This window comes from Coraliomargarita parva, assembly GCF_027257905.1.
Classification (GTDB): domain Bacteria; phylum Verrucomicrobiota; class Verrucomicrobiia; order Opitutales; family Coraliomargaritaceae; genus Coraliomargarita_A; species Coraliomargarita_A parva.
Genome location: NZ_JAPZEI010000004.1, coordinates 287,416 through 400,653, shown reverse-complemented (window position 1 = coordinate 400,653; position 113,238 = coordinate 287,416). Strand labels below are relative to the sequence as shown.

General features: G+C 57.0%; 105 protein-coding genes, 2 tRNA genes and 1 pseudogene (2 of these 108 cut by a window edge). 65 read left to right on the top strand and 43 right to left on the bottom strand.

Features of this window, described 5'->3' with window-relative positions; genetic code table 11:
- The 6 genes from O2597_RS08125 to O2597_RS08100 form a co-directional block, all read right to left on the bottom strand.
- Positions 1-435, bottom strand: partial view of a type II secretion system minor pseudopilin gene (locus O2597_RS08125; RefSeq protein ID WP_269523861.1) — the 5' portion only. The gene continues 693 nt to the left of window position 1, outside the view; only the first 435 of its 1,128 coding nucleotides appear in the window; its start codon is at positions 433-435; the stop codon falls past the left edge of the window.
- 2 nt (positions 436-437) lie between these two features.
- A complete protein-coding gene (locus tag O2597_RS08120; protein ID WP_269523860.1) occupies positions 438-1,277 on the bottom strand; it encodes a PulJ/GspJ family protein in 840 nt (279 codons plus the stop codon).
- Between the two features lie 5 nt (positions 1,278-1,282).
- On the bottom strand, positions 1,283-1,759 hold the full coding sequence (locus O2597_RS08115; RefSeq protein ID WP_269523859.1) for a PulJ/GspJ family protein: 477 nt from the start codon (positions 1,757-1,759) through the stop codon (positions 1,283-1,285).
- On the bottom strand, positions 1,756-2,286 hold the full coding sequence (locus O2597_RS08110; RefSeq protein WP_269523858.1) for a prepilin-type N-terminal cleavage/methylation domain-containing protein: 531 nt from the start codon (positions 2,284-2,286) through the stop codon (positions 1,756-1,758). Before O2597_RS08110 ends, O2597_RS08115 begins: the two co-directional genes overlap by 4 nt.
- A complete protein-coding gene (gene gspG, locus O2597_RS08105) occupies positions 2,264-2,710 on the bottom strand; it encodes a type II secretion system major pseudopilin GspG (protein ID WP_269523857.1) in 447 nt (148 codons plus the stop codon). Before gspG ends, O2597_RS08110 begins: the two co-directional genes overlap by 23 nt.
- Positions 2,711-2,918: 208 nt before the next feature.
- The gene (locus tag O2597_RS08100) at positions 2,919-3,368 is read right to left on the bottom strand and encodes a response regulator (protein WP_269523856.1); all 450 of its coding nucleotides are present in this window, start codon (positions 3,366-3,368) and stop codon (positions 2,919-2,921) included.
- Positions 3,369-3,554: 186 nt separating this feature from the next.
- Here O2597_RS08100 and O2597_RS08095 point away from each other — a divergent pair, with 186 nt between their 5' ends.
- From O2597_RS08095 to O2597_RS08085, 3 genes are read left to right on the top strand one after another with little or no spacing between them, the layout of a single operon-like run.
- A complete protein-coding gene (locus tag O2597_RS08095) occupies positions 3,555-4,523 on the top strand; it encodes an AAA family ATPase (RefSeq protein ID WP_269523855.1) in 969 nt (322 codons plus the stop codon).
- Between the two features lie 11 nt (positions 4,524-4,534).
- Positions 4,535-5,686, top strand: coding sequence for a DUF58 domain-containing protein (locus tag O2597_RS08090; RefSeq protein ID WP_269523854.1), 1,152 nt, complete (start codon positions 4,535-4,537; stop codon positions 5,684-5,686).
- Complete coding sequence (locus tag O2597_RS08085) at positions 5,658-7,883, top strand: transglutaminase TgpA family protein (RefSeq protein WP_269523853.1); 2,226 nt, start codon at positions 5,658-5,660, stop codon at positions 7,881-7,883. The genes O2597_RS08090 and O2597_RS08085 overlap by 29 nt, the downstream gene beginning before the upstream one ends.
- Here O2597_RS08085 and tsaE read toward each other — a convergent pair.
- Together tsaE and thiL are read right to left on the bottom strand one after the other, a co-directional pair.
- Positions 7,880-8,350, bottom strand: coding sequence for a tRNA (adenosine(37)-N6)-threonylcarbamoyltransferase complex ATPase subunit type 1 TsaE (tsaE, locus tag O2597_RS08080; RefSeq protein WP_269523852.1), 471 nt, complete (start codon positions 8,348-8,350; stop codon positions 7,880-7,882). The two genes, O2597_RS08085 and tsaE, sit on opposite strands and share 4 nt — an antisense overlap.
- The gene (gene thiL / locus O2597_RS08075) at positions 8,351-9,337 is read right to left on the bottom strand and encodes a thiamine-phosphate kinase (protein ID WP_269523851.1); all 987 of its coding nucleotides are present in this window, start codon (positions 9,335-9,337) and stop codon (positions 8,351-8,353) included.
- Between the two features lie 102 nt (positions 9,338-9,439).
- Between thiL and O2597_RS08070 the strand changes: the two genes are divergently transcribed.
- The 4 genes from O2597_RS08070 to O2597_RS08055 are packed head-to-tail and all read left to right on the top strand — an operon-like array spanning position 9,440 to position 13,642.
- Positions 9,440-10,003: a type IV pilus modification PilV family protein gene (locus O2597_RS08070; RefSeq protein WP_269523850.1), complete on the top strand. Its 564-nt coding sequence runs from the start codon at positions 9,440-9,442 to the stop codon at positions 10,001-10,003.
- Entirely contained in the window at positions 9,987-10,646 is a 660-nt protein-coding gene (locus tag O2597_RS08065; RefSeq protein ID WP_425603752.1) for a PilW family protein, read from the top strand. Before O2597_RS08070 ends, O2597_RS08065 begins: the two co-directional genes overlap by 17 nt.
- Before the next feature lie 37 nt (positions 10,647-10,683).
- Positions 10,684-12,990: a hypothetical protein gene (locus tag O2597_RS08060; RefSeq protein ID WP_269523848.1), complete on the top strand. Its 2,307-nt coding sequence runs from the start codon at positions 10,684-10,686 to the stop codon at positions 12,988-12,990.
- Between the two features lie 19 nt (positions 12,991-13,009).
- On the top strand, positions 13,010-13,642 hold the full coding sequence (locus O2597_RS08055; protein WP_269523847.1) for a hypothetical protein: 633 nt from the start codon (positions 13,010-13,012) through the stop codon (positions 13,640-13,642).
- On the opposite strand, the gene O2597_RS08050 is transcribed toward O2597_RS08055, so the two are convergent.
- Positions 13,639-14,430 carry an exodeoxyribonuclease III gene (locus O2597_RS08050; protein ID WP_269523846.1) on the bottom strand — a complete coding sequence of 264 codons (792 nt, stop codon included), beginning with the start codon at positions 14,428-14,430 and terminating at the stop codon, positions 13,639-13,641. The two genes, O2597_RS08055 and O2597_RS08050, sit on opposite strands and share 4 nt — an antisense overlap.
- A gap of 176 nt (positions 14,431-14,606) precedes the next feature.
- Here O2597_RS08050 and O2597_RS08045 point away from each other — a divergent pair, with 176 nt between their 5' ends.
- Genes O2597_RS08045 through O2597_RS08035 form a run of 3 tightly spaced genes read left to right on the top strand, consistent with a single transcriptional unit; the run spans position 14,607 to position 17,160 of the window.
- Positions 14,607-15,044, top strand: a complete 438-nt coding sequence (locus O2597_RS08045) for a type IV pilus modification PilV family protein (RefSeq protein ID WP_269523845.1) — start codon at positions 14,607-14,609, stop codon at positions 15,042-15,044.
- The gene (locus tag O2597_RS08040; RefSeq protein WP_269523844.1) at positions 15,028-15,597 is read left to right on the top strand and encodes a pilus assembly FimT family protein; all 570 of its coding nucleotides are present in this window, start codon (positions 15,028-15,030) and stop codon (positions 15,595-15,597) included. Before O2597_RS08045 ends, O2597_RS08040 begins: the two co-directional genes overlap by 17 nt.
- A gap of 30 nt (positions 15,598-15,627) precedes the next feature.
- A complete protein-coding gene (locus O2597_RS08035; RefSeq protein WP_269523843.1) occupies positions 15,628-17,160 on the top strand; it encodes a DUF7305 domain-containing protein in 1,533 nt (510 codons plus the stop codon).
- Between the two features lie 125 nt (positions 17,161-17,285).
- Here the strand turns inward: O2597_RS08035 and mnmA are convergent, their stop codons facing one another.
- On the bottom strand, positions 17,286-18,356 hold the full coding sequence (gene mnmA, locus O2597_RS08030) for a tRNA 2-thiouridine(34) synthase MnmA (RefSeq protein WP_269523842.1): 1,071 nt from the start codon (positions 18,354-18,356) through the stop codon (positions 17,286-17,288).
- Between the two features lie 138 nt (positions 18,357-18,494).
- Between mnmA and O2597_RS08025 the strand changes: the two genes are divergently transcribed.
- Positions 18,495-20,933 (top strand): alpha-amylase family glycosyl hydrolase, encoded by a 2,439-nt coding sequence (locus O2597_RS08025; protein ID WP_269523841.1) that lies wholly within the window; start codon positions 18,495-18,497, stop codon positions 20,931-20,933.
- Positions 20,934-20,944: 11 nt separating this feature from the next.
- Here O2597_RS08025 and O2597_RS08020 read toward each other — a convergent pair whose 3' ends face one another.
- Complete coding sequence (locus O2597_RS08020) at positions 20,945-21,631, bottom strand: response regulator transcription factor (protein WP_269523840.1); 687 nt, start codon at positions 21,629-21,631, stop codon at positions 20,945-20,947.
- A 147-nt stretch (positions 21,632-21,778) separates the two neighbouring features.
- Entirely contained in the window at positions 21,779-22,888 is a 1,110-nt protein-coding gene (locus tag O2597_RS08015) for an acyl-CoA desaturase (RefSeq protein ID WP_269523839.1), read from the bottom strand.
- Positions 22,889-23,248: 360 nt separating this feature from the next.
- Between O2597_RS08015 and gap the strand changes: the two genes are divergently transcribed.
- The 3 genes from gap (at position 23,249) to tpiA (ending at position 26,422) form a co-directional block, all read left to right on the top strand.
- The gene (gap, locus tag O2597_RS08010; RefSeq protein ID WP_269523838.1) at positions 23,249-24,274 is read left to right on the top strand and encodes a type I glyceraldehyde-3-phosphate dehydrogenase; all 1,026 of its coding nucleotides are present in this window, start codon (positions 23,249-23,251) and stop codon (positions 24,272-24,274) included.
- 131 nt (positions 24,275-24,405) lie between these two features.
- The gene (locus O2597_RS08005) at positions 24,406-25,599 is read left to right on the top strand and encodes a phosphoglycerate kinase (RefSeq protein WP_269523837.1); all 1,194 of its coding nucleotides are present in this window, start codon (positions 24,406-24,408) and stop codon (positions 25,597-25,599) included.
- A gap of 43 nt (positions 25,600-25,642) precedes the next feature.
- A complete protein-coding gene (gene tpiA / locus O2597_RS08000) occupies positions 25,643-26,422 on the top strand; it encodes a triose-phosphate isomerase (RefSeq protein WP_269523836.1) in 780 nt (259 codons plus the stop codon).
- Positions 26,423-26,617: 195 nt separating this feature from the next.
- Here the strand turns inward: tpiA and O2597_RS07995 are convergent, their stop codons facing one another.
- From O2597_RS07995 to O2597_RS07985, 3 genes are all read right to left on the bottom strand, one after another.
- Positions 26,618-28,204 (bottom strand): glycerol-3-phosphate dehydrogenase/oxidase, encoded by a 1,587-nt coding sequence (locus tag O2597_RS07995; protein WP_269523835.1) that lies wholly within the window; start codon positions 28,202-28,204, stop codon positions 26,618-26,620.
- Positions 28,205-28,392: 188 nt separating this feature from the next.
- Positions 28,393-29,901: a glycerol kinase GlpK gene (gene glpK, locus O2597_RS07990; protein ID WP_269523834.1), complete on the bottom strand. Its 1,509-nt coding sequence runs from the start codon at positions 29,899-29,901 to the stop codon at positions 28,393-28,395.
- Positions 29,902-29,929: 28 nt separating this feature from the next.
- Positions 29,930-30,676 (bottom strand): MIP/aquaporin family protein, encoded by a 747-nt coding sequence (locus O2597_RS07985; RefSeq protein WP_269523833.1) that lies wholly within the window; start codon positions 30,674-30,676, stop codon positions 29,930-29,932.
- A 269-nt stretch (positions 30,677-30,945) separates the two neighbouring features.
- Between O2597_RS07985 and O2597_RS07980 the strand changes: the two genes are divergently transcribed.
- Genes O2597_RS07980 through O2597_RS07970 form a run of 3 tightly spaced genes read left to right on the top strand, consistent with a single transcriptional unit; the run spans position 30,946 to position 32,658 of the window.
- On the top strand, positions 30,946-31,734 hold the full coding sequence (locus O2597_RS07980; protein ID WP_269523832.1) for a DeoR/GlpR family DNA-binding transcription regulator: 789 nt from the start codon (positions 30,946-30,948) through the stop codon (positions 31,732-31,734).
- Between the two features lie 54 nt (positions 31,735-31,788).
- Positions 31,789-32,193: a diacylglycerol kinase gene (locus O2597_RS07975; protein WP_269523831.1), complete on the top strand. Its 405-nt coding sequence runs from the start codon at positions 31,789-31,791 to the stop codon at positions 32,191-32,193.
- A 12-nt stretch (positions 32,194-32,205) separates the two neighbouring features.
- Positions 32,206-32,658, top strand: coding sequence for a tRNA (cytidine(34)-2'-O)-methyltransferase (locus O2597_RS07970; protein WP_269523830.1), 453 nt, complete (start codon positions 32,206-32,208; stop codon positions 32,656-32,658).
- Positions 32,659-32,665: 7 nt separating this feature from the next.
- Here O2597_RS07970 and O2597_RS07965 read toward each other — a convergent pair whose 3' ends face one another.
- Both O2597_RS07965 and O2597_RS07960 read right to left on the bottom strand, forming a co-directional pair.
- On the bottom strand, positions 32,666-33,973 hold the full coding sequence (locus tag O2597_RS07965; protein WP_269523829.1) for a 3-deoxy-D-manno-octulosonic acid transferase: 1,308 nt from the start codon (positions 33,971-33,973) through the stop codon (positions 32,666-32,668).
- A 200-nt stretch (positions 33,974-34,173) separates the two neighbouring features.
- Positions 34,174-34,698, bottom strand: a complete 525-nt coding sequence (locus O2597_RS07960; protein ID WP_269523828.1) for an acyloxyacyl hydrolase — start codon at positions 34,696-34,698, stop codon at positions 34,174-34,176.
- Positions 34,699-34,859: 161 nt separating this feature from the next.
- On the opposite strand from O2597_RS07960, the gene O2597_RS07955 reads away from it, so the two are divergent.
- Positions 34,860-34,949 (top strand) — tRNA-Ser (locus O2597_RS07955).
- A gap of 341 nt (positions 34,950-35,290) precedes the next feature.
- Here the strand turns inward: O2597_RS07955 and O2597_RS07950 are convergent.
- The 4 genes from O2597_RS07950 to O2597_RS07935 all read right to left on the bottom strand — a co-directional run bounded on the left by O2597_RS07950 (position 35,291) and on the right by O2597_RS07935 (position 39,699).
- Positions 35,291-35,476, bottom strand: a complete 186-nt coding sequence (locus O2597_RS07950) for a hypothetical protein (protein ID WP_269523827.1) — start codon at positions 35,474-35,476, stop codon at positions 35,291-35,293.
- Positions 35,477-35,641: 165 nt separating this feature from the next.
- Positions 35,642-36,883, bottom strand: coding sequence for a S1 family peptidase (locus O2597_RS07945; RefSeq protein ID WP_269523826.1), 1,242 nt, complete (start codon positions 36,881-36,883; stop codon positions 35,642-35,644).
- An 824-nt stretch (positions 36,884-37,707) separates the two neighbouring features.
- Positions 37,708-38,718: a LacI family DNA-binding transcriptional regulator gene (locus tag O2597_RS07940; RefSeq protein WP_269523825.1), complete on the bottom strand. Its 1,011-nt coding sequence runs from the start codon at positions 38,716-38,718 to the stop codon at positions 37,708-37,710.
- A gap of 306 nt (positions 38,719-39,024) precedes the next feature.
- Positions 39,025-39,699, bottom strand: coding sequence for an exopolysaccharide biosynthesis protein (locus O2597_RS07935; protein WP_269523824.1), 675 nt, complete (start codon positions 39,697-39,699; stop codon positions 39,025-39,027).
- 84 nt (positions 39,700-39,783) lie between these two features.
- Here O2597_RS07935 and nadD point away from each other — a divergent pair, with 84 nt between their 5' ends.
- The 4 genes from nadD (at position 39,784) to O2597_RS07915 (ending at position 43,573) form a co-directional block, all read left to right on the top strand.
- The gene (nadD, locus tag O2597_RS07930) at positions 39,784-40,386 is read left to right on the top strand and encodes a nicotinate-nucleotide adenylyltransferase (RefSeq protein ID WP_269523823.1); all 603 of its coding nucleotides are present in this window, start codon (positions 39,784-39,786) and stop codon (positions 40,384-40,386) included.
- A gap of 6 nt (positions 40,387-40,392) precedes the next feature.
- Positions 40,393-40,758, top strand: a complete 366-nt coding sequence (gene rsfS / locus O2597_RS07925) for a ribosome silencing factor (protein WP_269523822.1) — start codon at positions 40,393-40,395, stop codon at positions 40,756-40,758.
- 123 nt (positions 40,759-40,881) lie between these two features.
- On the top strand, positions 40,882-41,700 hold the full coding sequence (locus O2597_RS07920) for a hypothetical protein (protein ID WP_269523821.1): 819 nt from the start codon (positions 40,882-40,884) through the stop codon (positions 41,698-41,700).
- Positions 41,666-43,573 (top strand): ATP-binding protein, encoded by a 1,908-nt coding sequence (locus O2597_RS07915; RefSeq protein WP_269523819.1) that lies wholly within the window; start codon positions 41,666-41,668, stop codon positions 43,571-43,573. Before O2597_RS07920 ends, O2597_RS07915 begins: the two co-directional genes overlap by 35 nt.
- Here the strand turns inward: O2597_RS07915 and O2597_RS07910 are convergent.
- Complete coding sequence (locus O2597_RS07910; protein WP_269523818.1) at positions 43,570-44,295, bottom strand: pseudouridine synthase; 726 nt, start codon at positions 44,293-44,295, stop codon at positions 43,570-43,572. The genes O2597_RS07915 and O2597_RS07910 overlap by 4 nt on opposite strands.
- A 106-nt stretch (positions 44,296-44,401) precedes the next feature.
- On the opposite strand from O2597_RS07910, the gene O2597_RS07905 reads away from it, so the two are divergent.
- The 9 genes from O2597_RS07905 to O2597_RS07865 all read left to right on the top strand — a co-directional run bounded on the left by O2597_RS07905 (position 44,402) and on the right by O2597_RS07865 (position 54,063).
- Positions 44,402-45,541: a sigma 54-interacting transcriptional regulator gene (locus O2597_RS07905; RefSeq protein WP_269523817.1), complete on the top strand. Its 1,140-nt coding sequence runs from the start codon at positions 44,402-44,404 to the stop codon at positions 45,539-45,541.
- A 178-nt stretch (positions 45,542-45,719) separates the two neighbouring features.
- Positions 45,720-46,760 (top strand): phenylalanine--tRNA ligase subunit alpha, encoded by a 1,041-nt coding sequence (gene pheS / locus O2597_RS07900; protein ID WP_269523815.1) that lies wholly within the window; start codon positions 45,720-45,722, stop codon positions 46,758-46,760.
- A 112-nt stretch (positions 46,761-46,872) separates the two neighbouring features.
- Entirely contained in the window at positions 46,873-49,332 is a 2,460-nt protein-coding gene (gene pheT, locus O2597_RS07895) for a phenylalanine--tRNA ligase subunit beta (RefSeq protein WP_269523814.1), read from the top strand.
- A gap of 20 nt (positions 49,333-49,352) precedes the next feature.
- Positions 49,353-49,646: an Asp-tRNA(Asn)/Glu-tRNA(Gln) amidotransferase subunit GatC gene (gene gatC, locus O2597_RS07890; protein WP_269523812.1), complete on the top strand. Its 294-nt coding sequence runs from the start codon at positions 49,353-49,355 to the stop codon at positions 49,644-49,646.
- Positions 49,647-49,748: 102 nt separating this feature from the next.
- Positions 49,749-51,215 (top strand): Asp-tRNA(Asn)/Glu-tRNA(Gln) amidotransferase subunit GatA, encoded by a 1,467-nt coding sequence (gatA, locus tag O2597_RS07885; RefSeq protein ID WP_269523811.1) that lies wholly within the window; start codon positions 49,749-49,751, stop codon positions 51,213-51,215.
- Positions 51,216-51,259: 44 nt separating this feature from the next.
- A complete protein-coding gene (locus O2597_RS07880; protein WP_269523810.1) occupies positions 51,260-51,448 on the top strand; it encodes a GxxExxY protein in 189 nt (62 codons plus the stop codon).
- Positions 51,449-51,511: 63 nt separating this feature from the next.
- On the top strand, positions 51,512-52,978 hold the full coding sequence (gene gatB, locus O2597_RS07875) for an Asp-tRNA(Asn)/Glu-tRNA(Gln) amidotransferase subunit GatB (protein WP_269523808.1): 1,467 nt from the start codon (positions 51,512-51,514) through the stop codon (positions 52,976-52,978).
- A gap of 444 nt (positions 52,979-53,422) precedes the next feature.
- Complete coding sequence (locus O2597_RS07870) at positions 53,423-53,734, top strand: type II toxin-antitoxin system RelE/ParE family toxin (protein ID WP_269523807.1); 312 nt, start codon at positions 53,423-53,425, stop codon at positions 53,732-53,734.
- A gap of 11 nt (positions 53,735-53,745) precedes the next feature.
- Positions 53,746-54,063: a helix-turn-helix domain-containing protein gene (locus tag O2597_RS07865; RefSeq protein ID WP_269523806.1), complete on the top strand. Its 318-nt coding sequence runs from the start codon at positions 53,746-53,748 to the stop codon at positions 54,061-54,063.
- Positions 54,064-54,372: 309 nt separating this feature from the next.
- Here O2597_RS07865 and O2597_RS07860 read toward each other — a convergent pair whose 3' ends face one another.
- Both O2597_RS07860 and O2597_RS07855 read right to left on the bottom strand, forming a co-directional pair.
- Entirely contained in the window at positions 54,373-54,936 is a 564-nt protein-coding gene (locus O2597_RS07860) for an OsmC family protein (protein ID WP_269523805.1), read from the bottom strand.
- A gap of 58 nt (positions 54,937-54,994) precedes the next feature.
- Positions 54,995-55,576, bottom strand: a complete 582-nt coding sequence (locus O2597_RS07855; RefSeq protein WP_269523803.1) for a TetR/AcrR family transcriptional regulator — start codon at positions 55,574-55,576, stop codon at positions 54,995-54,997.
- Between the two features lie 244 nt (positions 55,577-55,820).
- Here O2597_RS07855 and O2597_RS18735 point away from each other — a divergent pair.
- From O2597_RS18735 to O2597_RS07840, 4 genes and pseudogenes are all read left to right on the top strand, one after another.
- Positions 55,821-55,928 (top strand): annotated as a pseudogene (locus tag O2597_RS18735) (CDGSH iron-sulfur domain-containing protein); the annotation flags it as partial.
- Between the two features lie 30 nt (positions 55,929-55,958).
- Positions 55,959-56,066, top strand: coding sequence for a CDGSH iron-sulfur domain-containing protein (locus tag O2597_RS18730; RefSeq protein WP_269523802.1), 108 nt, complete (start codon positions 55,959-55,961; stop codon positions 56,064-56,066).
- A 765-nt stretch (positions 56,067-56,831) separates the two neighbouring features.
- Positions 56,832-57,086, top strand: coding sequence for a VF530 family protein (locus tag O2597_RS07845; protein ID WP_269523801.1), 255 nt, complete (start codon positions 56,832-56,834; stop codon positions 57,084-57,086).
- A 205-nt stretch (positions 57,087-57,291) separates the two neighbouring features.
- Positions 57,292-58,620 (top strand): DEAD/DEAH box helicase, encoded by a 1,329-nt coding sequence (locus tag O2597_RS07840; RefSeq protein ID WP_269523799.1) that lies wholly within the window; start codon positions 57,292-57,294, stop codon positions 58,618-58,620.
- Here the strand turns inward: O2597_RS07840 and O2597_RS07835 are convergent.
- Entirely contained in the window at positions 58,617-59,390 is a 774-nt protein-coding gene (locus tag O2597_RS07835) for a M90 family metallopeptidase (RefSeq protein ID WP_269523798.1), read from the bottom strand. The two genes, O2597_RS07840 and O2597_RS07835, sit on opposite strands and share 4 nt — an antisense overlap.
- A gap of 198 nt (positions 59,391-59,588) precedes the next feature.
- Here O2597_RS07835 and O2597_RS07830 point away from each other — a divergent pair, with 198 nt between their 5' ends.
- Positions 59,589-60,059, top strand: coding sequence for a group I truncated hemoglobin (locus O2597_RS07830; protein ID WP_269523797.1), 471 nt, complete (start codon positions 59,589-59,591; stop codon positions 60,057-60,059).
- 29 nt (positions 60,060-60,088) lie between these two features.
- Here O2597_RS07830 and O2597_RS07825 read toward each other — a convergent pair whose 3' ends face one another.
- Entirely contained in the window at positions 60,089-60,934 is an 846-nt protein-coding gene (locus O2597_RS07825; protein WP_269523796.1) for a CvfB family protein, read from the bottom strand.
- Between the two features lie 271 nt (positions 60,935-61,205).
- On the opposite strand from O2597_RS07825, the gene O2597_RS07820 reads away from it, so the two are divergent.
- The 3 genes from O2597_RS07820 to O2597_RS07810 all read left to right on the top strand — a co-directional run bounded on the left by O2597_RS07820 (position 61,206) and on the right by O2597_RS07810 (position 63,613).
- On the top strand, positions 61,206-61,550 hold the full coding sequence (locus tag O2597_RS07820; RefSeq protein ID WP_269523794.1) for a zinc ribbon domain-containing protein YjdM: 345 nt from the start codon (positions 61,206-61,208) through the stop codon (positions 61,548-61,550).
- Between the two features lie 204 nt (positions 61,551-61,754).
- Positions 61,755-62,753: a phosphotransferase gene (locus tag O2597_RS07815; protein WP_345783004.1), complete on the top strand. Its 999-nt coding sequence runs from the start codon at positions 61,755-61,757 to the stop codon at positions 62,751-62,753.
- Positions 62,744-63,613, top strand: coding sequence for a 3'(2'),5'-bisphosphate nucleotidase CysQ family protein (locus tag O2597_RS07810; protein WP_269523791.1), 870 nt, complete (start codon positions 62,744-62,746; stop codon positions 63,611-63,613). The genes O2597_RS07815 and O2597_RS07810 overlap by 10 nt, the downstream gene beginning before the upstream one ends.
- A 20-nt stretch (positions 63,614-63,633) precedes the next feature.
- On the opposite strand, the gene nhaD is transcribed toward O2597_RS07810, so the two are convergent.
- From nhaD to pyrH, 7 genes are all read right to left on the bottom strand, one after another.
- A complete protein-coding gene (nhaD, locus tag O2597_RS07805) occupies positions 63,634-65,007 on the bottom strand; it encodes a sodium:proton antiporter NhaD (protein WP_269523789.1) in 1,374 nt (457 codons plus the stop codon).
- Positions 65,008-65,230: 223 nt separating this feature from the next.
- Entirely contained in the window at positions 65,231-65,515 is a 285-nt protein-coding gene (locus tag O2597_RS07800; RefSeq protein ID WP_269523787.1) for a hypothetical protein, read from the bottom strand.
- Between the two features lie 54 nt (positions 65,516-65,569).
- The gene (locus tag O2597_RS07795; RefSeq protein WP_269523785.1) at positions 65,570-66,604 is read right to left on the bottom strand and encodes a nucleoside hydrolase; all 1,035 of its coding nucleotides are present in this window, start codon (positions 66,602-66,604) and stop codon (positions 65,570-65,572) included.
- Between the two features lie 53 nt (positions 66,605-66,657).
- A complete protein-coding gene (locus tag O2597_RS07790; RefSeq protein WP_269523784.1) occupies positions 66,658-67,542 on the bottom strand; it encodes a DMT family transporter in 885 nt (294 codons plus the stop codon).
- A gap of 242 nt (positions 67,543-67,784) precedes the next feature.
- Positions 67,785-68,867, bottom strand: a complete 1,083-nt coding sequence (proB, locus tag O2597_RS07785; protein WP_269523783.1) for a glutamate 5-kinase — start codon at positions 68,865-68,867, stop codon at positions 67,785-67,787.
- An 86-nt stretch (positions 68,868-68,953) separates the two neighbouring features.
- The gene (frr, locus tag O2597_RS07780) at positions 68,954-69,511 is read right to left on the bottom strand and encodes a ribosome recycling factor (RefSeq protein ID WP_269523781.1); all 558 of its coding nucleotides are present in this window, start codon (positions 69,509-69,511) and stop codon (positions 68,954-68,956) included.
- 51 nt (positions 69,512-69,562) lie between these two features.
- A complete protein-coding gene (gene pyrH / locus O2597_RS07775; RefSeq protein WP_269523780.1) occupies positions 69,563-70,303 on the bottom strand; it encodes a UMP kinase in 741 nt (246 codons plus the stop codon).
- Positions 70,304-70,420: 117 nt separating this feature from the next.
- On the opposite strand from pyrH, the gene O2597_RS07770 reads away from it, so the two are divergent.
- A tRNA-Gln gene (locus tag O2597_RS07770) sits at positions 70,421-70,494 on the top strand.
- A 1,070-nt stretch (positions 70,495-71,564) separates the two neighbouring features.
- On the opposite strand, the gene O2597_RS07765 is transcribed toward O2597_RS07770, so the two are convergent.
- A complete protein-coding gene (locus O2597_RS07765; RefSeq protein WP_269523778.1) occupies positions 71,565-72,593 on the bottom strand; it encodes a glutamine synthetase beta-grasp domain-containing protein in 1,029 nt (342 codons plus the stop codon).
- A 209-nt stretch (positions 72,594-72,802) separates the two neighbouring features.
- Here O2597_RS07765 and O2597_RS07760 point away from each other — a divergent pair, with 209 nt between their 5' ends.
- Positions 72,803-73,240 carry a protein kinase family protein gene (locus tag O2597_RS07760; protein ID WP_269523777.1) on the top strand — a complete coding sequence of 146 codons (438 nt, stop codon included), beginning with the start codon at positions 72,803-72,805 and terminating at the stop codon, positions 73,238-73,240.
- A gap of 5 nt (positions 73,241-73,245) precedes the next feature.
- Positions 73,246-74,082: a PP2C family protein-serine/threonine phosphatase gene (locus tag O2597_RS07755; RefSeq protein WP_269523775.1), complete on the top strand. Its 837-nt coding sequence runs from the start codon at positions 73,246-73,248 to the stop codon at positions 74,080-74,082.
- Positions 74,083-74,097: 15 nt separating this feature from the next.
- On the opposite strand, the gene O2597_RS07750 is transcribed toward O2597_RS07755, so the two are convergent.
- From O2597_RS07750 to O2597_RS07740, 3 genes are read right to left on the bottom strand one after another with little or no spacing between them, the layout of a single operon-like run.
- Positions 74,098-75,090, bottom strand: coding sequence for a vWA domain-containing protein (locus O2597_RS07750; protein WP_269523774.1), 993 nt, complete (start codon positions 75,088-75,090; stop codon positions 74,098-74,100).
- A complete protein-coding gene (locus tag O2597_RS07745) occupies positions 75,090-76,091 on the bottom strand; it encodes a VWA domain-containing protein (protein ID WP_269523773.1) in 1,002 nt (333 codons plus the stop codon). The genes O2597_RS07750 and O2597_RS07745 overlap by 1 nt, the downstream gene beginning before the upstream one ends.
- A 36-nt stretch (positions 76,092-76,127) precedes the next feature.
- Positions 76,128-77,030 carry a MotA/TolQ/ExbB proton channel family protein gene (locus O2597_RS07740; RefSeq protein ID WP_269523772.1) on the bottom strand — a complete coding sequence of 301 codons (903 nt, stop codon included), beginning with the start codon at positions 77,028-77,030 and terminating at the stop codon, positions 76,128-76,130.
- Between the two features lie 111 nt (positions 77,031-77,141).
- On the opposite strand from O2597_RS07740, the gene O2597_RS07735 reads away from it, so the two are divergent.
- From O2597_RS07735 to O2597_RS07715, 5 genes are all read left to right on the top strand, one after another.
- Positions 77,142-77,696 carry a glycine zipper 2TM domain-containing protein gene (locus O2597_RS07735; RefSeq protein ID WP_269523771.1) on the top strand — a complete coding sequence of 185 codons (555 nt, stop codon included), beginning with the start codon at positions 77,142-77,144 and terminating at the stop codon, positions 77,694-77,696.
- A gap of 201 nt (positions 77,697-77,897) precedes the next feature.
- Positions 77,898-78,752, top strand: a complete 855-nt coding sequence (locus tag O2597_RS07730) for a transglutaminase family protein (RefSeq protein WP_269523770.1) — start codon at positions 77,898-77,900, stop codon at positions 78,750-78,752.
- 15 nt (positions 78,753-78,767) lie between these two features.
- Positions 78,768-79,832 (top strand): dual-specificity RNA methyltransferase RlmN, encoded by a 1,065-nt coding sequence (rlmN, locus tag O2597_RS07725; protein WP_269523769.1) that lies wholly within the window; start codon positions 78,768-78,770, stop codon positions 79,830-79,832.
- 47 nt (positions 79,833-79,879) lie between these two features.
- On the top strand, positions 79,880-81,235 hold the full coding sequence (locus O2597_RS07720) for an MFS transporter (RefSeq protein ID WP_332108359.1): 1,356 nt from the start codon (positions 79,880-79,882) through the stop codon (positions 81,233-81,235).
- A gap of 224 nt (positions 81,236-81,459) precedes the next feature.
- A complete protein-coding gene (locus tag O2597_RS07715) occupies positions 81,460-81,879 on the top strand; it encodes an RNA recognition motif domain-containing protein (RefSeq protein ID WP_269523767.1) in 420 nt (139 codons plus the stop codon).
- A 75-nt stretch (positions 81,880-81,954) separates the two neighbouring features.
- Here the strand turns inward: O2597_RS07715 and O2597_RS07710 are convergent, their stop codons facing one another.
- The 5 genes from O2597_RS07710 to metF all read right to left on the bottom strand — a co-directional run bounded on the left by O2597_RS07710 (position 81,955) and on the right by metF (position 90,258).
- Positions 81,955-83,562: an MFS transporter gene (locus tag O2597_RS07710; protein WP_269523766.1), complete on the bottom strand. Its 1,608-nt coding sequence runs from the start codon at positions 83,560-83,562 to the stop codon at positions 81,955-81,957.
- 239 nt (positions 83,563-83,801) lie between these two features.
- Positions 83,802-84,656, bottom strand: coding sequence for an MYG1 family protein (locus tag O2597_RS07705; RefSeq protein WP_269523764.1), 855 nt, complete (start codon positions 84,654-84,656; stop codon positions 83,802-83,804).
- A 124-nt stretch (positions 84,657-84,780) separates the two neighbouring features.
- Positions 84,781-86,721: a hypothetical protein gene (locus tag O2597_RS07700; RefSeq protein WP_269523763.1), complete on the bottom strand. Its 1,941-nt coding sequence runs from the start codon at positions 86,719-86,721 to the stop codon at positions 84,781-84,783.
- Between the two features lie 214 nt (positions 86,722-86,935).
- Complete coding sequence (gene fusA, locus O2597_RS07695; RefSeq protein ID WP_269523761.1) at positions 86,936-89,068, bottom strand: elongation factor G; 2,133 nt, start codon at positions 89,066-89,068, stop codon at positions 86,936-86,938.
- 293 nt (positions 89,069-89,361) lie between these two features.
- Entirely contained in the window at positions 89,362-90,258 is an 897-nt protein-coding gene (gene metF / locus O2597_RS07690) for a methylenetetrahydrofolate reductase [NAD(P)H] (protein WP_269523760.1), read from the bottom strand.
- Between the two features lie 288 nt (positions 90,259-90,546).
- Between metF and O2597_RS07685 the strand changes: the two genes are divergently transcribed.
- From O2597_RS07685 to O2597_RS07605, 17 genes are all read left to right on the top strand, one after another.
- Positions 90,547-91,008: a division/cell wall cluster transcriptional repressor MraZ gene (locus tag O2597_RS07685; RefSeq protein ID WP_269523759.1), complete on the top strand. Its 462-nt coding sequence runs from the start codon at positions 90,547-90,549 to the stop codon at positions 91,006-91,008.
- Between the two features lie 228 nt (positions 91,009-91,236).
- On the top strand, positions 91,237-92,193 hold the full coding sequence (gene rsmH, locus O2597_RS07680) for a 16S rRNA (cytosine(1402)-N(4))-methyltransferase RsmH (RefSeq protein ID WP_269523758.1): 957 nt from the start codon (positions 91,237-91,239) through the stop codon (positions 92,191-92,193).
- Between the two features lie 17 nt (positions 92,194-92,210).
- Positions 92,211-92,588 carry a hypothetical protein gene (locus tag O2597_RS07675; protein ID WP_269523757.1) on the top strand — a complete coding sequence of 126 codons (378 nt, stop codon included), beginning with the start codon at positions 92,211-92,213 and terminating at the stop codon, positions 92,586-92,588.
- Positions 92,589-92,609: 21 nt separating this feature from the next.
- Positions 92,610-92,804, top strand: a complete 195-nt coding sequence (locus O2597_RS07670) for a hypothetical protein (RefSeq protein WP_269523756.1) — start codon at positions 92,610-92,612, stop codon at positions 92,802-92,804.
- A 10-nt stretch (positions 92,805-92,814) separates the two neighbouring features.
- The gene (locus tag O2597_RS07665; protein WP_269523755.1) at positions 92,815-94,623 is read left to right on the top strand and encodes a peptidoglycan D,D-transpeptidase FtsI family protein; all 1,809 of its coding nucleotides are present in this window, start codon (positions 92,815-92,817) and stop codon (positions 94,621-94,623) included.
- On the top strand, positions 94,595-96,190 hold the full coding sequence (locus tag O2597_RS07660; RefSeq protein WP_269523753.1) for a UDP-N-acetylmuramoyl-L-alanyl-D-glutamate--2,6-diaminopimelate ligase: 1,596 nt from the start codon (positions 94,595-94,597) through the stop codon (positions 96,188-96,190). The genes O2597_RS07665 and O2597_RS07660 overlap by 29 nt, the downstream gene beginning before the upstream one ends.
- A gap of 3 nt (positions 96,191-96,193) precedes the next feature.
- Positions 96,194-97,570: a UDP-N-acetylmuramoyl-tripeptide--D-alanyl-D-alanine ligase gene (locus tag O2597_RS07655; protein WP_269523751.1), complete on the top strand. Its 1,377-nt coding sequence runs from the start codon at positions 96,194-96,196 to the stop codon at positions 97,568-97,570.
- Positions 97,571-97,604: 34 nt separating this feature from the next.
- The gene (gene mraY / locus O2597_RS07650; RefSeq protein WP_269523749.1) at positions 97,605-98,705 is read left to right on the top strand and encodes a phospho-N-acetylmuramoyl-pentapeptide-transferase; all 1,101 of its coding nucleotides are present in this window, start codon (positions 97,605-97,607) and stop codon (positions 98,703-98,705) included.
- Between the two features lie 86 nt (positions 98,706-98,791).
- Positions 98,792-100,060, top strand: coding sequence for a UDP-N-acetylmuramoyl-L-alanine--D-glutamate ligase (murD, locus tag O2597_RS07645; RefSeq protein WP_269523748.1), 1,269 nt, complete (start codon positions 98,792-98,794; stop codon positions 100,058-100,060).
- 37 nt (positions 100,061-100,097) lie between these two features.
- Positions 100,098-101,267, top strand: coding sequence for a LysM peptidoglycan-binding domain-containing protein (locus O2597_RS07640; RefSeq protein WP_269523747.1), 1,170 nt, complete (start codon positions 100,098-100,100; stop codon positions 101,265-101,267).
- A gap of 63 nt (positions 101,268-101,330) precedes the next feature.
- Positions 101,331-102,455, top strand: coding sequence for an FtsW/RodA/SpoVE family cell cycle protein (locus O2597_RS07635; RefSeq protein ID WP_269523746.1), 1,125 nt, complete (start codon positions 101,331-101,333; stop codon positions 102,453-102,455).
- Complete coding sequence (locus O2597_RS07630; protein WP_269523745.1) at positions 102,452-103,579, top strand: UDP-N-acetylglucosamine--N-acetylmuramyl-(pentapeptide) pyrophosphoryl-undecaprenol N-acetylglucosamine transferase; 1,128 nt, start codon at positions 102,452-102,454, stop codon at positions 103,577-103,579. Before O2597_RS07635 ends, O2597_RS07630 begins: the two co-directional genes overlap by 4 nt.
- Positions 103,576-105,879, top strand: coding sequence for a UDP-N-acetylmuramate dehydrogenase (murB, locus tag O2597_RS07625; protein ID WP_269523743.1), 2,304 nt, complete (start codon positions 103,576-103,578; stop codon positions 105,877-105,879). The genes O2597_RS07630 and murB overlap by 4 nt, the downstream gene beginning before the upstream one ends.
- Positions 105,872-106,810: a D-alanine--D-alanine ligase family protein gene (locus tag O2597_RS07620; protein WP_269523741.1), complete on the top strand. Its 939-nt coding sequence runs from the start codon at positions 105,872-105,874 to the stop codon at positions 106,808-106,810. Before murB ends, O2597_RS07620 begins: the two co-directional genes overlap by 8 nt.
- Entirely contained in the window at positions 106,807-107,742 is a 936-nt protein-coding gene (locus O2597_RS07615; RefSeq protein WP_269523739.1) for a cell division protein FtsQ/DivIB, read from the top strand. Before O2597_RS07620 ends, O2597_RS07615 begins: the two co-directional genes overlap by 4 nt.
- A 49-nt stretch (positions 107,743-107,791) precedes the next feature.
- Positions 107,792-109,006 carry a cell division protein FtsA gene (ftsA, locus tag O2597_RS07610; protein WP_269523738.1) on the top strand — a complete coding sequence of 405 codons (1,215 nt, stop codon included), beginning with the start codon at positions 107,792-107,794 and terminating at the stop codon, positions 109,004-109,006.
- Positions 109,007-109,042: 36 nt separating this feature from the next.
- The gene (locus tag O2597_RS07605; protein WP_269523737.1) at positions 109,043-110,326 is read left to right on the top strand and encodes a cell division protein FtsZ; all 1,284 of its coding nucleotides are present in this window, start codon (positions 109,043-109,045) and stop codon (positions 110,324-110,326) included.
- On the opposite strand, the gene O2597_RS07600 is transcribed toward O2597_RS07605, so the two are convergent.
- Positions 110,323-111,474: a rhomboid family intramembrane serine protease gene (locus O2597_RS07600; RefSeq protein ID WP_269523736.1), complete on the bottom strand. Its 1,152-nt coding sequence runs from the start codon at positions 111,472-111,474 to the stop codon at positions 110,323-110,325. The two genes, O2597_RS07605 and O2597_RS07600, sit on opposite strands and share 4 nt — an antisense overlap.
- Positions 111,475-111,857: 383 nt before the next feature.
- On the opposite strand from O2597_RS07600, the gene O2597_RS07595 reads away from it, so the two are divergent.
- Positions 111,858-113,238: the 5' portion of a glutamine--tRNA ligase/YqeY domain fusion protein gene (locus O2597_RS07595; RefSeq protein WP_269523735.1), read on the top strand. 287 nt of this gene lie beyond the right edge of the window; the window shows 1,381 of its 1,668 coding nt (coding positions 1-1,381); the start codon lies at positions 111,858-111,860; its stop codon lies off the right edge, out of view.

The window sequence follows — 113,238 nt, the reverse complement described above, 5'->3', positions numbered from 1 at the left end:
GAATTCGAGTGTGTCCTCCAGCAAGCGGTTCAACAGGTCCTCACTCATGGTGTTGATGGGAAGTTTACCACCTTCGTCCTCGATCCGGATACTGATACTCCAACCATTGGGGACGGGAATCTTGGCATAGCCGAGCGGGTCCTTCCAACCTTGTTCGGGTGCGTAGAGTTTGCCTTCGTCGATTAGGGCGACCTCCTGGATCGTTGCGAGCGAGACTTCAAGCATGCTGTAGGCAAAGGCCCTGACGTCGGAGGGTTCATCGAACAGGGCCCGATATTCGATGTCTTCGACGGTTTCGTCGATCATCCGGGTGACTAGAAAGGTCAGCAGCAGGATGATGGCCAGCACGGCGACCAGAACGCTGCCACGACGCCGGTCTTCTCCGGGATTGGGGAAGCGCTGGGGACATACGTGTGGCTGCGGGTCGTTGGGCATGCTTAAAAGATCAAGGCGGAGCGTGAAACGACGGGTATCGCCAAAGTCCGGCTGGTTGTTTCACCCTTATATTCAAAAATCAGCTTTAGGTAGCGTGGCATGAGGTATTGGTCGGCTCCGTCGCCTTCCTTAGGCTCCTGTTCTTCTTCCCATTTCTCGAAGCTCTCATCCCAGTAGATGTAGCGGATTTCCTTAACCAGAGCGCTGAGCTCGGTGCGGCGAAGGTCCTGGATGTCTTCCGTTTCCTCCTGCAGGATCGAATACCAGATCAGGCTCAAGCCTTCATCGCGCTTGAAATAGAGATAGACATCAACACCCAGGGCGGGGAGTTCACTGTCGGCCACGAAGAGGGGGGGCGCCGAGCTGAGCTTGAAGTTGAGCAGTGGTTTCTCGTAGCCGGCAAATCCGGGTGGACGGGCCCAGCCGATCGGATCCTCGGAGATTGTGATCAGTCCGCCGGCCGAGCTGCTGTCGCTCGTGCTGGTGTCTGTCGAGTCGGTTTCCGTGCTAGTATCGGTTTCCAGGCTGACATTCGTGTCGGTTTCGGTGTTTGTGTCGCCCTCCGTATCGGTCTCTTCTTCGGTACTGCTCGAATCGTCCTCTGTGTCCAGGGTGATGGAGGTGCCGGCCGCGGCGAAACTGGCTCGCAGGAACTCGGTCACGCCGTCCACATGATCCTCGAAGAAGTAGCGCTGGTCCCGCTTGGCCCAGCCCTCGGTCATCCCGACAACAATCGCGACCGCCCCGGCCAGAAGGAGGCTGGTCACCGCGACCGCGAAAATGACCTCCAGTAAAGTGAAGGCCTCGCGTCGGTATGAGTGTCTGTTGCGGGTGTGAGGCATGGTGATCAGAAGCCAAAATCGCGGTGTTCGCGTAGTTCCTGTCGTTTGTCCTCGAGCAAGTCGGAGCGTTCATCGCTCTCGGACCAGGTTGGACGCAGGAGGTAGAGTTCCTCGGTATGGCTGGCGGCCTGGCCTTCCGGCGGCTCGGGAAACTCGATCGTGAAAGTGACCTTGAAGAGGTCGATCACCTCGGTCGGTTCGATGATGGCCCGCCAGGTGGCGGTGCCATAATTCAGGGTGGGACATTCCCCGCCGTCTTCGGCGTCATCCCGGCTCGGCTGAAGCAGCAGTTGGAGACGCACGGTCTGGATGTCGGCATCCAGTTGCTCTACTTCACGGGCCTTCTCCCGGGCAAGCAGGGCATTGACGAACGTTGAAGTCAGGATGGTGGCCGCCATCGCGAAGATGGCGACTGCAATGATGACTTCAATCAGGCTGAACGCGGCCTCTGAGGAGGGGCGTGCCGGGGCTGGCGTTCTCATTGGGCATCCGCCCTCCTCAAGCTCGAAAAGGGGTCATAGACGATACGTTCCGGAGTGCCGGAGTTCAGGTCGATTTCCACGACAAACGGCGAGGCACTGCGGTCCGGAGCGAAGCGGACGCGTTTGGCTTCCTGGCGGGTGTCGCCCGGCCGTTCAAAGGGTTGGAGCCCTTCCGTCGATGGGACTAGGTAAAATTTGATGGTCGCGGGTCCGTCCTCGCCGAATTCAGGGGGCAGCTCGTATGCGAGTGACTCGATGCCGGAGCCGTCGATGTGGAGACTGCCGCTGTCCTTGTCGAAGTGCAGTTCCGCGATGTTCCGCTCGCTGGCTGCCAGGAATCGGGCCTTGCGAATGGCTTCCCCCACGATCTCCTCCACGCTGCGCTTGTCACCCCGTTCGGCGAAGGCGGTGAAATTGATGATCGTGACGGTTGCGGCAACGGCCATCAGGGCGATGACCAGGATGATCTCGATCAGGCTGAAGCCGCTGCGGCGCACACGCCCCTTATTTCCAGTTGCCGATATCATCGGCGCTTTCGGTGCCGTCTTCACCCAGCGACCAGATATCATAGCCTTTGGCGCCACTGATATTCTTGCTGCCGGGGTAGCGGTATTGGTAAGGGTTTTGCCAGGGATCGAGCGGGACTTCCTCAATGTAAGGGCCATCCCAGCGTCCTTCCTTTCCGGCCGGGGCGCGAACCAGGGCTTGCAGGCCCTCTTCGCTGTTCGGATAGCTGCCCACGTCCAGTTTGTAGTTCGTCATGGCTAGCTTGATCGTGCTGTTGACAAATACGCTGGCGACCTTTGAGCCCTGTTTGCCAAAAGTGTCACCGACTTTGACGATGGTCAGGGTTGCCAGCACCGCGATCAATGCGATGACAATGAGGATTTCAATCAAGCTGAAGCCGCTGGTGCGGGGCTTGCGGCGAATAGGTGTAGTCGGGCGTTGCATATGCGAAAAATTCAAAAGCTGCGACAATGCGCACAGTGTGACAAAGTGCTATCGTAAAAGGAATGCAGAAAGTTACAATTTTGTGGCACCTAGTGTCAATTCACTGCGGCTTCCGGTGAAAGCGGTCGTCCGGCCATCGGTGAGAACAACCTGACCCGTCCCGAATGAGATGGCACGATGCGCGGTTGCTAGACAGGCTAAATCGGGCTTAAAAAGGCGGGCGCGAACGGCCAACGCCTTCCTCTTTGAGTCGGACGACCTCGTCGTAGATTTCCGGACTGAAAAACTGTTCGTCCTTGTCTACGGCGCGAATGGCCTTTTCGAGTTCCTCGAGGCCGGATATCTTATTGATGAATCCGTCGGCGTTGCCGCGTACCGCTATCTTTACGGTGGTGGCGGAGGTTTTTCCGGTAAAGACGAGGATCTTAATCTTGGGGAATTTACGCTTGAGCAGGTGAAGGATCTCAAGTCCGTTGACTTCCGGCAGCTGGATATCGACGATCACGAGGTCGGGCGCCAATTCCAGGCATTGCTCGACTCCTTCGCCCCCGTCGCCTGACATTCCTAGGACTTCAAGTTCGGGGAAGGTAGTCGCGAAAAACGTCGATAAGAGATTCCGCATGATCTCTTCGTCCTCGATAATGTAAACGGTCTTCATTCGCTCGTGGCACTAGGTCTTGGTAGGTACGTATAGTTATGTTTGGTGTGCCGGCACTGTCGAGGGTTTTTCCTCGGAAAGCGCGTTTTTACGGCGGGATGTGAAAGCGCGGTTAAAGCCTTCGGATGGAAATCAAAAAAGACGCTTCCTGTTGCCAAGCCATGATTTAGGAGCCATGCTTTCATTATGAAACCGAGTTCCGTCATTCCCGCTCCCCGAGCGTTTCAAACAGTGGAGCGTCTGCGAGTGAATATCGAAAAAACGATTCGGGGCAAAACCGAAGTGGTGGACAAGATTATCGTAGCCCTGCTGGCTGGAGGGCATGTGTTGATCGAGGACTTGCCGGGCTTGGGGAAAACGACGCTGGCCTATTGCCTGGCGCGCTCCATTGACTGCAGTTTCTCCCGTATCCAGTTCACCAGCGACATGCTGCCTTCAGATATCATCGGGGTTTCCATATATGACGAGAAGGAGCGTGAATTTGTTTTCAAGCGGGGGCCGATCTTCGCGAACATCGTGTTGGCGGACGAAATCAACCGGACGACTCCGAAGACACAATCGAGCCTGCTTGAGGTGATGGGGCGTGCCAAGATTTCGGTGGACGGCCAAACCTACACCGTCCCCCCGCCCTTCATGGTGATCGCGACCCAGAATCCGGTCGATTATGAGGGGACCTTCCCCCTGCCGGAGAGCCAGATGGACCGTTTTCTCATGCGCATGGAAATGGGGTATCCCGAACTCAAGTACGAGTTGGAGATTCTCCAGTCGGCGGACTTGCACTACGACCATTTGGACGCGGATCCCGTGGTGACGCGGCAAGAGGTGGTGGAGCTGCAGGGCTATGCGCGGGAGGTCTACCTGGAAGATACGGTGGCCGATTATATTGTGCGGCTGGCTCGGGCGACCCGGGAGGAAGCCAGTTTCCGTTCGGGCGTGAGTCCGCGGGGGACCTTGGCGCTGAAAGTGGCCGCCCAGGCACGGGCGCTGGCGCATGGGCGTGCCTTTATCTTGCCTGAGGACGTGGCCGACATGGTGTTGCCTGTATTCTCGCACCGTCTGTTGCCCCGCAAGACCCTGGCGGACCCGATGGAGGAACGCCGCTCGGTTGAGGGCATTCTGATTCGGTTGATGGAAACCGTGCCCCAGCCAAGTTAAGCCCGGAGGGGATGAGCCAGATGCACACAGAGCTGAGTCGCTGGCACGACTGGACGGACCCGGATTTTTTCAATCCGGATCCTGATGCGGAAAAGCGGGTGGTACCCTTGTTCCTGCGCCAGATGATGCCGACACGGGTACGGCGCACACGGTTGACGCTTGCGGGCTGGTTTCTGATCCTGGTGGCGCTCGGCATCGGAACGGCTGCTTACAACACTGCCAGCAATATTCTCTTTATGACTTTGTCGCTCCTGTTGAGCAGCCTGGTCCTGAGCGGTATCCTTTCACATATCAATTTCCGGAAGTTGACATGGAGTCTGCGTCCTCCCGAGCACCTGCGGGCCGGTGAAGTGGCCATGGCCGAACTTCAGGTAAAGAATGCGAAAGTGGTCTTTCCCAGTTTTTGCCTGCGTTTCGAGCTTTATGCCGGTTTGTGCTCCGAGCCGGACTGGCTGAGCCTTCCGCATGAGTTGTCGCCCGGACAATCGACGAAGCTGGACTGGACGTTCACCCCGCTTTCCCGGGGCCATTGTCAGGTGCGCGTGACAGGGGTGGAATCCGAATTCCCCTTTGGTTTCCTAAGCAAGACCCTGGCTGGCCGCTTGGAGGAACGCTTACTGGTGTGGCCGGCACGTTTGGAGTACAGTTTCGATCCGAAGGGGGCCGGTTGGCGGCAGCGTGCCGAAAGCTCCCGCAAGCGTGCGGGACATGGAAGTGATTTGCTGCATATCCGCGAATATGTCCGAGGTGATGCACCCCGCAGTATCCATTGGAAAGCGACGGCGCGGGCCGGAAAGCTGATGGTGCGGCAGTTCGCCCGCGAGGGGATCAACGGCTTCCATTTGTATCTGGATCCCAGCCCCGAGGCCTGGACACCCGAGGGGTTTGAGGCGCTTTGCTGCCTCGCTGGTTCTTTGGCTGAAGACCTGTTCCAGTCCGGGCGTTTGGAGTCGGTGCAGGTCGCCGGGCATGCGCAATTGGCGATCAAGAGCAACCGCCAGTTATACGAGTTTTTCGACCTTCTGGCGGAACTGGAACTGCATGAGTATCGTGGGGCAGTGCCTTCGGCGGCCACGGGGTCCTTGGTGCAGTTTCGACCATCAGGAAGCAAAGGGGTGGCAATCTATATAGAAGATGAGAGAGTCGGTCAGACTGACGATTGAAGAACTACTTGAATTCAAGTGGTTGTTGGGGGGCATGCTCTGCTTGCTGTCCCTCTGGTCCCTGCTGTCCCTGAATGACGGAAACGGCCTCTTTGTCGGGTTGGGGATGCTGGGTTGCCTGCTTCTCGTCCTCCGGCCCAGCTTGCTGCATCGCTTCGCTTTTGTGAGTTCCAAATGGATCGCGCCGGTGCTCTTCGTCATGATCGCGATGGATTTCTTCCTGCACCTGCCCGAGTTTCTTCCGCCTTTGGTGAGAATGGTGGTACTCCTCGTATTTTACCGGATGGTGGCACCTCGCAAGAAGCGTGAAGACCTGCAACTTGTTCTGCTCTGCCTGTTCTGTCTTGTGATCGCGGGGGTGCTTTCTGTCTCGATGCTCTTTGCCTTGCAGATCCTGCTCTTCACTCCGGTCGCGATGGCGATCCTCTTCATCATCTGTGTCTTGGATCGGGGCGAGCGGAAGGGGGAGGGGCAGCCAGTCTGGGCGAACTTTAACTGGCGACGCCTGCTTGGTCGTGTGTACCAAGTCCTTGAACTGAAAGTGCTGTTTCTTGGGACGGTGATGTTCTTCTTCGTAGTGGGGGTCTCTTCGGTTCTCTTCGTGCTGACTCCCCGGGTCAATCTCGACAAAGCGATTCCCTTCCTGCAAATCAGCGGGCAAGCCCGTTCCGGATTTAGTGAAGATGTCCGGCTCGGTGATGTGGGGGAGATTATCAATGACGACAGCGAGGCCTTGCGGGTGGATGTGCCTTCCCAAGACTCGATCGAGTCGATGCCGTACTGGCGGATGATCGTGCTGGACCAGTACAATCAGGGCTTTTTCCGGATGTCGATGGACCTAATGACAGATGATTTCCTGGAACCCGGTGAGTCCCGGGAAGTCTTCGGGCAGAGCCCGGTGCCCTTTGAGGCCCGCAATGAGGTGTGGACCTTCTACCTAGAGGGTGGGGTGAGCAAATATTTGCCGTTGCCGGGGCAATACCGGCTGCTGCGATTCCCTCAGGCACAGGAATATGCCCGTATCAAGGAGCTGAACTTGATTCATACTACCCAGGTGAAAAACAAGGTGTTGGCCTATCAGGTGCAGGGGATGGCCTGGTCCCGGCGGTTTCCGGTCAGCGATGCGGAAGCGAGAGCCCTTGGCGAGCCGGTCGAGCCGTACGAAGCTCCATTTGTCAGTTATCCCAGCAGTACCCGTGTCTTGTATCTGAGTCCGGAGGAGCGTGCGATTTTGGACCGTATCAACCAGGAGGCGCTTTCGACGGAAGGCGGCGATCCGGAAGGCGGCGAACTGGATGCCTCCGGCTATAGCCGTTTGGTCAACGAGTACCTCTGGAAGCATTACCGCTATGCACTGAAGCCGGAAGAGCCGAGAACGGATGGGGATCCCATTGTCGCCTGGCTCGATCAAAGTTCGCGGGGGCACTGTGAATATTTTGCAGGCTCCTTTGTCCTTTTGGCCCGGGCTGCGGGGTATCCGGCGCGGATGGTGGTTGGTTTTGCCGGGGGAAGCTGGAATTCGGTCGAGGAATACTTCGTGGTCCGTAACCGTAATGCCCATGCCTGGGCCGAGATCTATGATGCGGGCAGCCGGGAGTGGTTGCGGGTGGATCCCACCCCGGGGAATGGCCCGAGTAATCCGGATCTCGAGATGCCCGGATCGCTCGGCTACGATGTCGGATTGGCTGCGTGGATGGATAGCCTGCGAATGCAATGGTACCGGCGTATTGTGAATTTCGACCAGCAGGACCAGATCCAGATCGCGGATTCGGTCCTGAAGGTCTTCAAGCTTGCAATCGCCAATATGAAGGAATGGCTCCGGGACAGGTGGACGGGCCTATTGGCATGGTTGCAGTCGCCTTCCTGGGTGGATGGGATTCGCCTGAACTCCGTCTTGTTGCTGGTGCTGGTTTTCGGCTACCTGAGCTGGCGATTACGTCTGCTTGCCATGCGGGGCGTGCTTCGTTTGCGGCGGCGATCCGATCGGTTTGATCCCGTGAGGCGCCAAGCTGGGAAATACCTCGTACGTGTACGGCGCAAACTGGATCAAGGAGCGAGGCTTGATGTGGCGCATGGTCTGGAGCAAGTTTGCCATGAACTTGAAGGCCTTCGTTTCGGTCCTCCGGTTCCGGTTCGCGCCGCGCAAGAAATCTTCAAGCGGACACGGCAGGTTTTGCGGGGCAGACACTTGGCCTAATTGATCGAGTTGGTCCCGTCGTCGAGACGAATTCGGTGGCAGTTTGCCTTCAGGTCCAGTTCCAGGTAAAGATGCCAGGCTTGGTCGGGGATACTGTCAGTGATCCGTTCCGGCCATTCGACCGCGAGGCACCATGGGGATTGCAGGAAGTCTTCGATCATCAGGCTGTCGAGATCACTCCCATCGTGTAGGCGGTAGGCATCCAGATGAACGAGCTGACGGCTTCCCTGATACACGGTGTAGAGGTTGAAGGTCGGGCTGGTCACGGCCTCGCTGATGCCCCATCCGCGCGCGAGGCCTTTGATGAAGGTCGTCTTGCCGGCGCCGAGGTCGCCATGGAACGCAAGTACGTGATCCTCGGGGATGTGGGGTGCCAGCGCCCGTGCCGCCGCATCGGTTTCTGCGGCGGAACGGGTGGCGAGGCCAGCGCGTAAGCGTGTACGTATATCCTGTTGCTCGGATGTCATTTACCTGAGATGCTCAAATCCCCGACTCCATGGCAAGTCCTCATTGCTGGCCGCATCAACGAAGGGCCGTTCCGGCGAGCCGCAGACAAAAGAACCGATCCGGGTGATCTTTAGTTGGGGGAATGTCGCCTTCCAGTCTGCTTCGAAGGAGGTGGTGTCGGTTTTTCCATCCAGACAAAAGAGAAGCTCGTAATCTTCCCCGTCGCAGAAGGCGTGCTCCTCGGGGTCGAGACCGGTTGTCTGTGCCAGGGTCCGGGCATCATCGGAAAGTGGGAAGCGGGACGGGTGTAAGGCTGCCGCACAGTCTGGCGGAATGAGGGCGCGCAAGTCTTTGGCCAGACCGTCGGTGAGGTCCATCATAGCCGTGCTCTCGGGACGACCGGCAATCCAGCGGCCGGCTTCGAGTCGTGGCTCGAACTTGTAATGCTTGCCTAGGATGCTGCCTCCCAATTGCCCGGTCACGTAAATCGAGTCCCCGTTACGGGCGGTGTGGCGCAGGCGGGGTGTTTCGGTTCGGCCGGTCAGGCTCAGGACCGCGGAGAAATTACCCGGTCTCAGGCTGCTGATATCCCCGCCGACGAGCGGAACCGCGTACTGCTCGCAAACGCGGCGTATGCCCCGAAAGAATGATTCCAGCCATTCGAGGGAAATGTCGGGGCCGCAGAGCAGGGCGAGCACCGCCGGGCCAGGGATGCCGCCCATTGCCGCTATGTCGCTTAGGTTGCGTTTGATCAATTTGGCACCGGCGTCTTCTGGGCTTACTTGGTCGTCAAAATGTTGGCCGTAACTGACTGCATCCGTCGTCAGGATTTGCTGTCCCTGGCCGGTCTGGCGGATGACGGCGCAGTCGTCTCCCATGCCTTCAGGAGAAGGTGGACTGACGGGGCCCAACCAATCACTGATTCGGCGGATCAGCTCGACTTCGCCCAAGTGGGCCAGGGAATGCTCCGGAACATTGGTGGTGAGTGTGGAGGAGGTTGATTTCACGTTTTATTGAGAATTCCAGCGATCAGGAAATAGGGGGTTTATGACTATATCTACGGAACTAACCGTATTTATTACTTATTTATAATCTGTTATTGTGAAGGGATGTGTGTGTCTGTCCTTAAAAAACAAGGTCAACTTGGATTCACTTTGGTGGAAGTCATGGTGAGTATTGCTGTCTTTGCGCTCGTGGCAGGTGGCATCGCCACGACGACGATGATGACCAGTCGGATCGCCTACGAAAACATTTACGAGAACACAGCCTACATGGTGGTGCAAGCTTACGCGGAGCAGATCAAAAGTATCAGTTTTGCCCGGATCGAGGCGGCCTTGGAGAATCCGGGCCTGTACGACATCCCTACGGAAACGCTGCATCTGGGCGAAGATATAAGCGGGGAAGACCTAAAGAAAGCGGACCCCCTTATCTTCGGGGTTCCCTTGGAAAAGGAAATCGTGGTCGATCTTGACCGAGATGCCGGCGGCGGGGAGAACGCCCGGACCATGCGCTTGTGGATACTGCCTACGGGGCGTGATCTAGGAGTAGATACCAGCTGCTGGGACTCAATCGAGGTGACGTTGGACTTTGAATGGGAAGTCGTGGCCGGTGGTATGAAACATATTAACGAAGGGGCGATCCGCCTTGTGAAGACAAATGTATCGGAATATTAGAACACACCGCTCCTTGCAGAGGAAAACGGGTATGACGCTGGTTGAGGTCATGGTCGCCACTTCAGTGGCCGGCATGTTGACTGCCGGCGTCTTCGCTTTCTTCCTGACCAACTATAAGATCGGGTTTGTGAATCAGGAGCGCAACCGGATCAATGCGGACCTACGCAGTTTGACTGGACAGTTGATCCGAGACGGACGACAGGCCAACTATTTCACACTTTATCTCTCGACTGCCTTGGATGACCATGACGCACCTGGAGATCGGCTCAGTGACAGCCAATCGGGAGATTTGCTGGTCTTTGTCGATTCGGAGGCTGCGGATTCGACTTTGGCGAGTTCGGAAATCAGCCGCATCGTATGCTACTTTCGTGACTCGGGTGGTGATGACGAGTTGGTCCCGGTGCGCCGATATGAACGGACTTTTTCCCCTGCCACGAATGAGGATCTTGAAAGTCTGATTCCTGATGATGCGGTATTGAGTGGGGCCGAGGAAGTCATCGAATTTTCCAAAGGCTTGGCCGATGGGCACCTTTTTTATAACTTCTGGGGCCGTAGTGTGATGGTCAACGGTCAGATCTATCATGGGAATGCAGCCAAGCGTGTAACCGAAACCTATAATTTTACAATTTCACCCCGTGGCTAGAAATCAACCAATTCAAACTCCGGAATTTCATACTGGCATGAAGCTAGCACAACGTCGTGGTTCGACGCTGGTTCTGGTCGTCATTTTCACATCAGTTCTGAGTGTCGTCGCTGCAAGCCTTTTGAGCTACGGCATGTCCGAGCGGCGCATGAATAAATCGAACATCTTGTTCACTGAGGCGCGCAACGCTTCGGAGTCGATGGTGGAGTACGGTTTTTCCGAGTTGAAAATGCGCTGGTTGCGCCAGACTTCCTTCTCGATGAATGAGTTGAGGGCGAATCCGCTGATTATTCCCTACACCGCGGAAGCATTTCTGGGCACTGGCCGCGTTGATTGTGAGGCGCTCGAATTAGTGGGAGGCATGGTGCCTCCCGGCGCATGGGCTTATATCGACCCATCCGACCCGGCCAATACCAATGATCCCCAAAAGGGTAAGTTGGTTTTCAGCAGGGATGTGCAAGTGTATGCTAAATCATTAGTCACAGATCCCGTATTAGGGGAGAGGGTGGCCTACTGTAGCCAGACCCTGTCGGTACGTGATGCACCACTTTTTTCGCATGCGATTTTCTACAACATGGATCTCGAGTTTCACCCCGGGCCGCAGATGGAAATCCAGGGACCCGTGCATGCGAATGGGGACATCTACCTGCAGGCGTCGGACAGCTTGCTCTTCTATTCGACAATAATGTCAGCCGGAGACATCTTTTACGGGCCAAAAACGTCCACAGTCGGGTATCAAGGTGGAACGGTTTCAGTCCTGAATTCAGACGGCGACTGGGTCTCCTTCTACAGTGGGAGCGGGGGGAAGACCAACCCTTCGAGTTATTATGACAGCAATATGGGCGAAGATTGGCGGGCCTTTTCTACGGATCGCTGGGATGGGAATGTGGGCTCGGAAGCACATGGTGTCCCATCGCTGAATCCGATCGGAATCGATAGCTACATTCCGGATGATCCCGAGACCGCGGCCGATGAAAAATACAATCCCGGGTATGCTCTGATCGAGCCGGTCGTGGCTGAGGATCACGCCAACTACAAGGGAGATGCCGTGCGTGAACAACAATTTGCCTATAAGGCCGGCATGATTCTGAAGGTCACGAACCAGGGCTCGGGGTACGCTGTGAACGCTTACAAGTACAAGCGTAGCAGCTCGACGGACCCCACGAGTGCACCAATTCTAGTCGACGGAGAGCCGGAACTGGAGGAAATCGATCTGACTGCTGTGGAAAGCGGCATTGGCAGTCCTTTGGTACAGATCACGGAATATAGTGAAGACGATTACGGCAATCCGGTGGGCGGCTTTTACGATCGACGGCAGCAACAGGCTTTGGATGTCATTGAAGTCGATATTGCGGTCCTGTCCGAAGCCGTTGCATCGAGTAGCCAGGGAACGGATGTCTTCGGAGGAACCTATGACTTGGATGTTTCATCGGCGGTGGATTGGAACGGGATCGTATACGTGGAACTCCCTTACGATGACAGTACGACTTCGCGGGCGGACAAGGTCATGCCGGCAGTACAGAACATGGCGGTCCGACTGGTTAATGGAAGTGAAGTCCCGACTGCATCTTTTGCCGGAAGCAGCGGGTACGACACCGGGTTTACACTGGCAACGAACGGGCAACTTTATGTGCAGGGGCATTTCAACTCCGATGGAGATGCGTCAACCGGTAGTTCGACAGCCACCGATGACGGCTTGACCTATGGGAGCGATGAGCAACCGGTGGCATTGTTTGCAGATTCGATTACAATACTTTCATCGAATTTCGATGACAGTAAGAGTAAACAGTCGCCGAGTGCTCGGAAGGCGAGCTATAATGAAGTCTCTGCTGCGTTGGTGACCGGATTGCTTCCCAGTATCCCCGGTACGTCCGTTCAGAGTGGCGGTGCTCATAACTTGCCGCGTTTTCTGGAGGATTGGAGCGGGGTCGAGTTTCGCTATCGCGGTTCACTGGTAGCCCTTTATGAGAGCGAGGCGGGAACCAGCCCCATGACGAGCGGGTATGGGGCTTGGTATTCACCTCCTAAGCGGAACTGGGGCTACAGCGAGCTGTTCGGCGCCGGGATGTATCCGCCCGGGACGCCGAATACCAGGGATTTCAGGCGTCGTGATTTCAGGTTCTTGAATGAGGCCGAATACGCTGCCGAACTTGCCTCTCTAGATGGTTTTGACGGATCTAGCGAAGCACTGGGCCATGGGGAATCGACTTGTGGATCTGGAGAAGACGAAGATGGCAAGAATAACAATGGTCACGGTAATAACGAGGATGGTGTGGACAGCTCAAATCCCGGAAATAGCAAAACGGGTGAAGATTCCGATCCGGACGTGGATGATGAGATTTAGAATGGTCAGAATTAGAGCGATGGCTCGGTGGAGCCTGGGTCTTTGCACGCTTTGTCTCTTCCTTGGCGAGCTATCGGCTGGCCTTCCTCCGGGCCGACCTCTTGAGGCATGTCCGAAGTTCTCGGTTCAGGATGTTCGCGCGAATTCAGATGGTTTGGATAGTTACTGGCTCGAACTGAAGCTGGAGAGCTTGAAACTGCGCTGGTACCACAGCAGTGAGTGGAAAATCCAATCGGAGCATACGGAGCGTGTTTCGCTCCTGCTTGTCCACCGTAGTGATCCGAACTTACGGCTCACATTGTCATACTATCCATCCGGAAGCTGGTTGGTCGATTTCAGTGAGGCCTCGATTGCTGCATATCTTCAGAGCCTTCGGGACCGGCATGACGAATCAGAGGTTGTTGTTCAGAATGACGGTAGCTTCCGTCCGGCAATTGGCAGCCCGCCTTTTCTCACAGGCAACTACCGGCAATTCATTTATGTGGTGAAGCCCGTGAATCCGGCAGGCCGAAGCATCGGAGCGTGTGATGCGCTGACTTTCACGAAGGACGGCGGTTTGCTTGTATTCCACCAGAGTGGCCCGGCGGATCGTTTGCCCTATCTAGAGGCAGACCTAGGGGCAACTTTGGCCCAGTTTGTCGAAATGGACTAGAGCGCCTTGAGTTCCAGTCCCACCGGACAATGATCGGAACCCATGACCGAGTCCAGAATGGTCGCATCCTCAATTTTGTCGGCCAGACTTTGCGAGAGACAGAAGTAGTCGATTCTCCATCCCACGTTGCGGGCACGAGCTGCGGCCCGGTAGGACCACCAACTGTAGCGGTCTTTCAGGTCCGGGTAGAGGTGGCGGAAGCTGTCGACAAAGCCGGCTGCCATGATCTGATCGAATCCGGCCCGTTCCTCGTCGGTAAATCCTGCATTTTTGCGGTTGGTCTTTGGATTGGCCAGATCGATTTCCCTGTGGGCCACGTTCAGGTCGCCGCAGAAGATCACCGGTTTTTCGGACTCGAGCGACTTTACATGGTCGAGGAAGGCGACGTCCCACTCTAGTGTCCGGTAGTCCAAGCGTCGCGGACGGCCATTTTCATCGTGGTTCTGTGCATTGGGGGTGTAGACCGTGACGAGGTAGTAGGCTCCGAAGTCCGCCGTGATGACGCGGCCCTCGCCATCATGCTCCGCAGCTCCGATGCCGTATGAGACGGACCGTGGTTGGGTGCGGCTGATGAGCGCGGTGCCCGAGTATCCTTTTTTTTCGGCGCAGTTCCAGTAAACATGCGGGTAGCCGGCAAATGCAAAATCATCGCACAGGTCGGAGGAAATTTTGGTTTCCTGCAGGCAAATCAGGTCGGGTTGGCTTTCGCTGAGAAATGCATCAAAGCCTTTCTTCAGGACCGCGCGGAGGCCGTTCACATTCCAGGAGAGTAGTTTTCTAGGTGTCATTTGGATGAAATTAGGGCGTAAGGCCCAATTTGCCGGTAAAAAGCCTGTAGGCTTGTTGAATTCCGTGCTCCATCAAGTTCTAAAATTTTATTAAAGCTTCGATCCGGAGAGGCTCCGTTCTTGATCGCTGTCCTATAGGGTTGCCTTTTGCACTGAGACTGGAGATGGTTTGTGTCATGTTACCACGACTTCAAGCCAAGGCGAAGGATGGTTTTACGCTCCTGGAGCTGCTCATCGCGTTGTTCATATTTGCCCTCGTTATGATTAGCGGCTTTGGCTGTCTCCGGATGGGCATGAATCAAGTGGACAATGCCCGTCATGAAACCCGCGCGTCGCAGATCATGCAGAGTGAGATTGAGCGTCTGCGCTCCCTTGCATGGGCCAACCTGATTAGCATGCCTTCAACGGAAGAGACCGTCGACCTCTCCACTCATTTCTCGGAGCTGAGCAATACGGCCTATACCAACTACACACTCAAGCGATTGGTGTCCGGTAGCGGAAACAGCCGCAAGATTACCCTCACCATTTCCTGGACGGATATCGCTGGCCGAGACCACAGTAAAATTTATGTCACTCAATACGCGAAAGGAGGCATTTATGACTACATCCAGTAAGTTTACCTTACCTGCCTTCAAAACGGTGCGAAAGCGTGGATATACCCTTGTGGAAATCATGGTGGCCGTGAGTCTTCTGGCCCTGTTCATGGGGTCCATGATCCCGTCTTTTACTTTTTTTACCAAGAGTATCAGCGGGTTGGGGAACTATTCGATCATGAGTCAGGAGAGCCGTAGCGCGCTGGAGCGATATGCCCGGGACCTCCATACGGCCGAGAGTCTCACGACCGCGACCAGCAACCAGGTTACGATGGTGCTGCCAGACGAGTTCAACAATGACACGGTGACCTACCTTTATGATTCAGACAAGAAAACGGTCACCCGGACCCAGAGCAGCAGTTCCGGCGCGGATGTGTCGAAGGTCCTGTTTGAGGATGTGAGCTTTTTCAAGATGGTTTATTATAACCGCTTGGGCGTCGATATCTCGGACCATGCTTCGATCCTGACCGAAACCAAGAGTGTTCAGGTGAACGCGAAATTGCTCAAGAAGGTTATCGTGACCGAAACGACCGACTATATCATCTCGGCCCGTTTCCTCATGCGTAATATATAGACAGTCCCACATACCTAAGAAGGAGGTTCCATGCCCACGAAGACAGCCCACATACATGCCCGCCACAGTAATTCCGGGTCGGCCCTGATCACTGCAGTCATCTTTTCGTTCATCATCGGAATGCTTGCGGTCACCTTCCTTAAGTTGGCGACCCACGAGTATCGCGCGGCTGTTCGCTCGACCCTTTATTCCTCTTCTTTCAACCTGGCTGAGTCCGGGGTGGAATTAGGGGTGGAGGCCTTGGCTGACAATGAGCCCGATAGCTCGACTTGGTCAAAATCCGTCAGTAACTATTTGGTCGACCGTGGATTTGTCGGAGACGTCCGGCTGGTCATTTTTGACGCCTTGACTCTGGATCCTACAATCTACGCCGAAGGTACAATCAGCGGACACGACGCGGGGGCGGTGACGAAGCAAGTGAAAGCAAAGCTGAACGCCGGGTTTTATCCCTATGAAAAGGGTTTCTCCGCTCGGAACGGGATTGTCCTAACCGGCAACAATGTGATGCTGGACAGCTACAATTCGAATTACGGTGCCTATGGGGAGTCGACCAATCTGGATGCTCCGGACGGCTATGGTGTCGCCGGTTTGAACAAAAACGACATCGTCACGGTGGCCAGTGACACGGTGAACGCTGTGGATGAAGGTGGTGTTGACCAAGGGAACGCAGACGTTTATGGCTACGTGGCGGTGAGCCCGGATTCGGTTGTTTCGATCGGTCCGAATGGTATGGTGACGAGTTATGATTCCGAGACACATGACGAGTCACGTGTGAGCAGTGATTTCTATGCGGATTTTCCACCGATGTATGAGCCGGGCGGAAGTTATGACGATTCTTCTTACACCAGCATCAACTCGTCGGATTTGATTGTTGGCACGGTCGACAATGAAGAGACGGAAGCCGTGGAAACGACACAATATTCGATTTCCGAGATCAGCCTTTCAGGGGGCGGTGATACCTTGGTGATTAAGAACAATGTCACCATTATCATGACCGGCGACATTAGTGTTACCGGTCAGGGTGAGATTATTCTTGGCGGTTATTTCATGGATACAACCGTCAATGGGGAGACGGTTGAGGGGGGCGGAAGCTATGTGGGGCAGGATCCTGTCGAAGGGGCCAGTTATGTTTCGGGGCAACTGACGATCTATACTTCTGAGGATATCACAATCGGCGGTGGTGGCGTGACCAACTCCTCCGGTATCCCTTCGGATTTTGTCGTGTACGGAACCGCCGAGGAAACGGTCGCGAGTGACGGCACGATCAGTGCCTCACAGGATATTTCGATCACCGGCAACGGTGTTTTGGCTGCCACCGTCTATGCGCCGGCTGCGGATGTGGACATGAGTGGAGGGGGCAATAGTGGAAATGTGTTTGGCGCGGTGGTTGGCTTTACGGCCAAGATTTCGGGTAACAGTTCCTTTCACTTCGACGAAGCCTTGATGGGCACGGTCGTCACAAATGGGACCTATACGATCAAAACCTGGCTGGAAATGACCGGTACGACCGCATCCACCAAGCCTTTGGACCTCGATCCCTACTTCTCTGAAGCTGCTCTTTGATTTGGGGTCATTTGTGATTCTAATCGCGCATAAGGCGTTGTTGATTTATAGTAAAACTATAAATATCAACGTCTTATGGGGGGCTCTGGGTTGATGTTCCCAGTTGGGCGCTGTAGTTTGCCGGATCAGCGGTAGAAGCCGCCGCCCAGCAGTTTATCACCGTCGTAGAGTGCGAGGATCTGACCTGCTGCCAAGGCACGTTGTGGCTCCTCGAAGAGGATGCGGGCCCGTTTTTCGCCGGTCGGGATAAAGCGGGCCCTCTGCGACGGGTCCCGGTATCGTGGTTTGGCGAGGAGTTCGCGTTCCTCTGTGACGCCTTTGTTGACGTAGCTGAGACCGAAGACCTCGACTTCACTGGTATAGAGTCCCGGAGCCTCAGGGCTTTCAAAGGCGACGACCAGTTCGTTCCGGTCCATGTTGAATCCGACGACCACATAAAATTCATTGTCGGTGTTCGAGGGAACACCGATGCCCCTGCGCTGGCCCATTGTGTACCGATGCAGGCCCCGGTGTTGGCCCAGGATTTTGCCTTCCGGATTCACGATGTTGCCGGGTTTGTCCTCGATATAATATTCCAGAAAGCGGTTGATGTTCATGTCGCCGAGGAAGCAGATGCCTTGGCTGTCCTTTTTGGTCGCATTGGGAAGCTTAAACTTTTCGGCGAGTTCCCTGACTTTCGGCTTTTCCAGTTCGCCAACCGGGAATAGGGCCTGACGGATTTGTTCCTGTCGCACCAAGGCGAGGAAATAGGTCTGGTCCTTGTTTTTATCAAGGCCCTCGTAGAGGTCCTGGCTGCCGTCCGGGTTTTCCAGCTTGCGCACATAATGACCGGTTGCGATGCCGTCGAAGCCTTGTTTCAAGGCGTAGTTCCGGAAAATACCGAACTTCATCTCCCTGTTGCACATGATGTCCGGGTTCGGGGTGATGCCCTCTTTATAGCCTTCCACGAGGTAATGCACCACGTGCTCCCGGTACTCGTTCACCAAGTTGACAATTTCGTAGTCGATGCCCAGATGTGCGGCGACTGTCCGGGAATCCTCGATGTCCTGCTGGGCCGGGCAATCGGCCAGCGGCATCTCCTCGTTCATCCAAGTCCGGATATAGGCGCCGGATACGTCGTAACCCTGCTCTTTGAGCAGCACTGCGGCGACGGCGCTATCCACGCCACCCGATAAAGCGACCAGTATCTTCTTCACTGCGGCACAAAAGCGCTTCCCGGTGCTTGCGTCAATAGGGCACCGAAAACTCCTATCTTTCTGGAAGCTTGAGCATATTGCACCGATCGCATGGAAAGGGTATTGCTCTTGCTAGACATGCACCTATTGCTGAAACACATGCAGGCTGCTTCTCGGAAAATCGCCCACGCTTTTTGGGAATCGAAGGATTCCGGGATAATCATTCTTTCGAAGGACTGGCGCTCGACCACCAGTCTGCCGCCGCTGTTGTTGGGGCCGCGCGAGCTTCGATTCCGGCGCCTGGAGCGCCTGAGTCCGGAACGCAGTGGTCGCTATTGCCGCTATTTCCGGCGTAAGAACAGCTGGTATTTCACCATCCAGTCCCAGCGGTATCCGGAACTGCTGGACCGGAAGGTGAGGGTTTTTCTGGGGGGCGATTTCAATGGTTGGGGGGATGCGATTGGGCAGAGCCAGTGGGAGTTGCTTCCGGACACGGATGCTGCGGAAACGACTTATGAACTGCGGGTTCCACTGAAATTGTTGCCGCGCGCGAAGGTGTCGCAGTTCAAGTTCGTCACGGAAGACGGTGTCTGGTTGGATGCGCCTGAGAGTGCGCCGAACCGTGTGTACGCGCAAGACGGGGTCTGCAACTTTGTCTTCAATCCGGACCAGAGCGGGAAACATATCTTCCGTTTCGAGTCTCCGGCAGGATATGAGCCGGTGGGCAACGAGAAGATCATCTGGACGGATGGGTTGGTTGTCGAGGTGCACGAACTGCCGCATACGCAGTTCCTTACGATGGCTTCAAGCGGCTTGCCTATGGGCGCTGAGGTGCGTCGAGGGCGGACGACTTTCCGCTTGTTCGCACCGCGGGCCAAATCCGTCGCAGTTGGCTATGGGACGAAACCGGATGGGACGGACTTTAGCAAACACGCGCTCCAGTGCAGCGATGCGGTCTCCTGGGAGCTTGAGGTGGCGGAGGATCTCAGTGGCTCGTATTATTGGTTTTACGTGGATGGAGACAATTCCGAGGGTACCGCGCATTTCGACGGGAGTTTCCCCGTGCTGGATCCTTACGCAAAGGCCTGTCTCGGCCATCGTGGTCCGGGGATTGTCGTGTCGCCGGAGCGCCTGCAGAAATCACCGAGCCAATTTCAGGGCCCGGCTTGGCATGATATGGTCATCATGGAAGCCCATATCCGTGATTTGGCGTGTCACGCACCGATCGAATTGACGGCGCGCGAGCGCATGGGCTACGCCGGGGTCCGAAAATGGCTTAAGGCCGAGGCCTCTTATTTGAGGGAGATCGGCGTGAATACGATCGAGTTGCAGCCGATTCAGGAGTTCGATAACCGGGCGCCGGAGGATTATCATTGGGGCTACATGACGGTGAATTATTTTTCGCCGGAAAGCAGTTACGCCCAATCGCCGGAGTCCGCCTCGCAAGTGGAGGAGTTCAAAGCACTGGTCCGGGATTTTCACGATGAAGGCATGGCGCTCATTCTGGATGTCGTCTACAACCATGTCGGGGAGCCCAACCATCTGCTCTTCATCGACAAGTTCTATTATTTCCATACGGACGAAGCCAATGATTTGGTGAACTGGAGCGGCTGCGGGAATGACTTGCGCTGTGACACGCCGATGGCTCGTCGCCTGATCGTGGAAAGCCTCAAGCACTTGGTCGAGGTCTATGATGTGGACGGCTTCCGCTTTGATTTGGCCGAGTTGATCGGCATCGAGGTACTGCGGGAAATCGAAAAGGAACTGAAGGCGATCAAGCCCACACTTGTGCTGATTGCGGAACCCTGGAGCTTTCGGGGGCATATCCAGGACGAATTGCGCGAGACCGGTTTTGCTTCATGGAATGACGGATTCCGGGAATCGATGGCGAAGTATATTTGTGGTAATGGCAACCAGGAGGGAATCGCTTATTTTCTATCGGGGTCGCCCTCCACCAGCCGTTTTGTGGCCCAGTCGATCAATTATACGGAATCGCATGACGATTACTGCTGGCTCGACCGTATCACCGAGCGTCCCAAACATGACGGTTCCAATCCCACCGTGCTGGACCGGCGCAGGACCCATCTCATGGCAGCTGTACTCTTTGCGTCGTTGGGTGTGCCCATGATTTCGGCCGGACAGGACTTTCTTCGTTCCAAGCGCGGGATTCACAATACTTACCAACGAGGGGACCTCAACGCACTCGATTACAACCAGCGACTCATGTATGCGGGGACACACGCATACTTTAGCGCTTGGATCCGGTTCCGCCTGTCATCCGAAGGAGAGGCGCTGCGCTATAACGGGGGCCTTCGCGACGGTTACATGCAGTTCTACCATGTCGATGGCTCCAGTGCCGTGCTGGCTTCCTATAATCACGACCGGAGCCGGAATGTGCCTCGTTTGTTATTCGGAGTGAACCCGCATTTTGAATATGCGAGCATTGAATGCGAGATGGTCGGGGATCTGAAATTTGTGCAAATCGCCGATCATGAGCGGTTCGATCCGGCCGGACTTAAGGTGGCTTGTATTCCCCTCGGCGAAGGGCGGGTCCATCTGCCGCCCTTGAGTTGCGGACTTTGGATCGTGCAGGGCTAGCCGGAAGCGGTTTAGGCGGTCTCTGCAGAGGCCTCTTCTTCTTTCTTGCCCAAGTCCAGGATGCGCGCTTCCCCGAAATAGGGAGTCGTCCGGTACTGAGTCACACGGTTGAGTCGCTCTAGTTCGCGCGTGCTGGCACGAATCCAACGTTGTAGCTCCTTGAGCTCATCCAGGTCCGGAGTGTGCTCTCGGTCGGCTTTCTTGACGAGTAAATCAATACGTGTGGCGACGAGGGTGAGAGGTTGCGAGAGGTGGTGACAGGCGGCGCCCAGCGATTCATGCATGACGCGGTGTTGCTGATGTCTGATTTCGGTGCGATAGGAGTCGCGCATACGCAGAAGGACTCGGATGCGGGCGAGCAGGACCCGGATGTTGCCGAAAGTCGTCATGTAGTCGTTGGCTCCGGCTTCCAGGCTCTCGACGATGGCTTCGCTCTGGTTGAGGCCGGATAGCATGATGATCGGCAGCAGGTTGCGATTGTATCGGCGACGAATAATGCGCAAGAGGTCGAGCGAATTGACATCCGTGAGTTTGGTGTCGAGTAAGACCAGATCGAAGTCTTCATGCCTGGTTAAGAGTACATAGCCCTCGGATCCCGAGGTGCAGCATTTGACTTCATAGCCATGGTTGTGCAATGCGGTTTCGTACACCTTTAGCCGGGTGTCTTCGTCTTCAATGACTAGTATTTTGGGCCGCATGCTCGGATTCTACCTCTGGTTGTAGATAGAACCCTACAATGTATTGCCTGTGCCAAGGCAGGCAAATCGACTTAGCCAAAAAAGCTGACAGAATATAGCGTAGTCGAACGCTCGGCGGTATTCGCGAGTTTTCGTCGGGCAATTGCCCTAGTGTGCTAATTGATATTCCTTAGCCGCCATACGGGTGACTTCCAGCCACTCGTTCCAGATCTGCTTCAATGCACTGCGCATGGCGTGGATTTCCTTGACCAGCTTTTCGCGCTGGCCGGCGGTTGCCTTCTTCATTTCGCGGATTTTGAGCATGAGTGCGGTGGACTGCTCATCAAAGCGGGCGGCCAAGTCTTCGAGGCGGGCTTTCAGCTCGGAGGCCAGCTCGTCCATGTCATCCCCCAAATGGCTGAGGTGCTCGATGATCATTTTCTTGTCTTTAAGGACGAGTGATTTCTGCAGGGTAATCGTATTGATAACCCGGAGATTCTTGGCCATGCCGAACTTGGACGCTGTCCAGATCAGCCACTTTGTCGGGTCGAAATGGTACCAGCGGATCCCGTTGCGGTAGTCCGCTGCAAAGGCATGGTGGTAGTTGTGATAACCTTCACCGAAGGTCAGCAGCGCAAGTATCGCATTGTCCACGGCAGTCAGTTCGCGGGCATAAGTTTTCGAGCCGATCGTGTGGCAGAGCGAGTTGATGAACCAGGTGCTGTGGTGGATCATCGCCATGCGGATCAGAAAGCCCATGTAGAAGGAGGCGAACGGGCCGACCCAGAGACAGCCCAGAGCGAATACCGCCAGGTTCACGATGAGGACCAGATGCACATAATATTTATCCTGAAAGACAACACGCGGGTTTTTCAGCAGGTCGGCGACCAGGCTCGGGTCGTATTTGCGCTTGTAGTCGAACAGCCAGAGCAGGTGCGCGTACCAGAATCCCTTCTTGATCGAGTAGGGGTCTTTGTCCGTGTCCACATGATTGTGGTGAAGGCGGTGGTCATGCGACCACATGAGAGCCGACATTTCCCAGGAGAGAGCTGAGCCGAGCAGAATGCACCATTCGAATACGGGATTGGCGGCGTAGGCCTTGTGTGCGTACAGGCGGTGGTAGCCTGCGGTGATGGAGAGACCGCCGATCACGTAGGTGATCAGGAAGAGCAGGACGGCTGCCCAGGAAAACTGGGCGATAAAAAGCGGCAGCAGCCCGATGATCAGGCCATGATACACGACGACGAAGGCAAAGGTGTCCCAATTGCGGATTTTCATAGTAAAGAGTGGTAGTTTGCCCGGGGCATTTCGCGACGGGCTGGTAGTGATGATGTTTTTCTCGACCTCCTAGGGCGTTCCCGGTTCCTGAATCCCTAGAATTAGCGGAGGATGAGTCCCGTATAAGTCCTCTTAAAGGGGGCGGCTGTCAAGGTATTTAACCCCCCTGATGCCTTGCTGGGGCGGGATTAAAGTGCGTTAGCGCGTCTAATTTATAAAAAAATTAAAATTAGAATTGCTTTTGGGCCGTATTTTCTGGATGAGGAGGGTGTCGATTAACTCTTGCCATGCTGCTCCGGCAGACTACAAGAGCACGTCCTCATCCTTTCACCTAAAACTGAAAACTAAACAGGATAAATAATGGCTACTAAAATTGGTATTAACGGATTCGGCCGCATCGGTCGCCTGGTCTTTCGTTCTCTCGTAGAAAAGGGCCTCCTCGGCAGCGAAATCGAAGTTGTTGCGATCAACGACCTCGTTCCGGCAGAAAACCTCGCTTACCTCCTCAAGTATGACACCACACAAGGCCGCTTCAAGGGCACTGTAGAAACCAAGGGTGACGATATCCTGGTTGTGAATGGTCAAGAAATCAAGACGCTGGCCGTCCGTGAAGGTCCGGCTGCTCTTCCCTGGAAAGAACTGGGTGTTGACATCGTTATCGAGTCCACCGGCCTGTTCGTTCAAGACGAGAAGGCCAAGGGCCACCTCGACGCAGGTGCCAAGAAGGTCATCATCTCCGCTCCGGGCAAGGGTGACGGTGTGAAGACTGTTGTTCTTGGTGTCAATGACGACGAGTTGACTGCAGAGCAGGACATTATCTCCAACGCATCCTGCACCACTAACTGCTTGGCTCCGATCACCAAGGTTGTTCTCGACAACTTCGGCATCGCTGAAGGTCTGATGACCACCGTTCACTCTTACACTGCGACGCAACGCACCGTTGACGGTCCTTCCCCGAAGGACATGAAGGGTGGCCGCACTGCAGCGCTCAACATCATTCCTTCCACCACTGGTGCTGCTAAGGCTGTTGGTCTGGTGCTTCCTGCCGTTCAAGGCAAACTCACTGGTATGGCCTTCCGCGTGCCGACTCCGACTGTTTCGGTTGTCGACCTTACCGTGAAGACTGAAAAGAGCACTTCCTACGCAGAAATCTGTGAAAAGATGAAGGAAGCTTCCGAAGGTTCGCTCAAGGGTATCCTGGGTTACACCGAAGACGAAGTTTGCTCTTCCGACTTCATCCACGAAGAACTGAGCTCCATCTTCGACGCCGGATCCGGTATCGCACTGAGCGACACTTTCTTCAAGTTGGTGTCCTGGTATGACAACGAATGGGGTTACTCCAACCGCGTTGTTGAGCTCGTTCAAAAGGTTTCCAAGTTCCTCTAATCGGATCTCGGTAATCACTTGATTGAATTTCAGGCCGTCGCGGCAGGTTTTCCCTATCGGATACCCTGATCGCGGCGGCCTTTTTCGAATTCAAGACCGTACTTTCAAACTTTCATTCTCCATTCAAGAAAATGGCTACTAAATCCATCAAAGACGTAAACCTCGGCGGCAAGCGCGTGCTCGTCCGCTGTGACTTCAATGTGCCGCTTAAAGACGGCGCCGTTTCCGACGATTCCCGTATCGTCGCTGCACTGCCGACCATCCAGCATTTGGTCGAGCAGGGTGCCAAGGTGATCCTTTGCAGCCACCTGGGGCGTCCCAAGGGCGAAAAGAAGCCCGAGTTCAGCTTGGCTCCGGTTGCGGCCGACCTGGCTGCGAAGTTGGGCAAGCCGGTCACCTTCGTAAAGGACTGCATCGGCGAGGAAGTCGAGACGGCCGTCGCTGCTTTGGCGGATGGCGAGATCGCACTGCTCGAGAATGTCCGCTACTACAAGGGTGAGACGGACAATGACGCCGAATTTGCTGCGGCTCTGGCCAAGTGTGCCGATGCCTACGTGAATGACGCGTTTGGTACCGCCCACCGTGCCCACGCTTCGACTGCCGGTGTGACCGCCCACCTTTCCCCCTGTGTTTGCGGCTTCCTGATCGAGAAGGAACTGGCCTACCTGGGTGACAAGACAGCCAACCCGGACCGTCCCTTTACCGTGATTCTTGGCGGTGCTAAGGTTTCCGACAAGATCAAGGTGATCGACGCGCTGCTGGAAAAGGCCGACACCATCATCATTGGTGGTGCCATGGCTTACACCTTCGCTCTGGCACAAGGCCGTAAGGTCGGTAATTCCCTGAGTGAGCCCGATCACATCCCGACCGCCCAGTCCGCTTTGGACAAGGCCAAGGAAAAGGGTGTGAAGTTCCTGCTTCCGGTCGACAACCTGGCAGTCAAGGACCTTGATTTCGGTGCCGGTACCGTCGGTGAAACCAAGATTTTCGACGGGGAGATTGAAGACGGCTGGGAAGGTGTTGATATCGGTCCGAAGAGCATTGAGCTTTTCAAGGCTGAAGTCGCCGCAGCCAAGACCGTTCTCTGGAACGGCCCGATGGGGATCTTTGAAATCGACGCCTGCAACAAGGGCACCTTCGCTGTGGCCGAAACAATCGCCGAGTCGGATGGTATTTCCATCATCGGTGGTGGTGACTCCGTCAAGGCGATCAAGATGTCGGGTTACAGCGACAAGGTGACCTTTATGAGCACCGGTGGCGGCGCCTCCCTCGAGTTCCTCGAAGGCAAAGAGCTTCCTGGTGTGACTGCACTGGACCAGGCTTAATTTAAGCTGCAAACCTGAATTCTAAATTCGAACATTCTAAATAATGAGCAAAAAAGCACGTAAATACCTGATCGCAGGTAACTGGAAAATGAATCTCAACTCGGCCGAGGGTGCTGAGTTGGCCAAGGACGTAGTCGGCCTTGTCGGTGCCCAAACCGATGTCGCCGTCTGCGTATGCCCGACCTTCACGACACTCGAGTCGGTCTCCAAGGTGGTCAACGATTCCAATGTCGCTCTGGGTGCACAGAACATGCACTTCGAGGCTTCCGGTGCCTACACCGGTGAAATCTCGGCTGAAATGCTGCGCCACCTCTTCTGTTCCTACGTCATTCTTGGTCACAGCGAGCGTCGCCAATACTTCGGTGAAACCGACGCGATCGTAAACAAGAAGACTTTGGTGGCCCTAGAGGCGAACCTGAAGCCGATCGTCTGCATCGGAGAGACGCTCGAAGAGCGTGAGGCCGGTAAGGTCAACGAAGTTATCAAGACCCAGACCGAAGGCGCTTTGGCCGGCGTGACTGCCGACCAAGCTGAAAATCTTGTCATCGCCTACGAGCCCGTCTGGGCGATCGGTACCGGCAAGACTGCGACTCCGGAAATGGCCGAGGAAGTCCACGCGGAAATCCGCTGCCTGCTTGCAGGTATCCTCGGAGAAGAAGCGGCCGATAAGGTCCGCATCCTCTACGGTGGTTCCATGAAGCCGGGCAACGCTGCCGACCTGTTGGCTCAAAAGAACATTGACGGTGGCCTGATTGGTGGCGCGGCCCTCAAGGCCAGCGACTTCGCCGGTATCGTCGATGCCGCTGTCGAGCTTTCCAAGTAAGCGTATCCATCTTTGCATGACAAAGGCCGGGCTTTCGCCCGGCCTTTTTTGTTTTGGGGCGATTGCGTCGATGGCCGATTCCTGAGATTCCATCGTCAATTCGAACCCGAATGAAAGACCGGGGCAACCATGCCCCGGCCTTCCACTCTTACTTGATCGTGTTACCCTGATTTTTCCTTACGTATGAAGAAAAGTTTACTTCGTGGCGCCGGTACTGGCCGGATTGGTGAATACGTAGCCGGCTGCCAGTTCGGAGTAATCCTTGATCTGTGCCTTCTGCCATGCGGCATCGCGTCCGAGTTCCTTTGCCATGAGCTCGGCGACCACCGGTGCGGCCTCGATTGAAGCGGCTGCATTGAGCAGGAGTGCGCGGGTGCGCCGAGCCAGCACATCCTCGACGGTGCGTGCCATTTCTTCCCTCGTGTGCCAGACGACTTCCGCCTTCTGGTAGGGCAGCATGGGATGCACCTTTTCGGCAAGCTCAGGGGATTCCTTGAGCAGTGCCTGTATGTGAAGACCGTCGGAACCGTATGGGGACAGGTTCGCTTGAACCGCTTCCGCGCGGGTCCATCCGTGAATTTGCATGTCTTCGGTTTCGCAGCGCTTATGGTCCAGTCCGCCCAAAGTCTCTGCCTGGTCGATGACATCCTCGGCCATTTTCCGGTAGGTCGTCCACTTGCCGCCGGTGAGTGTGATCAGGCCGCTGCCGCTGACGATGATGCTGTGGTCGCGCGAGAGTGCGGCGGTATCCGAACCGTCCCCCGCCTTGACCAGGGGCCTTAGGCCGGCGAAGACGCTGAGTACGTCATCCGCGGTGGGATCCTTGGTCAGGTACTTGCAGGCATGGGTCAGAACGAAGTCGCGTTCCTCTTCCAGGGCCCTCGGTTCGAGACTGTGGCTGTCCAGCGGGGTGTCGGTCGTGCCCACCACCACATGGTCGTGCCAGGGGACGGCGAAGAGCACACGGCCATCCGCGGTCTTGGGAATCATGATCGCGGAATCGCCGGGCAGGAAGCTCTTCGGCAGCACGATATGGATCCCTTGGCTGACCGCGATGATCCCTTTGGCTTCCTTGTCGTCCATCTGGCGCAGGTCGTCGACGAAGACGCCGGTGGCGTTGATCACGGACTTGCCCTTTACCTCGAACTTTTCGTCGTTCTCAAGGTCGTGTATTTGGACGCCGGATACGACGCCGTTTTCCTTTACGAGTCCGACGCATCGGCAGTAGTTGAGCATGGCCGCGCCGAGTTCTTCGGCGGTTTGTGCCAGGTTCACTGCAAGGCGGGAATCGTCGAATTGGCCGTCATGGTAGATGACCCCTCCCACGAGCTTCTCCTGCTCGACGGTGGGGATCTTCTCGATGGTTTCCTTGCGGCTGAGGTGGCGTGACGGGGATAGGCCCAGCTTTCCTGCGAGTTGATCGTAGACCTTCATGCCGATTCCGTAGAAGGGGCCTTCCCACCACGAGTAGTTCGGGATGACGAAGGCTTGGGAGCGCACCAGGTGCGGTGCGTTCTGGGCCAGTCTGCCCCGTTCGCGGAGTGCCTCCAGTACGAGCGAGATATTGCCCTGTTGCAGGTAGCGGACCCCGCCGTGCACGAGTTTCGTGGAGCGGCTGGAGGTGCCTTTGGCAAAGTCGGACTGTTCGAAGAGTGCGACGCTGTGGCCTCGAGCTGCGGCGTCGACCGCGGCTCCGAGTCCGGAAGCGCCACCGCCGATGACGATGACGTCGAATGGTTTTTCAGCGCTCTTGGCGCGATCAAGTGAGATGGAACGTTTCATGATTTTCAGGGGGTGGTGGGTGTCATTTGCTTAGATTGAGACGGCTGGGTTGCACCAGTCTTCCGGGTACGGCATGTGTCCGGGGACCAGCAGGCAAGCGCTGGGGACAAGGCGGCTGGAGATGATGTGGCGTTGAATTGTTCTCATAAGACAGGTGATGATGATTTTTCGTGTATTCGGGCGGTGTCTTATTCGTCGACGACGTCTTCCCAATTCTTCGCGCGCTCCAGCGCCTTGTCCCAGCCCTTGCGCAAGTCTTCCATGGCGGCGGGATCTTTCTGTGGTACGAATTTGCGTTCCATCTCCCAGGACTGGGTGATGGCGTCCCTGCTTTCCCAGTAACCGACTGCAAGGCCGGCGAGATAGGCGGCGCCCAGTGCGGTTGTTTCGATGCATTTGGGGCGTTGCACTTCGGTTTGCAGGAGATCCGCCTGGAATTGGAGGAGTGGGTTGCTGCGGCAGGCGCCGCCGTCCACACGCAGCTCCTTCAGGCTCAAGCCGCTGTCTTTTTCCATTGAAGTAATGAGATCCGCGCTTTGGAAGGCGATCGACTCCAGGGCCGCCCGGCAGAAGTGTGCCCGGTTGGTGCCGCGGGTGATGCCGACGGCGGCACCCCGTGCATAGGGGTCCCAGTGCGGGGCGCCCAAGCCGGCGAAGGCGGGCACGAGGAAGAGGCCGCCCGCATCGTCGACCGTGTCGGCCAGTTGATCGAGCTCCTGTGCGGTACGCACCAGTTGAAGCTCGTCCCGGATCCACTGCACGACGGCACCTCCGATAAAGATCGATCCCTCCAGGGCGTATTCGGTTTTGTCTCCGATGCGCCAGGCAACCGTGGTCAGTAGGTTGTTCTTTGAGCGGACGGGCTTTTCGCCCATATTCATGAGCAGGAAGCAGCCCGTGCCGTAGGTGTTTTTCGCCATTCCGGGCGTAAAGCATGCCTGGCCAAAGAGGGCGGCATGCTGGTCACCGGCGATACCCGCGATTGGTGCTCCTCCGGGATAGAGATTGTCTTCCACATGGCCGTAGATCTCGGAGCTGGAACGTATTTCCGGAAGCATGCTGCGGGGGACGTCAAAGAGCTCGAGCAGATCGTCGTCCCATCCGTCCTGGTCGATGTTGTAAAAAAGTGTGCGGCTGGCGTTGGTGATGTCGGTGACATGCACCTTGTGGCCTGTGAGTTGCCAAACGAGCCATGAGTCGACCGTGCCGAAGAGCAGTTTGCCGGCTTCGGCCTTGGCCCGTGCGCCGGGAACGTTCTCAAGGATCCAGCGTACTTTTGTTCCTGCGAAATAGGGATCCAGGCGCAGTCCGGTCTTCTCGCTGACCATCTTTTCGTAACCGTCCTGCTTCAACTTGCGGCAGTAATCGGCCGTGCGGCGGTCTTGCCAGACGATCGCATTATAGACCGGTTTGCCGGTTTCCTTGTCCCAGACGATGGTGGTTTCGCGCTGGTTGGTGATGCCGACCGCTGCAATGGCATCGCGGGAGAGGTCCGCCCTTGAGATCGCTTCGGCGGCCGTCGAGCTTTGGCTCGACCAGATTTCCATCGGGTCGTGCTCGACCCAACCGGGCTTCGGATAGATTTGTTGAAATTCCTTTTGGGCGATGGAAACGATTTCGCCAGCGTGGTCGAAGACAATGGAGCGGGAACTGGTTGTGCCTTGGTCGATAGCGAGGATATATTTTTTCTGAGGCATGATGGGTGGGGTTTGTGTGTTTTGGTTATTAGAGTGCCAGAAGGACGAAGAGTTTGGCGCCGGCGACGCCGCCCAGTAGCGGGGCGACGACCGGGATCCAGGCATAGGCCCAGTCGGAACTGCCTTTACCGGCAATGGGCAGGATGGCGTGGGCGATGCGGGGTCCGAGGTCGCGGGCCGGGTTGATGGCGTATCCGGTCGGACCTCCCAGGGAAAGGCCGATGGCGAGGACCAGGATGCCGACCAGCATGGGCCCAAACCAAGTCCCGACTGCGGCAGTCCAGGAGGATTGATCCGAGATGGCTCCGTCGGCTACTTTGCCCAGGGCGAGGACGAGAAAGACCAAGGTCGCAGTGCCGATAAATTCGCTGATGAAGGCCGGGACGGTCTTACGGATCGCGGGGGCGGTGCAGTGGCAGGCCAGTTTGAGCTCCGGTGCATCGGTTTCTTTCCAGTGCGCCAGGTACGTCAAATAGACCAGAATGGAACCTATCATGGCACCGCACATTTGGGAGAAAAGATAGCCAGGGACTTGAGCCCAGTCAAATGCGCCGATGGATGCCAGCGCCACGGTGACCGCCGGGTTGATGTGGGCGCCGGATACGCGGCCGACTGCGTAGACCGCAAGAGCCACTCCCAGACCCCAGCCGAAGGTAATGACGATCCAGCCACCATGCTGGCCTTTGGATTTATTGAGGAGGACATTGGCAACGACGCCGTTGCCGAAAAGGATGAGTAGGGCAGTGCCAAGGCACTCGGCTGCATAGGGGTTCATTGTGTAATTCTTGGGGTTTTAGGTTCAGGGTGGGTGTGTGATATTTAAAGTAGTATCTGTTTTTCTGGTTATGCAAGTCATTAATAAATAATGAGATATGGGATATATATGGTTGTGTTCCGCAAGTCGGAGACGGATTCTTGTGCTAATTCTTGTGTATTGCTTTGGAATGTGAGCTTGACTGATGTGAAATCCCAAGGATATCCAACTTCAACGCTTGTGAATTCCAATTTTGTGTATTGATTCAGAGGTGGAATTTTTTTTGCACCATGCTGCCATCGAAGCGTCAGGAGTTGATTTTAAGGCGGATTGAGTCTGAGGGTTCGGTGCGTAGTTTGGACTTGGCGTCTGCCTTTGGCGTGACGAATGAGACGATACGCAAAGACCTTGAGGCGCTGGCTGGGGCAAAGCGTATCGTACGTATCCATGGGGGTGCGACCGGGGTGAGTGATTCGCGGCATGATCTGCCGCTGCCGGCGCGCCAGTCGGTGAGCCGGTTTGAAAAGTCCGTTGTTGCCCGCGAGGCTGTTCGTTTAATTGAGCCGAAGGACACGATTTTCATGGATGCGAGTTCGACGGTACTGACCATGACTGACTATCTGCCCGCGGTTCCGCTGACGATTCTGACGAATGCGCACCATGTGATCGTGGCCTTGGGAGGGCGTCCCGAATATGACCTGATCTGTACCGGTGGAAATTACGAGGAACGTTCCCGTTCCTATGTGGGCGCGATGGCAGAAGACGCCTTGAAGCGTTTCATGATCAAGTGGCTCTTTGTGGGGGTCGATGGATTGCATCACGAAATGGGTGCCTCGGAGGTCAACCCGGGGCAGGCGGTGCTGAAGGAGCGTTTGATTCCACGTGCGGAGAATGTTTGCGTGGTCTGCGACTCCAGTAAGCTCGAGAAGAAGAGCCCGTTTATCTTTGCGCCGGTCCGGAAGCTGGATTTCCTTGTCACCGATAGCCGGGCGGATCCGAAAGTGCTTCGACTTTTTGAAGGTGAGGGGATTCGCGTCCGGATTGCGGAGCTGCCTGAAGAGGGACGGGGGCTGGTTTAGCAGTCGACATCTGTCTGTGATTATGATGCATGGCATGCCGACACATCGTGCTCTATGAATTCCGAAGAGATTGATCCAAAGGCCTACAAGAACACCGGCGTGAAGCGTTTGTTCAAAGCGCTGTATTATTCGTTCGAAGGTATTGCTTCGAGCTTTAAGCATGAAGCGGCTTTCCGGCAGGAAGCGCTTCTGGCCTGTGTGCTCATTCCTCTGTCCTTTCTGCTCCGTGTTGAACTGACGCATCACCTGTTTCTGGTCGGGAGTGTCTTGCTGATACTCATCGTGGAACTGCTCAATTCGGGCATCGAAGCGGTGGTTGATGACATCTCGATGAAGAATCGGCCGTTGGCGAAGCGGGCCAAGGATATGGGCAGCGCGGCCGTCCTGATTGCCTTGCTGAACTGCTTTATCTGCTGGGTTTCCGTGATTGTGGTCAACTGGGACCGCCTAGTTTCCTAGTACAGCCGACGGATGTTGCACCTCGTTCTCTTTAATCCGGAGATCCCTCAGAACACGGGAAATATAGGCCGCTTGTGCGCGATCACGAAAAGCCGTTTGCACCTGATCCACCCGCTTGGGTTTACGATTACGGACAAGCATCTGAAGCGGAGCGGAATGGACTACTGGCATTCGCTGGATGTGCATCACCATGAAGATTGGGAGTCCTTCCGTGTGAGCCCCTTCGCGCCGCGAAGACTTTGGCTTTTTACCACCAAAGCCGATCATGTCTACTGGGATGTGAGTTACGCGGAGGATGACGGCCTTGTTTTTGGCAATGAAGGACATGGCGCGCCCGAGTGGCTGCATACGGAAATGGAGGGGCAGCGTTTGACGATCCCGCATGCGAATACGGATTTGCGTTCCCTGAACCTGTCGACGGCGGCGGGCATTGCGACCTACGAAGCGCTGCGTCAGCTTCGCTGAGCGCCGGTCAGTCTTCGCCCTTGAGGTCGACGATGATGCTTTCGGCGATACGTTGGCTGCTGCCCCGGTTTCGTTGGTGCCAGTCCAGACCCGCTTTCGACATGGCTTGCCGCTTCGGGGAGTCGTTGGCTAGCGCGACCAATGCCTGTACGAGGCTGTCTTCGTCCTCGACCTGAATGCCGACGCCATTGTGAACGAGTGCCCGGCTGATTGCTTTGAAGTTCGTCATTTTGGGTCCCATGATCAGGGGGAGGCCCATGCCGGCGGGTTCAATCGGTGTCTGGCCGCCGTCGTGGGGCGGCAGGCTTTTGCCGATGAAGGCGAGGTTTGCCGACTGGCTGAGTACGGTGAGCTCACCTGTGGTGTCGGCCAGATGAATCTGTACCGGGCGATTCGGATTTTTGCCCTTTGAGCGTTGGTGCCAGCTGTGGTCCTGTGCCTCCAAGGCATTCACGATCTCGGCGGCACGCTCGGCATGACGGGGGACGAGCAAGAGTCTGCAGTCGTAGCCTGCTTCGATTAGGCTGGCCTGGGCGCGCAGTAGCGGGCGTTCCTCGCCGGGCCAGATGGAGGAGCCGAGGAGTACGAAGCAGGGCATGCCGGACTCGTTGTAGAAGCCCAGTTCCCTGCGGAGCTGCGCGATGGCAGTCGCATCCAGACGGGGGTTGATCTCGACATCGCACTTGATGCTGCCCGGGCATGTGATCCGGGTCTCGTTGCCTCCCAGTTCGATGAGGCGTTGTTGGTCCAAGTTGCTGGTTGCGTAGATGTGCTCTAGTTGACCGAAGAGCCACTGGGCCAAAGGTCGCAGTTTGCGGTAGCGCTCGTAGCTTTTGTCCGACATCCGGGCATTGACCAGAAATGCCGGGACGTTGCGCTTGCGAGCTTGGTGCAGATGCTCCGGCCAAAGCTCGCTCTCGGTCAACACGATGGCGTCGGGCCGGATGCGTTTCCATGCATTGCCGGAGAAAGGCCAGAAATCGAGGGGGAAAATTCCGATGCTGAGCACCTGTCCGCTATACCGTTTGCGTGCTTCCGCGTAACCGGTGCTGGTTGTGGTGGTCAGGACGATTTCAACGTCCCCGTTGCGCTGCAGGTGTTGGAGTAGCGGGCCAACAGCGAGCACTTCGCCGACACTGACAGCTTGCAACCAAATACGCTTCTTTGGGGAAGAGGTCTTTGGGAGCGGATGGAAATAGCCGAAACGGTGTTTGAAGTCCTTACTGTAGCCGCCACGCCGCCACATCCTCAGTCCGTAGTAGGGAAGCGCGAGGATCAATCCGGGTAAGAAAAGCAGCCGATACAGCCAAATCATCTTAAGGGGTATGGTTCAGGCGATGCGCTATTCCAAGTCCAATTCTAGAGTCTTGAGCGAAATCGAAGCCGCTTTATTGATCTCCGGGGCGTCTGGAATACTTCCGGGGGGCGTTGCGCCCTGCCTGGATTGCTTGTGGGCGATGATTTGCGCCACTCGGTGGAACCGCCGGCCTTCTGGGACTTAGCTCGGGACTTGCACTAGAACTGGTAGGCCACTGCCAGCGTGTGCATGTCCAAGCCGGGATTCGGATCAGCCAGGTCGGCATTGGACGTATGCTGGTAGCGATAGCCGACAGTCCAGGTGTCGTTTATATTCCAGTCGACGCCGATACGGCTGATGAACTGGAAGTTGCTGCCAATGTCGACCTTGCCGTAGCTGTCCTCCGAGTAAAGTGCAGGGGATGAGCTGACCGCCAAAATGAGGGGGAAGTCGCCGTAGCTCAACTTGGCTTCCGGGCCGATAGAACCGTAGACCGCAGTCTGGCCTTCTCCATCCACAATACCGATGGCGGCCTCAAACTCGATGTCCAGGACCAGTTTCTCGGTCAGTTGCCAGTTCCAGGGGCTGTTGATTTCGCTAAACACTTCGGCCGACCAGAGCGAAATCTCGTCCTCGATGTCCGTCCCGACGCGGAATCCGGCGGTGTGGAAGGGGCACTGGCTGTCGGTCGCGGCGAAGGCGCCGGAGGTCATTAGAATGAGGGAGAGTAGTGTCGAACGCATTGTTAGTCTATGAGTTAAGGGAGTTGCTTGTCTGCAGTTTTCAGGCTGATTGCTCTTGAAAGGACGGTCAAGATTTCACTTCAACGGAACAATCCGTTTTCCTTCATCTTTTCAGTTGACCTTGTTACGGGGAAAACTTTGCTGGTCGCTTCCCTTTGCGAGGAGAGGTGACAGAGTGGCCGATTGTGCATCCCTGGAAAGGATGTGTGCTGGAAACGGTACCGAGGGTTCGAATCCCTCCCTCTCCGCCATGGGGCGGGGCTGCGCCAGTAAAGGGATTAAGCGGCTATTGTGTCTTCTTGGGCCCCTTTTACAATGTAGGTTACAATCGTGTCGCCTGTAAGCGCTAATGTTCGATCACCGGTCACTCGGCTGCATCGCGCCGCTTCAGTTTGCTCAACAAGAGATTGAAGAAGAACAACCAACACAATGCTGGGCCTCCTGTCGGGCATTGATATACTATACGGTATAGAACAACTCATTAACTCCTCTAGACTAACAGAAAGCTCTGGCTCACGTTGGGAACTCGACCAATATCAAGAATTCCTTTTAGGAGCTCATTTTCTAATTGATCGATAAAGTCCATATCCCGCTAAGCCGACAATACTTCCGGAATTACTATCGGTGTCATTCCTGCCGATACGGCTGTTACTCCTGCGGTGAGACCCATTCCGCCAAGGCTAGCAAAAAGTAATTTTACTTTGATCATTTCTTTTTGCAGACACTGCAGTTGCCTCCGTCCTTGGAGCAGTTTTTGCATGAAGAACAGTTCTTGCATGCAGAACAAGTTCCGGTCGGACTGCACTTAGCGGCATAGCTTGAAATGGGAGCTCCAACAAGTGCAAGGAACAGTAAGATGGCGATGTATTTCATAGTATATTTCTGTGCTCTGGTTGTTCTGGGGTATTGTTAGCGGTTGCCCTAATCCAGAGTTCGAATTAGGTTAACGTGTTTCAAAAGGGTCTTTCGAACTTTCTGATTCATAGTAGCGACCTACGTACTCGATCAATTGGTCGCAGAAGTTAATTGTATTGGTGTAGTCTTGGCCCATTAGGGCATATGCCTTTTTGCTATTCTTTACAGCCTCTTTCCTTTGTGTTGTCAGATGATTGTAGAGTGCAGACCTAGCCAATTTTTTTTGATACTCTACGTCTTGAACTGAAAGAGATGGGTTTGAGGTCTTCTCAAGATAGCGATTGATGATTCGTGATACAGTATCGCTCCGCTGATAATGCCAGTTGGTGCCCCATACCGCAGATAATACGCATAGAACCTCGGTTTGTATGCGAGTGATGTCTTGGTGTTGGCGCTCAAGCTCATCAAATGTAACCCTCTCCCAACTGTTGATATTATCGATGCGATAGCCAAATAGCCTTACATCACTTTTTACTTGAGACCCTTTTTGATTTTTGGAGTGCTGGTTGAACCAATCTAGCAAATCTCGTCTAGTTGAAAGAGTGTCTACCCCAATGACTTCCCAGTCGGTCGTCTTAATTACGGGGCTGCCACTGTTGCCTGCGAATGTTGGCGCATTATGTTCTACGAGCTTTGGTCCCACTGCGACGACTGATCCTTTTGTTTGAAGTATAGTTCCGTCGCCAAGACTATTTCCTGGTATCAGAACCTCAGTTCCAACAGATACATTCGAAAAGACATCTTGGGTAATGTTGAAATAGTTCAGGCGATTTTGATTACTTAACTTCAAGATCGCAATGTCGTAGCCTTTGGCAGCATACACGTCGTCTATTGAAAGCATATCGCCGTCCATCGTCATGAACTTCAGCTTAGTATTGTCTTTGATTACATGGATATTGGTTACGACGAATAGAACACCTTTCATCTTTGCGATAAATCCTGTTCCTCTTCCTCTAGAACCTTCAATCACAACGACGGCGCGCTTCTTCTCGACGGGAAGTAGATCTACATGCTCACTTTTCTTAGTTTGAGTTGATTGTTGGTCCGGGGTTGGGGCTAACGGGTCGTCTTCCTGAAATGGATTACCTGAAATGCCGGTTTGCGCCGCGAATGGGTCTGAAGTTGCCTGACCGTTTTGAGGTGCGAATGGATCGGTTTGTGCAGATGAGGTTCCCGAGGTGGAGGCTAATATTCCCAATGAAAAAAGTAAGAATTTGCTGCCCATCGTTGTATATCTAAATCTCGCTTCTTGACCGATTAAAAAGTGCATGATTAAAGATGGGACTACTTCTGAACAGGGGGAGGACTCGACCCGTTTGATGGATTGTTCGGCTTGAATCTAATCATTCTAGTACGAAAGCTATGAATCTTGTAGTTTGGTGTATCCTAAAGTATCATATATCTCTTTGACTGTGTGATGATTTACGTGGGGAAGTTAGGGATATGGATTAGAGCAGTATGCTAATAATGTTTCAACCACTAATGCGTTAGGCTTTTGGGCTCTACCCAAATCTATGAATTCAAGGACTCTAGAAGCTCGTTGAGAAAGCACTTCATTGCGAATTCACGATGCGATGGCTTGGTGATCTCCAGTCCCATGCTAAGGTTTTGTAGAAGCAGATTATTAATCCCATGTCTCTTTAAGTAGTGATTGCTGCGAATGCTTCCTTGGTTCGCATGTCATTGTCTAAGCAATTCTCAACCGCATCCCGTAGCACCTGCACGGCATGGCTTTTCTCCCGTAGCCATGCAATTTCTGTCCTCGTCCGCTCGAAAGGGTAGTCTGACCCTGTTTACTGGATCTTTGAATCCCTCCCTCTCCGCCATGGGGCGGAGCCCCACAGAATCTTCGGCGGAGCCGAAGCAAGTCGTATTAATTTGGGCTCGGCCTGCCGAATCGCGGCGGCTGGAGACGGCCGCCCTCCCTTAAGCTCGTGCCATTCAAGCCTTCAGCTGTACTTGTGCCTGAGGGGATGATTCAACGGTTGAATATGTAAGGCCTTGCGCTATCCGGCTCTGTGGATATCCGTTGCAGATCTTATCTGTTGTCTACTGATATATAGGGGAAACGCAGGCTTTCGGGTCTGCGTTTTTTTATTCCTGTGGGGGCTGTGTAATGGTGGTACCTTCAATCCAGATTCCATTGACGAGTATCGTTTTGGGGGAGGTGGGGACTCCGAATTCGCCGCGTTCGACTAGGCTGGTGACCTGTTCCACTGCCGAGGCGCCCATGCACTCATAATCAGGGTAGATTCCTGAGAGCTTGGAATCAGGTGCCTTTGTGTTGAGGACAAATAAGCCGGTTTCGTCCGGGACGGCGATGTTCATGTTTTTCAGCCAGATGGGGATGGCATGGTGCATGGTGACGATCAGGTCGGGACGGTGTTTGGCGTACCAGGTTTGGAAGCGTTGTTCGTCCAAGTTTTTCGTTACGAGCGGGGGCACGCGTTTATTTTTCGGGCTTTGCCATTCGTAAAGCAGGTAGCTGGAAAGATTCGCGTAGTCCATGCGAGCTTCATGTTCCTCTTGCATGGCGAAGCCTATTTTGCGGTAGCCGCGTGCTTCCAGATGGTAGAAAATTTGTCGTACGGAATGCACCAAGTCACGGGCGATGCGTGAGAGGTTCGGTTCTGAGAGGGTGTATCCGATGCAAACGCCCGCAAACTTTGTCCAGTCGAGTGGGAGTTGGGATTTTGGTTGGGTAAAGGGCGCAACGATCACGCCACGGATGCCGCGCGCTTTCAGTTTGTTGGCCAGGCCTGAAAGGTGGTTTTCGCTGCTTTGAAGGTCGAAGCGTTCGATGCCGTAGCCAATTTCCTTGGCTCGCTGGTGGATGCCGCGGTAGATCGCTGTTTCGTAGCCTTGGGTATGGGGTACCAGATAGGCGATGTTCTCCTTGTAGTGTTGCTTGCCACCGCTGCGGATTTCGCTCATGACGCGCGAAAGTGTGCGATTGGGCTGGTAGCCCATGGTACGGGCGGTTGAGAGCACGTGCTCGCGGGTTGCTTGGGCGATCTTGGGGCTGTTGCGCAGCGCCAGGGATACGGTCGAGGTGGATAGGTTGCCGCAAGCGGCCGCGATCTCTGCTAGGGTTGGCTGTTTCATTGCGCTCCGTTGGTGTGCGACGGATAGAAATGTAGGCGAACGCGTTGTGAAATCAACCGTTGAATGCGAACGGTCGTCTCGCGGTTCCCCTCTTCGCTCTATTCGGCGGGAGTCGCCAGTGCTTGGCAGATTTTCTCGACCGAGTCGGCCAGTCCGGACTGATCGGGATGTTCCGGTATTGACCGGTAATTATCCTTATAGAGGCTGGATGTCAGTGACAGCGAGCTGAGTGCTCGGTAGTCTTACCGGGCTGGATCGTAGCGATCCAGCTCTTGCATCAGGCTTGCGCTGCTCCGCTTTGACCGGCTAGCCTGCATTGTCCGGGCCCATGCCGAGTCGGGCCTTGATCCAGTCCTTGATTCCCTCTGCGGCTTGTGGTCCCTCGCGGATTACCAGATAGATGATGTAGCCATAAAGGGCGATGGCGCAGAGTCCGACCGCGAAGGCGGCAATGGCCAGCAGGCCATCTTCTTCAGACAAGCCCACCCCAATCATGAATATCACCATGGCCGGAAAGGTGTTTGTCAACGGAATCGGCAGGATCATGAGACAGGCCATGATTGCGATGACGACTGCCATGGCAGACTGACCCGCCTGAGACCTGATCCAGCGTTGGCGCGGCTTTATCAGGTGCTCGATCATGTGCAAAAACTTTGAAGCCGCACCGATCATCTTGGATGCCAGCTTGGGGTTGATCCGGACCCGTTTGGTGCGTTCCGGAAGCCAGACGGTTTGACGGCCGATGAGCATTTGGATGGCGATGAGGACGATCGCGATGCCGAAGGGGGTGCTGTAACCGGGCGCGGGCACGGGCAGGGCGCTCGGCAATGAAAGGATGAGCAGGAGCAAGCCAAATCCTTTTTCGCCAACGGCATCTGACAGTTCGCCGATCGAGGGGCCCCGTTCATCCTGTGATGCGAGGCTCGCTTCCAGACTTTCGGCCAGCGTTTGATGGGTTTCCCCCGATGTTTGGGTTTGCATAATGTGCTCTACGGAGTTCGAACAAGGCTATCGTCCAGCTTGACCTGGAGGTCAAAGCAAACCGTATTCCGTATGCAATCTAAGATGCCAGCCAAGCCTGCGAGCCGTGTCGCCCTTTACGGCGGGGCCTTTGACCCCGTGCACAACGCCCACCTTGAGGTGGCCCGGTGTGCCTGTCGTGCGCTTTTACTGGACCGGATCATTTTCATCCCGGCGTCACAATCGCCGTTGAAGTTGCAGGGGCCGCAGGCCCCGGATGCGGAACGCCTTGAAATGTTGCACTTGGCTACGGCCGGCGAGGCCAGATTTTCGGTGGACGACTATGAATTGCGTCGTGGCGGAATCAGTTACACGATCGACACGGTGAAGCATTTCAGGGGGCTGCTCGACGGGGCCGAGCTTTTTTGGGTCCTTGGGGCCGACCAGTTCGAGCAATTGGACCGTTGGCGGTCGGTTCAAGCGCTGTCGTCAATGGTCACCTATCTGGTCCTCGCCCGTCCCGGGTACAGTCCCGAGGCGCCACCGGTCGCCGGTCTTCGGTTCACGCGTGTGGACGCACCGTTGATGGAGGAGAGCTCGACCATGGTTCGGGAAAAGTGCCGCAATTCAGAGTCTATCAAAGGGCTTGTGCCGGAGGCGGTTCGTTCTTTTATTACTGAAAAAGCACTCTACGCCTCTGCTGAATAAGAAGACATGCCTGATTCCAAACCGAAACCGAAACTGACGACATTGGACGAAATTCGCTGCGCTGTGCAGGCGATTGAAGACAAGAAAGGGGAGCACGTACGTGTTCTGGATGTGCGTGGCAAGTCGACCATTACCGACTATCTGGTACTGGCCACCGGGACTTCGGATCCGCATTTGAAAGCACTGAAGGGCGAACTGGACCGAGTGCTGAAGGAGCAAGGCGTTCAACTGGTCGGCGAGGATCGCACTGTGACCAGTGGCTGGGTGGTTGTGGACGCTTTTGATTTCATGGTTCATCTACAGACTGCAGAGATGCGCGATTTTTACCGGCTGGACCAATTGTGGAAGGACGCTTCGGAAATTGAACTTTAAGTGCCCGTCGGCCTTGCTTTGCCTCGCTGGCCGTTTTCACCCTGTAAGTCTCGTGTGAGAATCTCGTTGTTTCTTTAAAATATATCTATACGCCTCGAAACCAGCAGCTTACTTGCGGCATACATGTCCCCGGACCGATCCAGCAACCCTCCGCAGCCCCCCCATTATCAGGACCTCCTGGCCTCTCTTGTGATGGGAATGGTTTCTTTTTCCTCGATCGGATTCGTTATCTACCGTCTCGGGGTCGGGACGGCTCAAGCGGTGGTGTTTGCGCTATTGAGCGGAGTGGCGGTTGCCGCCTTCATTCTTCGGGAACGCAGTTTGATGCATCGTATCACCGAGCTGGATCACCAGCGGGTCTCCGAAGTTGGAATGCTGGGGGAGCGGATCGATCACCTCTATCAGAACTCAACGGCCAGTCTGGTGCTCTTTGATGTGGGGACGCTCATCGTCGACCGTGCGAGTGCGGGTTTTCTGGACCTGATCCAGGCCGAGGGGAAGCAGCGTGCACGCGGCCGGAGCCTGGATGAACTGCTGGGAGTCGAAGCCACCCAGTTGGAACGGGTGGTGGACGGTCTGATTCGTGAGACGATGACGGTGCCGGCCTTGCTGCATTGTCAGCTGCCGGGGGGCGAGCTCGAACTGGCGATGAGTGGAAACTACTTGGCCCACCGCCATATGATGGAAGCTGCATTTTTCCCGGTTCGTAACCGCGGGGACTCCTCGCTTGCGTTCGAACGTGCCATGGGGGATCTCGAACGCTTCAGGTTTGGAATGGCGCGACGGGAGCACCGCATTCTCGAACTGAAAGGCGAGGTCAACGAGCTGCTGAAAGAAGCCGGTCAAGCAGTGCGCTACAAGGTGGATGATAAATCCGAGCATGCGGATCTGACGAATTTGGCCCCTGATGGGACGAAAAAGCCGGGAGGTCAAAATGTCTAGCCGGGCCCAGACCATTACCCGTGCGTTCATGCTCTACGCCGGTCTACCCATGATACTCGTGATTCTCCTGGTGGTGGGATGGATTTCCACGACCCGGATTATCTATTACATGGAGCAGCGTGAGGCGGTGATGAACCAGATCAACCAGCAGGTGCTCCGGATGGATGGCTTTCCCGCTGACCGGATACATGAGATCGAGGCGATTCGTCGCGAACGTCTGCTGCCCCACGAACGTCAGCTGTTTCAGGACCTATCGTTGGCTTTCGCGATTCTGGTGATTGGCTTGACGGTGCCGGTTCTGGTTTCCCGCCACGTGGCCTCGATGGTCGAGAGCAACCTGTCACTTTTAAACGACCGTCTGGCCAGTGGGGGGCGAGAAGGGTCCGCCTTGATGCCGCATACCTTCAATTTCAATGAATTCGATGAGCTGGTGCAAACCCTTCGAAGAACCTTGCGAGAGCGGGGCGAGACGGAGCAGCGCTGGAAGCGGGCGGAAAAGGAACTGGTTGCGGCCAATGCGGACCTGTTGGCGCGTGCGGAAGAGTTGAAAAACGGTCGCAAGGTGGCCCTGAGCATGATGGAGGATGCGGAGAATGCCCGAAATGAACTGGAGCGGGCCAATGCGCGCTTGAATGAGGCGATTGAGCAAGCGCGGGAATCCGCCCGGGAGGCGGATGTCGCCAACAAGGCCAAGAGTGATTTCCTTGCCACCATGAGTCATGAAATCCGGACTCCCTTGAACGGCGTGATTGGTTTCATTGAAATGCTCCGTGAAACCGAGTTGGACGAGGAGCAGGAGGATTACGTGGAGACGATCCGCACCAGTGGGCAGTCCCTGATGGAATTGATCAACGATATTCTTGATTTCTCCAAGATCGAATCCGGGCACATGAACATGGAGGTGCGCCAGTTCCACTTGGTCCGCATGTTGCGCCAGGTGGTGGCCTTGTTTTTTAACGATGCCGGATCCAAAGGTATCAGTCTGGAACTGGAGGTCGAGCCCTCCGTCCCGAGGGATGTCTTTGGTGATGAAACCCGGATACGTCAGATCATTATCAACCTTCTGGGAAATGCCCTGAAGTTCACGGACAAGGGAGAAATTCGTTTGGTTGTCAGCTGTATCCATATACCAAAGCCATCCGATCCCCAAGGGCGTTGTGAACTGGAGTTTGAGGTACGGGATACCGGTATCGGCATGGATGACGTCCAGATGCAGAACCTGTTCAGGCCTTTTTCCCAGGGGGATACCTCGACGACCCGCAAATACGGCGGGACTGGTCTGGGCCTGGCGATCAGCAAGCGTCTGGCCGAAGCGATGGGCGGGCGTATTTGGGCGACCAGCGCGCCGGGCGAGGGCTCCAGTTTCTTTACGCGGATCAAGGTCGGCTTGCCCACTCCCGAAGAAAGTCCGACAGAATCAGAGCCGGAGGCGGCCCCGGCTACTACGGCTCGCTCTTCCGGTCAGGCGGAAGCCAAGGCGGGAGACAATCTGCCGCTTCGTATCTCAGTCGCGGAGGATAACCTGGCGAACCAGCGGGTGCTGATGATCATGCTTAAGCGTCTAGGCTGGCAGGCTGACTTCTATGAAAACGGGGAACAGCTTGTTGAAGCCTTGAGTGAGTCCGAGGGAGACTTGGTCTTCATGGATCTGCAAATGCCGGTGATGGATGGTCTGGAAGCCACCCAGGCGATACGTGAGGGGCGGGCCGGTGAGTCCAACCGGTCAATTAAGATCGTGGCCCTGACCGCAAATGCACTCTCCGGCGATGCGGAACGCTGCATGAATGCGGGGATGGATGCCTATCTGGCCAAGCCGATCAAGATCGAACGCCTGAAATCCACCATTCTCAGCTTGTTTCCGGTTGATGTTTAAGCGGTTTTGTGGATACCCCAACCAAGTGCATCCAAGACCTGAGCGAATGCATCGGGAAGTGGTGCATGAATCTGCACGCTTTGCCCGCCTTTCGGATGGCTGAACGTCAGTTCGCCGGCGTGCAGGAGTAGGCGCGGGCATGCCAGACGGGCCCGCGCGAACCGGTTTTGGGTGCCGTCCCCATGGCGGGTGTCGCCCAGTATCGGATGGCGTATGTGTGCCATATGACGGCGCAACTGGTGCTTGCGTCCTGTTTGCGGCTTGAGCTCAAGCAGGGAGAAACGCGCACTTGAATATCGGCCGACTGGCTCCATGAGTTCACTCCGGGCCAGTCGCTCATACCGTGTGCAGGCATCCTGCACCTTATCGGGATTTTCTTCGGACCGGAGAGGCGAGTCAATTTGTCCGCTTCCTTCCGTCCAGCCACGGACAACAGCTAGATACGACTTCCGGACGGTTTGCCCCCTGAATTGTTCTTCCATGGCGCGTAAGGCATCCAGGTGCAGTGCAAACAAGAGGACCCCGCTCGTCGGGCGGTCCAAGCGGTGGCAGGGAAAGACTTTTTGACCCAGATGCCCGCTGAGCCATTGCAGGGCGAACTCGGAGGCGTCGGACGCCAGACCCGTTCGGTGGACGAGCAAGCCGGCGGGTTTGTTGATCGCGACATAGTCGGCATCCTGGTAAAGAATGGGAGGTGGCGAACTGGTATAAGTACCATTCATTCGTTGTATAAATCGTGTAAGTAGTTGTTTGTCTGTTGTATGCGTAGGCTTTTCGGTTGGACTACGCGCCGGCGGGGTAAATTCTAGGTTGTTTCCTCTATGTTCTGTGATAACTAACGTTTTTTATGAATACTCTATTTCCCATTTCTGGAACTCTGTGATGTCTGTTCCTGGTTTAAGTCTGCTGTTGGTGAATGATGATCGTGAGGATGCGGATGCCGTTCTCGCCTTGTGCGCATCGCTCGATCTTGAGATACAATCCGAGGTGCTGTCGGATGTCGAAAGCGCCTATAATCGCTACCTGCAAAGACGGCATGATCTAGTGGTGGTGGATGACGCTGTCCAGTCAGGATCAGGATTCGGGCTTCTGTTGCGGATCTGTGCGACTGATCCGACAGCAAAAGTGTTATTGCTGAGTGCGAGTGCGCATGAGCGAGCTGCAGTGTTGGCTGAATTACCGGGACGCATCGGCTTGCTCGCAACGCCGGTTCACCCCGAGCATCTGAAGACCGGTGTTATTTCACTTTTGAAGCAAGATGGCTGCGTTGAGGAAAGAACGGATGGCGTACTGCTTTCACATCGTATGGACTCGATACTAAGCTTGCAGGGGCAGAGTTCCGCGGTGCGAGGCTTATGTGAGCAAGTTAAAGAGTTTCTTCCGTTACATGAGCCGGTTTTAATTGAGGGCGCTGTGGCCATGGGGGGAGCTGAGGTGGCACGTTTTCTTCACGAGAGCGGCCCCAGTCGGGGGGGGGCGTACGTGACTATAGATTGTGATGAGCTGTGTGGCACTGGCTCGGATGGGAATTCTCGCCAGTTTGAGGGGGAGTGGGAGCGGTCGCTAGAGCTTTCAGCCGGCGGCACGCTGGTACTTCATTCGCTGGGCGCTCTGCCGGTTGCTCTTCAGCGCTTTCTGGCGTTTGAATTGAAGCGCATCTCGTCTGGGCGTCGGATCCTGTTCCTCATTAATGGGGGCTTTGATGAGTTCTTTGCTTCCGGAGCGATCGATGAATACCTGTACTTTGAGCTCGCCGCCCATCGCTTATCGATTCCGCCGCTCTCGGAGCGGCAGGAAGATTTTGAGCAAATGATCCGTTTCATTTTAGAAAATAAAACGGGCAGGGCAGGGGAAGAGGCCTGGAGGAGCGTGGCGTCAGACGAACCCGATGCCTGGATGCAGCAGATGGCGCGTGCGGAAAGTCTGGATGCCTTGGTGGCTGTGGTCGAGGCCGGAGCCGCTCGTTGAGCGAACTCGACATCTGCTCGCAGAGATGCGTGATGGCCCGTCATCAGTTTGATAAACCGGCGCTTTCGTTCGTAGTCTTCGACGTTTGATCCGGGGGTGGCGCGAAGTTTCGCGAAAACCGTCTCGACAAAATTGCCTAGACGGAAAGCCTTTCCGCTTCACTGTAATCTGCGGAATCATGCAAGAAGAGTTAAATGCCATCGTCGCGGGGGTGCGTGAAAAGGCGCCCCAAATCACAACGCGTGCCGAATTTGAGGCTTATAAGGCGACCATTTCAGGTCCCAAGGGGGCCCTGACTGAGGTCATGAAGGGCATGGGCAAGGTCCCGAAAGAGGACAAGCCGGCCATGGGCAAGTTGATTAATGAAGCCAAGACCGCTGTGACGGTTGAATTCGATGCGGTCCTGGAGCGCCTCGAAGCGAGCGAGCTGGCTGCCAAGCTGGGGCCCGCCATCGATCCGAGCCTGCCTTGCCCGGACTTGAGTCGCGGCACCCTGCACCCGATCGCCCAGGTGCGCGAGGAAGTTGTGGCCTTGTTCCGCCGCATCGGATTTTCGGTGGCTGAAGCGACCGAGGTGGAAACCGAGCATTACTGCTTCGACGCCTTGAACATTCCCGGCGACCACCCGGCCCGCGATATGCAGGACTCCTACTACCTGCCGGACGAACTGAAGGTCAGCAACGTCAGCAAAGAGGGCGACGAGAAATACCTTCTTCGGACCCACACTTCAACCGTGCAGATCCGCACCATGCTGAAAGAGAAGCCGCCGATCCGCATTGTGGCACCGGGCCGATGCTTCCGCCGGGATACGCCGGATGCCACCCACAGTGCCAACTTCCATCAGATCGAAGGTCTCTATGTGGACAAGGACGTCACGCTCCTCGACCTCAAGGCCACACTCGACCACTTCGTAAAAACCATCTTCGGTCCAAAGGCAAAAACACGCCTGCGTCCAAGCTTCTTCCCCTTCACCGAGCCGAGCTTCGAGATGGACTTCTTCTCGCCCGACTTGGGCAAACTGAGCAACAAGTGGCTCGAGATCATGGGCTGCGGCATGGTCGACCCCGAAGTCTTCAAGGCTGTCGGCATCGATCCCGAAGTCTACAGCGGCTACGCCTTCGGCATGGGCATCGAGCGCATCGCCATGATCCTGCAAGGGGTCGATGACATCCGCTACTATTATCAAAACGACGTCCGCTTCCTCAAGCAGTTCGCTTAGTCCCAAATTTTAGAAACCACGAATTCACACGAATGCACACCAATGGATCACACACGTTACATAAGTATTCGTGTTTATTAGTGTCCATTCGTGGTTCCATAAACATCCCGAAATGAAAATTTCCTACAATTGGCTTAAAAACTATATCGATCTCGATCCCGTCGAGCATTCGCCGGACGTGCTGGCTGAAGTGCTGCCGCTCCTTGGCTTCGATATCGAGGAATACGAAAAACTCGGACCGCCCCAGCTCAACAACGTGGTGGTCGGTCAAGTACTCGAGTATATTCAACATCCGGATGCGGACCGCTTGCGTTGCTGCAAGGTGTCCACCGGCAAGGAGGGCGAAGTCCACGATATCGTCTGTGGTGCCAAGAACTTCAATCAGGGCGACAAGGTCATGGTCGCACTGCCCGGCGCCGTGCTGCCCGGCGATTTCAAGATCAAGGCATCCAAGCTGCGCGGCCAGCCGTCGGCCGGCATGATGTGCTCGGCCAAGGAGCTGCAGATCGGTCAGGACCACGACGGTATCATGATTCTCGACCGGGAGATCGCCTTGGGCACACCGCTCAACGATCTCTACAAGGATGGCGACACTGTCTTCGATTTGGAAATTACACCGAACCGTGTCGATGTGCTCAGTCATATTGGTGTGGCCCGCGAACTCGCGGCCAAGTTCGGGCTCGAAGTGAAATACCCGGAGGTCAAGGCCAGCACGGAAAACGCCGGCTCCGGCGAAGCGCTGATTTCTGCTGTCGAGGTGGAGGCGTCCGATGTCTGTCCGCACTACACCGCCATGTGCATCAAGGGGGTCAAAATCGGTCCGAGCCCCAAATGGCTCAAGGATGCCATCGAGGCGACCGGTCAGCGCTCGATCAACAATGTGGTCGACGTGACCAACTACGTCCTGCACGAGACCTGCCAGCCGCTCCACGCATTTGATGCGGCAAAAATCAAGGGGGGCAAACTCGTCGTCCGCATGGCAGGCGAAGCTGAGAAAATCACCACCCTCGACGAAGTGGAGCGCACGCTCACTGCTGATATGGCTGTCATCGCCGATGCCGAGCGTCCGCTTGTTGTGGCCGGTGTCATGGGTTCGCTTGATGCCGAGGTCGACGGAGGTACCACTGATATCGTGCTGGAAGCTGCATACTTTGCACCGACTTCGGTGCGTGCCACCTCTCGTCAACTGGGCTTGTCTTCTGATAGCTCCTATCGCTTCGAGCGTGGCGTCGATCCGAAGGGTGTCACCTACGCATCCTTGCGCGCGGTCGACCTGATTCTCGAAGTGGCCGGCGGCACCGTCGATGGCAACATGATCGAGGAGGGCACCGAGCCCCCCACGATTTCCGAAGTGGCGCTTTCTCCGGGGCGCGTTCGTAAGTTCATCGGTTTCGAGGTCAGTGATGAAGCTATTCAATCCGTGCTCGAATCGCTTGGTCTGACAATCTCTATTCACGACGAGGCTGATGGCTCAGTGCGTTGGGACGTCGTCATTCCTTCCTATCGCGGCGATCTCGAGCGTGAGGTGGATTTGATCGAAGAATTCATCCGCGTTTACGGCACCGAAAAAATCCCCGAGTCCGACGTGGTGGCCCGTGGGATCAACGACAGCGATCACCGCATCTATACCGTCAACGAAGCCGTGGCCAACTACCTGACCGGCCAGAACTTCAACGAAGCCTTCCTCTACTCACTGCGTGATCCCGAGGAGACGAAGTTCTTCTTCGGGGAGGAAAGCCATAAGGTGCTTGCTCTGGACAACCCGCTGCAAAGTGACCAAAGCCACCTGCGTCCATCGCTCATTCCCGGTCTGCTTGACGTATTGAAGCTCAATGCGGCCCGCGCGACGGGTGCGACGCGTTTCTTCGAGCGTGGCCACGTATACCGTGAAGTGAAAGGCCAAATGATGGAGCTCATATCGGTCAGCTTTGTCATCGTCGCGGATCAAATCAGCCGCGAATGGCGTCAGCGTGAAGTCGCCGACTTCTACACGGCAAAAACACTGGCAGGGGAGATCCTCGAAATCGCCGGCACCGCCGCGAGCAAACTCAGTTTTAAGCCGATTGAAGACTGCAAGCTCTGGCAACCCGGACACGCAGCGGAAGCAGGGGAGTTCGCCAAGATGGGCTTCCAGGCGACCGCCGGCCTGCTCAATGTCGCGACATTGAAGGAGCGCTGGGATTTGACCACGCCGGTTATCGCCGGTTCGATCCTGATGACGCCGAAGTTCTTCGAGCGGAAGGCCAAGCGCGGCCGCCACAGCGGTATCAGCAACCAGCCCGCATCCGCCAAGGATCTCGCTTTGATCGTCGATCAATCCGTCCTGGCCGGCGATGTGGAAAAGGAAGTCGCCAAGTTTGCCAAGAAGGCAACCCAGGGCTTCGATTGCGAAAGCGTCCGCATCTTCGACGTCTACGAAGGCACCGGCCTGCCGGAGGGCAAGAAGAGCCTTGCGCTCTCGATGATCTTCCGTGCCGCTGACCGCACCCTGAAGGACAAGGAAGTCAATGCAGCCTTCGAGCAGATTCAGAAGATGATCTCTGACAAGACGGACTACCAGATCCGGAAATAGTTTTTTAATTCGATACCACTATGAGCGAGACACCACACATCGATATCGACTATGTGGCCAACTTGGCCCGCATCGAACTGACCGACGAGGAAAAGGCCCGACTTGGCCAGCAGCTCGATGATATCCTCGGCTATTTCGACAAGCTCAATGCGGTGGACGTTTCCGGCGTCGAACCGATGGCGCACGCCCATCCGGTCTTCAACGTCTGGCGCGAAGGCGACGAACCCGGCCCGACCTACAGCCCCGAGGTCCTCACCAAGATGGCTCCGGAGTCCCGCGACAACCAGGTCGTCGTGCCCAAGGTCGTCGAGTAGTTGTTGAACCACAGATAAACACGGATGAACACTGATGCCGGAACATCCAATTTGATCCGTGTGAATCTGTGTCCATCCGTGGTTTAAAAAATCAATTTCCCAATGTCTGATCTTCATTTCAAATCCATCACCGAACTGTCCGCCGCGCTGGCGGCTGGTGAAACCACATCCGTTGCCATCACACAAGCGGTGATTGACCGCACCTCGGCTGTCGACGGCCAGGTCAAGGCCTTCATCAGCTACGATGCCGAGGACGCGCTGGCGCAGGCCAAGGCTTCGGACGAACGCCGTGCAGCGGGCCAGGCTCTGGGGCCGCTCGACGGGATTCCGGTCGGCATCAAGGACGTACTCGCCGTGCAGGACCAGCCGCTGCGCTGTGCCTCGAAGATGCTGGAGTACTACGTCTCGCCCTTCGACGCGACCTGCGTGACCAAGCTGCGCGAGGCCGGTGCCGTTATCTGGGGCCGTCTCAATATGGACGAATTTGCCATGGGTTCCTCGACGGAGAACTCGGCCTACCAAACCACTTCCAATCCTTGGAACCTCGAAACCATCCCCGGCGGTTCTTCCGGCGGGAGCGCCGCGGCCTTGGCTGCCGGCGAGGCCATCGCGACACTCGGCACGGACACCGGCGGTTCCATCCGTCAGCCCGCCGCACTCTGTGGGGTGGTGGGGATGAAGCCGACCTACGGTCTGGTCTCCCGCTACGGTCTGGTCGCCTTCGCGTCCTCGCTCGATCAGGTTGGACCTTTCGCCCGTACGGTGGAGGATGCCGCGCTGCTGATGCAAAGCATGCTGGGGCAGGACCCGAAGGATTCGACTTCCATCGCGCCGCAGGGCGACACCGATTATGTCGGCGCGTTGAAGACCAAGAAGGGCCCGTGGAAACTCGGTGTGCCGCGCGAGTTCTTCGGCGAAGGTCTCGACCCCGAAATCAAGGCCAACATCGAGCAAGCCATCGACTGGTACAAGTCGCAGGGCTGCGAGATCGTCGATATTTCCCTGCCGCACTCAGATCTGGCCGTGCCGGTTTACTACATCGTCGCGACCGCGGAAGCTTCGTCCAATCTCGCCCGCTTCGATGGCGTCCGCTATAGCCACCGCAGCAAGGAGTCCGACAACGCACTCACGCTCTTCACCAAGAGCCGCGGCGAAGGTTTCGGCGACGAGGTCAAGCGCCGGATCATCCTGGGCACCTACGTGCTCAGCTCCGGTTACTACGACGCCTACTACCTGCGTGCCCAGAAGATCCGCCGCCTCATCCTCGGCGACTTCGAAAAGGCCTTTGAGACCGTCGACGCCATCCTGACGCCGACCTCGCCGACGCCCGCCTTCAAGCAAGGCGAGCGCTCGGACGACCCGCTCGCCATGTATCTGAGCGACATCTACACCATCTCGGTCAATCTCGCCGGTCTGCCCGCGCTTTCCGTGCCGAGCGGTTTCACCTCGACCGGCCTGCCCATCGGCCTGCAAGTCATCGGCAAAGCCTTCGGCGAAGCCGACATGTTCGCCATCGCGAATGCGTTTGAAAAAGCGCATGACTACTACAAGCAAACCCCGAAGCTGTAACGACGTCGTTTGTTAACCGCAGAGATCACTGAGGACGCAGAGTTATGAATGAGTTGAGTGACCAGATCATTCTCGAACTGAAGGTGGTAGACGAACTCAACAATATCCATCTCGCCCAATTGCTGACTTACTTAAAACGCTCCGGCAGCACGCTCGGCTATCTCATTAATTTCAACGTGCCGCTTCTCAAAGATGGCATACGCCGAGTCGTCAACAATCACTCCGAACCTTAATCCTCCTTTTCCTCTCCGCGTTCTCCGAACTCTGCGGTTAAAATCTTAAAGCCACTTTATATCATGGAATTTGACGCCGTCATCGGACTTGAAATTCACGTGCAGATCAAAACCCGCACGAAGATGTTCACCGCCGCGCCCTACGAATACGGGGCCGAGCCCAACACCCTGACCGACGCCGTCGTGCTGGGCCTGCCGGGCACGTTGCCGGTGCTGAACTACGCAGCCATCGAGAAGTGCGCCTCGCTCGGGCTCATGCTCGGCTGCGAGATCGCCGATGTCTGCAAGTGGGACCGCAAGAACTACTTCTATCCGGACTCGCCCAAGAACTACCAGCTCACCCAGAACGAGCAACCGCTCTGCATCGGGGGTGAAATCGAGATCGAGCTGGCCGATGCCTCCCGCAACGCCGCCGGGCCGCACCGCTGGGTGAAGCTCAACCGCATCCACCTCGAAGAAGACCCCGGCAAGCTGACGCATGAGTCCTTCGACACCGTGATCGACTTCAACCGCGCCGGCGTGCCGCTGGCCGAGATCGTGACCGAGCCCGACATGTCGACCTCCGACGAGGCCGTCGCTTTCCTCAACGCCCTCCGCAACCTCATCATCTACGCCGGCATTTCCGACTGCGATATGGAAAAGGGCCAGCTCCGTTGCGACGCCAACGTCTCGCTCAAGCCGAAGGGCTCCGACAAGCTCGGTACCCGCACCGAGATGAAGAACCTCAACTCCATCTCCAACGTCAAGGCAGCCATCGAATACGAGATCGAGCGCCAGACCGACATCCTCGAAGCCGGGGAGAAGGTCGTGCAGGAAACCCGCCGATGGGACGTCAACAAGGCCGAAAGCTTCTCCCTGCGCAGCAAGGAAGAGGCCCACGACTACCGCTATTTCCCGGACCCCGACCTCATGCCGGTGCAGATGGACCGCGCCCGTGTCGACGAGCTCAAGGCCGCCTTGCCCGAGCGTCCCTTCGACAAGCAGCGCCGCTTCGAGGAGGCATTCAACCTGCCTTACACCGTCACCTCCGTGCTCTGCCCGAACCGCGAGCTGAGCGAGTTCTTCGAGGAAGCCCTCAAGACCCACAACTCGCCCAAGGCCATCGCTAACTACGTGGCCAACGACCTCCTCCGCGAGCTCTCCGCCGGCTCCGAGCATGGCGAGCAGGCGCTCAGCGTCAGCCAGTGCAAGCTCACGCCCGCCCACATCGGCACCCTCGTCAAGATCATCGAGGACGGCACCATCTCCAAGCAGATCGCCAAGGAAGTCTTTACCGACATGTTTGCCAGCGGCGAAATGCCCGACGCCATCGTCGAGAAGAAAGGCCTCAAGCAAAGCAACGACACCGGCGAAATCGAAGCCCTCTGCCGTGAAGCCATCGCCGGCAACCCGAAAGCCGTCGGCCAATACAAGGACGGCAACGAAAAAGCCATCAACGCATTGAAGGGTCCGGTCATGAAAGCCACCAAAGGTAAAGCCAACCCGGCCATGCTGGATCAGCTGTTGAAGAAGCTGATTGATGAGGGGTAGCTGTTAATAGCTGAATGGCTTTAGATCACTATATCTCGCAGGTATATCTTAGGAATTTTTATGCTCCGGATCTGAAGGGGCGTATGCATGCGATACGTAAAAGAGATCTGAAGTATTTTACGCCTGATTCTAAGTCGATATGTAGAATCGATGAAAATAGCACGAATGCCTACCTTGAGGATTCACGTGCTATTGAGAAGTTCCTTAAAACTATAGAGCCCAAATACAATACGGCAGTAAGGAATACCGGCTCGAGTCTAAAGAAGTTCGGGTGCCCAGTGGTAATGGTAAAATGCTTATATCGCGTTTGTCTATTGAGCGGGAGGATATTTAGGTCATGTAGGAGAATAGCATCAGGTCATTCCGTAATTCCTGTAGTATTGCGCAGGTGCGTCATTGAAGTAGGTCTTGACGAGCTGCGCTAATGACGTAGTCTAGGGGTTGATGCTTTTCATCGAAACACCGATTTTCACGAAGCAAGCCAGCGGTGGGCTTTTCACGGATGCAGAGCTGAGGCAATTACAACAGGAACTTTTAGAGAACCCGAACAAGGGTGATTTGATACCCGGAAGCGGGGGACTGAGAAAGATACGCTTGGCCCGCAAGGGTGGTGGTAAGAGTGGTGGCTTTCGAGTCATCTACTACCGAAGCACTCCGGAGGTTATTTTCTTTCTCCTAGCCTATCCCAAGAACAAGCAGGACAATTTAAGCAAAGCTGAACTCAAGATTCTTCGGGATCTGATCGAAGGCGAGTAAGGAGGCATTTTATGGATACAGAACTTTTTAACGACCTCAAAGACTCCATCCGGCAAATGAAAGCGATCGAGAAGGGCGAGTTGTCGCCGTCCCGCGTGCGCGTGGTCAATCCGGAGAATGAAGTGACCCACGCCCGGATGAAGCTCGGCCTGACGCAGGAAGCCTTTGCCAAGCTGCTTGATACACCCGTCGGTACCGTTCGCGGCTGGGAGCAGGGCAGGCGTCAACCGCCCCCCAGTGCCAAAGTGCTCATGCGCGTGGCCACCAAATATCCCGAGCAAGTGCTCGAATGCGCCGAAGCACCAGCGGCCTATAACCGGAAGAAATGAGTCTAAAGGTTTGAATTCTTGAGCCACGGATTTACGCGGATGGGAGCGGATGCAGAGCGATCACGACGGTGATTTTTCACCGCTCATCTACGCTAATTGGACGCTTATCTGACAACGCTGGAACAGGATAAGCGTATATTAGTGTCCATAAGCGGTCTCCGGCTCTGCCGGATGACGGAATGAATCGACATCCTATGGACACAGAACTTTTCAACGAACTCAAAGACTCCATCCGGCAACCTGAAAGCCCGCGGGATCCGGTCCGCATTGGACGAACCGGGCCGCGGGCTTGTTGTGAGGAAACTTGGGCTATTCCTTGACGATTTCGATCTTGATCGGCACGGGGTTCGAGATGGCGTCGAAGACCGGAGAGCAGCGGACAATGTCCATTACCTGTTCTTCGGTGGCGTTGCCCTTGACGCGGAACTTCACGCGAATCTCCTTGTAACCTTTTCGGATATTGGGATCGATCCCGAGGAATCCCTTGAGGTCGATGTCGCCCTCATATTCTGACTTCACGCTCTCGAGCTCGAGTCCGAGATTTGCCGAGTAATAGGCGAGGGTCGTGGTCATGCAGCCGGACAGCGCTGACAGGAGCACTTCGACAGGATTGAGACCGGTGTCCTGGCCCAGAAGCACGGGAGGCTCGTCCATCCGGACATGCAGCTCATCCTTGTGCATGTGGTCCGCTTTGGTACCGTGGAAATCACGGACAGTGGCGAGGTTGCGGCTGCCGTCCTCCCAGGCGTTGGATGCCCGGAACTTAAAGTCGGCGAGTTCGGGGTCGGATTTCACGGCTTCGATGGTCTCGCGCAGGGCTGTGACATTCACGCCGTTTCGGATCTCTTCGGTAGTTTGTTCGGTAGTTTTCATGATCTGTGTGGTTTGGGGGTTAGTAAACTTACTAGTTAGTAAGATTTTTGGGAAATTTTTAGCCAGCAGGCAGGAGACGCTGAATTTGAGCGATCGCGACGTCGGCCGGGGCGATGCGGTGCAGCTCCTGACAGGCCATGATGGCGCCGCAGCAGATGACGTAGTATTGCTCGCTGATCTCGTCGACATCGATATCGGCGCATGACGGGACGGACTGTTTGACGTCTTCAGTGACTTCGCGGATGACTCCCCGGAATTCGTTCACGAAACTGAGCGCAACGCGTGTGACGGGGTGACTGCGATCCGGTATTTCCGCAGTCATGTTGAAGAAGCCGCATCCTCGGAAATTGCCCTCAGGAATCGCATCGCGAATAAATCGCATGATTCCCAGGAAGCGTTCTCGGGGATCCTTCTCTGCGGCCAGTACCTCGCGAAGCTGGCCCATTTCCCGGGCCTTTCTCTCATTGAGGTAGGCTACGGCGAGCACCTCTTTGGAGGGGAAGTTCTTGTAGACCGTGGGTTTAGACAGGCCCGTGATGCCAATCACCTGATCCACGGTCGTAGCCTGGTAGCCCTGCCGGTAGAACAGGTCATAGGCGCATTCGAGGATCTTGGCGCGGGTCTGTAATGCACGTGTCATAGTGATTACGGAATGTAAACTTACTGGTTAGTCAACTTTGATTTGATGTTTTTCCTCGAAACACCGATTTTCTCGAGGCAAGCCAGCGGTGGCTGGACTTTGTGCGATTCGGTCAATCACTGATTCGGGGAGGGGGATCGATTCTGTCTGCTCACGTTTGCAAATGACTCAGGCGATGACTAAATTGCTTCGTGAAATTTAGGAGCTACTAGGCGAAGTACATAACCACTACCACTCGAGAAAAATGAAATTACCTAAAATCGCATTCAAACAACCGGCCGTAATAGAACTTGAACCAGGAGATTACTGGTGGTGCGCTTGCGGCCTTTCATCGCAGCAACCGATGTGCGACGGGTCGCACAAGGGAACCGATTTTGCCCCGATGAAGTTCTCTCTCGCTGAAAAGAAGAAGGTGGCGCTCTGTCAGTGCAAGCACAGCGGGAACAAGCCTTTTTGTGATGGCTCGCACAGCAACCTCCCCGAGGTTTAACCGGGAACGAACGTAGAATCTATGGATCTGTCTTCATCTGTGTTGATGCAAACCTTTGGGGTGCGCGTTATACATTAAGCACAGAATTACGACTGTTCTTATACCGCTTATATCCGGTTATCGGCTCAGCCGGACCACGTCATGCCTTCAACCGCTTGGTGTAAGGCACTGCGTTCTCTGCGGGCTCCGCGGTTATGTCTCTTCCGTTTCCACCAGTTCGATGCCTTTTCGGTGGTCAAGATGACGTGCTGTTTGTCGAGGGAGCTAGGAGGATACGTGAATTTTCCGATTTATCGTGCGGGCACTCGACAAGCTCATGATGGAACCAGCGAAGCCGTTACGGGATGTCATGTGAATAATACAGGCATACGGCATCATCCGGCTGACGTCGCATGCTACACGGAAGTCCTGTGATGTAGAAGCATCGACGGTCACGTCGATGACCGGTTTTAGGGATTCCGGAGTTCATTTGAAGCGAACGTGAATCGTCTACGGGATCCCCAGCCTATTGCCACTCAGGCAAAAACAAGCCCGGCTTTCGAATAATGGTAGTCGATCGAAAGCCGGGCTGTAAGTGAGTAGTAGAGCCGAATGGATGAAACCACTCGCGGTTAGCTCGATGGTTTCAAGCTACACATGGCATCGTGCTTGGCGATGTATTTTCGGTTCTGTTGCGATTAATAAGAATCGCTAAATCTGGGAGTGGCCCAGATGGCGCCTTTGTGACTTGAAGGAGCGCAGGGAGTGGGGGAGAGTGGTCGAGATATGCCGCAGTCCCAGCCCAACAATCCGCTCCATGGATACACCCTCGAAGTGATCGTCTCGAGCCTGGCCGATTATTATGGATGGGACGAGCTGGGCGAGATGATCCCGATCCGCTGTTTCACCCATGATCCGTCGGTGAAATCGAGCCTCAAATTCCTGCGGAAAACACCTTGGGCGCGTAAGAAAGTGGAAGACCTTTTTGTCTATACCCTTGAGACTTATGGTGAATCGGACGAGGGTGCGCCTGAGGCTTAACGGGTCGCTGGAGGGAAGCCCCTACGGAAAATAATCCTTGCTTGTTACGGGAAAAGCTGTCGTTAAGGCAGGCATTCATGAATGCGCGAATGCATTCACCTGACGCGGTCTGTTATCGATGAGCGATTGTCTTAGGCATCAAAAATAGAAGATCATCGAGAACGCGGCGCCCGTTGCGACACCCATTCGAAGGCGTCATCAGACTATGAGCGAACTCAGTTTCGAACAGCTCCCGCTGTCCGCATCCATCCATCGTGCCCTTGCCGATAAGGGCTATACCACGCCGTCGCCGATCCAGGCAAAGGCGATTCCCGTCTTGCTGCGCGGGCAGGACCTGCTGGCCTGTGCGCAGACCGGCACCGGCAAGACTGCGGCCTTCGCGCTGCCGGTTCTGCACGGTATCGCGGAGCGTCCACGCCGTACCTTCCGCCGGGGGGTGCGTCACCTCGTGCTGACACCCACGCGTGAGCTGGCCGGCCAGGTGGCCGAGAGCTTTGCGGTGTATGGCAAATACGTTCAATTCCGCTCGGGGATGGTTTACGGCGGTGTTTCCGAGAAGCCGCAGATCAAGATGCTCTTTCAAGGACTGGACGTGCTGGTCGCTTGTCCGGGGCGCTTGCTCGATCTGATGGATCAGGGGCATGTCGACCTCTCGCAGGTCGAGACCTTCATCCTGGACGAAGCGGACCGCATGCTGGACATGGGTTTTATTCGCGACATCCGGAAGATCGAGAAACAACTACCGAAGCAGCGTCACACACTGTTGTTCTCCGCTACGATGGCTCCGGCGATCACCGAGCTTGCCCAGGCGATGTTGCACCAGCCGGAAGAGATCCGGATTGCTCCGCAGGGTACGACGGCCGAAAAGGTCGACCAGTCGGTATGCTTTATCGACCAGAAGGCCAAGCAGCATCTGGTCATGGAGATGATGCACCGTCGTTTGGACCAGCGATCCGGCGAGTTGAGCCTGATTTTTACCCGTACCAAACACGGTGCGAAGAACCTTGCCCGCAAGCTGAACGCTCAGGGACTGCGGGCGGACTCGATTCACGGCAATAAGTCGCAGTCGGCCCGCGAGAAGACGCTCGAGTCCTATCGTCGTGGCGAGATCGACATCCTCGTCGCCACCGATGTGGCGGCGCGTGGTATCGACGTGAAGAACATCACCCTGGTGGTGAACTTCGACTTGCCGATGGAGGCGGATGCCTACGTGCACCGTATCGGCCGTACTGCCCGGGCGGGTGCCAGTGGTCATGCCGTCAGCTTCTGTTCGGGGGATGAAGTGGCCCTGCTGCGCCAGGTCGAGAAACTGATTTCACAATCGGTGCCGGTTGATTCGGGGCACGACTACCACGATCAGGCGGCGATGGACCTGCACCTCAGCAATCGTCCGGTCAAGAAGCCCCCGCAGGGAGGCGGTAACCGGCCGGGCGGGAATCGCCAAGGTGGTCCGCGTCGTGGCGGAGGACGTCGTCCGGGCCGCGGTGGACGTAATGTGCAAGGTAGCTCCAGGGGCGGGCGTCGGCGCAGCTAGAACCAGCTGGCGGGATCGAGCTTGTAGAAGTTCTGGAGCTCTTCATAGAGGCCGGGTTGTTTCTTTTTGAGCTGTCTGGGTTTCTCGAAGAAGGTCTCGGTGGCGACGGCGAAGTACTCGCCGGGGTTGGTTGCGCCGTAGGGATCGAGCAGGCTTTTCTTGCCGCGTCGAATTTCGTCGAAGAGCACCTCGCAGTGCTCCGCCAGGACATTGGCCCAGGTTTGATAGGCCGCTTCGTCGGGGAGGAGCGGCACGCCGTCGGTGTCGCCGTCGAGTGAATCGAGCTGGTGCGCGAATTCGTGGAAGGTGACATTGTGGCCATCGAAGATGTTTCGGGCGCCATTCCGGACGGAGTCCCAGGCGAGGATGACTGTACCGTTTTCCCAGGATTCTCCCAGACATTTGACTTCGCGCTCGATGACCGTGCCGCCGGGGCCTGCGGTTTCCGCGATGGAGGTGAAGGCGGTGGGGTAGAGCAGGACGGTTTTCAGTTGAGGGAAGGGCGGACCTTCCTGTTTGAGCGCCAGAATACAAGCTTGTGCCGCAACGGTGAGAATCATTTCGTCATCCAGTTCCAGACCGTTGCAGCCTTCGAAAAATGTGGTGCGCACAAATTGTCCGATCTTTCGCTGAAGCTCTAGTCGCAGGATATCCGGCAGCTTCCGGTAAAGGGGAAGGTTGTTTTCCATGTAAGCGACCCACTCATCCTTGAAGACAAATTCTGCTTCTTCGTCTTCGAAGAATTCCTTGAGCTTATTCCAGATGGTCATGTGCCTACGATCATAGTGCCGGATGAGGGGCAGGCGAGGTCAAATCGCTGCATTGCTGTGCGTACTTCGCGGAACCGGGGCGGGCGGACCGATGGATACGTCTTGTTTTTTGAGCCTAATCGAGTATCCTACTGATGAGGTTTTGCACAGATGTGCGACATCCTTTTCTATACTACCTACCCCTAACCCAACTACCCCATGAAAGTTCTCGCGAACACCCTTCGCGCTGCAGTATTGGTGGCTCTGCTTGTCAGTTCCCCTGTGCGTGCAGTTGAACCTGTTGCCGCCCCCTCGCTCTATGAGCGACTCGGCGGATTGGCCCCCATCTCGGTTGTCGTTAATGACTTTATCGACGTGGTCAACGACGACCCCTTACTGAATGCAAATCCAGCGATTGCCGAAGCGCGTAAAAGGGTGCCGCCTCCGTACCTGAAGTATCATGTCACGGCAATGGTCTGCCAGGCAACGGGAGGACCCTGTACGTACGAGGGGCGTAGTATGAAAGACGCGCATGCCCATCTGAACATCAATGAGAAGGAATGGGACCGTATGGTACTCATCTTCAAGGAGGTCCTGTTGGCCCATGAGGTGGCAAAACAGGAGATCGAGGAACTTGTGGCTATCGTCGAGTCGACCAAAGCTGATATCGTTGTGATGACCGCGAAGTGAGGCAGCACGTCGCTTCCAAGCGGTTTAGGTCAGTCGGTTTCGACGAGTTCGATCCCGTCTTCGGTAATCAAGATGACACGTTGCTTGTAGAGGGCACCGATGGCTTGTTTGAAGGCTTTCTTGGAGCAGTTGAAGGTTTCCCGTATCGATTCGGGACTGCTCTTGTCGTTGAAGGGCAGGCGGCCTCCGGCTTCTTCCAGTTGCTCCTGGATCTGTTCGGCCAGGGAGCCGACCCGTTTGTAGCCGGCAGGGTCGCGGCGCAGGTCGATTTTGCCGCCGGAGCGCACACGTTTCACATAGCCGGTAAACTGGTCGCCTTCCTCCAGCGTATCGGAGGTTTCGGAATGGTAGAGCAGCCCGCGGAATTTCTTGTCGACGATGGCTTTATACCCGAGCGGGGAGTCGCCGTAGATCAGGACCTCGACCGGATCGTTCGGTTGGTACGACGGCTTATCTTCCTGGAGGTGGCGGTGTAGACGGGCGGAAGCGACGATACGGTTCGTGTACTCGTCTACATAGATTGCGACGATGACACCGTCGCCTTCCTTGAGGGACAAGTTGCCCTGCTCGCGGTAGGGGAGGAGCAGGTCTTTGCTTAGGCCCCAGTCGAGAAAGGCACCGACGTTACGGCGGATGCCGACCACTTCGAGGTAGGCAAACTCGCCGACTTGGGCGGCCGGGGTTTCGGTGGTTGCGACGAGGCGGTCTTCGGAATCGTTGTAGATAAAGACGTTCACCTTGTCGCCGACCTTCATCTGGTAGGTGACGTAGCGCTGGGGGAGAAGAATGTTGCCGAGGTTTTCACCGTCGAGGTAAAGCCCGTGGTCCACCACCTCGACGATGGTCAGCTCGTTGAATTTGCCGATGTCTGCCATGGGCTGAGACTTGCCGCTGCCGGTTAAAGGACAAGGCTTTCTTTTTGTGCAAGCTTCGTCGAGTCGGAATCGTGAATGGTTTTTTGATGCACTGACTCATATCTTTATATTGATCATCGAGATGATGAACTGTGCTGGCACCAATTTATCATCTGCAGCTCCATGCAAATCAACGTTCATTCATGTCCATTAACGGTTCTAAATAACAGTGTTGTAAGTTAAATGTTTCTACTGGCTTGCCTTGTCTCTCCTCATCCCCGTTCATTTCAAAATGTCCAAGATCCCGAATTGTCCAAAATGTGAGTCAGAATACACCTATGAAGACGGCAGCGTCTTTGTCTGCCCGGATTGTGGGCATGAATTTACGGCCGGGGATTCAGTTCCGGAACCCGTAGCCGACGAGCCCCAATATCGGGATGCCTTTGGCACGCCTTTAGAAGACGGTGATACCGTTACAGTGATCAAGGATCTCAAGGTCGGGGGTTCCTCGAATGTCCTCAAGGTCGGCACCAAGGTGAAGAATATCCGACTCTGCGGCGGCGACCACGACATCGATTGTAAGATTCCCGGTTTTGGGGGAATGAAGCTGAAGTGCTCGGTGGTGAAGAAAGCCTAGCTCTGTGTGAGATTCGAAGCGGTCGTGCATCCCCAGGGCTCTCATCCATGCGGTGCGTTCGGTTTTGATCTCACCGGTGTCTATTTTGGCTTCGAGGGAATGTATCGCGGAGGAGCTGCCAATTGAAACATAACCTCAGCCGTTGAATGGATCATTCGAGCGGCTTTGACATGTGCTTTGCTTTACGCATGCTGCGGCTCTCTGATGATCAAGGGGGAGATTGAAAATATACTGCGAAAGGCCAGCGGAGCTCACCGGCTGGAAGAGGTCGGTGTGATTCAGAGTCTGTGGAGTGGCTATGGGGCGATTCTGCGATATGGCCTGGAGGGTGCGACGCAAACTTCGGTGATCGTTAAGCATGTTTCACCTCCGGAGAGCACGGCGCATCCTCGAGGGTGGAATACGGATATCTCACATCAGCGGAAACTTCATTCCTATGAGGTGGAGACGGTTTGGTACCGCGATTATGCGAACTGTTGTGGTGAAACTTGCCGGGTGCCGCATTGTCTGGCAGTCGTCAGGAAGGGTGACGAGGTCGTCATCGTTCTGGAGGATTTGGATGCGGCGGGTTACCCTGTCCGGAAGTCGCGGGTAAGTGATTTTGAGTTGGAGGCCTGCCTGAGCTGGCTGGCTTATTTTCATGCGAGTTTCCTGGGCAAAGTCCCGACGGGGCTTTGGCCGAGTGGGACCTATTGGCATCTGGAGACCCGGCCCGATGAATTGAAGGTGCTGGCCGGCGAAGACCCTTTACTCTGTCGCGCGGCTGGAGCGATCGATTCAAAACTGAAAGCCAGTCCCTATCAAACGCTGGTGCATGGTGATGCCAAGCTGGCCAATTTCTGTTTCTCGGAGGACGGATCATCAGTCGCCGCAGTTGATTTCCAATATGTCGGTGGTGGCTGCGGGATGAAGGATGTCGCCTACTTTATCGGTAGCTGCTTGAGTGAAGACGAGTGTGCCGACGCGGAGGAAGCCTTGTTGGATTTTTATTTTGTGAAGCTTCGCGAAGCTTTGGCGATCTCTGGCAAATGTGTCGATACGGACGCGTTGGAAGCGGATTGGCGGGCCTTGTACCCGGTGGCTTGGACGGATTTTCATCGTTTCCTTAAAGGCTGGAGTCCCGGTCATTGGAAGATCCATAGCTATAGTGAGCGTCTGGCCCGCTCAGTCCTGACTACATTGGAGGCAGATCGATGCAGTTGAGTCCGGTCGAATTGAGTGCGTTGGCGGACCTGGCCTGCGAGGCCGCCCACAGCGCCGGAGCCTTGATCTTGGAATCGGCTGCAGGCGGCTTCACCGTCCAGCGGAAAGACGGGGGCGACAGTCTCGCATCACAGCTTGTCACTGAGGTCGACGAACGCAGTCAGGAGAGGATCCTTCAGGTTCTGGCGCCTAGCTTCGAAGCGCACGATCTGGCTTTATTGACGGAAGAACGTACGGACGACGGCAGCCGGTTTGAGAAGGATTATTATTGGTGTATCGATCCGCTTGATGGAACGCTACCGTTTACCCGGGGCATTCCCGGTTATGCGGTGGCCATCGCCCTGGTCAGTCAAAACGGGCGTGCTGAAGTCGGAGTGGTCTATGATCCGGTGCATGGCAGGCTCTATCGTGCAGTTAGAGGCCAGGGCCTCGCCGTTGATGGCCTTCCGTGGTCGAGGGACTCATACTCCAATTCCGGCGAACTGCTTAAGGTCTATTGCGACTGTGGGTTTGCGGACTCAGCCGATCGCGAGTCTCGAAGCCGGGCCATGGAAGCCATGGCCCGGCGTTTCGGTTATCGTGGTGTGGAGCTGCGGATCGGGGGAGGGGCCGTGTCCAATGTCTGCCGGGTTCTGGAGGACGGCCCTGCTGTGTATTACAAGCTGCCGAAATCAGTCTCCGGTGGCGGTTCGATTTGGGATTATGCGGCGACCAGCTGCATCTATGCTGAAGCGGGTGCGTATGCGACAGACTTCAATGGTAAGCCCTTACCTTTGAACCAGGCCGGAACGACCTTCATGAATCGTTGCGGCGTGTGTTTCACGACCGAAGACAAGCTGTCGGCTGCACTCCCTTTTTAATCAGTGATCTCAGGGGCGGGTCAATTGTGCGGCATCCATTGTACGCTAAGAAGAAAGACCCCGGCCCCGGAGAGGAAGCCGATGAGTGCCAGCCAGGTAATCCGTTTGAGATACCAGATGAAATCGATTTTCTCCAAGCCCATCGCGGCGACGCCTGATGCGGATCCAATGATCAGCAGGCTGCCGCCCGTTCCGGCGGAAAAGGCGATAAAGTGCCAGATGTCCGCGTCGACCGGGGCTTGATACATGCCCATGGAGGCGGCGACCAGCGGCACATTGTCCACGACCGAGGAAAATGCTCCAAGCAGGATGATTACGAGGTTCTGGTTCGGGAGGATCGTCTGCATGCTTTCCGCCAGGTATCTCAAGGTACCCATGGGCTCACCGTTCAGGCTCCCATAGACCATGGATTCCAGCGCCCCCACCGCCATGAGGATGCCCCAGAAAAAGAGAATGCTGGACATCTCGATTTTGGACAGGGCGCGGTTTGAGGAGTAGAGGTGGCGACGGGCTTGTTTGAAATCCGTTTCCGGGTGGATGCTTTCCGAGACGGCCCAGACCACGGCCAGGCCCAGCATGATCCCCATGTAGGGAGGCAGGTGGGTGACGGCCTTGAAGATCGGGACGAAGACAATCGCGCCCAAGCCGAGCCAGAGCATGGTGCGGCTGCTTAGCAGTGGCTCGGATGAATCGTCCGCTTCGGTTTCCTCCGTGAGTTGTCCCCGGAAAGGGGGCAGAAAGGTCGCGATGGCATAAGGAATCACAAAGCATGCGAGCGAGGGCAGCACGATGTGCTCGACCAGCATTGAACCCGTTACCTTGTTCCCAATCCAGAGCATGGTTGTGGTGACGTCCCCAATGGGCGACCAGGCTCCGCCTGCATTCGCCGCGATCACTACGAGGCAACAGAACCAGAGGCGTTCCTGGCGTTCCGGTATCAGTTTCCGGAGCAAGGTGACGAGAATGATGGTGGCCGTGAGGTTATCGATAACGGACGAGAGGACGAAGGCGATGCTTCCCGAGATCCAGAGGATCTTGGTCTTGCTTCGCGTCTGAATCGCGTTCCTTAGAATGACAAAGCCCTGGTGTAAGTCGATGATCTCAATGATTGTCATCGCTCCGATCAGGAAGATCAGGATCTCCGCCGTGCTTCCCAGGTGATGCAGAATCAAGGTGTGGAATTGATCCATGGCCTCCGGGCTGCTATCCACGCTGAAGACAATTCCATCCACATCGATGAGGGTGAAGATGCCTTTGCAGAAGCCGCATCCAAGAATTGCCCAAAGAATGACAGCCATGGCCAAAGCCGGTACGGTTTTATCCAAGTGCAATGGATGTTCGAGAGTAATTGCCAAGTACCCCAATGCGAACAGGAGGATGAGAATCGCTTCCATAATGGAAACAATCTTGTATAAACGCGACTAATTCTGGTCGATCCTTGAATTAGATAAAACGAAGGTAATAAAAGGCGTTATTCGCCTCAGAAGCCTGTAAAATAGCGGCTTGGGTGTCGAATTATTTAGCTATGCTTATGAGGCTTTGTATCAAAGCAGGGATGTGCACGATTTTGGGGCGCACGGTTTCTCTGGAACCGCAGCGTGGTTTGGGAATTCACACTTAATGATCCAGCAGCAGTCGCAGGTCCTGCCATGCCTCCTGAAGTAGCCGAACGGAGAGGAGCAGTAGAAGAATCAGCAGCCAGGTCAGAACCAGCACCCCGACTGTTATGACGCATTTCCAAGTCCGCCTCATGCTCGGGTGCAACCAGACCACTGGAAGGCCGAGTGGTCCGATACTGCCCAGGATCAGGAGCAGGTAAGCTTTCTGGAAGTACCACTTCTCCTTTTCCGGAAGCGACGGGGGCTGCTTGCGATCACTAGTGGGCGGTTCCGCTTGCTCCATGTCGGGATTTTTAACGGGCAATCGGGCGTCCAGGCAATCCCGGAATACGCACTGCTATGAAGCGCAGGCCAAGGCTTCGTTGCGGTTCAAGGTTTGCTTCAATGCCTCAAGCAGCAAAACAAAGGCAGCGTCCGGATCCAGAATGGACTCGTAGACGGTGTGGACGCCGGCCGGATCCGGGTAGAAACTTGTTTCGCCATAATTATCCAGGGCCGAATCGGTTGCGATTGTCACCTTGCCCTGCCGTGCCTGGTAAAGCTCCGGTGCCACCATGGCCAGGGTCGTGTGCACGTCGTGCAAGGTGGGGTCGATATCGAACTTCTGCCGGTCAATGACCCGCGGGATTGAAAGAAGGGGGACGAGCTTGGCCGCAAGTTCCGGTTCGTCGGCGAATGTGCTGTGTAGGAGGGCTTCGCGTTCCGGAGTAAAGGTCATCTGGTGCGTGCAGTTCATTGGGAAGAGGCTTACCGGTATCCCGCTTTTGAGCACGGTGGCCGCATCTTCAGGCGCCTGCTGGAAGTTGAATTCCGCCCATTCCGTGATGTTTCCGCAGCGCTGTATTTGTATTTCGGATACGCGATTCAGGTGCTTGTCGACCCGGTAGCCCGGCATGGGCTGGGTGCAGCCACCCATGATTCGGATTTCCTTCAGGCGTTGCATGACCTGTGGAGAGCGGCGGATGGCTTCGGCCAGGTTTGTCTGCGGGGCCGTCGCGATCAAGGTGACCGAGCCTTCCGGCTCCTTTTCGAGGGTTTCAATCAGGAAATCGACGACCGGCCTGGAGTCAGGTTCGGATTGTGCCGGGGGCAGGATAATCTCACCCAGTCCGGTGGAGCCGTGGGCGCCGTCCCCTTCGGGGGGAGCCATTTGTCCGGAGGGGGCGCGTGCGCCTGCAAAGCGGGGGACTTTTCCGTCGACACCGAGGAGTCGTAGGAGGGCTCCCGCATTGGCCAGGTTCTGGTCGTGCGAGGCATTGCCGAAGGTCACGGTGGCCCCGATGACCTCGTATTGGCCAGGACGTGCCAGTAGGATACTGGTCAATTGAAGGACATCGCTGCCCCAGTCGCTGTCGATGATGATTTTCTGCATGCGGAGTGATTAGCAGGATGCATTCCCCCTCTGGAAAACTGGCCGAGCCGGAGTCATTTTGCGGCTTTTGCGAGCGCGATTTGATAGCTGGCGAGCAGGATGCAGGCGCCGCCGACGAGTTCGTAGGCGTTGAAATTCTCTCCCAGCAGCAGGGCGCTGCCGAGCACGGTAAGGGCTGGCGTGAGCATTTGCAAGGTGGAGCCTTTTGCCACGCTGATATGGCGGAACGCTTCGGTCAGGCTAAGCTGGGCCAAGGCGACCGAAAGCGATGCGAGGACCACCAGACCGAGTGCGACCGGTTCATCGATCCACAGGCTGCCTCTGGCAACCGGAAGTCCGATCAGGAGAGTGAAGACGCACTGGGAGGCAAAGATCGTACCTGTGCTTTCGGTATGGCGCAAGTGCCGGATCATGACGACACATAGGCCGCCGGCGGCCGCGCCTGCAATTGCGAGGCCATCGTAGGCGGGGTTGCCTATGCCGATCCCATTTGCGGCGAAAACCGCAGCGAGTCCTATGAGCGCGAGTCCAATATAAATGAAGTACTTGCGGCTCAGGGATTCGCCGATGAGCAGCGCGGCGAAGAGGGCGGCAAAGAGGGGCCATGAGCCCGCTATCAGTCCGGCCCGACCGGGGCCGAGCTCCATGATCGAGATGTAGTAGGCCGGGATGGTTGCACCGCCGACAAAACCTCTGACAAAGAGCAGGGGACGGGTGAAGATCCGACCTATAGCAGGCCTCCCTGTGCGGACCTGTAGTAGCCAGATCATCGACAGCCCGGCGGCTGCCCGGTAGCAGGCAGCAACCCAGCCGCTGATTTCGTAAGCGTGATGAGCGTGGCTGAGCAGCAAGGACGTCGCGGTGAAGAGGCAGACCGAGGCCAGCATCAGGACGATGCCCCTGATTTCTCCGTATGCGGGTGCGTTGGTGGCTTTCATTTTTGCGCGGACGGAAAGGCCAGGCCGGCGGCTCCGCGCTAAACAGATGTCCTGCTCATGCTACCAACGGAGACCGCGTCATCGGCCTCCGTTTCCAATCTGCAATACAAGCTGGCTACGATTGACCCCGTCCGCGTGCGAGAACGCGAAGATTGAGGAGCCAACTGAGTGCTTTCGATTGCATGGCTATGCACCTTGCTGTCGCCCGGTTGCCGAGGCAAGCGCTTTATTGGCTAGACGGCTCAGTTGATCAGGACCAGATGATTGCGGTGGATCACGACTGAAGCCGGGGTCTTGCCCTTTTTCTGGAGGAGATCCTGTAGGGTGTCGGCGTCCATGCCGACCTGGCCTTGGGCAAAGTATTTACCACTCGCATCGTGGATGCTGACAATATCTCCGAGCTCAAAGGCGCCTTCGCCGCGGAGGATGCCTGCGCTGAGCAGGCTTTTGCCAAAGCGCCGAATGGCTTCGGTGGCTCCGGCGTCGATATGCAGCTGGCCGTCCACATGGTCCTGGATCGCGATCCAGCGCTTGTGGGATTTGACCGGCACGTCGCTGGGGACGAAGTAGGTGGCGATTTGTTCTCCGTTGAGAATCTTGGTGAAGAGCTGCTCGTCCTTGCCGCTGCCGATGACGACCCCGCAGCCCGCCCTCTGGGCGATTTTCGCAGCGGAGAGCTTGCTGATCATGCCACCGACCGACGTTTGCTGCTCCGTGCCTCCAGCCATCGCTTCAATGGTCGGGGTGACTTTTTCGACTACGGGAACCACCAATCCGGTGCCTTTCTTGTCGATCAGGCCGGGGATGTTGGAGAGGATGAAGAGCAGGTCCGCGTTGATCACGCTGGCCACGAGAGCCGAGAGGGTGTCGTTGTCGCCGAACTTGATTTCGGTGGCACTGACCGTGTCGTTCTCGTTGACGATCGGAACCGTCGCATTTGCGAGTAGCCGCTCGACCGTGTTGAAGATGGCATTGTGGCGGTGGCGGGCGCGGATATCCTCACGGGTGAGAAGAATCTGGGCGACATTCGCTCCGTAGGGATCAAAGCACTTTTGCCAGGTGTTCATCAGGACGGTTTGTCCGATGGCGGCACAGGCCTGAAGCATGGCAAGGTCTTTGGGGCGCTTCTGGATGCCCAGCTTCCCCATGCCCAGTCCCACCGCACCCGAGCTGACGATAACCACTTCGATGCCGCGGTTGCGCAGCTCATTGACCTGTCTGGCCAACAGGCTGATGCGCTCCGTGTTGAGCTGGCCAATGCCTGTGGTCAACACGCCCGTGCCTAGCTTGATGACGATACGTTTCGACTGCGCGAGTGGAATCACTTCGTTCTGGTTTTCAGTGCTCCTGTTGCCGGTTCCCTGTGAAATGGTCACTGGGAAGCGGAAGCGAACTGGTAGCTGCCCGAAGGCTAGACCTTCTTGAGGTCGGCTTCCTTCTTGGAGAGATGCTCGTTGATTTCCGCGATGTAGTCGTCGTGAGCCTTTTGCACGTCCTTCTCGTAGCGTTTGAAATCATCTTCGGAGAGTCCGTCCTTCTGGGCAGCCTTGAACAGGTCCAGCGCATCGCGGCGCGCGTGACGCACGCGCACGCGGCCGTCTTCGGCCATATTTCCGGCGGTCTTGGCCAGTTCCTGACGGCGTTCACCGGTCAGTTCCGGAACCGGCACGCGGAGAATCCCACCGTCAACCAGAGGGTTGAACCCCAGATTGGCACTACGGATCGCTTTTTCGACGTCCTGGATCACACTCTTGTCCCAAGGTTGAACCATGATGGTGCGGGCGTCCGGTGTGGTCACCGCAGCGATTTCCTTGAGGGATACGGTGCTGCCGTAGGCTTCGACGCGGACGCTGTCGAGCATCCCGGGCGAGGCTTTGCCGGTGTGCAGGCTGCTGAATTCATGCAGGGTATGATCGACGGCCTTCTTCATGTCGTCGTTCATGCTCTTGAGAATATCTTTAGGTTCCATAGCTTCGAATGTTGAGAGGTTGAGGTGCGTTAAGCGAGAAAGTGTTACGAATTATTCCACCAGGGTGCCGATGGCATCGCCCATCACTGCGCGGTAGATCGAGCCCGGTTCACGCATGCTGAAGACCAGAATGGGCATCTTGTTCTCCATGCAAAGGGAGAAGGCGGTCGAGTCCATGATCTTTAACCGGTCGCGCAGTGCGTCAATATAGGCGATCTTGTCGTACTTGACCGCATCGTCATGCTTGGCCGGGTCCTTGTCGTAGATGCCGTCCACCTTGGTGGCCTTCATCAGCATGTCGGCGCCGATTTCGCTGGCACGCAGCGCGGCCGTCGTGTCGGTCGAGAAGTAGGGGTTCCCCGTGCCGCCGGCGAAGATCACGACGCGGCCGCGTTCCAGATGGCGGGTCGCCCGGCGAAGGATGAAAGGTTCGGCCAGCTTGTCCATCGGGATGGCGCTTTGCAGGCGTACAGTGACACCAAGCTTTTCCAGGCAGTCCAGGATTGCGAGGCCGTTGATGACGGTGGCCAGCATGCCCATGTAGTCGCCGGTTGTGCGATCCACTCCACGCATTTCCGCGCCGCTGAGGCCCCGGAAGATGTTGCCACCGCCGATGACCAGGCCGACTTGCACGCCGATGTCATAGACCTTTTTGACTTCTTCGCAGATCGACTTCAGTGTTTTGGCGTCGATTGGCTCGCCGTCTTCGGCGTTTCGCAGTACCTCACCACTCAATTTCAGAATGATGCGGTGGTATTTCGGTTTTGGGCCCGTTTGCTCTGATTCGTCCATTAAAGCGGTTTTTAAACGCCCTTTTTATCGATACGTCAACCTATCGATTGATCTGAAATATTCTTTCATAGATTGCTTGACGAGCACTCTTTCGATTCTACTGTGCATCACTTCCATAGGCCGATGGTGTAATGGTAACACTACTGGTTTTGGTCCAGTCATTTGGGGTTCGAATCCCTATCGGCCTGCCACTTTGAGACCTCACGAGCGATCGTGGGGTCTTTTTGCGTCCGTTCTCAAGAGCGTGCCGTGATAGGGATGCGAACCCTTGGGGGTTCGACGTAGCGTAGCGAAGATGGGGCCTGCCGGAGGCAGGAGCCCGAAGGGCCGAGCGCAGCGAGCCAATCCCTATCGGCCTGCCACTTTGAGACCTCACGAGCGATCGTGGGGTCTTTTTGTGTCCGTTCTCAAGAGCGTGCCGTGATAGGGATGCGAACCCTTGGGGCTGTTCCGGTTCCGCAAATGCGGCCCGGTCTTGTCGGCCGGAGGCCTCGGAACGACGTAGCGCAGCGAGCCAATCCCTATCTGACTGCCACTTTGAGACCCCTCCACCGCTTCGACAAGCTCAGGGCAGGCCGCCCTGCGGTTCCCCTCCTCTGCGAACCGGGGAGGAGCTTGTATCAACGCGGGGGACTCCGGTGGAGCGATCCAGTCAAAGCTCCTCCTCTCAGCGAGGGGAGGTGGCTCCGCAAAGCGGAGCCGGAGGGGTTCAGGCAAGCCATCGCGCGAAGTCCAAGGCAGTTTACCGCTAGTCGACAATGAGCCCCAAAAAAAGGTTCATCGTGAATGGCACGGACTAAAGGCAATGATCCGTAGTGGCGACTTCAGTCGCCAGCAAGTCGACGCACCTGCAGGACGTAATATGGCAGCTAAAGCAGCCACTACCGCCCCAAGCCTCTATCGGCCCAAATATTCAATTCCCCTCATTCAGTCCGTGCTATTCAGGTTCATTGTCATTTACCGGGGAACGGCTGCATAAACAGTGATCCTCGATGATTCAAAGGATTTACGTAAAGTCTCATACACTCCATTTTATTTTTCACAACCGCTAGAGATCCCTGTCGGGCGAGGTTGGGGAGAGGAGCTATCCGGTGGCATGACTTTGTTCTCCTCCCCTGCCTCCCTACCTTGTAGCGGTTGTAAAATTAAGATTCTCTTAATTTTAGTATTCGACGATGCTTTCCCCGCTAAATGGCGAAGAACCCAAAAAAAGCGCCACTCCGGAGAGTGGCGCTGATTGAAAGAAACGTTCGAGAACGGCTTATTTGAATGCCGCTTCGACTTCTTCGACAGTCTGAAGCACGCGGGAGACGATCTTGTAGGGGTCGCCCTGGGAGTTCGGACGGCGGTCTTCCAGATAGCCCTTGTAGGCGTCGTCCTTGACGAAGCTGTGCGGGACACGGATGGAAGCACCACGGTCGGCCACACCCCAAGAGAACATGTCGATCGACTGGGTTTCGTGGAGGCCGGTGAGGCGCATGTCGTTGTCCGGACCGTAGACGGCGATGTGCTCGTCCTTGTATTCTTCGAACTTGTCCATGAGCTTGAGGAAGTAATCCTTGCCGCCAGTCTCACGCATGTAAGTGGAAGAGAAGTTGCAGTGCATGCCGGAACCGTTCCAGTCACCGCGGAAGGGCTTGCAGTGGAACTCGACATCGACGCCGTACTTTTCGCAAAGACGGATCAGAATGTAGCGGGCAACGTGCACTTGGTCGGCAGCCTTCTTGGAGCCCTTGCCGAAGATTTGGAATTCCCATTGGCCCTTGGCCACTTCGGCGTTGATACCTTCGTGGTTGATGCCTGCGGCGATGCAAAGGTCAAGGTGCTCTTCAACGATGCTACGAGCGATGTCACCCACGTTCTTGTAGCCGATACCGGTGTAGTACGGGCCTTGAGGGGGAGGGAAGTCGTTGCCGCCCGGCCAGCCGAGGGGGCAGCCGTCTTGGTAAAGGAAATATTCTTGCTCCAGACCAACCCAGAAACCTTCGTCATCGGAGATGGTTGCGCGTGCATTGGAGGGGTGCGGGGTGCCGTCCGGCATCATAACCTCGCTCATGACGAGGAACGCGTTCTTGCGTGTCGCATCCGGGTAGAGCGCAACCGGCTTCAGCATGCAGTCAGAGCTGCCACCTTCGGCTTGCTGGGTCGAGCTACCGTCGAAGCCCCACATCGGGCAGTCTTCAAGAGTGAAGCTATCGACATCACCGTCTTCGATTTTCGTTTTACTACGCAGGTTGGCAACGGGCTCATAGCCGTCCAGCCAGATGTATTCGAGTTTGATTTTGGCCATAATAAGTAGGTTTAATCGGAGTGATTATACTGTTTGTTGTCATCCGGAAGGCCGCCTCAAGTCGTGTGCGTACTTCGGAAGCAACGGGAATGAGCAGATAGTATGCCATGGGATGGACCGCAAGTTTTTTTGCCAGCCATGTTGAAAAGCCCTATTTTTGGGGTGGGGAAAACTTGCCAGTGTGGCTGAAAATGCCGCATAGTCGACGGATGCAAGAAGCGAAGAATACGGGCCGGGCGACGGTGCACATCGGCTATGACGGGCGGGTACACAAGCGTTTCCGCGGACCTCAAGCCCGGGAGCGCTACGAGAACGAGGTGCGGGTACTTCGCTATCTGGAGCGCCATAAGTGTCCCTTCGTGCCCCGTGTGATCGAGGCGGACGACGAGAGCCTGTATCTGGTGACCTCGAATTGTGGCGCTCGGGTGGACCATGTGAGTGATGGCAAGAAGCAGCAGATCTTTGCCGAGCTTGAACAATATGGGGTCCAGCACGATGATGCGGAGGTGCGTAATATCACCTATAGCCAGCAAATGGGACGCTTCTGTGTGATTGATTTTGAATTTGCGACGATCCTGGAGCCGGGATATCCGCCTCCGCCGCCTATGCTTTCGCACCCCAATCGTGACGCCTACCCCAAGGACTAAACGCTATGGCCGAAGAATCTGAATCGAAGGCCCGCCGGATTCATTGGTGGGGTATCACTGATGTGGGGCGAGTCCGGAAGAACAATGAGGATGCGTTTCTGGCCTTGCAGGTGGACGGTGAAGGTGTGCGTCGTCTCGGAAAATACGGGGAGTCGGATTTAGCCCCGCACGATTATGTCTTTGCCGTCAGTGACGGGATGGGCGGGGCCAATGCCGGCGAGTTTGCCAGCCGGATCGCGGTCGACAAAATCACGCGCCTTTTTCCCTCCGTTTTTCGTACGGGTGCGACCGGGATGGACGTGGGCTTTCAGGATGTGTTGGGCCAATTGTTTGACGAAATTCACAAAGAGGTCTCCAGCCTCGGCTTTTTCTACGAGGAGCTGAGGGGGATGGGGGCAACTTTGAGCCTGTGCTGGGTGCGGCCCGATTGGGTCTACTTTGCGCATGTGGGGGATAGCCGGATTTATCATCTACCGGCATCTGGCGGCATCCGGCAAATCAGTGAGGACCACACGCACGTGGGCTGGAAGTTGCGGCAAGGTAAGATTTCACCGCGGGAAGCACGAAATCATCCCGGGCGTCATTCCTTGCAGCAAGTGATTGGCGGCAACACGCAGCATTTGAATCCGCAATTCGGTGCGGTCGGTTATGAGCCCGGTGACCAGTTCCTGATGTGTTCCGATGGCGTGGTCGAAGGGCTCTTTGACAGCGGGATACAACGCTTTGTGCAGAACCCGCCGTCCTATGCCATCGACGGCAATCCGGCCGAGCGTGTGGTCGCGGAAGCGATACGTGTGTATGGGAAGGACAACACCACGGCAGTTGTGGTCGAAATGACCTGAGAGTTCAGTGCCCCTTTAAATGCGGGGCTTGAGTATGAGCACGCCGCCGTGTTCTTCGGCAATTTCTCGCATGATATTGGCGTAGCGCGTGTTGCCTTGCGGGGCACCGATCTGGAAGGGGCTGATCAGGGTGGGGAAGCCGACCGCGCTGATGGAGACCGCTCGTTTGCCGTTGGCCGGGTTCCTGGGGTTCAGGCGATCCAGCTTGAGCAGGAAGCTTTGCGTGTTGCCGCGGAAATCATCCCCCAGCATGTAGACGCTCATGCGCTCGTTGGCATTCAGGCTGGGTTTCAGGTCGAGCAGGGCGCGCCGGATTCCCGGTTCCGGGTCGCTGACACTCAGGACCGGATAGTTGAGCACGCTGCGGAGGGCTTGTTGGCGCAGTCCGGGGGTATCCGGTAGCCAGATGCGGCTGCGACCGCTCAGCATGTAGTTGCCGCTTGTATCCAGAAACTGGATGCTTTTTACCTCCGGAAGACTGTCGAGTAGCTCGGTGATCTGCTCGATCACGCCGTAGTGCAATTGCTTGGTCAGCTGGTTGCGCATGCTGCCGGAGGTGTCGATGACGAAGGCGACGTGGGTGGCCTCGGCAGGCAGCCCGATGGGAGGCAGGTTTTCATACTTGAAGCTTTGGAGCAGGCGCTTCGCTTCCGCGGCGGCTTTCTGGCTGGTGCTGAGATTGGCTTTACGGGCGTCGAGGTCCTGTTGCAGGTCGGCAAGGGTGGATTCCAGTTCGCGGATCTTCGAGAGGATTTTCTGCCGGGCTTCCATTGTCTCGCGGCTGTTGATGGCCGCGTCCAGCCGGCTGGCCTTGTCCGCGACGTCGGCCTCGAGTCGGGCGAGCTGTTGGCGGAGGGATTCCAGTGTGTTATTGTCGACCGGGCTCTGGACGCCGGCCTTGCCGGAGCCGATGGAAAGCAGGAAGAGCAGGAGGATCGCCCCGAACCCGCAGCACAGGCAGTCGAGAAAGGACATGCTGAATACTTCGATGGGTCTGCGTTTAATCATCAGATGCTTGGCCAGTCCTCGTCGGGGATGAGTGTGATGCCGTTCGTGCGTCCGCTCAGCCCCCAAAAGAGCCCGGCGGCGGAGGGATCGCCTTCAAAGGGCAGGAGGATGGTGTTGAACGGATAGTTGATGTTGCGGCTGGTCGCGCTATTGAACAGGCGCACGCGATCGGCCTCGCTTAAGCTGCCTCCGGCGGCGGGGGCGGTCGGCAGTCCGTCGGCGATGAGTAGCAAGCTGCTGGGCCTCTCATTGAGTTGGCTGACGGTCTGGACCGCCTTGCTTAAGTCAGCCCCTCCACTGGCTTCGAGGCGATCCAGCTGTTCGAGGGCGCCGAGCAGTGCGGCATTGTCATAGGGATCAAAGTACGGGTTGGCCGGACTGCCTGACAATGCGGAGGTGTTCAGGTTCATTTGGAAGATCGCCACCTGGGTGCCTTGCGGGATGGAAGCAAGGACGGTGCGGACCGCCGCCTTGGCCCGCTTCCATTTGTCCGAGCTTGCGCCTTGTCCGCTTTGGAGCAAGCGCACGGCTTCGTTGGCATCCGGGGCCAGCATGCTCCCTGAATTCTCCAGCAGGATCACCACGCGCGGCGCCCTCAGTTGCAGGCCGGACAGGTAGCTCTGGTCGGCGGAGGGGCGATCCAGTCCGGCGGCTTCGGATTCGGTTTCCGACTCCACCGCTTCCAGGGCTTCCGCCTGCGCTTCAATAGCCTTGGCCAGACGCTCCTGCTCGGCCGCCAGTTCGGCCAGGCTGGTGGCATTCGTGCCCGGTTGGGGGTCGAGGGCACTGAGGTCCTTGTCCAGCGCCTTTTGACGCGCTTCGGCCTGCTCGATCGCGGCATGCAGTGTTTGGGCTGCTTCAAGTGCCTGTGATGCGTCTTCTTCGCTGAAGACGATCTGTTGCTTGGCTGTCAGGATGAACAGCAACAAGACCGCCCCGAACCCGCAGCAGATGCAGTCCATGAAAGAGAGGGCGGAGCTCTGTGCCTCGCGGCGTTTCATACGGGATGCGGGATGGGGGATGCGAGATGGGGGGCGTTAGGCCTCTTCGGTCTTCTCGGGGGATGCGGGTTCCTTACTGTCGTCGGGCAAGCTGCGGTCGTAGAGTTTGTCCAGCAGCTGTTCGCGGCAGAAAGTCTGAAGGCGCAGGATCAAGCCTTCCTGGTTCCCCTGCAGCAGGTGGATCAAGAGCATAAGGAGGATGCTGATGATTAGGGCGACCAGGGTGGAGTTGAATGCGACTCCAAGCGCGCTGGTTACGCCGGATATGTCGCCTTCCAGAGCCTCGTTGGCCCGGCGGAGTGCGACGCCGATTCCGCGAACGGTTCCGATGAATCCGATCGAGGGAATGGCCCAGACTAAATAACGTAGTACAGATAATTCGCTCTCTTGTTGTTCGGCTGCGACGCCGATCCGCCCCATGATGGTCTCGGTGCTTTCCGGGACGCTGCCGGTCATATGGTAGCGCTCCAAGCCGCGAGCCAGGACGTAGGGCAGGATCTTGTTCCCGAGTTCGGCGTCCTTGCCATGATTTTCGATTTCATTGGCTAATTCCTGTGCCTGCTTCCGGTTGATGCTGCCGCGGATGCTCTTTAGCTTTAGCATTTCGGGGCGGCTTTCGATGCCGGGTGCCGGGTCGAACAGGTCCACCACCTTGGCTTCGGACCGGACCTGGTGGAACTTGTAGGCCAGGATCATGATCCCCCAGATGAAGAGGGAAATGCAGACCTGCTGCTCCATATCCTTCAATATGACGAATAGATTGGCCCAGGTGCTTCCGCTGTCGACTCCGTAAAGCGCGGCGGTGGCGGCCTTGTTGGCGGCGGGGCGGATCAGGCCGGCGTAGAAAACGCCGACAAAGATGAAGGAGGCGATCAACCCCAGGCTGAAAATTAGGCCTTTTACCGTGAAGAGACCACGTTCGGGATTTCTTAAGCTCATATTACCTTGGAGTGTGGTTCAGCTAAGGGGAGATTGCAATAAAGCTCAAAGTTTAGATTGTACGCTAAGCATTGCGTTTTAGGGACGTATTCCTATTTTTCCCGCATGACCATGAAAATTTTGTCCTACTCTCTACTTATTGCCGCCTTGCTTGGGGGCGGTTGTTCGACCGGTCCTGCCAGCGGGCCCAATTCCGGCCGCAATATCGGCGCTGTCACCGGCGCGATCCTCGGCGGGATTGCCGGCAATAACATGGGGGACGGTAGCGATGTGAATGTGGTCGCGGGGGCGGTCCTCGGAGGTATTCTCGGAGGTGTCGCCGGCAACGAGGTGGATAAGCGTCGTGAAGAATTGGAAGCTGCCGAAGCGCAGCGGCAGTATGAGTATGAGAAAGAGGTTCGCGAGCAGGCCAAACTGGAAGAGGAAATCAAGGGACTTGAGGAACAGAAGGTGCAGGACAACATCGCGCGGACCGCGACGGACGCGGACGTGAAAGCCGCGGAGCAGGAAGCCGCCCGGGTTGAAGCCGAGCTGGCTGCCAAACGTAAGGCATATGAGGAATCGCAGGAGCGTGCAAAACGCATTCTGGAAGCGCAGGAACGGATCGCCAAGGCGCAGCAGGAACTTGACGAACTGGAAGCGAAGGAAAACGGTACGGCGTATTGACCGGCCGCTACGTGGCTGTCTTGGCCGGTATTTTGTATCCGGAAATAGACTACGCAGCGAAGCTTGCTCGCGGGTGTGAAGAACATACGGTTCCCGGTGTTGCAGGGGGGCTTGGATCGCAAACCTGAGAGCTGTTTTTTACTTTGTCATGACCGGGGTTCGGGGCTTTAGTTGTCTGTCCCTCCCTACTACCAGGGCTTTATGAACCGGATACGCATCTACCACCTGACCGAGTATCGTTTTTCAGCTCCCGTGTCCTTTTCGGAGCATCGGCTCCTATTGCGACCCCGGGAAGGACATGATATCCGGATTGAGTCTTCCCGCCTGTCGGTCAGCCCGTCCCATCATGTGAAGTGGTATCGAGACATCTACGGCAATTCGGTGGGGCTGCTCCGTCTCACTGAGAGCTCGGACTGCCTGCGGATCGAAAGCGAGGTCTTTATCAATCACTACGAAAGCCAGCCGCTCAACTTCATTGTGGATGAACGCGCGGTGACCTACCCTTTTCCCTTCGAACCCGAGGAGCGTCTGGACCTGCTGCCTTACCGGAGCCACACCTGGCCGAATGAGACGAAGCGGCTGAAGGAATGGGTGGCGCGTTTCTGGCGTCCGGGGCAGTCGATCGAGACCTATGTCCTGCTCGATCAAATGAACAAGGGGATCGTGAATGACTTCGCATATCGCATGCGAGAGGAGCCCGGGGTGCAGAGCCCCGCGCAGACGCTCATGCTCGGGTCCGGCAGCTGTCGTGACTTTGCCGCCTTCTTTATCGAGGCCTGCCGCTATCTGGGCTTTGCCATCCGTTTTGTGAGCGGCTATCTTCATAACCCGGGCAGTACGCAGCACGGGTCCACCCATGCCTGGTCCGAGGTCTATTTGCCCGGTGCGGGGTGGATCGGGTTCGACAGCACCAGCGGCCAAGTGACCGGTGATCATCATATTGCCACCGCGGTACACCGCCACCCCGAGTCGATCCCCCCGGTGGCCGGTCGTTTCACCGGGCCGGGAGCTGTGCAGTCGCAGCTCACTGTTACGGTTGACGTCAGTGCGGTTTGAGCTCAGAGGGGAGGGATGATGGACACACTGGAAGGGCTGCGCTACGGGGCACTCGAGGAACGCTTGGCGGCCTCGGGGGTGAATCCTGTGCACGCAAAGCCGCTTTTCAATGCCGTTCAGCGCAAGTTGCTGCGCGGTGGTTTGTCCGAGGTGGAGGGGGTCCTGCCTCCCTTGCAGCGGTGGTTGGACTCTGAGGTAGCACCCGGTCATTGCCCGATCGACTTGGTTGATGAGACCCCGAGCTCGGATGGTTTTACCCGCAAATACCTGTTGCGCCTCCATGATGGCGCCGAGGTCGAAAGTGTGCGGATGGGTTTTCCCGGGCGCTACACGGCATGTCTAAGTAGTCAGGTCGGCTGCGCCATGGGCTGCGTGTTCTGTGCGACCGGTCAAATGGGATTTTCCAGAAACCTGAGTGCGGGTGAGATTGTGGCGCAGGCGCTCCATGTCGAACGCGAGCTGCGCAAGGATACGGGTGAGCAGCTGCGCAACATCGTGATGATGGGGATGGGGGAGCCTTTGCACAATTTCGAGCCGACCATGGACGCGCTGGAAATTCTGACCGACACGCGTGGCCTGAACATCGGCCCGGCCCGGGTCGCGATCAGCACGGTCGGCTATATCCCAGGTATCCAGAAGCTGGCCCGGCACCCGAAGCGTTATTCGCTCGCCGTGAGTTTGCATGGCGCGAGCGATGCGGAACGGGGCAAGTTGATCCCGATCAACAAGCGCTGGCCCTTGAGCGATTTGCTTGAGGCCTGCCGCGAGTATTCCGCAATCAAGCGGGCCCGTGTCTTCTTTGCCTGGACCTTGATTCGTGGTGTCAATGACAGCGATGATCATGCGCATCGATTGGCAAACCTGCTTCATGGCATGGACGCCCACGTCAATCTGATCCCGCTCAACCCGACCGAAGATTATGACGGACAAGCCCCCGACGAGCTACGTGTGCGCGCTTTTCAGCAAATTATTCAGGACGCCGGTCTCCCCAGTACCGTGCGTCAGCGCAGGGGGATCGATGTTGCGGCTGGTTGTGGGCAACTGAAGGCGAAGAAGCGCTCACGTTTGCAGCGGTATTAGCGGCCAATCCGCTTGCCCAGCCAAGCGGAGGCTGCCAGTTTGTCCCTGTGTCGAAAAGCGAGTTAGAACGTACCGCATTGCGCAATGTGCGCTGCTTTACCCTGTTCCGGATGTTTTTTTCGGCGCGCTTCTACTATCCGGTCTATACGCTGCTCTTTCTGGATTTCGGGCTGAGCCTGGAGCAGTTTGGTATCCTCAACGCAATCTGGGCGGTGACGATCGTACTGTGTGAGGTTCCCTCGGGGGCGCTTGCAGACACCATTGGTCGGCGCAAGTTGCTGATCGCGGCGGGGCTTTGCATGGTGGTTGAAATGGGGGTCCTGCTGATTGCGCCGATCAACGGGGGACCCCTCCTCTTTGGGCTTTTTGCGGTGAACCGGGTCGTCAGCGGACTGGCGGAGGCTGCCGCGAGCGGGGCGGATGAGGCTTTGACCTACGATTCGCTAAAGTATGCCGGTCTCGAGGACCGATGGGGTCTGGTGCTGGAGCGGGTCCAGCGGGATACTTCACTTGCATTCTTCTTTGCCATGACGCTGGGGGCGGCTGTCTACGATCCTGACATGGTCAATGCCGTGCTGCGTCTCTTTGATCCGGAAATCACGCTGGTGCAGTCTCAACTGGTCAAGTTGCCCGTATTGATGACTTTTATTTCGGGGTTGGTTGTTCTGCAGACGGCAGTCCGCATGAAGGAGGCGCCTCTGGAAGCCGGTATGACCGTGCCGGAGACCCTTGCGCGAAGCTGGCGTCAGACGGTTTCGGCCGGGAAGTGGATTTGGGCCACGGCTTTCCCCTTCGGTATCCTGCTGGCCATCATGGCGGTGGACAATGTGATCCGGCAGTTTCTCACCCTGGACAGCAAATACTGGCATGTGATCGAGTTGCCGATTGTGAGTTATGGGCTGATTGGCTCCGGTATGGCTTTTATCGGTATTTTCGTCCCCCGGTTGGCGCGTTGGATGGCCGATCGCTTTCGTCCGGTCCAGGCTTTTCTCATGACCTGCGGCTTGCTCTTGCTGGGGCTCGTTGGCGTGAGCCGTGTGCTGCCTTACTGGGGTGTTTTACCTGCTTCCCTGCTATTTATCTGCATGGGCGTGGCGAACTATCTGGTCAGCCGCTACCTGAATGAGGCGGCGCCCTCGGAGCAGCGGGCCACCGTCTTGAGCTTCAAGGGGCTGTCCACCAACTTTGCCTATGGCACGGTATGCCTCTTGTATTCGGCCTTGATCGCGGCAATCAAGCTGGAGACCGATGTGACCGCGTTTGGCAGTGCGGGGGCCTATCAGGACGAAGTCTTTGTGCGCTCCCTGGCATGGGCGCCCTGGTATTTCCTTGTCACGGTCGGGCTGGTTTTCATCGTGCGCTGGCTCCGCTTTGCCCGCTCCGAATCGGGGGCACGGGGTTGATTTCGGGGACTGTTACAGCCTGGTGAAAGGAGGTCGATCCCGTGAAACGCGTCTTGCATTTTCCTCAAAGCATGAAATAACGCCCTGCTACTATATCACTTGTTAATATTCAGAGCGTGGGTAAAGGATCCGTGGAGACAGTTTTGTATTCAGAGAGAGATCGAGTCCAATAAAGGGCACTCAGGGCAACGAAGCAGTGGCATAGCGTTAAAGATAGAGAATCAATGAATACAAAGATGTATGTGGGCAACCTGCCCTTTTCCGCTACGGATGTGGACATTCGTGAGCTGTTCGAGTCGCAGGGTCCAGTAAGTGACGTGTTTATCGTCAAAGACCGTGAATCCGGTCGCCCTCGCGGCTTCGCCTTCGTGACAATGGAAACCAAGGAAGGCATGGATGCCGCTATTGAAAACCTGAATGGCCAGGATTTCTTGGGTCGCGCTCTGACAATCAATGAAGCCCGTCCGCGTGAAGAACGCCCTCAAGGTGGTGGTCGTAGCTTTGGTGGTGGCGGAGGCCGTGGTTTTGGCGGCGGCGGTGGTCGTCGCGACTTCGGTGGTGGCGAGCGTCGCGGTGGCGGCGGTGGCGGCCGTCGTGAATTCGGTAGCCGTGACCGTGGTAGCCGCGGTGGCCGCGACTACTAGTCGATCCCGACCATTTCATTACTTTCAGCGGGGCTCAGCAATGAGCCCCGTTTTTTTTTGCCTGCGTCGGCCGGGCTAGACCGTGTCGCCTTTGTCGGTCTCCTCATCCTCGTCCCTCTGCTCGCCGCTTTGCTTGACCAGGCTCTCCCGCGCCATGGTCATGCCGTTCCGCGCGGCGCGATAGAGGGTGGCAGTGGTGCTTTTTCCTGTGCTTTTGAGCATTTCATAGGGGAAGGCGGTCATGCGTCGCATGCCCATGCTGAGTCCGGAGGTGCTGAAGAGGCTGTTGCGGACGGAGGCAAAGACCTGGTCGCGGACCTCGGACTCACTGACCGTGCCGGCTTCCTCGACCATGGACAAGCGGTGCCAGGCGTAGAGGCCGGCGAGGGCGGCGGCGAAGAAGACAAAATCGATGCCGCGGAAACTGAGCGCAGGGATGGAGAGTGCATTTTCCGGCGATGCGGTATCCGCATTGTAGAAGATGTTGATACTGATTTCCCGGATCGCGAAGAAGCTGCCGATGGCGCCGCCGACGATGGGAGCCACCGCGGCGGCGAGACCCGCGCAAAAGGCATTGGTGCCGAGATATGCGGTGGCTTTGCCGTGGGGCGCCAGACGCAGGGCGATATTGGCCGCGCAGAGGTTGAAGCCGGCGGTCGAGATGCCGCCGATTATATGGATGAGGATGAGCAGCGGAATGGTCAGGCTGTGACGCTCCGGCAGGGTGGTGAAGGGGTAGAGGAGCAGGAGGAGAATGAAGAGTGGTACGGAGACGCGTAGTACACTTTTGTTGCTATAGCGGTCCGCGATCGCGCCCCAGACCTTGAAAAAGTAGATATTCGTGACCTGACTGAGCACCGCGAGCAGGATGACGCCGCTCATCGGGATACCGATCCGGTTCAACATGTAGACGGCAAAGAAGGCCCCGGACATGATCACCGTGAAGCTCCAGGAGGCGGAGAAGAAGAGCAGGCGGCGGAAATTCGGATCTTTAACGGGGTTGAGGAGTGAACTCAGCCACTGCTGGCCGGAATCCGGCGGGGGCATGCGTGGTTCCGGCACATGGGTGAGGAGCTTGACGCCATAGAGCCCGCAGATGGCGGCTCCGAGGAAGATGAAGCCGTAGGCCTTGCCGGGTTCCCCGATCAGTGAGCTCAGGCCGTCGATACTGAAACCGGCGAGCACACTCAGCACCGCACCCAGAGCGGTCGCGGCCGCAAGGCGTGAGGCGAGGTAGCTGCCCATCGTCTGTTGCGGTACAATGTCCTTGATCCATGAACTCCAGGAGCAGCCGGCAAAGGAGCCGCCGAAGAAGAACAGGATCATGAAAAGGGTGAACAGGAAGACTTTGGTTCCGTCGGGAGCGAAGAAGGGGGTGAACGCGGCTGCGACGAGGGCGATGCGGGAGGCTCCGGCAAAGAGTACAGTGAGTAGTTTGCGCAGACCGACGCGTTCGATCACGAGGATGGCCGGGATCTGGGCCATTTGCGCCATGGGCGCCAGACTGGCCAGCAGGCCGATGACAAAGTTGCTGGCTCCGAGTGCCAGAGCCATGCCGGGCAGAAAGGCGCCGGTTACCAAGAGGGTCATGGCATGGGAGCACAGTCCGTCGTAGAACAAATATTTCAGGCCGGACTCGCGGTCCTTTTCACTCAGTTGTGTCGTCGGTGTATACCAAGGCATAATCTCGTCTGCGGCAGATAGGGTGCCAAACTTTGGCCCTGATGCAAGTGGCAGGCGGACTTCGCGCTGGCTCGGAATAGCGCGCGACACGCGCGCACGCCGCTGTAGAAACGATATTTATGTGGTGTGTCCGCTTAGGGACGCTTCACGGTCGACGTTGTCGCACCGCTTCAGCCGTGCGACCGTACCGGTCGGTCGATACTGTTTGCACATTCGGTCGACCGGCTCAAGCAGGTCGACTACGCTTGGACGAAGGCTTTTTGCAGTAGCGCTTTCAATCGCTCGATGCCGCTGCTTGAAGTCTTGGCGATGAAACCACGGGCATGGGTGAAGTGCACATCGTCCTCCGAGTCGATCCGGGTGAACTCCATGCGTGGATCATCGTTGTAGCGGCGCATGCCGTAACCTTCGCCACGGCGGTCGGGGTAGACCATGGCGAGCACTTCGTTTTCCAGGCCTAGTTGTTCGATATAGCGCCCGAGGCCGGCAGAGGGTTCGTCCGGCATGGGGTCGGTGCGCGGCATGAAGAGTGCCTTGAAGCCTTCCAGTTCCCAGATCTCGGCGTGTCCCTTGATGTAATCCAAGCGTTCGCGCAGGCTGGTGATGTACTCCAGCAGGTCCTGGCCCACCATGCGCATGACTTCCCAGACCGGTTCGCCGGATTGATGGACCGGCTTGGACGCAAAACGGCGCAGTAAGGTGACATCCACAGGCGAGTTGAGCTTGGAGAGGACGTCGCGCTCGGTGCCGAGCCATTTCGCGGTGTCGACCGGGCCGCGGCAGTCGAGCCACTCCGAGGTCTCGAGCCAGTCGCAAAAGCTTTTCGCATCTTCATAGAGCCCGAGCCGCTGGAGCACCAGCGAGAGCGCGCAGGTCGGCGCATGGTCACGGGGAAACTGGTGGTGGTCGAAGTTCATCAATGACGCATCATGCTGGTCGCCGATGTCGACGACTGCGACTTTCGGGTCCGACAGGTCGGCTTCGGTGGGGTCCCTGCGCTCAATGCGCACCGGATCTTTTGCCAGCAGCACGCAGCAGGCGAGGAAGTCGTCTTTGTGGGCGCCGCCCGGATGAGTCACGATGGTTGTCAGCATCGGGGCAAGGTAGGGCGGGGAGGCCCGAGGTCGAACATGGAATGCGTTTTGCATGGAATTCGCTTCGGGAGTAGACCCACTTTCGAGTGTGCTGCGAGGACAAGAGAGGGCGTGATGTGAGCCGCTATTTGGACTGGATGAGGCCATCGCCGATCAGATCGATGGTTTCGAGCTGATGTTTCAATGCCTTCGACTCACTTTTGTGAGCCCTGAAGTGTAGGTGGTTGGGATCATCGCAGGTTCCGATTTGAGTGATTGCACCTTCAACGAGGAGTGGCTCCAATACTGGCTTCAGTTCTTCAAAACTGAAGCGACGGATGTAGGCAATTTCTTCAGGATAGGTATTCGCCATCTCCAAGACGCTGATGATTTGGACGGTGCCTTTGTCGCGATTTGTCCAAGTATAGCCTGTTGGTTCTAGTAAGACGTCGAAGAGTTGCGGCCACGCTACATCTTTTAGCTGGATGCTGGTTTTATGGGATTTAGGAAAGGTCTCCGGTATTGCCAAATTTAAGTTAAAGAGTTCCGCCACGTTACTCATGATGACGCTGAGGTCCTCATCGATGAAGTGTATCGAGAGGGTTTCCTCAGTTGAGGGCTTCTTCAGGCTGTCCGTCTGCTCAGTCACCGGTGTGCTGCCGCAGATCCATTCGCGTGGCTTGTGCTTGCGTGTGGACTGGGGCCACACGTTGTCCTTGGGATCATCCGCTTGGTGATAGCCGTTGTCGTTCGTGCGGTCCGTTCCGACTGACCAGAGCCGGTATTCGTCCGCATTGACCCTTTCATAATGGTAGGGGGCAGCGGTAATCGGATCGTTTTGAAGGGTCGGCAGGATATCCGGGTATAGCGTGTCCAGTTCTGCTGGAAGTTCGCCATGTGCGCGGTGGTAGAGTTCGAGTGCACAGGCGAGGGCGCACATGTCTTTGCTTTGTTGTAAGTGGATGGTGGTTTCCCAAATCTTTTCAAACGCAGGTAAGGCCATGGCCGCCAGCAGATTGAAGAACTTTGGTTCGAGGATTATTTGCTCATAGTTCTCCTTGATGGCATCCATTCGATCCGTGTCCAAGGCTCGCTTCGAGCTGTCATAGATCTCCAATTGGAAACTTGTGTAATGTGTGCATCGGCTGAAGAGGATCCATTGCCAACCTTTTGGGAGCAAGCGGCTGATAAGCCTGTATTGGTCTGTTTCAAGGTTGATCAAATCCACCATTTCGAGATCGAGTTTTTTCTCCATGCAGAGCTCTGCGTAGCGTAAGCCGGCTGCGATTTCTGTCTCGAAGGAACTTTCGAGCTTTTCCAATGGTGCACCCTCCAGGCATTCTAACATGATCGACTGCAGTTCCGCATCCGAGAACAAGTCCATTTTCAGGCCTTCTGTATAGCTTGGTAGGATGAAATTCTTTTCAACCACTACCTCGATCATGGCATTGACTAGAAAATAAGGCTGGGGGTTGAGCGTGCTCAATCGGCGCATGGCAGCGATATTTTCGAGTGCCAAATCCGGCCGGTTCTGGTGCAGGTGCACCATGGCTTCAGCCCAGAGCAAGGTGGTATAGTTGCGTACTGCAGTAAACGGTATAATGGCTGAGCTGAATGGGTCGCCCAGGTAGTTGCCATCCATTCGGGCCAGCGGGCGCTCGATGCATGCTTTCCGGAACTCCGCGATTAATTCCCGGTAAGGTTCGAGCTTTTTAATGAACTCCTGTATCGCCTCAGGGGAGCTGATAGATAGGTCCACTTGTCTCAATTCGGAAGTCAAGCTGTTCAAGTCATTCACCGGGCCCCATCGCTCCTCCCAGCTGAGTACTTTGTTCGCCTCGGGCTCGTTTCGTTCCTGATGCCAATAGGCGATCATGGGAGCTTTATTTAGGTTCAACTCGTCGGGGATTTCTTCGGGAATGTAATCGGTCCAGTCGACCGTCACTCCTTTCGCTGCAGTAGCTTCCACGACACGATCCCACTCCCGCTTGCCACGCCAGTTTTCCTCAATAACAAGCAAGGTTAGAACGAGCAACAAAACAGCGAGTGCCAGGAATGTGCGCTTCAGTGTTTTTCGTGTAGACATATGCTCGATCGTCTAGGGATTTACCGGCTGATGCGATCTAATTAATTAACCGTTCGTTCCGTCCGCGGTGCGGCATGTTCGTAGAGGTGGTGGATTAGGATTAAGATTAGGATTGGGATTAAGAGTAAGAGGTGGGGGCACAAAAAAGTCCCCGTTCTTTCGAACGGGGACTTTGAAAATCTGACTTCTGTCTTCCGACGTCTGTCCTCTGGAATTACTTCTTCTTGGCTTCTTCGCGCTCCTTGGCCTCCTTGATCACCTGCTCGGCGACGTTCTTCGGGCACGGAGCGTAGTGGGAGAATTCCATGGAGAACTGGCCACGACCGGAGGTCATGGTACGGAGGTCGCCGATGTAACCGAACATTTCGGAGAGCGGTGCGTCGGCCTTGATGCGGATGCCGGTGTTGGCCGGTTCCTGGCTCTTGATCATGCCGCGGCGACGGTTGAGGTCGCCGATGACGTCGCCCATGTTTTCCTCACCGCAGAAGACGTCGAGCTTCATGATCGGCTCGAGGATGTCCGGCTTGCCCTTCGGGATCGACTGGCGGTATGCGGCCTTGGCTGCGATTTCGAAGGCAACTGCGGAGGAGTCGACCGCGTGGAAGCCACCGTCGGTCAGCGTGACCTTGAGGTCCACGGTCGGGTAACCGGCGAGCACACCCTTGCCCATGGAGTTCTTGAAGCCCTTGTCAACCGCAGGCCAGAACTCGCGGGGAACGTTACCGCCGACCACTTTGGATTCGAATTCGTAGGTCTTCTTTTCGCCGTTCTCGTCTTCGACTGCCGGTTCGATGGTGTAGTCGATTTTCGCGTACTGACCGGAACCGCCGGATTGCTTCTTGTGTGTGTAGCTGTCGGTGACCGGAACGGTGATGGTTTCGCGGTAAGCGACCTGCGGCTTGCCGATTTCAGCTTCGACGCCGTAGGTGCGCTTGAGGATGTCGACCTTAATGTCGAGGTGAAGCTCACCCATGCCCTTGAGGATGGTTTCGCCGGAATCCTCGTCGGTTTCAACGCGGAAGGAGGGGTCTTCAGCGACCATCTTACCGATGGCGACGCCGAGCTTTTCAGCCTGGCCTTTATCCTTCGGCTTGACGGCGATGGAGATGACGGGTTCGGGGAAGACCATCGGCTCGAGTGTAGCCGGGTGGTTCGGGTCACACAGGGTGTGGCCGGTCTGTACGGTCTTCATGCCGAGCAGGGCGACAATGTCGCCGGCTTGCGCGGATTCGACTTCGTTGCGGTCGTTGGCGTGCATCTCAACGATACGGCCGACGCGCTCGGTCTTGCCGGTGAACGAGTTGAGAATCGACATGCCCTTCTCCAGCTTACCGGAGTAGATACGTGTGAAGGTCAGGGCGCCGTACTTGTCGTCCATGATCTTGAACGCAAGCGCGCGGAGCGGCTTGTCCACGGAGACTTCCGCTTTGGCGCCGGTCGGATTCCCTTCGGCGTCCACTTCTTCCTGCGGCTCGACTTCGGTCGGGCTCGGCAGGTAGTCGACGACGGCGTCGAGGACCAGTTGGACCCCCTTGTTCTTGAAGGAAGAACCGCAGTAGGTGGGGAAGAAGGAGAGGTTGATGGTGCCCTTGCGGATGCACTTCTTGATCGTAGCCAGGTCCGGCTCGTTGCCTTCGAGGTAGGCTTCCATCGCCTCGTCGTCCTGTTCGACGGCGGTTTCGATGAGTGCTTCACGGTATTCCTCGACCTTGTCGGCCATGTCGGCCGGCACGTCCTGGATTTCGTAGTTCATGGGATCTCCGGAATCATCCCAGACCCAAGCCTTGCGGGTGAGAAGATCGACGACACCCTTAAGGTCGCTTTCGGTGCCGATCGGCAGGACCATGACAAGCGGTACCGCACCGAGCACGGTCTTCACCTGATCGACAACCTTGTAGAAATCGGCACCGATACGGTCGAGCTTGTTGACATAAATGAGACGGGACACTTCCGAGTCATTGGCGTAGCGCCAATTGGTTTCGGATTGGGGTTCCACGCCGCCGGAGCCACAGAACACACCGACGCCGCCGTCGAGGACCTTCAGGGAGCGGTACACTTCAACGGTGAAGTCCACGTGGCCCGGGGTATCGATGATGTTGAAGCGATAGGGCGCATTGGCGTGCTGTTGCTCGCTGCCCGGCCAGAAGCAAGTGGTGGCGGCGGACTGAATGGTAATACCGCGCTCTTGCTCCTGTTCCATGAAGTCGGTTGTGGCCGCACCATCGTGCACTTCACCCAGCTTGTGGATCTTACCGGTGAGCTTGAGGATACGCTCAGTGGTGGTCGTCTTGCCGGCGTCAACGTGGGCGAAGATACCAATATTACGATATTTGGATAGGTCGGTCATGGTCTGTTTGTGTGTTAAACTCGGTTCCGGGCCGCTGCTTTTCTGGGGAAATCAGACGGGCGCAGAGGGTGGAATTTTCGAAAAAGAGGCGGAGATTAGGACTCGCGGCAAATACTGCAAGGCCAGAAAAAGGGAGATTGTGCAGAACTTCGGCCGCGATTTCAGGGCCTGTCCGTGGGGGCGGAGAATGCGGGTTCCCGGTGTCTTGGGCGAACGCTCGGGTTAGGAGGCATTGCGCCGTGGCTCAGCCTCGCTGATCGGGGCCAATTTCCGGCTGCTCCATTTGTGGGAGGCTACGAGCGCTTGTAGAATCCCGCCGCCTGCAGTTTCTCCATCAGGCTGGTCGCAGGCCCTGCGCGGTTCAGTATATAATAATGGATGCCGGGGGCGCCGCGTTCCAGTAGTTCGCGGGCCTGGCGGTAGGTCCAGTCCACGCCGACGGCTTCGATGGCGGTTTTGTCGCCATCGGCGGCAAGGAGCGCATCTTCCAGTTCGCGGGGGAGGCTGGCGCCGCACATCTCACAGAAGCGTTTTGCTTGTTCCAGACTGCTGACCGAGAGCAGGCCCGGGAGAATCGGGATCCGGATACCTGCCTGCCGGCAGCGGTCGACGAATTGAAAGTAGAGTGCGTTGTCGAAGAAGAGCTGTGTGGTGATGAAGGTGGCGCCAGCGTCGACCTTGCGCTTCAGGTTCAGCAGGTCGAGTTCGGGGGAGGGGGCTTCCGGGTGGGTTTCGGGGTAGCCGGCCACGCCGATGGCGCAGTCCGGGTGTTCCTCCCGGATGAGCCGTACCAGTTCGTTGGCGTAGCCCAGTCCCTCAGGGTGCGGCTCAAAACTATCGGCCCCCTTGGGCGGATCGCCGCGCAGTGCCATGATCTGGTCCAGCCCGGCCGACTTGAAGCTCTGTATGATGCCTGCAAGCTCCGAACGGGAGTGCCCCACGCAGGTCAGGTGTGGCATCATGGTGTAGCCATAGTCCTCATGCAGTTTCCGGGCGTAGCCCAGCGTCCGGTCGCGTGTGCTGCCGCCGGCACCGTAGGTGATCGATGCGAAGTCGGGCTTGAACGCTTGCAGGCGCTCGGCGGTGCGCAGTAGGTGCTGCGCCGCTTCTTCGGTCTTCGGGGGGAAGAACTCGATGGAGAAAAGCGGCTCGCCGGATGCGAAGAGCTGATGAAGGGAGGATTGGCTCATTAACGTATCAATAAATAATGATATCTTGATATGTAAAGTTCTATGTGGCGCGCGGCGGTAAAACTTCGGTGGGACAGTATGGCGGGGCGCGCGGGGGGCGTGGTGGGGCGCTTTGTGGGGACGTTTGTTACGAATTATTCAACTGTGAACAAGTGTCTCAAGCGGCTCTGCAAAAGCTACTTAAAGTCCTTATGAACAAGTTGTTCACAATGATTTGCAACAGAAAAGAACTTGACCTGTGGGGGAAAATGGGGCTTTGTGGGGGAAATTGGTTTACGCGCGCATTGGATGGGGATCTTCAAAACAGGGTTATTTGTTGGCGAATACCGCCACAATTTGGACGACAAAGGTCGTCTGACTATCCCTTCGTCTTGGCGTCCCGAGGTCGATTCCGACCAGAACATCTTTCTCGCCGTACCCAATCCAAGTGGCTACGTGACGGTTTATCCGCCGAAGATGATCGCCCAGCTGGAAGAGCGCATGTCTCAGATCAGCATTGCGGACATCGAAGGGCAGAAGGCTGTCGCGGAGTTCATGGCCATGGCTCACAGCTTCAGCTGCGACAAGCAGGGGCGGATCAACTTGAACGACAAGTTGGTCGCCCATGCGAAGATCGGGAAGGAAGCCGTCCTTCTGGGGATGCTGAATTCCTTTAGTATCTACAGTCAAGAGGTCTACGACGCGGTTCAGGCCGAGACGAAGACCGACCCTGAAACCCAGGCCGCGGTCTTCAAGCGGTTCGGCTTATAACCGCTAACGCCATGCGAAGCCTCCTCCAGAACATTGCCCGCGAAAACTACCGTAGCTCGGGTTACATCACCCATCCCGGTAAAGAGCGTCGCACCCCCTGGACCTTTGCTTCGCCGCCACGCAGTCCATTTTTCACCACCAACGCCGTTCGCGACGCACTCCAGCGCCGCGAGCACGCACTTCTCCGCCACCAACACAAACCTACTTCCTTTCTAAGAACTTTCCTGAATGCTCTTATCCGTCGATGACCACGCAGCGGCGACGCACAACAGCGGCCACATTCCCGTCTTGCTCCGCGAGACTTTGGAGGTGTTGGGTCCGCGTGCGGGTGCGCGCTATCTGGACGGGACCTTTGGTGGCGGCGGTCATACCCGTGCACTTCTGAATGCTGCGGAGGGAGTTCATGTTACGGCCCTGGACCGTGATCCCGAAGCCGCGGTCCGGGCGCAAGCCCTGAAGGCCGAATACGGGGAGCGCTTCGAATTCGTGCCGATGAACTTCGGTGACTTGGCTGAGTTGGATGCCGGCGAGTTTGACGGCGCGCTTTTCGATTTCGGCCTTTCCTCTTTTCAACTGGATGACGGTTCCCGCGGTTTTTCCTTCCGCAGTGATGCGCCGGTCGACATGCGCATGAACCCACAGGAGGGCATTTCCGCTGCGGATTTTCTCGAAACGGCGGACGAGGAATCGCTGGTGCGCGCAGTTCGCAACTACGGAGAGGAGAAGCGCTGGCGCCGGGTGGTGAGCTCCATCGTCAAGGCGCGCGGCACCGGACGCTTGCAGCGTACGGCATCCCTCGCCGAGTTGGTCAGTGACGCGGTTGGCCCCGCACCGCGCGGGCGCAAGACCGTGCACCCGGCCACACGGACTTTTCAAGGTATACGAGTAGAAGTGAATGATGAGTTGGGAGCGATCGAGCGCGGCCTGCCGGCTGCGTTCGATCGCCTCCTTTCAGGCGGCGTGCTTGCGGCGATTAGCTTTCACTCCTTGGAGGACCGGATCGTGAAGCGATTCTGCCGCCGCATGGCGGGGCGTCCCGAGCATGCCGGCGACAGCCGCACTCAGGACCAGCGGGTGGTGTTGGCGGAAATGATTTCGACCCGGCCGGTCAGTCCGGCAGAGCAGGAGCTATCCTTGAATCCCCGCAGCCGCAGCGCCCGGTTGCGCGCAGTACGCAAACTTTAACCAACAACGACGACACGATGACATACCTAACTCCACAGACCCGCAAGGCGGGACTCCTGATGATCATGATGATGATCATCATGACGGCGAGCTGCGCCTTCACGATTGTGTGGATGCAACAGCAGATCTCCCGCACCGCTTCCCGCACGAAGCAATTGGAGGCCAATCTGGCCGAAACGGTGCGCAAGTTGAATTACCTCGATGAACGGATTGCCACCATGCACCAACCGGTTGTGTTGCAAGGCAAGGTGGCCGGGGCCCTGCGCCCATCCACGGAAAGTCAGATCGTGTGGGTGAGGGAGCAAACGGCCGGCGCCAACCGCGCCTATGCCATCGCGGCTCCGTACGAAACCACCATGGACCTAGCCTTTGTCGACCTGAATCAACAGCGATAAAACCGACCGGAGAACCCCAGTATGCATATTACCTCAAGCTACTATAGAGACCGCGGGAATACGCGTATCGATAACGACGACATCCAAGAACAAACAACCCGCCTGCCGCAGCGTCCGAATTCACGTGAGAACTGCCCGTTGCGTCCGTCCAAGCAAACACTGCGCCGGCTTGCCCGGCTTCAAGCTATCCAAACCTACCACGGTTCCGCCGCCTGAACTTCGTTAAATGAGTCGAGCTTTTGTTTCCAGTCCACGTGCAAACATCGTCTACAGCGCCATCGCTCTTGCGTTCTGTGTGCTCTTGGGACGCTTGGTCTACCTGCATATCTGGAAGCATGACGAACTCCTTGCCCAGGTAGAGAACAACCGGAAGGTCATGGAGGTGGTCAAGGCGCGCCGCGGGAACATCGTGGACGTGCGGGGCAATATCCTGGCGACGACCCGTACGTCCTATAATGTCGGGGTCGACCCGCAGTCGGTCCGGGAGGAGGATGCGGCACTCCTGCCGGAGTTGGCCCGTCTCCTCGGCGTACCCCTTGCCGAAGTGGAAGCCGCTTTCGAGACGAAGACGCGGAAGGGGGACGCCAGTTCCATGGATGTCCGCCTGATCCGCTGGGCAACCCTGGCCAAGGGGGTGGATGAGGCGACCTATGAGGCGGTCCGGGCTTTGAAGATCCGCGGCGTGTATGGAAATAGCCAATACGCCCGAGCCTATCCCGGAAAGCAGTTGGCGGCCCATGTCCTGGGATATATCAACCACGAGGAGACGCCGGTTACCGGCATAGAGCGGTTTTTCGACTACTACCTGCGCGGGCAGGACGGTTGGCGTGAAACGGAGCGCGACGGCCGTCGCCGTGAGCTAGCCCAGTTTCGCGACCGGGAAGTCGAGCCGACCAATGGCCTGAACGTTGAGCTCAATATCGACCAGATGGTGCAGCACATCGTCGAGCGCGAGATCGATCGTGTGGTGGGTGACTTTGACCCGAAGAGCGTCAGCGTGATTGTGAGTGAACCACGCACCGGCGCGGTTCTGGCCATGGCCAACTATCCGACCTACGATCCGAACGAGTTTTTCGATACGAAGAAATATCCGATCGATTGGCAGCGTAATCGCGCCCTCACGGATGTCATCGAGCCGGGCTCGACGTTCAAGATCGTTCCGGCAGCCGCCGCATTGAATGAAGGAATCGTGCAGCCGGATGATGTGTTCCAGACTGGTGTCGCGCTTGTCAGTTATAAAGGCCGAAACTTGAAACTGCCGGCCGACCACCATGTTTACGACCAACTGTCGGTGAAGGAGATCGTTGTGAAATCGAGTAACCGGGGGGCGGCCCATCTTGGCATGCTGCTTGGCGAACAGCGCCTCCACGATTATGCGGCTGCTTTTGGTTTTGGTGATAAAACCGGTTGTGCGCTGGGGGGAGAGGTCGACGGGACCCTCCACCCGGTTCGAAATTGGGACGGGTTGACGATTACGCGCATGCCGATGGGCCACGCCATCAGCGCCACGCCCATGCAGGTGCATTCCGCGATGTCAGTCATCGCGAATGACGGGGTACTGATGCAGCCGCAGATTGTGAAGCGTATCTTTGACTCGCGCGGGCAGAACCTCGTCTCGTTTGCGCCCAAGGCCAAGCGCCGCGTGGTTTCCGCTGAGGTGGCCCACGAAGTTTCGGAGATGCTCACTCAGGTCGTCAGCACAGAAGGGACGGCACGCAAAGCGATGATCAAAAACTACTCGGTCGCCGGGAAAACCGGGACGACCCAGAAGATCATCGATGGCCGTTATTCCAGCCGGCATCACGTGGCGTCTTTTACCGGTTTCCTCCCGGCTGAAAAACCCCAGTTGGTCATTACCGTAGTGGTCGACGATCCCCGTGGTACGGGGTATGGAGGTTCGGTCTCCGCGCCGGCCTTCCGCAATATCGCCGAAGCCTGCATTACCTACCTCGGAATCCGTCCGTCCAAACCTGATAACTCATTCCTTGCCTTGGAGCACCCTCCCTATGATCGGTCTCGCCGACTTTCAAATTAGTACGCTACTGGCAGCAGCCAGTTCCCGTCAGTCCTATTCCCGCCGCTTCAAATCCGAATCCAGCCGCGGTAGTGGTTCCTTGAACCCACGTCTGGAGGCACTCGTGCGCGGATTGCCTTCGAAGAGTCGCAAGCTGGGCTCGGACGCACGGGTGACCTGCCTGATCACTGACAGCCGACGGGTTGTTCCGGGTGCGCTCTTTTTTGCCATCGGCGGACTGCGGACCGATGGGAATTACTACATCGAGGAAGCTGTGGATCGGGGAGCGGTCGCGATTGTCACGGAGCAGGACCTGGGCGCACGCTTTCCCATCGACTTCATCCAGGTCGAGGATGTCCGCGAGGCATTGGCCGTCGTGTCCCGCAGCTTTTACGATTTTCCGGACAAGAGCCTGAACATGATCGGGATCACGGGGACCAATGGAAAGACCACGGTGTCAATGTTGACCCAGCATTTGATCGGCGGCCAGGACCAGGTCGGCTTGATCGGCACGATCCGCTATGATCTGGGGCGTCGGACCCTGCCATCCTTCCGCACGACACCGGAGTCGGTCGATGTCTACGCCATGCTTTCGCAGATGAAGGACAACGGCTGCAAGGATGCGGTGATGGAGATCAGCTCTCACGGCATCGACCAGAAGCGTATCTACGGGATGGAGATCGAGGTCGCCGCTTTCCTGAACCTGACCCAGGACCACATCGATTATCATAAGTCAATGGATGCCTATTTCCGGGCCAAACAGGGGCTGTTCCAGGGGGATGCCGGGTCGTTGCCGCGCAAGGCGGTCATCAACGTGGACTGCAAGTACGGGCGTATGTTGCTCTCCGGCATGCCCACCACCATGGAGGTCGAGACCTTCGCGATCGACCAGACGGCCGATGTGCAGGCACGCGAGGTGCAGCTCTTCGCGAACCGGACTGAATTCCTGCTTTCGTGGCCGGAGGGGCAGGTCCGGGTGGTCTCTCCCTTGCTGGGCCGTTACAACGTCAGCAACTTGCTGGCGGCTTTGACCATCGGGCGTGCGCGCGGGCACAAGATCGAAGCCATGCTGGAACGTCTGCCGACTTTTTCTTCGGTTCCGGGGCGGATGGAGCGCATCGATTGTGGGCAGGACTACAATGTTCTCGTCGATTATGCGCATACGGATGACGCCTTGAAACATGCCTGTGAGATGTTGCGCGAGCTGACTGAAGGCCGCCTGATTGTCGTCTTCGGCTGTGGCGGCGATCGCGACCGTTCCAAGCGTGCGCCGATGTTGCAAGCGGTGGTTTCGGGGGCGGATGTGGTCTTTGCCACATCGGACAATCCGCGCTCCGAGCCGCTGGACCAGATCTTTATCGACATGCAGGAGGGCCTGTCGTCGGGCTCGGATGTCCAGTTTGTCGAAGACCGCAAACGTGCGATCTCGCTGGCTTTGGATGCGGCGCGTCCGGGCGATTGCGTCTTGATTGCCGGCAAAGGGCATGAGGCCTATCAGGAATTCAACGGAACGGTGATCCCATTCGATGACCGGCACATTGCCCGTGAACTGATCGAACTGAAACACCCGGAGTTGGGGCAGGGCTGAGGCATGCTTTATGACCCGCAGGCAATTGAACAATGGTCCGGTGGACAATGGCAAGGCGAAGCGCCGGAGCGCATTACCGGATTCGCCTTCGATGCACGCCAGCTTAAGCCCGGCGAGTGCTTCTTTGCCTTGAGCGGAGGGCTGCGGGACGGACACGAATTTGTCGCTCAAGCCTTGCTCAAAGGGGCCTCGGCAGTTGTGGTTGAGCGTATCTTGCCATTGGACATTCCCCAGTTGGTGGTGACGGATAGCCTGCGCGCCATGGGCAAGATCGCCGCGGGGATCCGCTCGCGCTTTTCCAAGCCGGTGATCGGTGTCACCGGCAGCGCAGGTAAGACGTCGACCAAGGAGATGCTCTACGCTGTCCTGGGGCCGGAACGCACGCATGCGACAGCAGGCAACTGGAACAACCGGATCGGTGTGCCCATGACTCTCTTTGGCCTTGATGCCAGAAAAGAGGATTACGCGGTCATTGAGGCGGGCATCAACCAGCCGGGGGAAATGGCGCTGCTGGGCCAGATGATCGCGGCGGATTTGTGCATTGTGACCATGATCGGGGCCGCCCACCTCGAGTTGCTGGGTAGTTTGGAAGGCGTGGCTCGTGAAAAAGCCTTGCTCGCGGATTTCGCGGTGAGTGATTCGCCGATTATCCTGCCGAATGCGGCCCTCCAGTATCCTTCGTTTCGCAAGTTGGCGCGGCGTGCCATCGTCCTGGCCCGGCAAGGCGAAGTGATCTTCGGAAATCCGCGGGTGGTCGTTCACTATGAGCGGAGTGATGCGGGGCCGGGGCGGAGTTGTCTGCGCTTGGAAGGCGAAGAATTCCCCGAATGCTTTGAATTGGCGAGCCGGAGCCATGGAATTTGCAGTAATGCCGCCTTGGTCATCCTTGCAGCGCGGGAGCTGGGCTTGGACTTGGGGCAGGTTCGGGAACGCCTGTCCGTCTGGCGCCCTGCACCGGCGCGGGGCTGTGTGGCCGAATCTGAAGGGCGTTGGTACTACATCGATTGCTACAACGCGAACCCGTCCTCCATGGTGGATGCCATGGCTGCGTTTGCCGCTTCTGTGGATGAATCCACGCCGCGTTGCTATGTGCTGGGAGCGATGAATGAACTGGGAGAATCGTCAGTCGAATGGCACCGGAGTACGACTGCGCAGCTCGCTCCGCGGGCAGGGGACTGTCTCTATTTAGTCGGGCCCAAGCGATTGACGACCGCCTATCGTGACGGCGCCCTGGAGGCCGGGTGGTCCGCCGGATCTCTGCGTGAGGCAGAAAATGCGGAAAATCTGAAATCCTTCGTTGCCGAACGCGAAGGGGCCATCTTTCTGAAAGGGAGCCGGAGCTACGCATTGGAAATGCTGCTGCCCGAAACGCTCCGCTAAAAATCATACTTTTAACTTACGACCGACACTTTGCATGCTCAGCTATCTTGCCGACCTTGAAGCTTACTTTGGACCACTCCGCCTTTTTCGTTACATCACGCTTCGTGCTGCCGGTGCCGGGCTTACCTCGCTAGTGATCGGGTTCATGATCGGGCCCTGGCTGTTTGCCAAACTCCGTGCCCTCCGTGCCCGTCAATCGCTGCGCGGCCAGGATGAGGTCGGGGAATTGGCCAAGCTGCATGCCACCAAGGCGCAGACCCCGACGATGGGCGGGCTGATGATTTGCATTTCCGTGGTTGGCAGCACGCTGCTTTGGGCCCGACCGAATGTCTATGTCTTCACTGCCATGCTGGTCTATGTCGGACTCACGGTGATCGGTTTTCTGGATGATTACCTGAAGGTGGCGAAGCGCAATAGCGCGGGATTGCCGGGACGATGGAAACTGGCGGGGCAGGCGCTCTTGACCTTGCTTTCCGTGTGTGTGCTGATGGCTTTTCCGGAGTCGGCCGCGCGTATGCGGGAGCTTTGGGTCCCGTTCTACAAGGATGTACTTGTGACCCAGATGCCATTCTGGTTTCTGATCCCCTTCCTCTTCCTGATTCTCGCGGGTTCCAGTAATGCGATTAATTTGACGGACGGGGTGGACGGCTTGGCTATCGGCTGCACGGTCACTTCCGCGCTCGCCTACATGATCATGGCCTATGTGACCAGTCACGCCCTGATCGCGGATTATCTTTTGATCAGCCACAATCCGCAGGCCGGTGAATTGACTGTGGTCTGCTCGGCCTTGCTGGGAGCGAGCCTCGCCTTTCTCTGGTATAACTCGCATCCGGCTGAGGTTTTCATGGGCGATACAGGCTCGCTTGCGCTAGGTGGGCTGATCGGTATGATTGCCTTTATGGTGCACCAACCGCTCACCCTGATCATCGTCGGCGGTATCTTTGTCATGGAGGCGGGTTCGGTCATTCTCCAGGTCGGCTCTTTCAAGCTTCGTAAAAAGCGTATTTTCAGAATGTCGCCGATTCACCACCATTTCGAGCTGGGCGGCTGGCATGAAAACAAGGTGGTGATTCGTTTCTGGATCCTTTCCCTTATCTTTGCCATGGCCGGCCTCGCGACTCTGAAGTTGCGTTGACCGTCCCGCACGATTACCTTTCTCTGGTGCCCAGATGATCGACCTTCCCCATTCGACTTTCCTGCTGAAACTGCATGGAGTTTGCCATGGCTGAGCGAATTGCAGTTTTTGGTGCGGGAGTCAGTGGGTGTGCTGCCGCAGCCTTGGCAAAGGAGCAGGGGGCGGATGTCCGTATTTATGACGAACAAGGAAGAGGGGACGCGGCAAGGGTGGATGCCTCGGAGCTGTCCGGTTTCGACCTCCTGGTCTTTAGTCCGGGATTTTCCGGGCGACACCCCTGGCGTATTTTGGCGGAAGCTTCGGGAAAGCCGATCTATGGCGAGTTGGGGTATGCGGCCCGTTATTGGAAAGGGCAGCAGATCGGGGTGACCGGCACCAACGGTAAGACCACCTTGACGCGTTTGCTGGCTTCTGCCTTCGAGAACTGCGGTCATACCACGGTCGCGGTTGGCAACATTGGCGTGCCCCTCAGCGAGGTGGTGCTTTCGGATTTGAACCAGCCGGAGAGTATCGCGGTCTGTGAAATCAGCTCTTTCCAGGCGGAGATGCCGGAGGGCCTCTCGCTGGACGGCTTGTTGTGGACGAATTTTGCCGAAGATCATCTGGACCGCTATGCCACGATGGAGGAATATTTTAACGCGAAATCACGCTTGTTCGGGACGCTGAAGGAGGATGCGATTTGCGTGGTCGGGGAGGCTGTGGCCAACTGGATCGAGTTATACTGCCGGCATTTCAATGCCTGTGCGATTGCATACGGAGATCCGGTGCTATACGAGCAATTGGACGCGGATTCCCCTTTTCGTCGTCATCCCTATTCCGAGAACTTCGCCTTGGCTGCCGAATTCTGGTGGCTGATCGGGCAGAAGACCGAGTGTCTGATCAAGACGGCGAATGCCTTCGTCTTGTCGGAACACCGGCTTTCGGTCGTTGCCGAATGGGGCGGGGTGCGATTTTGGAATGATTCCAAAGCAACTAATTTTCACGCGACCTTGGCGGCGATTCACGCCAGGAGAGGTCATCGTATTGTCTGGGTTGGGGGCGGACAGTCGAAAGGTGGCGACCTCCAGTATTTTGCGAAATCCGTGGCGGGGCAGGTTGACCAGATTTTTCTTTACGGAGAGGTGGCCGGGGCCATGGCGGCGGCCCTCGGTGCGCAGTCGACTCCGGTCGAGGTGCACCCGCTCTGTGAAGATGCGATTCGCGCGGCTTGCGCCGCCGCTCTGGCGAATCCGCCGGCCGAGGTCGTCTTCAGCCCGGGCTTTGCCAGTTTTGACCAGTTTTCGTCTTATTCGGAGCGTGGAAAATGCTTCGTTTCCATAGTTTTAGGTTTGAAGCAATCGTCTCAAACGCAGTAGTCTTCAACCATACAGGCCAACCTATACTGAAAGTAACATGAAAGTTTCCAAAATCTTCGGATTTGTCCTCTTTTTACACCTCGGCGTGATCGGGGTGCTCATCGTCCAACCGGGATGCAGCACGACCCAACCGCCGACCCAGACATACCAGCAAAAGAGCACGCTCAGCGGCAATCCCATCCGTCCGACCGCCGATGGGCTGATTCCTGCCACACGGGTTGATTCCGGTCTGGATGCCGCCTTCAATGCCGGTTTCGAGGACGACCGCTATGCGCCACAGCGCCCGGACAATGAATTTGCGGAATTCGACGGGATCGGTGCGCTCGAGCCCATCCCCTCTATCCCCACCGTTGATATCGCAGGTCCTTCCTATGAAACCTATACGGTCAAGAAGGGCGACAGCCTCTGGGGGATCTCCAAGCGTTACAATGTTTCGGTAAGCGAACTGACTGCCGCGAACGGTCTGGACAAAAATGCGATGCTGAAGATCGGCCAGCAGCTTCAAATTCCGGTAGAAGGTAGTACCGCAATGGTGACCACGGTGACGCCGGATGCCTACCAGCCGACAGCTTACAACACGGGTACGCAGACCTACAAGGTGCGGGCCGGTGATACGCTTTCCAAAATCGCCAAGAAGTTTGATACCACGGTCAATGCCATCAAGGCGCTGAACAGCAAGAGCAGTGACATCATTCGCGTGAACGAGGAACTTCTCATTCCCGGTACAGCGACTTCGACCCCGGTTCCCGCTGCTTCGTCGGGCAGTTCCACACCGGCTCCGGTGCTGACCAGTGGTTCCGGTGATTACCGCACCCACACGGTCAAGTCGGGAGAGTATCCGGCAACCATTGCCCGCAAATACGGGATGACGACCAATGAATTGCTCGCGCTGAACGGTATCACCGATCCGCGCAAGCTGCAGGTCGGTCAAAAGCTCAAGGTCAGCGGCAGCGGCAGTGCTGCCAATGTCGACAGCAAGACCGAAACCGTGGTGAGCCCGGCGCCGGCGCCGGCGCCGACCCCGACCCCGGCGCCCAGTTCCGAGCCGATCGCGATCCGGGTGATTGAAGCGGATCCGCTGGTCGAAGGTGAAGCCACCGAGTTGAACGTCACGACCCCGGCCCCAGCCCCGGCCCCGACGACGGACGATGCGGACGCGATGTTCGAAGATGCCATCGAGATCCCTGTGATCCGTATGGAGGAGTAAGCCCGTCATGGCACAGCCCCACACCGGCACATTCAGGCAGCACGGATGAGCACCCGTATGGCCATGCGAAGTTCCTTGTGGCGGATACCGCCCGCCGGAGTCTTCGTCAGCCTGATCGTCATTGCGCTCACATTTCTCGGTCTCGTGATCCTTTTTAGTGCGTCCCAAGCGATGCACGACGATCCGACTGTTTTATTGAGGAAGCAATTGATGTGGTTGGGTTTTGCCACCATTGCAGGCGGAGTCGCCTACTTGGTGGACTTGGAGGCGCTGCGTCCCTATGCCTACATCCTGGCCGGAATCGCGGGCCTGCTCTTGGTGCTGGTCATGGTACCCGGCATCGGTGTGCGGGTGAATGGCGCCCAGCGCTGGATCGATTTCGGCCCGATGCGTCTACAGGTATCCGAAATCGGCAAGCTCGGTCTCCTCTTCATGCTTTCCAGCTATCTCGCGGCCAACCGGCGCAACCTCGATCAATTCCTCCGTGGCTTCGCTTATCCTTGCTCCATGCTCGCGGTCATCTGCGGCCTCATCATTGTCGAGCCTGACTTTGGTACCGCGTTCCTTTGCGGTTTGGTGGGGGGTACCATGCTCTTTCTGGCCGGGGTTCGCTTACGCTTCCTGATCCCGAGTGCCTTGTGTGCCCTCTCGCTCTTTGCCCTGGCGATCTACCACGATCCGGTTCGTTTGAAGCGGATTACTTCCTTCCTCGATGTGGAGGCCAACCGGAGCGACAGCGCCTACCAGCTTTGGCAGGGGATCCTTGCCTTTGGTGCGGGGGGCGTGGAAGGCGTGGGGCTGGGCGCCGGTCGCCAGCAGATGTCTTTCCTTCCGGAGGCTCATACCGACTTTATCTTCGCGATTGTCGGGGAAGAGCTCGGCCTCGCATTCACCGCAGGTGTGGTCATTCTTTTCATGACCCTGTTTTTTGTCGGGGTGCTTCAGTTGCGCCGGGCGCCCAACCTCTACCAGTTTTTGCTCGTGCTGGGGGCCTTGCTCTTCATTACCTTCCAGGCCCTGATTAATATCGGTGTGGTCACGGGCTGCCTTCCGACCAAAGGCATGTCTTTGCCGTTTATTTCCTACGGTGGTTCCAACCTGGTTTTCATGTTTACCCTTATTGGATTGATTCTCAATGGGTTCCGTACTTGGGAAATGCCTGTGCTGCGGAGGCAGCGTGAGCTATGAGCAAGTTGCTGATTGCCTGTGGTGGCACCGGAGGCCACCTCGCTCCCGGTATCGCCCTCGCTGAAGAACTGCAAGGGCGGGGGCACGAGTGCGTGCTGTTAATCAGCCAGAAGGAGGTGGACTCGGCCCTGACACGGAAGTACTCGCATCTGAACTTTGTGAAGACGCCGGGGATGGCCTTTGCCGGTGGTTTGGGGGCGCGGCTTCGTTCCGTTTGGAGCATGCTGTCCGCCTGTCTCTTTGCCCGGCGCTTGCTTCGCGATGAGAAACCTCAGCTGGTCTTTCTGTTTGGCGGTTTTCTTTCGGTCGGGCTCGGATTTGCCGCGAGGATAACAGGGGTACCCGTTGCGCTCCATGAAGCCAATTGCCGGCCGGGTAAGGCGGTGCGTCTGATCAAGCGTCTGGCCCACCGGGTGTATCTGCCGGATGGTCTCCGCTTGAAGGGCTTGTCCCGCAATCAGGTCCGTTATCTGGGTTACCCGATCCGTCAGGACATCAAGCACATCCTCAAGGCGGAAGCATGGAAGAAGCTGAAGATTGAAGTGCCGAACAAGTTGCTTGTGGTGATCGGAGGTAGCCAGGGGGCGGCTGCTTTAAACGATTGGGTCACTCGAGCTTTCCCCGAGCTGGCTCAGGCGGGCATTACGGTCTATTGTGTGACCGGTCTCGGGAAAAGCGCGCTTGGCACGATTCATGAAGTGGGTGCCAACGGCGAGGATATCTCGGCCACATTTGTCCCGTTTTCCGAGTCGATGGGCGATGTGCTTTCCGCCGCGGACCTGGTTATTTCCCGTGCGGGCGCCGGCGCGATTGCGGAGATTATCCACTGCCGTGCGCCGTCGATCCTGGTGCCGTATCCCTATGCGGCGGACGACCATCAAATGGCCAATGCCCTTGTGCTGGAGCAGTATGGTGCCTGTCTGGTGGTACCCGAGGCTGAGAGCGGGACATTGATCGCCGAAGTGAAGGATCTGATGTTCAACGATTGGATGCTCAGTCAGTTCAAGTCCAACCTGGCGCGCCTGGATCGTTTCAATTCATCCAAGAAGATCGCGGCGGATCTGGAATTCCTCATTTCGGAGGCCGACGCCCGGACCGGAAGCGCCGGAAAGTTTGCGGTATGAGCGGCGACTCCCAGAGATACCTTTTCCTCGGTGTCGGGGGGATGGGCATGGCGCCATTGGCGGCCTGGATGGCCCGGTCCGGGTATTCGATTTCCGGATACGATGACTACCTTAGGGAGCCGGTTCGCGCCTTTCTTGAAGATGCGGGCGTCGGTTTGGCGGATCTATGCCTGCCGGAGCACGTTTCAGCCCATGATGTGGTCGTGTATTCCAGTGCGATCCGATCCGGGCACCGCCTGCTAGAGGCCGCCCGTTCGGCCGGCTTGCGCTGTGTCCGGCGCGGCCGGATGCTGGCCGAAATCGCTTCGAGAAAGCGACTGATTGCGGTGGTCGGCAGCCACGGAAAGACCACGACCTCAGGCATGATCGCGCATGCCATCCATCAGGCCGACCTGCCGGCCGATTTTATCCTGGGCGGTTTCTTTTCGGGGGCCGGACCTGCGCCGGCCCGGGCGACCGGTTCCGATTGGCTGGTTGCCGAGGTGGACGAGAGTGACGGGACGATCGATGCCTTCTGTCCGGAAGTGACGCTTTTGCTCAATATCGACTGGGACCACCCGGACCAGTATGAGGATCCGAATCGAATCGAATCAGCCTTCGGTGCACTGCTGCGCCGGACCCGCGGGACCGTGCTCCTGCCTTCCACCGGCAATTTCTCAGCCGGTCTGCTGGATGGTGTACAGGCTCGGGTTCGGACTTACGGGGAGGCCGGCGAGTATGCCGTCTGTACTTCGCCTAAGGGCACACTTGAGCTGAGTGGGGCCTTTCCCTCCTGTTCCGTCGGCGCGCCTACGGCGGGACGCTTCAACCAGAGCAACGGGGCGGCCGCTTTGTCAGTCCTGGCACAGATTGGGAAGTCTTTTCCAGAAGACTGCCTCTCCAGTTTCCGGGGCATGGCGCGCCGGCAGACGACCTTGCTGGAAGAGGAGGGCTTGGTCCTGATCGAGGACTACGCCCACCACCCGAGCGAGATCAATGCCTTGCTTGACAGTCTGCGTCTACGCTGGCCCGCGCATCGGCAAGTCGTCGTATTTCAGCCGCACCGCTACAGCCGCACTCGTGCGTTCAAGGATGCGTTTGCACAATCCTTGGGTACTGCGGATGCGCTATATTTGCTGCCTGTTTATGCCGCCCACGAATGTGATGAGGCCGGGGGGCGGACTCTCGATCTCGCCGCGGCATTTTCCGAGCCGCCATGTTGTCTCGAGATGAACCTTCAAGGCTTGAGAACCTTGCGGGAGGCGGCTCAGGGAGACGCTACCTTATTGGCCTTTGTCGGTGCCGGTGATATCGGCGAGTATGCGGGCGTCTACAAGTCCATGGTCCGGCAAGAATGGGATCCTGCCGCCGCTTGGCTGGACTACCTGAAGCCACGGGTCTCGCCTCAGTGCCTGCTCAAGCTGAACGAGCCACTGGCCGGCAAGACCACGATGCGTGTGGGGGGGGCTTCCCGTTTCTACGCGGAACCGGCCTGCCTGAGCGATTTACGGGCCCTGCTTGAATCGGCCCGGTTTTTCGGACTCCCGGTGTTCTCGCTGGGGCGTGGCTCGAATCTGGTGGTGCCGGATGAGGGCTATGACGGCCTGGTGCTGCGGCTGAACGGTGGTATCTGGCGTCAGGTGAGCTTTCTTCCGGACGGGCGTGTCTGGGCCGGTGCGGGTGTCCGCTTGAAGGAGATCTGCGGGCATGCGGCCAAGGCTGGCTTGTCCGGCTTTGAATTTCTTGAAGGTATCCCCGGAGCGGTCGGTGGCGCATTGCGGATGAATGCGGGGGCGATGGGGAACTGGATGTTCGATGTGGTCGAGCGTGTGCAGTACCTGGACGGCGATGGGCGCTTGTTGGATGCCCCAAAGGAGGCGTTCCACTTCGGCTATCGCAAGGTGGAGGAAATCAGCCGGGGGATCGCTTTGGGCGCGATCCTGAAGGCGCCTGAGCTGGAGGATGAGGCCGCGATCCGCAACCGTATGGACTCTTATGCGGGAAGCCGGAAGGAGAGCCAGCCCCGAGCGCCGAGTGCCGGTTGTATTTTCAAGAATCCGGAGGGGAACTATGCCGGTAAGCTGATCGATGAACTGGGCATCAAGGGGCTCTCGGTTGGCGCGGCCGAGGTGTCGACTGTCCATGGCAACTTCATCGTGAACAACGGGGGGGCCACTGCGGCGGATATCATCGAGCTGGTCCGGCAGGTCCGCGAGCGGGTAAAGCATCGCTCCGGTTATGTGCTTGAACCCGAGGTCCTTTTATTAGGGAAATCATGGGATGAGGTTTTAAACGAAGAGGAGACCGCATCGAATGGCTGAACTGGAATCAATCGTAGTCTTGTATGGAGGCGTGGGATCGGAGCGCGAAGTTTCGCTGGCTAGTGGGCGCGCACTGGCGGAAGCACTGGGTGCACGCTATCCGGTGACCCTTTTGGACTTGTCGTCCGAGTCCTTGCCGCCGGAGATCGACGGCGGCCGTTCCGTTGTATTTCCCGCACTCCATGGCAGTTTCGGGGAAGACGGCCGCTTACAGGCGCTGATGGATGCCGCCGGGGTTGAATATGCCGGGAGCGGAGCGGAGGCCAGCCGTCTCTGTATGGACAAGGCTGTGACCAAGGAAAAGGCGCGTGAGCTGGGAATCCCGGTTCCGGATAGTCTGGTTTTTGACGGGCGTCAGGCGCCTTTGGCGGATGAGGTGATTGCCCGTCTGGGCTCCTCGCTGGTGATCAAGCCGGTGGACCAGGGGAGCAGCGTGGGCTTGCATTTCACCGAGCACCGTTCCGCGCTGGGGGTGACCCTCTCCATGATCAGTGAAGGTCGCTGGCTGATCGAGCAGCGCATCCGGGGGCGTGAGTTGACCGTGGGGCTGCTGAACGGCGCCGCCATGGGGATCGTCGAGATCAAGAGCGCCTCAGGGGTGTATGATTACAAGGCAAAGTACACGCCGGGCTCGACCGTGTATGAGTTCCCGGCGGCTCTACCGCCAGCGGTGGAGGCGCGGGTCAAAGCCCACGCCGAGCAACTCTACGATGCCTGCGGATGCCGTGATTTCGCCCGGATCGATTTCCTGCTCGACGGTTCACGCGCGTACTTTCTCGAGATCAACACCTTGCCCGGCCTGACGGCTACCAGTTTGCTACCGAAGAGTGCGACATGCGTGGGCTTCGATTTTGAAGCCTTGGCCGTGGAACTTGTCGGGCCGGCGATTCGCCGTTTCGAAGTCCGTGACGGAAAGGGGACGGTTTCGTGATCGGACGCGGCAGCGAGAAAGGCAGTACCTCGGCGAGCGGGTCGCAGAGTTGGCGCGAACTGGCCGGGCCCCGCCGCAAGCGCATCAATTCGCCTCAGGCCAAGAAGCGCCGCCGCGAGCAGTGGTTCAAGCTGTTTCTTGTGCTTCTGTCCGCTCTGGCTTTGGGTGGGGCGGTCACGGCCTTCGTACTCATGCGTGAGCAGGTGGAGGAGAAGATCGAGATCAAGCCGCCTTCGCGGCCGATCGAACGCATCCTTTTCAATACCAACGGGGTCTTGCCGAATACCTGGCTGAGCTCCGTGATCCGTCTCCAACCGGGGACCGAGATGATGGACGTGGACATCCACGCGCTCAAGCTGCAGCTCGAAAAAGAGGGGCAAGTGAAGATGGCGGAGGTCAAACGCGTGTTTCCCAGTGCCCTTCAGATCTCGGTGGAAGAGCGGGTGCCGGTCATGCGTCTTCTGGCAACACTACCGGACGGGAGTCGTCGGCAGCGGATCGTCGCGCGCGATGGCGTGGTGTACGACGGGCTTGGCTATCCTCGTTCCACATTGCATAACCTGCCTTACATTATTCCCTATCAGAAAGCGGACGGTCAGGTATTTCCTTTGAAGGGGATCGAGCATGTCGCCGATCTGCTGGACCAGGCGCGCCAAGACTTTCCCGCGCTTTACGCCGGCTGGCAAGTGGTGGACTTGCGGCATTTTTCCGGTGATATCGAGATGCCGGGACAAGTGGTCGAGGTGCGCTCCAAGCTGGTGCCCCGGGTGATCTTCGGGGCTTCCTCCGATTTCGGGCAACAGCTTGACCGGCTGCAATATATCCTCAGCTATGTACAACGCAGGGGCGATCCTTCGATCGAGCGAATCGATCTTTCTTTACGTGATGCGGCCGCAGTGCAGTTTAGCAGTGGGCGCGTCGGAACTTTTTAAGCTGTTCAAGCGCGAATTACACCGCTTAGTTTTACCACGTATTTATTGAATGAGTCATTCCAAAGTAGTTGGTGCTGTTGAGATAGGAACCACCAAGGTGGCGGTTTTGCTTGGCGAAGTCATCGACGGCGAAGGACTGAACATTATCGGGCATAGCGTGAGTTCCTCGAAAGGGGTGAAAAAGGGGATTATCTCCGATTTGAATGCGGCCAGCGATTGTGTGCATGCCGCGATTCTGGCTGCCGAGAAAAACGCCAATACCCGGATTGATGAGGTGTACCTGGCCCAAACCGGTCGTCACCTCCAGGGGGCTTTCAATGTGGGCACGGCCAATGTCAGCTCGGCGGATGGCATCATACGCCAAGTCGATGTGGACCAGGCAAAGGAAGATGCCCGCCGCCGCAAGCTGCACTCCCGCCGGACCTATATTCACCATATTCAGAATCCTTTTTCGGTCGATGGACGGCAGGTCGACAATCCGCTTTCGAAGGAAGGTGAACGCCTTCAGGTCGGCTATTGGTCGGTCCACGGGGACAGTGAGATCGTGAGTGACAGTCTTCGGGTCATCCAGGGCATCGACCTCGACGTGGCGGATATCATCATCTCGAGTATCGCTTCCGGTGCCGTCCTTTTGGAAGATTCTGAAAAAGAGAACGGAGCCCTGGTGATCGATATCGGGGGCGGCACTGCGGATTACGTACTGTACCGCAAAGGCTTTATCGTGAGTACCGGCGTGGTTCCGGTCGGAGGCGATCATATCACCAATGATCTGAGCATCGGGCTGCGGGTCGGGCGCAAGAGTGCCGAGGAGATCAAGGTGAACAACGGCCGGGCCTATTATGAAAGCGGCGACCGGGAGGATAATGTCTGGCTTTACGGGGACCTGACTATCGGTGACCGCCAGTATCCGCTGGCCGCGATTACCAAGATCATCGAGGCGCGGGTAAAGGAAATCTTCGAAATCATCCGTGAACAGCTGGAGGAGTCCGAGGTGTTTGATCCGGATGAGATGGCGACCGGCGTGATCCTGACGGGCGGCAGTTCGCGCCTCGGAGGCATTGACGAGTTGGCCCGTCGCGTTTTCGAGGTGGACGCCCGCACGGTAGACGGACCATTGGATGTCGGTCGCGATCTGCGCCGGCCGGAGTACAGCACGGTCTTGGGACTGCTGCATTATGCATTGAACGGGCAGGACAACAAAAAGCAGGAAGCCAAGCCTTCCGGCTTCCTCCGTAAGGTGGCAAACTTGCTGAATTTTGATTAATCCACAGGACGGCAGCGTAGAGATTTACATATTAGGGTGACGACACAGACCGACAGTTTATTTAGCCAGGAGACCGGGACCACGGACTTGAAAATCAAGATCGTGGGGATCGGTGGCGCCGGCACCAATGCGGTGGACGGTCTCAAGCTGGATGATCTCGGGGACGTACGTTTGGCGGCAATCAACACCGATGCCCAGGCCTTGGCGAATTCGCCGATTGCCGAAAAGCTGGTGATTGGCCGGTCCGTGACCCGTGGCCTGGGTGCCGGAGGGGAGCTTGAGATTGGCAAGCAGGCGGCCGAGTCGGACCGCGAAGCGATTTCACGGCTGGTATCCGGAATGGATTTGATCATCCTGGTGACCGGATTGGGCGGGGGCACCGGGAGTGCCGCGGCGCCGGTCGTTGCGGAAGTTGCGGCCCGTACGGATGCCCTGGTCCTGGCCTTTGTCACGTTGCCCTTCAGCTTCGAGGGAGCCCGGCGCAAGCGGATCGCCGAAGAGAGTCTGGGCGAGTTGCGCAAGATGGTGCATGGCGTGATTCCGCTGCCCAACGACGTGCTCCTTCAGGAGGGCGAGGAAGACACCACGGTGCTCAATGCATTTGCCGTCACGGATCAATGGATCGGGCGCGGGGTCAATTCCATCTGTGCCATGCTCTTGAAAACCGGTCTGATCAACCAGGACTTCAGTTCCCTGCGTTCGGTGTTCCAGTCCCGGGGCGGAAAGACTATTTTCGGTACGGGCATGGGCAGTGGGGAGAACTTTGTGAATGCCGCTTTGGAGGACCTCTACCTCTGTCCGCTCCTGCATATGGGGGACCGGCCTTCCCGTCTGGACCGCATTCTCGTCAATGTGATCGGGGGCACGGACCTCGGTATCGCGAAGATCAATGAGATCATCTCGCAGGTCTCCAAGCGTTTCGGATCGCGCGAGGACATCGTCTTTGGTGCGGTGATTGATGAAGGCCGCAGCCAGAGCGTGGAGATCTGCATTCTGGGCAAGGCGGAGATGGAGTCAGCCGGTGCTGCCGAGGAGTCGGAGGAGCCGGAGTTGATGGCCGGCATGGGGCAGGCGGAAGCGCCGGAGGCCTTGAATCTGGCGACCGAAATCGCTTCCGAGGATGAGCCGCCACGGGTGCATAAGTCCAAGCTACGCAAGCAACGCAAGCAGCCGGACCTGAACCAGGATGAGTTTACCTTTATCGATATGGAAGCGCAGCGCGGCTATTTCGAGAAAACAGACCGCAACCTCTACAAGGACGAGGATCTGGATGTGCCGACCTACCTGCGCAAGGGGATCAAGATCAAGCTGAAGGCCTAGCGCTCGAAGATCGATCCACGGGTGGAGTGCGCATCTTCGGGCTCTTTGAGGCGTCCGAAAAAGTAGGTCAGCAAGCCGACCAGTGCCCCGCCTATGTGGGCGGCTCCGGATACCTGGCTCAATCCCAGACTCTGTTGCCAGATAATGAACGCCTGCTGGGCGATCCAGATGAGGAACATCCATCGGGCACCGAGGCGCAGCCAGGCCCCCGGGAGTGGCAGGAGCATGAAGGAGATGCGTGCTTTGGGGAATTTCAGCGCATAGTAGGCCATGACTCCCGAAATGCCGCCACTGGCTCCGATGCAGGGGATGGTGGAGCCCTGGGCCAACAGGATGTGGAGAAGGTCCCCGCCTAGACTTGCGCCGATCACCAGAAATAAGAACTTCAGGGGGCCGAGGAAATGCTCCACGTTGTCGCCGAAGACGAGGAGGAAGTAGAGGTTGCCCAGCAGGTGAAAAAGGCCCGCGTGGAGAAAAAAACTGCTGAGCAGGGTGAGCCCGGCCAGTCGGAAAGGCTCCGCGGGAATCAGGCCATATGCTTGCACGGTGGCCGCGAGTTGGGGTAAGCTGAGCAGGCTGATTAGGAAGATCAGCAGGGCCAGGCCCCAGGTGGCGACGGGCTTGTTACCCAGGGTCGGCTGTGCTTCCTCGACCGGTAGTTTGAGTAATCCGGGGATCCACTGCCACCAGGCCTCGGGCCCCCCGCGACGCTTCATTTTCGCCTCCTGTGCCTTTTCCTCCATCCGGCGCAGACGTTGCAGGGCGATTTTCTCCCGGAGCTCCATCGGCGCCTCACGGACCGGGTCGGTGCGCGGGGCGGGGAGCTCAATGGTCGGCAGGTCGTCCCACTCCCCGGCATCCAGCCAGATGAACTGGCAGCGCTCGCAGACGTCGATACGGCGCAGCCCTACGGGCAGATTGAGGGGGACCTCCTCCATGCGGTTGTTGCATCCGGGGCAGTCCCGCAGCCGAGGGTAATCATTCTGGCGGGATAGTTGCCAGAGTTGGTTGATGGTCCGTCCGTCCGCGAGTTTGCGAAGCAGCGAGACCGTGAGTGCAGTGCCCTTGCATTGGCCGCAGTGCCAGACATTGCCAAATTCATTCTGGCAATGCACCAAGGCGCTTCGGCAATTCGGGCAGTTCAGCATCGCGCCTATCAATTGTCACTGACGATCCTCTGGCGAGTTTTTTGTGATATCATGCCGCTTTCCGGCCTTTGTGGTGCCCGAAAGGACCTGAAGGGCGTGCCGCGCCGTTCCGTATACTGTGAATGGCACTACTTTAAGGACAAATTGAAGGGTTCCTATTGCAACAAAGCGTCGCTCGTAGTGGCTGCTTTAGCTGCCATATTCAGCATCCTAAGCCACCTCGGCTCGATGGCGACTGAAGTCGCCACTACGATAAGAAGCTTAAAGTAGTGCCGTTCCGTATACTGTCACGCGGCTTTCAGCGCGGAAGGGCGCTCGGATTCGTCAAGGCGGCTATTTTTAAACTGGCGGAACCCGTTCCCCGTGTTTTTTCTTTCCGGCTTATGTCAGAAGCCAAAGAGAGACCGAACGATTTCATCCGTCAGATGGTAGCCGCCGATGTGGCTGCCGGGAAGCATGGCGGGCGCGTGCAGACGCGTTTCCCCCCGGAACCGAACGGTTATCTCCAGATCGGGCATGCCAAGGCGATCTGCCTGAATTTCGAGATTGCCCGGGAATTCGGCGGCAAGTGCAACCTGCGCTTCGACGACACGAACCCGGAAAAGGAGAGCGACGAATTCGTCCAGTCGATCCAGCGGGACATCAACTGGCTGGGCTACCAGTGGGATAAGCTTTGCTATGCCAGCGATTACTTTGAGCAACTTTTCCAGTGGGCGGTCCAACTCATCGAATCGGGAGATGCCTACGTGGACGATCTCAGCTTCGAGGAGATGCGTGAATACCGGGGCTCGATCACGGAAGCGGGCAAGCACAGTCCCTACCGGGACCGTCCGGTGGCCGAGAGCCTGGACCTCTTTCAACGGATGCGTGCGGGCGAGTTCGAGGATGGAGCCAAGGTGCTCCGCGCCAAGATCGACATGGCGCATCCCAACATGAACATGCGCGACCCTGTGATGTACCGGATCAAGCGTATGCACCACCACCGGGTGGGCGATGCCTGGTGCATCTATCCCAGCTACGACTTTACCCATGGGCAGAGTGACTCGTTGGAGGAAGTGACCCATTCCCTCTGTTCGCTCGAATTCGAGGATCACCGGCCCCTGTACGATTGGTTTATTGAGAAATTGGGCATTTTCCCGTCGAAGCAAACCGAGTTCTCCCGCCTGAACATGACTTATACGGTGGTCAGCAAGCGCAAGCTGCGGGCCCTCGTGGAAGGGGACTATGTCGATGGCTGGGATGATCCGCGGATGCCGACGCTTTCGGGCATGCGCCGTCGCGGCTATCCGCCGGCCGCCGTCCGTAATTTCTGCGAGAAGGTCGGGATCACCAAAGTGCCCTCCACCAGTGATATTGCGCTGCTGGAGCATGCGGTCCGCGACGAGTTGAACCGTATCGCCGGCCGGCGCATGGCGGTGCTGGACCCGCTCGAGATTGAATTGACGAATTGGTCCGAAGGCGAAGTGCTGGAACTGGACGGAATCAACAATCCGGAGGATGCGTCTGCCGGCACGCGCAAGATTCCCTTTGGCAAGCGGATTTTTATCGAACAGGAAGACTTCCGCGAGGAAGCCAACCGTAAATTCTTCCGTCTGAAGAAAGGCGGGGAAGTACGCCTTCGCCACGCCTACATCATCAAGTGTGATGAGGTGATCAAGGATGCGGACGGAAAGATCGTGAAACTGCTTTGTTCCGTCGATCTGGACACGCTCAACAAGAACCCGGAAGATCGTAAGGTTAAAGGGGTGATCCACTGGGTGAGTG

What these genes read in the sequence shown, in the direction of transcription:
- O2597_RS07835 (WP_269523798.1), bottom strand. Translation starts at nt 59,390, where the DNA reads ATGACCATCTGGAATAAGCTCAAGGAATTCTTCGAAGACGAAGAAGCA.
- O2597_RS08120 (WP_269523860.1), bottom strand. Translation starts at nt 1,277, where the DNA reads ATGCCTCACACCCGCAACAGACACTCATACCGACGCGAGGCCTTCACT.
- fusA (WP_269523761.1), bottom strand. Translation starts at nt 89,068, where the DNA reads ATGACCGACCTATCCAAATATCGTAATATTGGTATCTTCGCCCACGTT.
- O2597_RS07950 (WP_269523827.1), bottom strand. Translation starts at nt 35,476, where the DNA reads ATGCAAGAACTGTTCTTCATGCAAAAACTGCTCCAAGGACGGAGGCAA.
- O2597_RS07800 (WP_269523787.1), bottom strand. Translation starts at nt 65,515, where the DNA reads ATGGAGCAAGCGGAACCGCCCACTAGTGATCGCAAGCAGCCCCCGTCG.
- O2597_RS08095 (WP_269523855.1), top strand. Translation starts at nt 3,555, where the DNA reads ATGAAACCGAGTTCCGTCATTCCCGCTCCCCGAGCGTTTCAAACAGTG.
- O2597_RS08090 (WP_269523854.1), top strand. Translation starts at nt 4,535, where the DNA reads ATGAGCCAGATGCACACAGAGCTGAGTCGCTGGCACGACTGGACGGAC.
- O2597_RS08085 (WP_269523853.1), top strand. Translation starts at nt 5,658, where the DNA reads ATGAGAGAGTCGGTCAGACTGACGATTGAAGAACTACTTGAATTCAAG.
- O2597_RS07750 (WP_269523774.1), bottom strand. Translation starts at nt 75,090, where the DNA reads ATGATTAAACGCAGACCCATCGAAGTATTCAGCATGTCCTTTCTCGAC.
- mraY (WP_269523749.1), top strand. Translation starts at nt 97,605, where the DNA reads ATGCTCAGCTATCTTGCCGACCTTGAAGCTTACTTTGGACCACTCCGC.
- ftsA (WP_269523738.1), top strand. Translation starts at nt 107,792, where the DNA reads ATGAGTCATTCCAAAGTAGTTGGTGCTGTTGAGATAGGAACCACCAAG.
- O2597_RS08110 (WP_269523858.1), bottom strand. Translation starts at nt 2,286, where the DNA reads ATGATATCGGCAACTGGAAATAAGGGGCGTGTGCGCCGCAGCGGCTTC.
- O2597_RS07740 (WP_269523772.1), bottom strand. Translation starts at nt 77,030, where the DNA reads ATGAGCTTAAGAAATCCCGAACGTGGTCTCTTCACGGTAAAAGGCCTA.
- O2597_RS08115 (WP_269523859.1), bottom strand. Translation starts at nt 1,759, where the DNA reads ATGAGAACGCCAGCCCCGGCACGCCCCTCCTCAGAGGCCGCGTTCAGC.
- rlmN (WP_269523769.1), top strand. Translation starts at nt 78,768, where the DNA reads ATGATGGACACACTGGAAGGGCTGCGCTACGGGGCACTCGAGGAACGC.
- O2597_RS07635 (WP_269523746.1), top strand. Translation starts at nt 101,331, where the DNA reads ATGCGAAGTTCCTTGTGGCGGATACCGCCCGCCGGAGTCTTCGTCAGC.
- gatC (WP_269523812.1), top strand. Translation starts at nt 49,353, where the DNA reads ATGAGCGAGACACCACACATCGATATCGACTATGTGGCCAACTTGGCC.
- O2597_RS08050 (WP_269523846.1), bottom strand. Translation starts at nt 14,430, where the DNA reads ATGACACCTAGAAAACTACTCTCCTGGAATGTGAACGGCCTCCGCGCG.
- O2597_RS07735 (WP_269523771.1), top strand. Translation starts at nt 77,142, where the DNA reads ATGAAAATTTTGTCCTACTCTCTACTTATTGCCGCCTTGCTTGGGGGC.
- O2597_RS07830 (WP_269523797.1), top strand. Translation starts at nt 59,589, where the DNA reads ATGAAAGTTCTCGCGAACACCCTTCGCGCTGCAGTATTGGTGGCTCTG.
- pheT (WP_269523814.1), top strand. Translation starts at nt 46,873, where the DNA reads ATGAAAATTTCCTACAATTGGCTTAAAAACTATATCGATCTCGATCCC.
- O2597_RS07710 (WP_269523766.1), bottom strand. Translation starts at nt 83,562, where the DNA reads ATGCCTTGGTATACACCGACGACACAACTGAGTGAAAAGGACCGCGAG.
- tpiA (WP_269523836.1), top strand. Translation starts at nt 25,643, where the DNA reads ATGAGCAAAAAAGCACGTAAATACCTGATCGCAGGTAACTGGAAAATG.
- O2597_RS07715 (WP_269523767.1), top strand. Translation starts at nt 81,460, where the DNA reads ATGAATACAAAGATGTATGTGGGCAACCTGCCCTTTTCCGCTACGGAT.
- O2597_RS08070 (WP_269523850.1), top strand. Translation starts at nt 9,440, where the DNA reads ATGTGTGTGTCTGTCCTTAAAAAACAAGGTCAACTTGGATTCACTTTG.
- O2597_RS07745 (WP_269523773.1), bottom strand. Translation starts at nt 76,091, where the DNA reads ATGAAACGCCGCGAGGCACAGAGCTCCGCCCTCTCTTTCATGGACTGC.
- O2597_RS07755 (WP_269523775.1), top strand. Translation starts at nt 73,246, where the DNA reads ATGGCCGAAGAATCTGAATCGAAGGCCCGCCGGATTCATTGGTGGGGT.
- O2597_RS08015 (WP_269523839.1), bottom strand. Translation starts at nt 22,888, where the DNA reads ATGAAAATCCGCAATTGGGACACCTTTGCCTTCGTCGTCGTGTATCAT.
- O2597_RS08055 (WP_269523847.1), top strand. Translation starts at nt 13,010, where the DNA reads ATGGCTCGGTGGAGCCTGGGTCTTTGCACGCTTTGTCTCTTCCTTGGC.
- O2597_RS07795 (WP_269523785.1), bottom strand. Translation starts at nt 66,604, where the DNA reads ATGCAGAAAATCATCATCGACAGCGACTGGGGCAGCGATGTCCTTCAA.
- metF (WP_269523760.1), bottom strand. Translation starts at nt 90,258, where the DNA reads ATGAGCCAATCCTCCCTTCATCAGCTCTTCGCATCCGGCGAGCCGCTT.
- O2597_RS07600 (WP_269523736.1), bottom strand. Translation starts at nt 111,474, where the DNA reads ATGCTGAACTGCCCGAATTGCCGAAGCGCCTTGGTGCATTGCCAGAAT.
- nadD (WP_269523823.1), top strand. Translation starts at nt 39,784, where the DNA reads ATGCCAGCCAAGCCTGCGAGCCGTGTCGCCCTTTACGGCGGGGCCTTT.
- O2597_RS08100 (WP_269523856.1), bottom strand. Translation starts at nt 3,368, where the DNA reads ATGAAGACCGTTTACATTATCGAGGACGAAGAGATCATGCGGAATCTC.
- O2597_RS07705 (WP_269523764.1), bottom strand. Translation starts at nt 84,656, where the DNA reads ATGCTGACAACCATCGTGACTCATCCGGGCGGCGCCCACAAAGACGAC.
- O2597_RS07640 (WP_269523747.1), top strand. Translation starts at nt 100,098, where the DNA reads ATGAAAGTTTCCAAAATCTTCGGATTTGTCCTCTTTTTACACCTCGGC.
- O2597_RS08035 (WP_269523843.1), top strand. Translation starts at nt 15,628, where the DNA reads ATGCCCACGAAGACAGCCCACATACATGCCCGCCACAGTAATTCCGGG.
- O2597_RS07675 (WP_269523757.1), top strand. Translation starts at nt 92,211, where the DNA reads ATGACATACCTAACTCCACAGACCCGCAAGGCGGGACTCCTGATGATC.
- O2597_RS07980 (WP_269523832.1), top strand. Translation starts at nt 30,946, where the DNA reads ATGCTGCCATCGAAGCGTCAGGAGTTGATTTTAAGGCGGATTGAGTCT.
- gatA (WP_269523811.1), top strand. Translation starts at nt 49,749, where the DNA reads ATGTCTGATCTTCATTTCAAATCCATCACCGAACTGTCCGCCGCGCTG.
- O2597_RS07815 (WP_345783004.1), top strand. Translation starts at nt 61,755, where the DNA reads ATGATCAAGGGGGAGATTGAAAATATACTGCGAAAGGCCAGCGGAGCT.
- O2597_RS07810 (WP_269523791.1), top strand. Translation starts at nt 62,744, where the DNA reads ATGCAGTTGAGTCCGGTCGAATTGAGTGCGTTGGCGGACCTGGCCTGC.
- O2597_RS08020 (WP_269523840.1), bottom strand. Translation starts at nt 21,631, where the DNA reads ATGCGGCCCAAAATACTAGTCATTGAAGACGAAGACACCCGGCTAAAG.
- O2597_RS07870 (WP_269523807.1), top strand. Translation starts at nt 53,423, where the DNA reads ATGCTTTTCATCGAAACACCGATTTTCACGAAGCAAGCCAGCGGTGGG.
- murB (WP_269523743.1), top strand. Translation starts at nt 103,576, where the DNA reads ATGAGCGGCGACTCCCAGAGATACCTTTTCCTCGGTGTCGGGGGGATG.
- O2597_RS08040 (WP_269523844.1), top strand. Translation starts at nt 15,028, where the DNA reads ATGACTACATCCAGTAAGTTTACCTTACCTGCCTTCAAAACGGTGCGA.
- O2597_RS07840 (WP_269523799.1), top strand. Translation starts at nt 57,292, where the DNA reads ATGAGCGAACTCAGTTTCGAACAGCTCCCGCTGTCCGCATCCATCCAT.
- O2597_RS07760 (WP_269523777.1), top strand. Translation starts at nt 72,803, where the DNA reads ATGCAAGAAGCGAAGAATACGGGCCGGGCGACGGTGCACATCGGCTAT.
- O2597_RS07655 (WP_269523751.1), top strand. Translation starts at nt 96,194, where the DNA reads ATGCTTTATGACCCGCAGGCAATTGAACAATGGTCCGGTGGACAATGG.
- glpK (WP_269523834.1), bottom strand. Translation starts at nt 29,901, where the DNA reads ATGCCTCAGAAAAAATATATCCTCGCTATCGACCAAGGCACAACCAGT.
- O2597_RS08060 (WP_269523848.1), top strand. Translation starts at nt 10,684, where the DNA reads ATGAAGCTAGCACAACGTCGTGGTTCGACGCTGGTTCTGGTCGTCATT.
- O2597_RS08025 (WP_269523841.1), top strand. Translation starts at nt 18,495, where the DNA reads ATGCAGGCTGCTTCTCGGAAAATCGCCCACGCTTTTTGGGAATCGAAG.
- O2597_RS07620 (WP_269523741.1), top strand. Translation starts at nt 105,872, where the DNA reads ATGGCTGAACTGGAATCAATCGTAGTCTTGTATGGAGGCGTGGGATCG.
- gap (WP_269523838.1), top strand. Translation starts at nt 23,249, where the DNA reads ATGGCTACTAAAATTGGTATTAACGGATTCGGCCGCATCGGTCGCCTG.
- O2597_RS07790 (WP_269523784.1), bottom strand. Translation starts at nt 67,542, where the DNA reads ATGAAAGCCACCAACGCACCCGCATACGGAGAAATCAGGGGCATCGTC.
- O2597_RS08065 (WP_425603752.1), top strand. Translation starts at nt 9,987, where the DNA reads ATGTATCGGAATATTAGAACACACCGCTCCTTGCAGAGGAAAACGGGT.
- O2597_RS07880 (WP_269523810.1), top strand. Translation starts at nt 51,260, where the DNA reads ATGAATGAGTTGAGTGACCAGATCATTCTCGAACTGAAGGTGGTAGAC.
- rsmH (WP_269523758.1), top strand. Translation starts at nt 91,237, where the DNA reads ATGCTCTTATCCGTCGATGACCACGCAGCGGCGACGCACAACAGCGGC.
- pyrH (WP_269523780.1), bottom strand. Translation starts at nt 70,303, where the DNA reads ATGGACGAATCAGAGCAAACGGGCCCAAAACCGAAATACCACCGCATC.
- O2597_RS07945 (WP_269523826.1), bottom strand. Translation starts at nt 36,883, where the DNA reads ATGCACTTTTTAATCGGTCAAGAAGCGAGATTTAGATATACAACGATG.
- O2597_RS07965 (WP_269523829.1), bottom strand. Translation starts at nt 33,973, where the DNA reads ATGATTTGGCTGTATCGGCTGCTTTTCTTACCCGGATTGATCCTCGCG.
- murD (WP_269523748.1), top strand. Translation starts at nt 98,792, where the DNA reads ATGGCTGAGCGAATTGCAGTTTTTGGTGCGGGAGTCAGTGGGTGTGCT.
- O2597_RS07935 (WP_269523824.1), bottom strand. Translation starts at nt 39,699, where the DNA reads ATGCAAACCCAAACATCGGGGGAAACCCATCAAACGCTGGCCGAAAGT.
- O2597_RS07970 (WP_269523830.1), top strand. Translation starts at nt 32,206, where the DNA reads ATGTTGCACCTCGTTCTCTTTAATCCGGAGATCCCTCAGAACACGGGA.
- O2597_RS07685 (WP_269523759.1), top strand. Translation starts at nt 90,547, where the DNA reads ATGGGGATCTTCAAAACAGGGTTATTTGTTGGCGAATACCGCCACAAT.
- O2597_RS07660 (WP_269523753.1), top strand. Translation starts at nt 94,595, where the DNA reads ATGATCGGTCTCGCCGACTTTCAAATTAGTACGCTACTGGCAGCAGCC.
- O2597_RS07630 (WP_269523745.1), top strand. Translation starts at nt 102,452, where the DNA reads ATGAGCAAGTTGCTGATTGCCTGTGGTGGCACCGGAGGCCACCTCGCT.
- O2597_RS07920 (WP_269523821.1), top strand. Translation starts at nt 40,882, where the DNA reads ATGTCCCCGGACCGATCCAGCAACCCTCCGCAGCCCCCCCATTATCAG.
- O2597_RS07855 (WP_269523803.1), bottom strand. Translation starts at nt 55,576, where the DNA reads ATGACACGTGCATTACAGACCCGCGCCAAGATCCTCGAATGCGCCTAT.
- O2597_RS07665 (WP_269523755.1), top strand. Translation starts at nt 92,815, where the DNA reads ATGAGTCGAGCTTTTGTTTCCAGTCCACGTGCAAACATCGTCTACAGC.
- O2597_RS07940 (WP_269523825.1), bottom strand. Translation starts at nt 38,718, where the DNA reads ATGAAACAGCCAACCCTAGCAGAGATCGCGGCCGCTTGCGGCAACCTA.
- O2597_RS07985 (WP_269523833.1), bottom strand. Translation starts at nt 30,676, where the DNA reads ATGAACCCCTATGCAGCCGAGTGCCTTGGCACTGCCCTACTCATCCTT.
- O2597_RS18730 (WP_269523802.1), top strand. Translation starts at nt 55,959, where the DNA reads ATGAAGTTCTCTCTCGCTGAAAAGAAGAAGGTGGCGCTCTGTCAGTGC.
- O2597_RS08045 (WP_269523845.1), top strand. Translation starts at nt 14,607, where the DNA reads ATGTTACCACGACTTCAAGCCAAGGCGAAGGATGGTTTTACGCTCCTG.
- O2597_RS07825 (WP_269523796.1), bottom strand. Translation starts at nt 60,934, where the DNA reads ATGGCAGACATCGGCAAATTCAACGAGCTGACCATCGTCGAGGTGGTG.
- O2597_RS07910 (WP_269523818.1), bottom strand. Translation starts at nt 44,295, where the DNA reads ATGAATGGTACTTATACCAGTTCGCCACCTCCCATTCTTTACCAGGAT.
- rsfS (WP_269523822.1), top strand. Translation starts at nt 40,393, where the DNA reads ATGCCTGATTCCAAACCGAAACCGAAACTGACGACATTGGACGAAATT.
- O2597_RS07845 (WP_269523801.1), top strand. Translation starts at nt 56,832, where the DNA reads ATGCCGCAGTCCCAGCCCAACAATCCGCTCCATGGATACACCCTCGAA.
- tsaE (WP_269523852.1), bottom strand. Translation starts at nt 8,350, where the DNA reads ATGACATCCGAGCAACAGGATATACGTACACGCTTACGCGCTGGCCTC.
- O2597_RS07995 (WP_269523835.1), bottom strand. Translation starts at nt 28,204, where the DNA reads ATGAAACGTTCCATCTCACTTGATCGCGCCAAGAGCGCTGAAAAACCA.
- O2597_RS07860 (WP_269523805.1), bottom strand. Translation starts at nt 54,936, where the DNA reads ATGAAAACTACCGAACAAACTACCGAAGAGATCCGAAACGGCGTGAAT.
- pheS (WP_269523815.1), top strand. Translation starts at nt 45,720, where the DNA reads ATGCAAGAAGAGTTAAATGCCATCGTCGCGGGGGTGCGTGAAAAGGCG.
- gspG (WP_269523857.1), bottom strand. Translation starts at nt 2,710, where the DNA reads ATGCAACGCCCGACTACACCTATTCGCCGCAAGCCCCGCACCAGCGGC.
- nhaD (WP_269523789.1), bottom strand. Translation starts at nt 65,007, where the DNA reads ATGGAAGCGATTCTCATCCTCCTGTTCGCATTGGGGTACTTGGCAATT.
- O2597_RS07960 (WP_269523828.1), bottom strand. Translation starts at nt 34,698, where the DNA reads ATGCGTTCGACACTACTCTCCCTCATTCTAATGACCTCCGGCGCCTTC.
- frr (WP_269523781.1), bottom strand. Translation starts at nt 69,511, where the DNA reads ATGGAACCTAAAGATATTCTCAAGAGCATGAACGACGACATGAAGAAG.
- O2597_RS07700 (WP_269523763.1), bottom strand. Translation starts at nt 86,721, where the DNA reads ATGTCTACACGAAAAACACTGAAGCGCACATTCCTGGCACTCGCTGTT.
- O2597_RS07765 (WP_269523778.1), bottom strand. Translation starts at nt 72,593, where the DNA reads ATGGCCAAAATCAAACTCGAATACATCTGGCTGGACGGCTATGAGCCC.
- O2597_RS07820 (WP_269523794.1), top strand. Translation starts at nt 61,206, where the DNA reads ATGTCCAAGATCCCGAATTGTCCAAAATGTGAGTCAGAATACACCTAT.
- O2597_RS08005 (WP_269523837.1), top strand. Translation starts at nt 24,406, where the DNA reads ATGGCTACTAAATCCATCAAAGACGTAAACCTCGGCGGCAAGCGCGTG.
- O2597_RS07975 (WP_269523831.1), top strand. Translation starts at nt 31,789, where the DNA reads ATGAATTCCGAAGAGATTGATCCAAAGGCCTACAAGAACACCGGCGTG.
- O2597_RS07915 (WP_269523819.1), top strand. Translation starts at nt 41,666, where the DNA reads ATGGGACGAAAAAGCCGGGAGGTCAAAATGTCTAGCCGGGCCCAGACC.
- O2597_RS07865 (WP_269523806.1), top strand. Translation starts at nt 53,746, where the DNA reads ATGGATACAGAACTTTTTAACGACCTCAAAGACTCCATCCGGCAAATG.
- O2597_RS07670 (WP_269523756.1), top strand. Translation starts at nt 92,610, where the DNA reads ATGCATATTACCTCAAGCTACTATAGAGACCGCGGGAATACGCGTATC.
- O2597_RS07730 (WP_269523770.1), top strand. Translation starts at nt 77,898, where the DNA reads ATGAACCGGATACGCATCTACCACCTGACCGAGTATCGTTTTTCAGCT.
- gatB (WP_269523808.1), top strand. Translation starts at nt 51,512, where the DNA reads ATGGAATTTGACGCCGTCATCGGACTTGAAATTCACGTGCAGATCAAA.